Annotated in this window: 105 protein-coding genes and 3 tRNA genes (2 of these 108 running past the window's edge); 23 read left to right on the top strand and 85 right to left on the bottom strand. The window is 38.6% G+C overall.

Features of this window, described 5'->3' with window-relative positions; genetic code table 11:
- The 16 genes from FHG64_RS01045 to FHG64_RS00970 all read right to left on the bottom strand — a co-directional run.
- Nucleotides 1-1,067 carry the 5' portion of a C45 family autoproteolytic acyltransferase/hydolase gene (locus tag FHG64_RS01045; RefSeq protein ID WP_139064673.1) on the bottom strand. The gene continues 598 nt to the left of window position 1, outside the view, so 1,067 of the gene's 1,665 nt are visible here — the first part of the coding sequence; the start codon lies at nt 1,065-1,067; the stop codon falls past the left edge of the window.
- Between the two features lie 11 nt (nt 1,068-1,078).
- Nucleotides 1,079-4,051: an MMPL family transporter gene (locus FHG64_RS01040; RefSeq protein WP_139064672.1), complete on the bottom strand. Its 2,973-nt coding sequence runs from the start codon at nt 4,049-4,051 to the stop codon at nt 1,079-1,081.
- The gene (locus tag FHG64_RS01035; protein ID WP_139064671.1) at nt 4,052-5,254 is read right to left on the bottom strand and encodes a DUF2062 domain-containing protein; all 1,203 of its coding nucleotides are present in this window, start codon (nt 5,252-5,254) and stop codon (nt 4,052-4,054) included.
- Nucleotides 5,255-5,314: 60 nt separating this feature from the next.
- Complete coding sequence (locus tag FHG64_RS01030; RefSeq protein WP_139064670.1) at nt 5,315-5,689, bottom strand: hotdog family protein; 375 nt, start codon at nt 5,687-5,689, stop codon at nt 5,315-5,317.
- Nucleotides 5,690-5,779: 90 nt separating this feature from the next.
- Complete coding sequence (locus FHG64_RS01025) at nt 5,780-6,403, bottom strand: LolA family protein (protein ID WP_139064669.1); 624 nt, start codon at nt 6,401-6,403, stop codon at nt 5,780-5,782.
- A complete protein-coding gene (locus tag FHG64_RS01020; RefSeq protein ID WP_139064668.1) occupies nt 6,390-7,160 on the bottom strand; it encodes a polysaccharide deacetylase family protein in 771 nt (256 codons plus the stop codon). Before FHG64_RS01020 ends, FHG64_RS01025 begins: the two co-directional genes overlap by 14 nt.
- Nucleotides 7,157-8,221: a beta-ketoacyl synthase chain length factor gene (locus tag FHG64_RS01015; protein WP_139064667.1), complete on the bottom strand. Its 1,065-nt coding sequence runs from the start codon at nt 8,219-8,221 to the stop codon at nt 7,157-7,159. Before FHG64_RS01015 ends, FHG64_RS01020 begins: the two co-directional genes overlap by 4 nt.
- Nucleotides 8,211-9,404, bottom strand: coding sequence for a beta-ketoacyl-[acyl-carrier-protein] synthase family protein (locus FHG64_RS01010; RefSeq protein ID WP_139064666.1), 1,194 nt, complete (start codon nt 9,402-9,404; stop codon nt 8,211-8,213). The genes FHG64_RS01015 and FHG64_RS01010 overlap by 11 nt, the downstream gene beginning before the upstream one ends.
- A 3-nt stretch (nt 9,405-9,407) precedes the next feature.
- Nucleotides 9,408-9,665: a phosphopantetheine-binding protein gene (locus FHG64_RS01005; protein ID WP_139064665.1), complete on the bottom strand. Its 258-nt coding sequence runs from the start codon at nt 9,663-9,665 to the stop codon at nt 9,408-9,410.
- Nucleotides 9,658-10,263 carry a hypothetical protein gene (locus FHG64_RS01000; RefSeq protein ID WP_139064664.1) on the bottom strand — a complete coding sequence of 202 codons (606 nt, stop codon included), beginning with the start codon at nt 10,261-10,263 and terminating at the stop codon, nt 9,658-9,660. The genes FHG64_RS01005 and FHG64_RS01000 overlap by 8 nt, the downstream gene beginning before the upstream one ends.
- Nucleotides 10,256-11,404 (bottom strand): beta-ketoacyl synthase N-terminal-like domain-containing protein, encoded by a 1,149-nt coding sequence (locus tag FHG64_RS00995; protein ID WP_139064663.1) that lies wholly within the window; start codon nt 11,402-11,404, stop codon nt 10,256-10,258. The genes FHG64_RS01000 and FHG64_RS00995 overlap by 8 nt, the downstream gene beginning before the upstream one ends.
- Nucleotides 11,401-11,814: an acyl-CoA thioesterase gene (locus FHG64_RS00990; protein WP_139064662.1), complete on the bottom strand. Its 414-nt coding sequence runs from the start codon at nt 11,812-11,814 to the stop codon at nt 11,401-11,403. Before FHG64_RS00990 ends, FHG64_RS00995 begins: the two co-directional genes overlap by 4 nt.
- 4 nt (nt 11,815-11,818) lie before the next feature.
- Nucleotides 11,819-12,268 carry a hypothetical protein gene (locus tag FHG64_RS00985; RefSeq protein WP_139064661.1) on the bottom strand — a complete coding sequence of 150 codons (450 nt, stop codon included), beginning with the start codon at nt 12,266-12,268 and terminating at the stop codon, nt 11,819-11,821.
- Nucleotides 12,258-13,148: an LpxL/LpxP family acyltransferase gene (locus FHG64_RS00980; protein ID WP_139064660.1), complete on the bottom strand. Its 891-nt coding sequence runs from the start codon at nt 13,146-13,148 to the stop codon at nt 12,258-12,260. The genes FHG64_RS00985 and FHG64_RS00980 overlap by 11 nt, the downstream gene beginning before the upstream one ends.
- A gap of 2 nt (nt 13,149-13,150) precedes the next feature.
- The gene (gene fabG / locus FHG64_RS00975) at nt 13,151-13,888 is read right to left on the bottom strand and encodes a 3-oxoacyl-ACP reductase FabG (RefSeq protein ID WP_139064659.1); all 738 of its coding nucleotides are present in this window, start codon (nt 13,886-13,888) and stop codon (nt 13,151-13,153) included.
- Between the two features lie 4 nt (nt 13,889-13,892).
- Nucleotides 13,893-15,464, bottom strand: a complete 1,572-nt coding sequence (locus FHG64_RS00970) for an HAL/PAL/TAL family ammonia-lyase (RefSeq protein WP_139064658.1) — start codon at nt 15,462-15,464, stop codon at nt 13,893-13,895.
- A gap of 93 nt (nt 15,465-15,557) precedes the next feature.
- On the opposite strand from FHG64_RS00970, the gene FHG64_RS00965 reads away from it, so the two are divergent.
- The 5 genes from FHG64_RS00965 (at nt 15,558) to FHG64_RS00945 (ending at nt 19,253) form a co-directional block, all read left to right on the top strand.
- Entirely contained in the window at nt 15,558-16,802 is a 1,245-nt protein-coding gene (locus FHG64_RS00965) for an NAD(P)/FAD-dependent oxidoreductase (protein ID WP_139064657.1), read from the top strand.
- A 146-nt stretch (nt 16,803-16,948) separates the two neighbouring features.
- A tRNA-Ser gene (locus FHG64_RS00960) sits at nt 16,949-17,033 on the top strand.
- Between the two features lie 82 nt (nt 17,034-17,115).
- Nucleotides 17,116-17,190, top strand: a tRNA-Pro gene (locus FHG64_RS00955).
- 254 nt (nt 17,191-17,444) lie between these two features.
- The gene (locus FHG64_RS00950) at nt 17,445-18,710 is read left to right on the top strand and encodes a site-specific integrase (protein ID WP_025743357.1); all 1,266 of its coding nucleotides are present in this window, start codon (nt 17,445-17,447) and stop codon (nt 18,708-18,710) included.
- 21 nt (nt 18,711-18,731) lie between these two features.
- Nucleotides 18,732-19,253: an ORF6N domain-containing protein gene (locus FHG64_RS00945; protein WP_025743358.1), complete on the top strand. Its 522-nt coding sequence runs from the start codon at nt 18,732-18,734 to the stop codon at nt 19,251-19,253.
- Nucleotides 19,254-19,306: 53 nt separating this feature from the next.
- Here the strand turns inward: FHG64_RS00945 and FHG64_RS00940 are convergent, their stop codons facing one another.
- From FHG64_RS00940 to FHG64_RS00900, 8 genes are all read right to left on the bottom strand, one after another.
- On the bottom strand, nt 19,307-20,173 hold the full coding sequence (locus FHG64_RS00940) for a cation diffusion facilitator family transporter (protein ID WP_025743359.1): 867 nt from the start codon (nt 20,171-20,173) through the stop codon (nt 19,307-19,309).
- A gap of 84 nt (nt 20,174-20,257) precedes the next feature.
- Nucleotides 20,258-21,058: a DUF4138 domain-containing protein gene (locus FHG64_RS00935; RefSeq protein ID WP_025743360.1), complete on the bottom strand. Its 801-nt coding sequence runs from the start codon at nt 21,056-21,058 to the stop codon at nt 20,258-20,260.
- Nucleotides 21,059-21,071: 13 nt separating this feature from the next.
- Nucleotides 21,072-22,046, bottom strand: a complete 975-nt coding sequence (traM, locus tag FHG64_RS00930) for a conjugative transposon protein TraM (protein WP_025743361.1) — start codon at nt 22,044-22,046, stop codon at nt 21,072-21,074.
- On the bottom strand, nt 22,027-22,653 hold the full coding sequence (locus FHG64_RS00925; protein WP_025743362.1) for a conjugal transfer protein TraK: 627 nt from the start codon (nt 22,651-22,653) through the stop codon (nt 22,027-22,029). The genes traM and FHG64_RS00925 overlap by 20 nt, the downstream gene beginning before the upstream one ends.
- Nucleotides 22,654-22,674: 21 nt before the next feature.
- Complete coding sequence (locus FHG64_RS00920) at nt 22,675-23,514, bottom strand: hypothetical protein (RefSeq protein WP_034230060.1); 840 nt, start codon at nt 23,512-23,514, stop codon at nt 22,675-22,677.
- Nucleotides 23,514-24,071 carry a conjugal transfer protein gene (locus FHG64_RS00915; protein WP_394344230.1) on the bottom strand — a complete coding sequence of 186 codons (558 nt, stop codon included), beginning with the start codon at nt 24,069-24,071 and terminating at the stop codon, nt 23,514-23,516. The genes FHG64_RS00920 and FHG64_RS00915 overlap by 1 nt, the downstream gene beginning before the upstream one ends.
- 35 nt (nt 24,072-24,106) lie before the next feature.
- Complete coding sequence (locus tag FHG64_RS00910; protein ID WP_025743365.1) at nt 24,107-26,509, bottom strand: TraG family conjugative transposon ATPase; 2,403 nt, start codon at nt 26,507-26,509, stop codon at nt 24,107-24,109.
- A gap of 270 nt (nt 26,510-26,779) precedes the next feature.
- Nucleotides 26,780-27,067, bottom strand: coding sequence for a hypothetical protein (locus FHG64_RS00900; RefSeq protein WP_025743366.1), 288 nt, complete (start codon nt 27,065-27,067; stop codon nt 26,780-26,782).
- Nucleotides 27,068-27,233: 166 nt separating this feature from the next.
- Here FHG64_RS00900 and FHG64_RS00895 point away from each other — a divergent pair, with 166 nt between their 5' ends.
- Complete coding sequence (locus FHG64_RS00895; protein WP_025743367.1) at nt 27,234-27,899, top strand: N-acetylmuramoyl-L-alanine amidase family protein; 666 nt, start codon at nt 27,234-27,236, stop codon at nt 27,897-27,899.
- A gap of 122 nt (nt 27,900-28,021) precedes the next feature.
- On the opposite strand, the gene qatD is transcribed toward FHG64_RS00895, so the two are convergent.
- From qatD to FHG64_RS19955, 8 genes are all read right to left on the bottom strand, one after another.
- Entirely contained in the window at nt 28,022-28,756 is a 735-nt protein-coding gene (qatD, locus tag FHG64_RS00890; RefSeq protein ID WP_025743368.1) for a Qat anti-phage system TatD family nuclease QatD, read from the bottom strand.
- Entirely contained in the window at nt 28,753-30,090 is a 1,338-nt protein-coding gene (qatC, locus tag FHG64_RS00885; protein ID WP_025743369.1) for a Qat anti-phage system QueC-like protein QatC, read from the bottom strand. The genes qatD and qatC overlap by 4 nt, the downstream gene beginning before the upstream one ends.
- Entirely contained in the window at nt 30,087-30,923 is an 837-nt protein-coding gene (qatB, locus tag FHG64_RS00880) for a Qat anti-phage system associated protein QatB (RefSeq protein WP_025743370.1), read from the bottom strand. The genes qatC and qatB overlap by 4 nt, the downstream gene beginning before the upstream one ends.
- A gap of 6 nt (nt 30,924-30,929) precedes the next feature.
- Nucleotides 30,930-32,579 carry a KAP family P-loop NTPase fold protein gene (locus tag FHG64_RS00875; protein WP_246054390.1) on the bottom strand — a complete coding sequence of 550 codons (1,650 nt, stop codon included), beginning with the start codon at nt 32,577-32,579 and terminating at the stop codon, nt 30,930-30,932.
- Between the two features lie 87 nt (nt 32,580-32,666).
- Nucleotides 32,667-34,295: an IS66 family transposase gene (tnpC, locus tag FHG64_RS00870; protein WP_139064654.1), complete on the bottom strand. Its 1,629-nt coding sequence runs from the start codon at nt 34,293-34,295 to the stop codon at nt 32,667-32,669.
- Nucleotides 34,296-34,333: 38 nt separating this feature from the next.
- Complete coding sequence (tnpB, locus tag FHG64_RS00865; RefSeq protein ID WP_139064653.1) at nt 34,334-34,708, bottom strand: IS66 family insertion sequence element accessory protein TnpB; 375 nt, start codon at nt 34,706-34,708, stop codon at nt 34,334-34,336.
- Between the two features lie 3 nt (nt 34,709-34,711).
- Entirely contained in the window at nt 34,712-34,996 is a 285-nt protein-coding gene (gene tnpA, locus FHG64_RS00860; RefSeq protein ID WP_139064652.1) for an IS66 family insertion sequence element accessory protein TnpA, read from the bottom strand.
- Nucleotides 34,997-35,032: 36 nt separating this feature from the next.
- Nucleotides 35,033-35,236 (bottom strand): P-loop NTPase fold protein, encoded by a 204-nt coding sequence (locus tag FHG64_RS19955; RefSeq protein WP_139064651.1) that lies wholly within the window; start codon nt 35,234-35,236, stop codon nt 35,033-35,035.
- A 236-nt stretch (nt 35,237-35,472) separates the two neighbouring features.
- Between FHG64_RS19955 and FHG64_RS00850 the strand changes: the two genes are divergently transcribed.
- Nucleotides 35,473-35,898: an exodeoxyribonuclease X C-terminal domain-containing protein gene (locus FHG64_RS00850; RefSeq protein WP_025743372.1), complete on the top strand. Its 426-nt coding sequence runs from the start codon at nt 35,473-35,475 to the stop codon at nt 35,896-35,898.
- Nucleotides 35,899-35,900: 2 nt separating this feature from the next.
- On the opposite strand, the gene FHG64_RS00845 is transcribed toward FHG64_RS00850, so the two are convergent.
- From FHG64_RS00845 to FHG64_RS00675, 34 genes are all read right to left on the bottom strand, one after another.
- On the bottom strand, nt 35,901-36,563 hold the full coding sequence (locus FHG64_RS00845; RefSeq protein WP_110355858.1) for a P-loop NTPase family protein: 663 nt from the start codon (nt 36,561-36,563) through the stop codon (nt 35,901-35,903).
- On the bottom strand, nt 36,560-37,246 hold the full coding sequence (locus FHG64_RS00840; RefSeq protein WP_025743374.1) for a hypothetical protein: 687 nt from the start codon (nt 37,244-37,246) through the stop codon (nt 36,560-36,562). Before FHG64_RS00840 ends, FHG64_RS00845 begins: the two co-directional genes overlap by 4 nt.
- Before the next feature lie 6 nt (nt 37,247-37,252).
- A complete protein-coding gene (locus tag FHG64_RS00835; protein WP_025743375.1) occupies nt 37,253-37,531 on the bottom strand; it encodes a helix-turn-helix domain-containing protein in 279 nt (92 codons plus the stop codon).
- A gap of 276 nt (nt 37,532-37,807) precedes the next feature.
- Nucleotides 37,808-38,659 carry an RteC domain-containing protein gene (locus FHG64_RS00830; RefSeq protein WP_025743376.1) on the bottom strand — a complete coding sequence of 284 codons (852 nt, stop codon included), beginning with the start codon at nt 38,657-38,659 and terminating at the stop codon, nt 37,808-37,810.
- 536 nt (nt 38,660-39,195) lie between these two features.
- Nucleotides 39,196-41,157 carry a heavy metal translocating P-type ATPase gene (locus tag FHG64_RS00825; RefSeq protein ID WP_025743377.1) on the bottom strand — a complete coding sequence of 654 codons (1,962 nt, stop codon included), beginning with the start codon at nt 41,155-41,157 and terminating at the stop codon, nt 39,196-39,198.
- 33 nt (nt 41,158-41,190) lie between these two features.
- Entirely contained in the window at nt 41,191-41,733 is a 543-nt protein-coding gene (locus tag FHG64_RS00820) for a hypothetical protein (protein ID WP_025743378.1), read from the bottom strand.
- Between the two features lie 168 nt (nt 41,734-41,901).
- On the bottom strand, nt 41,902-42,168 hold the full coding sequence (locus tag FHG64_RS00815; RefSeq protein ID WP_025743379.1) for a hypothetical protein: 267 nt from the start codon (nt 42,166-42,168) through the stop codon (nt 41,902-41,904).
- Between the two features lie 25 nt (nt 42,169-42,193).
- A complete protein-coding gene (locus FHG64_RS00810) occupies nt 42,194-42,553 on the bottom strand; it encodes a SpoIIAA family protein (protein WP_025743380.1) in 360 nt (119 codons plus the stop codon).
- A 178-nt stretch (nt 42,554-42,731) separates the two neighbouring features.
- Nucleotides 42,732-43,166 carry a Fur family transcriptional regulator gene (locus FHG64_RS00800; RefSeq protein WP_139064649.1) on the bottom strand — a complete coding sequence of 145 codons (435 nt, stop codon included), beginning with the start codon at nt 43,164-43,166 and terminating at the stop codon, nt 42,732-42,734.
- A gap of 45 nt (nt 43,167-43,211) precedes the next feature.
- Complete coding sequence (locus FHG64_RS00795) at nt 43,212-45,773, bottom strand: heavy metal translocating P-type ATPase (protein ID WP_026775385.1); 2,562 nt, start codon at nt 45,771-45,773, stop codon at nt 43,212-43,214.
- A 25-nt stretch (nt 45,774-45,798) separates the two neighbouring features.
- The gene (locus FHG64_RS00790; RefSeq protein ID WP_139064648.1) at nt 45,799-46,689 is read right to left on the bottom strand and encodes a bestrophin family protein; all 891 of its coding nucleotides are present in this window, start codon (nt 46,687-46,689) and stop codon (nt 45,799-45,801) included.
- A 21-nt stretch (nt 46,690-46,710) separates the two neighbouring features.
- The gene (locus FHG64_RS00785) at nt 46,711-47,028 is read right to left on the bottom strand and encodes a hypothetical protein (RefSeq protein WP_036841153.1); all 318 of its coding nucleotides are present in this window, start codon (nt 47,026-47,028) and stop codon (nt 46,711-46,713) included.
- 124 nt (nt 47,029-47,152) lie between these two features.
- Nucleotides 47,153-47,407: a zinc ribbon domain-containing protein gene (locus FHG64_RS00780; RefSeq protein WP_026775387.1), complete on the bottom strand. Its 255-nt coding sequence runs from the start codon at nt 47,405-47,407 to the stop codon at nt 47,153-47,155.
- Between the two features lie 5 nt (nt 47,408-47,412).
- Nucleotides 47,413-48,216, bottom strand: a complete 804-nt coding sequence (locus FHG64_RS00775; RefSeq protein WP_223248935.1) for an AlbA family DNA-binding domain-containing protein — start codon at nt 48,214-48,216, stop codon at nt 47,413-47,415.
- Nucleotides 48,217-48,222: 6 nt separating this feature from the next.
- A complete protein-coding gene (locus FHG64_RS00770) occupies nt 48,223-48,444 on the bottom strand; it encodes an SHOCT domain-containing protein (RefSeq protein ID WP_026775389.1) in 222 nt (73 codons plus the stop codon).
- 42 nt (nt 48,445-48,486) lie between these two features.
- Nucleotides 48,487-48,840 carry a SpoIIAA family protein gene (locus tag FHG64_RS00765; protein WP_139064647.1) on the bottom strand — a complete coding sequence of 118 codons (354 nt, stop codon included), beginning with the start codon at nt 48,838-48,840 and terminating at the stop codon, nt 48,487-48,489.
- 44 nt (nt 48,841-48,884) lie between these two features.
- Nucleotides 48,885-49,307: a Fur family transcriptional regulator gene (locus FHG64_RS00760; RefSeq protein WP_047418563.1), complete on the bottom strand. Its 423-nt coding sequence runs from the start codon at nt 49,305-49,307 to the stop codon at nt 48,885-48,887.
- 15 nt (nt 49,308-49,322) lie between these two features.
- The gene (locus FHG64_RS00755; RefSeq protein WP_047418561.1) at nt 49,323-49,661 is read right to left on the bottom strand and encodes a P-II family nitrogen regulator; all 339 of its coding nucleotides are present in this window, start codon (nt 49,659-49,661) and stop codon (nt 49,323-49,325) included.
- A gap of 115 nt (nt 49,662-49,776) precedes the next feature.
- Entirely contained in the window at nt 49,777-51,033 is a 1,257-nt protein-coding gene (locus FHG64_RS00750) for an efflux RND transporter periplasmic adaptor subunit (protein ID WP_139064646.1), read from the bottom strand.
- 16 nt (nt 51,034-51,049) lie between these two features.
- Nucleotides 51,050-55,465: a CusA/CzcA family heavy metal efflux RND transporter gene (locus FHG64_RS00745; RefSeq protein WP_139064645.1), complete on the bottom strand. Its 4,416-nt coding sequence runs from the start codon at nt 55,463-55,465 to the stop codon at nt 51,050-51,052.
- A 118-nt stretch (nt 55,466-55,583) separates the two neighbouring features.
- Nucleotides 55,584-55,979 carry a hypothetical protein gene (locus FHG64_RS00740; protein ID WP_228547182.1) on the bottom strand — a complete coding sequence of 132 codons (396 nt, stop codon included), beginning with the start codon at nt 55,977-55,979 and terminating at the stop codon, nt 55,584-55,586.
- 74 nt (nt 55,980-56,053) lie between these two features.
- Nucleotides 56,054-57,499, bottom strand: coding sequence for a type IV secretory system conjugative DNA transfer family protein (locus tag FHG64_RS00735; protein ID WP_028281656.1), 1,446 nt, complete (start codon nt 57,497-57,499; stop codon nt 56,054-56,056).
- Nucleotides 57,496-58,524: a MobB family relaxase gene (gene mobB, locus FHG64_RS00730; RefSeq protein ID WP_008992775.1), complete on the bottom strand. Its 1,029-nt coding sequence runs from the start codon at nt 58,522-58,524 to the stop codon at nt 57,496-57,498. The genes FHG64_RS00735 and mobB overlap by 4 nt, the downstream gene beginning before the upstream one ends.
- On the bottom strand, nt 58,524-59,072 hold the full coding sequence (locus FHG64_RS00725; RefSeq protein ID WP_139064644.1) for a BfmA/BtgA family mobilization protein: 549 nt from the start codon (nt 59,070-59,072) through the stop codon (nt 58,524-58,526). Before FHG64_RS00725 ends, mobB begins: the two co-directional genes overlap by 1 nt.
- A gap of 531 nt (nt 59,073-59,603) precedes the next feature.
- Nucleotides 59,604-59,801 carry a hypothetical protein gene (locus tag FHG64_RS00720; RefSeq protein WP_084553527.1) on the bottom strand — a complete coding sequence of 66 codons (198 nt, stop codon included), beginning with the start codon at nt 59,799-59,801 and terminating at the stop codon, nt 59,604-59,606.
- Between the two features lie 11 nt (nt 59,802-59,812).
- Nucleotides 59,813-60,193 carry a DUF6876 family protein gene (locus FHG64_RS00715; protein WP_028281658.1) on the bottom strand — a complete coding sequence of 127 codons (381 nt, stop codon included), beginning with the start codon at nt 60,191-60,193 and terminating at the stop codon, nt 59,813-59,815.
- A gap of 82 nt (nt 60,194-60,275) precedes the next feature.
- Nucleotides 60,276-60,611 (bottom strand): single-stranded DNA-binding protein, encoded by a 336-nt coding sequence (locus tag FHG64_RS00710; RefSeq protein ID WP_028281659.1) that lies wholly within the window; start codon nt 60,609-60,611, stop codon nt 60,276-60,278.
- 960 nt (nt 60,612-61,571) lie between these two features.
- The gene (locus tag FHG64_RS00705; RefSeq protein WP_025743392.1) at nt 61,572-64,655 is read right to left on the bottom strand and encodes an efflux RND transporter permease subunit; all 3,084 of its coding nucleotides are present in this window, start codon (nt 64,653-64,655) and stop codon (nt 61,572-61,574) included.
- Nucleotides 64,656-64,667: 12 nt separating this feature from the next.
- Complete coding sequence (locus FHG64_RS00700) at nt 64,668-66,170, bottom strand: efflux RND transporter periplasmic adaptor subunit (RefSeq protein ID WP_025743393.1); 1,503 nt, start codon at nt 66,168-66,170, stop codon at nt 64,668-64,670.
- A 20-nt stretch (nt 66,171-66,190) separates the two neighbouring features.
- Nucleotides 66,191-66,433 (bottom strand): hypothetical protein, encoded by a 243-nt coding sequence (locus tag FHG64_RS00695; protein WP_081740528.1) that lies wholly within the window; start codon nt 66,431-66,433, stop codon nt 66,191-66,193.
- A gap of 17 nt (nt 66,434-66,450) precedes the next feature.
- The gene (locus FHG64_RS00690; RefSeq protein WP_025743395.1) at nt 66,451-67,635 is read right to left on the bottom strand and encodes a TolC family protein; all 1,185 of its coding nucleotides are present in this window, start codon (nt 67,633-67,635) and stop codon (nt 66,451-66,453) included.
- Between the two features lie 94 nt (nt 67,636-67,729).
- A complete protein-coding gene (locus FHG64_RS00685; protein ID WP_025743396.1) occupies nt 67,730-68,167 on the bottom strand; it encodes a hypothetical protein in 438 nt (145 codons plus the stop codon).
- A 115-nt stretch (nt 68,168-68,282) separates the two neighbouring features.
- The gene (locus tag FHG64_RS00680) at nt 68,283-69,119 is read right to left on the bottom strand and encodes a DUF932 domain-containing protein (RefSeq protein ID WP_025743397.1); all 837 of its coding nucleotides are present in this window, start codon (nt 69,117-69,119) and stop codon (nt 68,283-68,285) included.
- 96 nt (nt 69,120-69,215) lie between these two features.
- Nucleotides 69,216-69,623, bottom strand: a complete 408-nt coding sequence (locus FHG64_RS00675) for a hypothetical protein (protein WP_025743398.1) — start codon at nt 69,621-69,623, stop codon at nt 69,216-69,218.
- A gap of 745 nt (nt 69,624-70,368) precedes the next feature.
- Here FHG64_RS00675 and FHG64_RS00670 point away from each other — a divergent pair.
- Nucleotides 70,369-71,577 carry a site-specific integrase gene (locus FHG64_RS00670; protein WP_139064643.1) on the top strand — a complete coding sequence of 403 codons (1,209 nt, stop codon included), beginning with the start codon at nt 70,369-70,371 and terminating at the stop codon, nt 71,575-71,577.
- 392 nt (nt 71,578-71,969) lie between these two features.
- Here the strand turns inward: FHG64_RS00670 and FHG64_RS00665 are convergent, their stop codons facing one another.
- Both FHG64_RS00665 and FHG64_RS00660 read right to left on the bottom strand, forming a co-directional pair.
- Nucleotides 71,970-72,395 (bottom strand): hypothetical protein, encoded by a 426-nt coding sequence (locus FHG64_RS00665; RefSeq protein WP_139064642.1) that lies wholly within the window; start codon nt 72,393-72,395, stop codon nt 71,970-71,972.
- On the bottom strand, nt 72,388-73,581 hold the full coding sequence (locus tag FHG64_RS00660) for a hypothetical protein (RefSeq protein WP_139064641.1): 1,194 nt from the start codon (nt 73,579-73,581) through the stop codon (nt 72,388-72,390). Before FHG64_RS00660 ends, FHG64_RS00665 begins: the two co-directional genes overlap by 8 nt.
- Nucleotides 73,582-74,183: 602 nt before the next feature.
- Here FHG64_RS00660 and FHG64_RS00655 point away from each other — a divergent pair.
- The 3 genes from FHG64_RS00655 (at nt 74,184) to FHG64_RS00645 (ending at nt 76,804) form a co-directional block, all read left to right on the top strand.
- On the top strand, nt 74,184-75,716 hold the full coding sequence (locus FHG64_RS00655; RefSeq protein ID WP_139067853.1) for an IS1182 family transposase: 1,533 nt from the start codon (nt 74,184-74,186) through the stop codon (nt 75,714-75,716).
- A gap of 297 nt (nt 75,717-76,013) precedes the next feature.
- Entirely contained in the window at nt 76,014-76,460 is a 447-nt protein-coding gene (locus FHG64_RS00650; RefSeq protein WP_139064640.1) for a hypothetical protein, read from the top strand.
- A gap of 137 nt (nt 76,461-76,597) precedes the next feature.
- The gene (locus tag FHG64_RS00645) at nt 76,598-76,804 is read left to right on the top strand and encodes a dodecin family protein (RefSeq protein ID WP_139064639.1); all 207 of its coding nucleotides are present in this window, start codon (nt 76,598-76,600) and stop codon (nt 76,802-76,804) included.
- Between the two features lie 112 nt (nt 76,805-76,916).
- Here the strand turns inward: FHG64_RS00645 and FHG64_RS00640 are convergent, their stop codons facing one another.
- The gene (locus FHG64_RS00640) at nt 76,917-77,150 is read right to left on the bottom strand and encodes a hypothetical protein (protein WP_139064638.1); all 234 of its coding nucleotides are present in this window, start codon (nt 77,148-77,150) and stop codon (nt 76,917-76,919) included.
- Between the two features lie 74 nt (nt 77,151-77,224).
- The gene (gene glk, locus FHG64_RS00635; protein WP_139064637.1) at nt 77,225-78,316 is read right to left on the bottom strand and encodes a glucokinase; all 1,092 of its coding nucleotides are present in this window, start codon (nt 78,314-78,316) and stop codon (nt 77,225-77,227) included.
- 268 nt (nt 78,317-78,584) lie between these two features.
- On the opposite strand from glk, the gene FHG64_RS00630 reads away from it, so the two are divergent.
- The 3 genes from FHG64_RS00630 to deoD all read left to right on the top strand — a co-directional run bounded on the left by FHG64_RS00630 (nt 78,585) and on the right by deoD (nt 80,992).
- Complete coding sequence (locus FHG64_RS00630; protein WP_139064636.1) at nt 78,585-79,079, top strand: Hsp20/alpha crystallin family protein; 495 nt, start codon at nt 78,585-78,587, stop codon at nt 79,077-79,079.
- 555 nt (nt 79,080-79,634) lie between these two features.
- Nucleotides 79,635-80,294: a deoxyribose-phosphate aldolase gene (deoC, locus tag FHG64_RS00625; protein ID WP_139064635.1), complete on the top strand. Its 660-nt coding sequence runs from the start codon at nt 79,635-79,637 to the stop codon at nt 80,292-80,294.
- Complete coding sequence (gene deoD, locus FHG64_RS00620; RefSeq protein WP_139064634.1) at nt 80,291-80,992, top strand: purine-nucleoside phosphorylase; 702 nt, start codon at nt 80,291-80,293, stop codon at nt 80,990-80,992. Before deoC ends, deoD begins: the two co-directional genes overlap by 4 nt.
- A 57-nt stretch (nt 80,993-81,049) precedes the next feature.
- Here the strand turns inward: deoD and FHG64_RS00615 are convergent.
- A tRNA-Arg gene (locus tag FHG64_RS00615) sits at nt 81,050-81,123 on the bottom strand.
- Nucleotides 81,124-81,443: 320 nt separating this feature from the next.
- Here FHG64_RS00615 and FHG64_RS00610 point away from each other — a divergent pair.
- From FHG64_RS00610 to FHG64_RS00575, 9 genes are all read left to right on the top strand, one after another.
- Nucleotides 81,444-82,490, top strand: coding sequence for a response regulator (locus FHG64_RS00610; protein WP_139064633.1), 1,047 nt, complete (start codon nt 81,444-81,446; stop codon nt 82,488-82,490).
- Nucleotides 82,491-83,013: 523 nt separating this feature from the next.
- Nucleotides 83,014-84,096, top strand: a complete 1,083-nt coding sequence (locus FHG64_RS00605) for an efflux RND transporter periplasmic adaptor subunit (protein ID WP_139064632.1) — start codon at nt 83,014-83,016, stop codon at nt 84,094-84,096.
- Nucleotides 84,093-85,355, top strand: a complete 1,263-nt coding sequence (locus FHG64_RS00600) for an ABC transporter permease (RefSeq protein WP_139064631.1) — start codon at nt 84,093-84,095, stop codon at nt 85,353-85,355. The genes FHG64_RS00605 and FHG64_RS00600 overlap by 4 nt, the downstream gene beginning before the upstream one ends.
- 9 nt (nt 85,356-85,364) lie before the next feature.
- On the top strand, nt 85,365-86,039 hold the full coding sequence (locus FHG64_RS00595) for an ABC transporter ATP-binding protein (RefSeq protein ID WP_139064630.1): 675 nt from the start codon (nt 85,365-85,367) through the stop codon (nt 86,037-86,039).
- Between the two features lie 239 nt (nt 86,040-86,278).
- Nucleotides 86,279-86,479 carry a hypothetical protein gene (locus FHG64_RS19485; protein ID WP_246054230.1) on the top strand — a complete coding sequence of 67 codons (201 nt, stop codon included), beginning with the start codon at nt 86,279-86,281 and terminating at the stop codon, nt 86,477-86,479.
- An 83-nt stretch (nt 86,480-86,562) separates the two neighbouring features.
- A complete protein-coding gene (locus tag FHG64_RS00590; protein ID WP_246054228.1) occupies nt 86,563-88,131 on the top strand; it encodes a flavohemoglobin expression-modulating QEGLA motif protein in 1,569 nt (522 codons plus the stop codon).
- The gene (locus tag FHG64_RS00585) at nt 88,128-89,174 is read left to right on the top strand and encodes a glutathione synthetase (RefSeq protein WP_139064629.1); all 1,047 of its coding nucleotides are present in this window, start codon (nt 88,128-88,130) and stop codon (nt 89,172-89,174) included. The genes FHG64_RS00590 and FHG64_RS00585 overlap by 4 nt, the downstream gene beginning before the upstream one ends.
- 67 nt (nt 89,175-89,241) lie before the next feature.
- Nucleotides 89,242-90,294 carry a glutathione synthetase gene (locus tag FHG64_RS00580; RefSeq protein ID WP_139064628.1) on the top strand — a complete coding sequence of 351 codons (1,053 nt, stop codon included), beginning with the start codon at nt 89,242-89,244 and terminating at the stop codon, nt 90,292-90,294.
- 9 nt (nt 90,295-90,303) lie between these two features.
- On the top strand, nt 90,304-91,191 hold the full coding sequence (locus tag FHG64_RS00575; protein WP_139064627.1) for a M14 family metallopeptidase: 888 nt from the start codon (nt 90,304-90,306) through the stop codon (nt 91,189-91,191).
- A gap of 328 nt (nt 91,192-91,519) precedes the next feature.
- Here the strand turns inward: FHG64_RS00575 and FHG64_RS00570 are convergent, their stop codons facing one another.
- The 14 genes from FHG64_RS00570 to FHG64_RS00505 form a co-directional block, all read right to left on the bottom strand.
- Nucleotides 91,520-92,386: an EamA family transporter gene (locus tag FHG64_RS00570; RefSeq protein ID WP_139064626.1), complete on the bottom strand. Its 867-nt coding sequence runs from the start codon at nt 92,384-92,386 to the stop codon at nt 91,520-91,522.
- A gap of 11 nt (nt 92,387-92,397) precedes the next feature.
- Nucleotides 92,398-92,778, bottom strand: coding sequence for a sensory rhodopsin transducer (locus FHG64_RS00565; protein WP_139064625.1), 381 nt, complete (start codon nt 92,776-92,778; stop codon nt 92,398-92,400).
- Nucleotides 92,775-93,965: a D-arabinono-1,4-lactone oxidase gene (locus FHG64_RS00560; protein ID WP_139064624.1), complete on the bottom strand. Its 1,191-nt coding sequence runs from the start codon at nt 93,963-93,965 to the stop codon at nt 92,775-92,777. The genes FHG64_RS00565 and FHG64_RS00560 overlap by 4 nt, the downstream gene beginning before the upstream one ends.
- 1 nt (nt 93,966) lies before the next feature.
- Entirely contained in the window at nt 93,967-94,338 is a 372-nt protein-coding gene (locus FHG64_RS00555; protein WP_139064623.1) for a sensory rhodopsin transducer, read from the bottom strand.
- A 37-nt stretch (nt 94,339-94,375) separates the two neighbouring features.
- Nucleotides 94,376-95,983: an alpha-amylase family glycosyl hydrolase gene (locus tag FHG64_RS00550; protein ID WP_139064622.1), complete on the bottom strand. Its 1,608-nt coding sequence runs from the start codon at nt 95,981-95,983 to the stop codon at nt 94,376-94,378.
- 44 nt (nt 95,984-96,027) lie between these two features.
- Entirely contained in the window at nt 96,028-97,659 is a 1,632-nt protein-coding gene (locus FHG64_RS00545) for an alpha-amylase family protein (RefSeq protein WP_139064621.1), read from the bottom strand.
- Between the two features lie 32 nt (nt 97,660-97,691).
- Nucleotides 97,692-98,648: a TIGR03885 family FMN-dependent LLM class oxidoreductase gene (locus tag FHG64_RS00540; protein WP_139064620.1), complete on the bottom strand. Its 957-nt coding sequence runs from the start codon at nt 98,646-98,648 to the stop codon at nt 97,692-97,694.
- Nucleotides 98,649-98,951: 303 nt separating this feature from the next.
- Entirely contained in the window at nt 98,952-108,446 is a 9,495-nt protein-coding gene (locus tag FHG64_RS00535) for a malectin domain-containing carbohydrate-binding protein (protein WP_139064619.1), read from the bottom strand.
- A 366-nt stretch (nt 108,447-108,812) separates the two neighbouring features.
- On the bottom strand, nt 108,813-111,137 hold the full coding sequence (locus FHG64_RS00530) for a GumC family protein (RefSeq protein ID WP_246054227.1): 2,325 nt from the start codon (nt 111,135-111,137) through the stop codon (nt 108,813-108,815).
- Between the two features lie 53 nt (nt 111,138-111,190).
- Nucleotides 111,191-111,970, bottom strand: a complete 780-nt coding sequence (locus FHG64_RS00525; RefSeq protein ID WP_139064617.1) for a polysaccharide biosynthesis/export family protein — start codon at nt 111,968-111,970, stop codon at nt 111,191-111,193.
- 61 nt (nt 111,971-112,031) lie between these two features.
- Nucleotides 112,032-113,354, bottom strand: coding sequence for an exopolysaccharide biosynthesis polyprenyl glycosylphosphotransferase (locus FHG64_RS00520; RefSeq protein WP_246054225.1), 1,323 nt, complete (start codon nt 113,352-113,354; stop codon nt 112,032-112,034).
- A 57-nt stretch (nt 113,355-113,411) separates the two neighbouring features.
- Nucleotides 113,412-114,188: a glycosyltransferase family 2 protein gene (locus FHG64_RS00515; RefSeq protein ID WP_139064615.1), complete on the bottom strand. Its 777-nt coding sequence runs from the start codon at nt 114,186-114,188 to the stop codon at nt 113,412-113,414.
- 49 nt (nt 114,189-114,237) lie between these two features.
- Nucleotides 114,238-114,423: a hypothetical protein gene (locus FHG64_RS00510; RefSeq protein ID WP_139064614.1), complete on the bottom strand. Its 186-nt coding sequence runs from the start codon at nt 114,421-114,423 to the stop codon at nt 114,238-114,240.
- 362 nt (nt 114,424-114,785) lie between these two features.
- On the bottom strand, nt 114,786-115,343 hold the 3' portion of the coding sequence (locus tag FHG64_RS00505) for a glycosyltransferase family 2 protein (RefSeq protein WP_139064613.1). 300 nt of this gene lie beyond the right edge of the window; 558 of the gene's 858 nt are visible here — the last part of the coding sequence; its start codon lies beyond the right edge, outside the window; it ends in the stop codon at nt 114,786-114,788.

Genomic DNA, 115,343 nt, shown 5'->3' with positions numbered 1-115,343 from the left:
CTTTCAAACCTGTATGCGGTATGGCTTTCTTCAATAGCTTTTAGGTTTCTATTATCCCTTTTGTAAGCCTCGCTCTGGAAATGATTGCTGCATATAAGTTCGGCTGTATTCTCCACCTCGTAAACCCCAAAATTTCGAGGAGAAACCTCGATGAGAATTGCTTTATTTTCAGCCGCGCTGCCTACCATAATGGCCTCACTTACAAATACCTCCCTCTTCCTTGCTATGGCAACAGCTTCAGCCGTAGTGCCCGCATACTGCAAGATCTCGCGGGCTACAAGTGAAATTGGGGTTTTGGCCTGGAAAGGTATTTTGGACCTTCCGGCGTTAATAGTAACGGTGAGGCCCTTTTCGTTCATCCCGCTCACTACTCCTATCATCCCGCCCCAGGTATACATCATGAACTTATTACCTTCAGCAGGATTAATAAATGCTGCGACCTTTTCTTCAGCAAACTCGTCCCCCACATTAAAATCAAAGTTACGTCCCAATAGCAGTTGCCCATCTGTGGTCTTATGATCCCAGGCAGCAAATGAGGTGCAGCCTACCAGCATAAGATCCTGTAAGGCATGACCAATATCGTGGGCGCCGTGAAGGTATAAGGCCCGCACGTAGGGAGGTGCAAAGGAATCATATTCTGGAAGGGCAAACCTGGAAATGCCGTAGATCTCCTGTTTATATTCTTCAGGTACATGCTTATGCATATTGCGGTTAAACCAGGCCACCACATTTGCGAGGAAGTTTTGATATCCCCCGGCAGGAACCAGGCTTTCTATTTTTTCCATAATTGCCTTCTCCTGCTTCTGCATCAATTCCCTGGTAAGGCTGCCATTTACGAGCCCACGCTCCAGGGCATCCCCTTCCACATATAACTCCCAAATCCCATATTTGTTCTTAAGGAGCTTATTCCTTCCAATGCTGTAGAGGCTATCATTATGCTTGATTCTAAGAGTATCAATGGAGGTCAAACCAGAGATGTCCGGACGGTCCCTGAGAGATTGTTTCACCCCACAGGAATAAAGAGAATTCAAGACTAGAAAAAGCAGAATGATCTGTACTATTCTCATAAAGTATTCTATTATTCCACTTTCCCCAGCAACACTACATTGTTTTGCCTGTAAAGGATCTCGAAGTTATGATCTGTGATCCACCTGTAATTGTACCCGGGATCCAGGATCACAACTTTCTTGATCCTGCGGGAGATCACATCCTTAAGATCGATTTGGTTCTTTGAACTTCCCCTGGACCATATAAGCACATTGATTTGTGAAATATCATCTGGCACGTGTTCTTTAAAATCTAGCATCTCTACTGTATTCCTGAAAGTATTCCTCGCAACATGCAATTTATCCTCATCCCCTTCCACAGCGACCACCATAAGGTCATTAAACTTGTAACTTAAAAAAACAGGTAAAGTACCGTATCCTGAATTCAAATGAAGGACATTGTCCCCTGCTTCAAGAAATTCAGCAACTCTTAGGAAGCGTTCTTTATCGGGGTCAAATTCCTTCTTTACATCGGCTAAAACCATTTTGTAGCGGTAATTATCATATACCTCTTTTTTATGGTAAAGCCTGTTTCCAGAGAAACGCGCCGGATAATAAAAATTCCTGAAATTAAAAGCAGGCCTGCCCATTTTCTTACGCTCAATAAAAAGCTTTTGAAAGATATAACCCTGGATCACAAAAGCAACAGATACAGCTGAAAGGATCCCTATTATTGACACAATAGACACAGAGCGCAAGGCAGGATGTTTTGCCAGAAAAAGAGCTCCTATTCCCAACAGAGTTGTGAAGACAGATAGTAATATAGAAGTTCTGTAAGTTTTGATCACCTTTACAGAGGTCTCGTATTCCCTAAGGAAAGCATTTGAAATAAAAATGCTGTAATCAAGGCCTAAACCAAAAATGAAGGTGGAAATAATAATATTAAGGATATTAAATTCGATATGCAGCAGCGACATAATGCCCAGGGCGATTACCCAGGTGATCCCAATAGGAAGAAGTGTAAGCAGCGTTAACTCCAAAGAGCGGTAAAAGAGAAAAAGCACAATAAATACCGCAATAAGGGAATAGGCAATTAAATTATTAAAATCATTCTTCAGGTTTCCAAGAAAACTCTCATTGAGTTGTTTCCTGTCTATCAGGACTGTGTTTTCCCTGTTCTGAAAGATCTGGGTAAGCTCTTCAAGATATTCCGGTTTGATATTGATCGAGGTGGAGACGGTGGCAAAATTATCACCTTCTGAGATGAAATCATCCAGGTACAGGCTGGAGATTTGCCGGTAGTCATCGAGATAAAGCGGTTCAAAATGAGCTGAAAGTAAAGTATAGAACTCTTCAAAACTCCTTGCCCTGAACCCAAAATTACCAGATTCCTCAATAAGTCTCTGCGTTACCTCATTTCTCCTGCCGGGGTTCCAGAATTCTCTCCACTGCTCGATCCTTTCAAGTTGTGATCTTGTGGAAAGTACTACTCCTCCTATACTACTGTAGTTATTGATCTTTCCTTCTTCCTCCAGTTCCTTTAGATCCCTGTAAAGATTGTTGTTGTTTCCAAGGGCTTCATCCAGGGTGGTTCCATATGACACCAGGTACACTGATTTTGCTGCCCGTCCTGCTATTTCCTGTACATTTTTTTCCTTCGCCCTTATCTCCTCCGGCTCATAATTAAGAGCAGAAAGATCATAATTAAAACCTACAGAGGTAAAGCTGAAAATAGCTATCAGGAAGATCAATGAGACAACTATAATTAAAGGCCTGTTCCTGTGGAACTCAATAGCAGCTATCCTGTCCAGAAAGGTGGGTCTTTCCTTATCCACAGCGGGAGCCTTATAAAGTAATGGTATAAGCAGGAGAGCAAAGAAAGAGGCCACTATCACGCTTACAGCTGCAAATATCCCTAGATCATTTAAGGCTTCACTGCGAACGAAGATCAGGCATAAAAATGCGATGGCAGTGGTAGTGCTGCTCATCAATACCGGGCCTGCAACTTCCCTGTACAATTGCTTAATATTATTATTTTTCTTGTAGTGGGTGAGGATATGCAGGGAGTAGTCAATACTTATTCCCAATAGAATTGCACCAATTCCCAGGGAAATGGCAGATACTGTCCCCTTGATAAGGAAAAGAAAAGCAATTGCCGTAAGCCCACCCAGGACCACAGGAACAAATAGCACCAGTGGTACATAGATCCTTCGATAATAAAAGATAAGCAGCAGGAGCAGGATGCCTGCAGCAATACCAAGAGTTAATTGTATATCTTTCTTTATCTGTTGTGCATTTGCAATCGAGTATAAGACACCACCAAAGTAATCTCCCTTAACCTCAGGAAAGTCTGCGTCCAGATCTTTCAGGATCTTATCCAACTGGTCTATGAAAACGACGTTCCGGTTAGTTTCAGATGCCGGTAAGCTGGGGGAAATAAACAGGAGCACATGCCGGTGGTCCTTCGTGATAAGAAAGTTGTTGTAAAGCTCAAACTCATCTTCAACCTGTAATTCCCTTAGTTTTTCAAGCCCTAAACCTGTTATGGCCAGGGGATCTTTGAAAAGGAAATCCTTAGTTATAATCCCCGTAGGCGATATAAGCGATTTATAATTGTTTTGTAGCCGTTCCCTTATACTATCCCTGGGTAGCCGTGATGAGATGATTCCATAATCATCTTCATTTAGAAACACCGGGAGGTTGTTATAAACGAAATCATACACCTCTCTTATTCCCTCATCTGGCACGCGGCCCTGGATATCATCAAAATATTCCGGGAGTTGACTATTCAGGGAATCTATAAAGCGGCCGGCATAATGGGTAACCTCTTCAGGATCTGGCTCCTTTGCAGTAGAGGAAACCGAAATAATTATTTTGTCTGAAAATTCGGTTTGATCCAGGACCTTCCTTAATATATCCTGTCGCTCCCCTGTGGGAATTAGACTGCTAATATCTTCCTCAAGATCTATGCGGGTGGCCAGGAAAGAAACAATGCCCACAAAGAATATGAACGCAATGAATGCGAGTGCCTTATTCTTTAAAATGAACTTATGGATCCTGTACATTTACGGCTTCACCACTTGCTTTTGGTTCGAAACCGAAAATAAGAAATAAAACACAATCCAAAGAAGTAAAGCTACTATTCCTGCAAGGGCAAAACTACCAAGCAGGTATTGCCCAAGCCCCTGCATGATCTCTGCTCCGGAATCAAAATCATTCAAGCTCAATTCCCAGTTAAGGCCCCTGCCGGTAATAAGGGAACCCAATTGATAACTGGCATAGATTATCACAGGAATAAGGGGTGGGATACTTATATTGGAGAATATGAAAGCAATAACCTTATTCAGCTTAAAAGTTGCAGCAAGGAGGAACACTAACAGGGTGTGAAGCCCCCAAAAGGGTGACATTCCAACAAAAACCCCCAGCGCAACAGCTGCGGCCTTTTTGTGTGCCGGTTCCTCGCTTTTGATAATATCCTCTTTCCAAAACCTTTTGAAACCTTTATCCCGAAATTCCCTGTATTTATTACGCGGGTGTATATAAAAGAAACTCACCAGCACAAACCACATATAAAGCATTACGATCCTGGTAATATCCCAAAACGGCCTGAAATGGGTTACCCTGTTCTCTTCATAAAAAACTTTTATGGGGATATTCTTTACCTCTACCCCACGCCAGGCAGCTTTAACAATGATCTCAATCTCGTATTCAAATTTATTGGTATAGAGTTTTATGGGGTTTACAACTTTTAGGGGATAAAGACGGTATCCACTTTGAGTATCCCCCAGGTTAATTCCTGTTACTACAAGATACCAGAAATTGGAAAATTTATTGCCTGTAGTACTTTTCCCGGGAATGCCGTCGCGGCCCATATTCCTGTCTCCTACCAATAAAAGTTCAGGGTCCTGTGGTGCCTTTGCCTCCAGTTCATCAAGGAAGACTTCGAGGTCATCTGGATAATGTTGACCATCTGAATCTATAGTGATCGCATATTCATAACCAAGTTCCTCAGCTTTTTGAAAACCGTGATCCAGTGCGGCCCCTTTCCCGCTGTTCTTTTCAAAATGAAAGATCTCCAGGTGAGAGAAATTAGTAAGGATCTCCTTTGTAGTATCTGTAGACCCGTCATTTACCACCACAATATTAGAGGTGTAAAGCTGAAGGTCCTGCAGGACGCTGGCCAGGCTCTTTTCATTATTATAGGTAGGCACCAGTACACAACACTTATGTGTGTCAAACCGGGACTGATATATTGGGCTATTACTCAAATCTTCAAATTTTTCTGCAAAAATACTTATTAATATGGCAATGCAAGGACAGGAAAGAATTTAACTCTCCTTATACCCATACCTGGCATTGAATTTAATAGCTATGGCACCTTTATGTCTTGCCACCCCTTTAAGCCCAAGTTCTCCATCAATGTTCTCCAGTGAATATTCAAGGACAAGCTGTGGGTCCTCATTAGGATCCACCACGGCCATGAACTTTACGTTCACAGCTTTTTTAAGATACAGGGTTTTGCCGCAGGTACGCTCTGCGTCTTCCTTGAAGAGCTGCATTAACATTACCCCGGGGGTAACCGGCCGGTGGGGGAAGTGGCCATTATAAAGATGATGTGAATTGTTTATCCTAAGAATGGCTGTATGATCGCCTTCCAAAGATGTGGTAGTATTTTCTACCTTATAAAAATCTTCAAGGAGCATTAATAATTCTGTTTTTGATTGGTTACTAAAATAAACAGAAAAATGCCAGCAGGAGTAGCTTAAGTATAAATATTATTCCCGGAATAAATTTTAATGCTGAAAAACTTTTTCTTCTATTTCCTTATTAATGGAAATGTTACTGAAATTGATCTGGGTGTAGTCCCCAGATTCCTCCATAAGTTTTACAGAATCTACCAGGTAGTTTCCATTAAAAAGCAATATGATCTCGCTGAACATATCCTTGATCGAGGAATCAACGGGAGTTACCACTGCCTCGATATTCTTACCTGTCCTGGAATATCTCACCTCAAAATTCTCAGGATCTTCAAGGAGTTTACCATTCACACTCCCCGATATAAGGCTTACCAACTTTCCGAAAAGCTTATTGGACCTAAGGCTGGTCACGGATTTTTTTCCGTTATCATCAAGATGCAATTGCCCGTCCTTAAATAATATTTTGTAAGTATAGGGTTCGCTATATTCCCATTTAAGCACATCTGGATTTTTGTAGAAAAGTTTTCCCCGGCTCACAGCCTCATCTTCCATAAGCTGCATATACTTTGTTTGGGTAAAATCACTTGAAAGGGTTTCCAGCCCCTCTGCATGTTTGGCAACCTCCTGTTTAAAAGATTGGATCTCGGCATTTGAAAGTTGTGCATTTTGCGACAGCACCAAAGCCGGCAAAAGGAAAAGCATGATCTTAAGTGTACGCATCTATATTAAATAATTCATCTACCCTCACCGGGTCAAAATGGTTTGCTCTCAAAAATAACAACAATTGTTCCAATATCTCCACGGTATTTTCTTTATTATCGTGGAACAGGATGACGTCTCCTGGCTTCACATTTTCAAGTACCCTCTTTACTACCAATTCCTCAGAATTTATAACAGCATCATAGGACCGTAAATTCCATCCAATCACTTTATGGCCGGAAATTTCAAGGGCACCTCGCACCTGTGGGTTAATGATCCCAAATGGAGGCCTGAAGGTGCCGGGGGTGATCCCTCCCACTTTTTTGAAGATTTTGTCACATTTTTTTATCTCCTGCAGCATAGCATTAGTAGAGAGAAAACCCATTTTCCTGGTATGGCTATAAGTATGGTTTCCCACAAAATGCCCTTTTTTAATGATAAGATTAAATATTTCAGGGTTCTCTTTTACATTCTTTCCAATACAAAAGAAACTTGCCTCCACCTTATATTTCTCCAGCACTTCCAGGATCTTTAGAGTGTTCTCCACCGGGCCGTCATCAAAGGTAAGGGCGATCCTCCTTTCTGTCTCTTCAGGGTTATTATTGAAGGCACGCAGGAAGAAATTAAGCTGCACATTGGTGGAAACGAACAGCAAAAAACCCATATACCCCAGCACCAGCCCTATAACCAGTAGACCCGGGATAAAATGGAAAGCAGAAAGTAAGGCAGCTATTAAAAGCACCCCCAATACGATCCTATGTAAGGTTTCGAATTTCAAGGTGAGCTCAATAAAACAAGACTGTGATTCTCTCCAAGATATTGATTATAAATTAATATTTGGCCTGTTGGAGCCGGGGTCTTGATATTTAGTTTCAAAATTTCAGGAATATACCCCGCTTTAAAAATTTCACAGGCAGTTTTAATTGCAAACCCGGTGGAGGTATCATAATCCCCTGCAAGATGTTTCCAGGCCAGTTGGTTTTTTTCTGAAAAAATTCCTCTTTGCAAATGCGTGTAGAAATAGTCAAAGCGGTTATCGCCATTCTTTCCAAAGAAGACCGTTAAAGTCTCATTTTTTTCTACTGAATTTCTTTGAAGAAAGGCTGAAATTTTTTTTGAAACCTCTTCAGGATCTTCAGCATTAAATATCTCCACATCCCTCAGTACAGCATAAGATCCATCCTTTTTTTCTGAAGACAGGCTGAAGAAATGTGCTCCTTCAGAAATAATTGTACCGGGAGAATCAGTCATTAAAAGATCCAGATTTTTAACCCTTTCTTTTTTAACCTGTCCATCCAGTTTTTGGAAACCTGTAATTTTTTCTGAGATCTCATCTACACCTCCTGCAAGGACATTTTTGACAGTGGGATCTTCCCGGAGCAATAATAATGAGTCTGCCAGGGCCGATTCCAGGGAAGCCGAAATCTGGCTATAGGTCATATTATAGCCATTGCATTTAAGGTTCAGCGCTATCTGGCCTCCAATGGTATTATGGGTTGACTGTATAAAGGAGGTTGGTGAAAGCATCTCCTCCTGCTGTACCAGCATAGCCTGCAGGAATTTCTCTGTATCCTGCTTGGCCCCTTCCCCTGTCCCGGTGATGATTGCATCTGGCACTTCAACCCCTGCATCATTAAGGGAAATTTTTGCTGCCGTGAGCCCCATTTTAATCCCGGTGGACATTCGGCGTAATTGCATTGCAGGGATATACTCTTTATAATGGGGAGCAACTGCACTAAAAATATTTTCCACATACCCGGTAATTTCTCCACTAAAAACCGCAGCTTCCGGCTGGGCCGAGATTCCTGCTATGCCATTAATATATATCTTATCCCTCATTATTACTAATTATTAATGAGGTACAATTCCCGCCAAAACCAAAGGAGTTGGAAAGGATATTTTTCAGGTTCTTATATGTGAGGTCGGTAATGGGTTTAATTCCGGTTTCGGGCATGGAATCCCTGAAATTCAGGCCGGGAAATATGGTTTGATGCTTCAGGGAAAGCAGGCTAAATACAGCTTCAACAGCACCTGCCGCAGCCAGGGTATGCCCGGTATAGGCTTTTGTTGAATTCATAGCTGGTAAGGAATCTCCAAAGATCCTTAATAAGGCACGGCTTTCTGATAGGTCATTGTTGTGAGTGGCAGTGCCGTGGGCATTGATATATTCTATCTCAACCGGAGAAACACCTGCACCGTAAAGTGCTTTTTTCATTGCCAGGAAAGCACCATTGCCGGTTTCAGAAGAAGCAGTTTGATGATAAGCATCATTTGCATTTCCATACCCGGTAACCCTTCCAAGGACATTTTTATCACCCACACTATCATCTGCCTCAAGCACTAAATAAGCAGCACCTTCTCCAAGGTTGAGACCGTTGCGATGTTCATCAAAAGGTTTACAGGCTTTAGATGAAAGTATCATTAAAGAATTAAACCCATTTAAGGTGAACCTGGAAAGAGGGTCTGTTCCACCAACTACTACCCTCTTTAATTGTCCCGATTTTATCATCCTTGCTCCAAGCATGATTGCGTTGGCCGAGGAAGAACAGGCTGTACTTATTGTAGTGGTAAAACCTCCTAATGCCAGGAAGTCTTTTATTCGTCCTGTTGTAAACCCGGGATGTTGGGCCTGTATGAATTTCCTGTTAGTATCCTCCTTTTCAAAACTATTGAAATATTTTTCGGTATAATCCATTCCCCCAACGCTGGTGGCAGATATAAAACCTACATAGGAAAGTTCCGGTTTTGTTATCCCAGACTTTTCCAGGGCTTCCCTTGCCGCCAGGCATCCAAGAAGGGCCCCACGGGTAAGAGTATGATCTTGGGGTAGTTTAAGCTGCATCGCCAGGTCCTTATCTGTAACCTTAATTTCCCCTACCGGTAAATTGGAATGCGCGGTTTCCAGGATCGTTGGATAGCAAATTCCACTGTTGCCCGCAAGGAGGGCTTTGAGGTTAGTATCTACCCCCATTCCCAATGCCGAAACTATTCCCATTCCGGTAACGGCAACTCCCTTAGTCATAACTTATTTTGTACGGTGAGCTTCGATGTATTCTGCCATTTTATTTATAGAAGCAAAAATCTCCTTTCCCTTTGCAGGATCATTAAGCTTAATTCCATAATCCTTTTCCAATAGTACTATTAATTCCAATGCATCAATAGAATCCAGGCCAAGGCCATCTCCAAAGAGCGGTTCATCATTCTCTATTTCATCAACCTCCATCTCTTCAAGATTTAGTTGTTCAATAATACTTTGCTTTAACTGTGTTCGTAAATCACTCATTTTCAAAACGGTATAGCTGCTCTAGTTTTTCTGCTGAAAAAGGAATTTCCCCTTTCTCCTTTATGAGGCACAAAAATACGTCATATTCCTCATTTTTCAAGTCTATCCAGCCGGAAACAACTGCAGCAGCCTTGCCTGTATTCAAAAGAATTTCTGAATAATCTGCCAGAAGCGGGGCATTAAATGTCCTGCTTATGAAAAACGAATTCTCACTTTGGAGATGATATCTTATGCTTATTTCTCCCATCACAATATTGGGTAAGGTGTAAACAAAAATTGCCGGAGAAACAATTTCTTTCATAGAGGCGAAATGTGCCCTATCAGTATCCAGGCTGGAAGTGGCGTTGGAAAATACAAGTGCTGTTGTAGGAGCTATCGATGTATCATCAAATAGTACAGACGTAGCCAGGATTCCCAATTTACTTATCCGGTCCATTTTGTGGTATTTAGGATACTTAAGCTCGAGCCGCTTATAAGCTTGTTTCAGGAAATCCATTTCTAAGGTGTTTTCTAAAGAGAATACCACCTTCCCGTTCAAATAGATCCTGTTATCCCTTATGTGAACATAGCTGTCTATAAAAAATGACTTCTTATCCATTGTACCCCTTTTTTAATACCAGTGTAAGGTTACAACCTCCAAAACCTGAAGCAGTTTTCAATGCATATCCCAATTTCCTGTTCTCTCGTTTTGTGATCACATTTATTTTTTCTGAAGTACCGGTTTCCTCAAAATTCAGAGAACAAAAGAGTTCATTATTCAGCAGGGAATGTTTAGTTAATATTGTTTCCACTAATGCTGAAGCTCCCAGGGTATGCCCGTACCAACCTTTAAAACTGTTGATAGGTGTATTGCGCAGGCCGCTTCTTGAGAAGGCAATGGCCTCCATCTCGTCATTGAAAAGGGTTGCAGTACCGTGTGCCGAAATATAATCGATCTCTCCGGCCATAATTCCTGCTTCCTTCAATGCTGCAGCAATACTCTTAAACAGGCCTTCCCCTGTTCTTGATGGACCTGATATATGATTGGCATCATTGGCTGTAGCCTCGCCAATGAGTTCAATGTATTTTCCCTGTGTTCCGGGTTTTTTGCTCACAAGTACAGCTGCTGCAGCTTCACCAAGGCTTATCCCGTTCCTGTTCTTTGAAAACGGCCTGCAGGCCTGCGGGCTAATAGCCTGGAATGATTGAAAACCGGACACGACAAAATCTGAAACAAGATCCCCACCAACTACAATAGCTCTTTCCATTTTCCCTGCTTCCATAAATCTTTTAGCAATTGCAATTGCAAGGCCTCCGGAGATGCAGGCATTGGAAACAATAACAGGTTCAAGGGAAAAACCAAAAAAATTAGCAATGACCCTTCCCATTTCTCCCGGAAGCACTCTTACTTCGGGAAATTTATGATCCCCCAGCAGGTCAATGTTCCCTTTGGTAGTAGAGATAATAAGGGCGGTGGTGGTGAGATCGATATCAGGATGTTGTTGTAATACCTTCTGGACAGCCAGGATCATCATTTTTTCCAGCCTGGTGTAACCCGAAGGGTCTCCAAAATTTGATAAAGCAGCTGTAAGTTTATCATTATCAATGATCCCTGCTACCAGACCTTCTTTAGGGAAAAAGGAATTGGGGTGGTTTAAAAGTCCGCTTCTTTCCTCACGCAGTGCCTGTAAATTCTCTTCAGTATCAAATCCCAGTGGAGATATGATGGCATCGCCAAGCAGGAAAATCCTTTTTGTCATTCAATTCCCATTTTTTGTTTCCACTCATAAAAAAAAGGCGGATTCGAAAGAACCAGCTCTCCTTTTTTATCGAGAAAGACCTGTACAGTCTCGCCTGTAGCAACAAGTTTGTTTTGGGAAGTGACTTTGTAATTAAAGATCATCTTGGCCGCGGGAGTTGGGATGAAGGATACCTCCACCTCAAATTTATCGCTATATCTCAAGGGTAATTTATGTTCGCAAAGAGATTTAACTATTGGTGTGGCATAACCGCGTACCCTAACATCGTAATAGGAGAACCCATGTTCCTTGCAGAATTCCTCCCTGGCATCTTCAAAATATTTAAGATAATTCCCATGCCACACTATTTGTAAGGGGTCACATTCCCTAAACCGAACCCTGAAATGAGTAACTGAACTTAGAGTATGCATGTTTTTAATCTACTGTAACTGTTTTCATTTCAGATGTGGCTATGACCTCTCCCTCATCATTTACCGTCCTGGCAGTGACCAGCGTAACTTTCATCACTTCCTGCAGGATCTCTACATACGTTGTTAAGGTACTGCCTGCAAGGGGTAGCTCAAAGATCTCCACTGTTTTTATTGCTCCTATGAATCCTGTTTGGGGTTTATCCAGCCCCTCCAGAAATCCCCTGTACCCCCTGTGCAGTGACATACTTTGGGCCATATGTTCTATCAAGCCGGGTTCAGAAAAAACACCTCCCTTAACCAGCAAATTACCTTCAGGGATGGTAAAGGCCATCTTTCCTGTAAGATGGGTATATTCCAGCAAGGAGTCTACCATAACAAAAGGTGGTTTCTGCGGGATCAATTGAAGGATCCTGTCTTCAGTAGTGATGGGATCTTTAAGAATATTATCTGCCATATTTTTTAAAGTCGTTCCAGTAATCGTAATAATTATACCATTGATGGGGATATCGTCGTAACATTTCTTCCAGGTTTTGAAGATACGATTTTAATAATTCTTTCCCTGTTTTTTCCTTTCCGCCTGCAGGCCGTGCATAGAAATGATAATGAAAATTCTTCTCCCTCATTATATGCACAAAAAGCACCGGGATATTATTTCTCACTGCCAGCCTGAACGGCCCCTGGGGAAATTCTACCTCTTTACCCATAAAATCATGGCTATAGGTCTTTGCTCCTTTCATAAACCTGTCGGCAGCAAAGACAAGAAGCTCGTTTCGTTGCAGCGCTTCATTCATTAGAAAGATATGGGAAAGATCATCTCTTAGGACTATGGATTTCAGTTTAGATTTTCCGGTGACAGATTCCAGGTAATCCTTGATTTGCCTGTGCTCAAAATCTGTCATTACAAGATTCACAACTGCGGGGTTATTCTCATTATCGAAAAAATGTCGCGCGAGGTTAAAGTTGCCCATATGGGCAGTGAGCAGGATCCCACCTCTACCCTTTCTTAATAAAGCTTTTATATGCTCAATACCATCAAATTCAAAGCTGTATTTTTCCTTCATTCCCGCAGCTATAGCCACCCGGTCAAGTTGAATGCGCCCAAAGGTAAAATAGCTCACATATACATTCCAGGCTGCACTAAGAGTAGAATATCCTAATCTCCTTTTGAATAAATAATAGGTACTTCTTGTTGAGCTGAAAGAGAAAACGATGAAATAGGCAGCGACAAAGATGAGAACAAAATAGGAGAAATATAAGCCAAATGTCTTTATGAAGAAAACGTAAATACGTAATCCCAGCACTGTGCCCCTGGATTTTCCGTGCCAGTTTGCCATAGTTAAGAATACAACCCGCCATTAATATTTATAACCTCCCCTGTTATATAGGAAGCTTTTTTTGAGGCAAGAAAGGAAACCAGGTCTGCCACCTCCTCTGCCTCTCCAAAACGCTTAAGCGGGACCAGCTTTTTTAATTCCTTTTCATCAAGCCCTGTGGTCATATCTGAAGTGATAAAGCCCGGGGCCACAGCGTTCACTGTCACTTTCCTTTGAGCAACTTCCTGCGCCAGCGCCTTGGTGGCAGCCACTACTGCCCCCTTGGCTGCTGAATAGTTCACCTGGCCGGCATTACCCTTAAGCCCTGAGAGTGAGACAATATTGATAATACGGCCATACCTGCCTGTAAGCATATTTTTAAGCAAAGGCCTTGTAACATTATAAAAACCTGTAAGGGATGTATTAATGACCGAGTGCCAGTCTTCCGGCTTCATCCAAAGGAAAAGTCCGTCCTTTGAGACCCCGGCATTGTTAATAAGCACTACTATTACGGCATCGGGGTTCGCCAGTTCCCAGCCGGACAGTGCATTCTCAGTTTCCTCTAAATTAGATACATCAAATTTAAGCAGGCTGCAGTTTACCCCGGTGTCCTCAATTTCTTTCTTAACAGCAGTAGCTGCTTCAGTATTGGAATGATAGTTAAGAACGATATTATAATGATGGTCATTGGCCAGTTTGAGAGCTATTGCCTTACCTATTCCTCTGGATCCACCGGTTACTAAAGCGTATTTTTGTTTCATAAATTTACTTTGTTCCCTCGTTTCCTCCCTCTGTTAATCCTGCAGGATAAGCGTCATTCTCCTTCATAAATTCCTTAACCTTTTGAAGAACAGGCGAAAGGGGAATATCTTCTTTAAAAGCCGGTACAATATCCCTTAGCACCTCCATTTGTCGCCTGGTAGCCGTGGATAATTTGCCGTTAAAGTGCAGGTAACGAAGGGCCTGTACGATAGTTACCATTTCAACGGCCATTACCTCATAGGCATTGTCAATTACAGTTTTGGTAATAGTTGCTGCATTGGTGCCCATACTCACTATATCCTGGTTATCGTTGTTATTTGGAATACTGTGCACATACATAGAGTTAGAAAGCATCTGGTTCTCTGCAGTCGTAGAGACAGCAGTAAACTGGGCACCCTGCATTCCAAAGTTAAGGCCAAGTTTTCCCAGATTTACGAATGGCGGGAGGATATCATTAAGCCGGCTATTGAGCAGGTAATTAAGTTGTCTTTCGGCCAGCATACTTAATTTTGTTATCACCAGCTTAAGCTTATCCATTTCAAGGGAAACGTAGTCTCCATGAAAATTACCCCCGTGGTAGACATGTTGCCGCTCCACATCTACAATGGGATTATCATTTGCAGAGTTAACTTCCTCAATAAGGATATTGCGTGTGTTTTCTATGGTATCGTAAACAGGTCCAAGGATTTGAGGTACACAACGCAGGCTGTAGTATTCCTGCACCTTCTCCTTGAAATAATCATTTTCAGGATATTTCCCGCTGTACAAATGTTCGTTGCGGTCTCGGGTGAGCTTGCTGTCCTTGAGATGCTTCCGCATTTTATAGGCTACCTGTTGCTGACCTATATGCAGTTTTGATGCATTTAATTCTTCAGAAAGATGATCATCATAAGCCTCCACGATCTCGTTGATTGCGGCAGAGCAGAAGATGGACCAGTCCAAAAGCCTTTCAGCATATATAACATTCACAATCCCAATGCCGGTCATGGCTGAAGTGCCGTTCATTAAAGCAAGGCCTTCCCTTAGCTCTATCTTAATGGGTGAAATATTTTCTTCAGCAAAAACTGCTGCGGCAGGCCGTTTCTTTCCTTTATAAAAAACTTCTCCTTCGCCAATAAGCACCAGGGCCAAATGGGCCAGTTGGATAAGGTCACCGGAAGCTCCCACCCCACCGTGTTCAAATATAACGGGGTTAATATCTTTGTTGATAAGCTGCTGCATGGTCTCCAGGACTCCAGGGTGAACACCACTTTTTCCAAGCCCCAGGGTATTTAACCTTGCAAGCATTAAGGATTTCACGTACAAAGGTTCCATAGGTTTCCCCATTCCTGAGGCATGGCTTCTTATAAGATTGTACTGCAGCTGCTTACAATCCTTATCCTTGATCTTATACTGGGCCATAGGCCCAAACCCCGTGTTAACCCCATAGATCACCTTATCCCTGGAAAAAGCCTTTAGAAATTCAAAACTTGCCCTTACCCTTTCATAGGTATGGCTGCTAAGTTCAATTTTTCTATTCCTGAATAAAACCTGGAAAAAACTTTCAAATTCCAGGGTGTTCTTTAAATGGAGCATATTATTTAGGGCTATTGTCTTACTAGCAGCTATTGCTGCGGCTAGTTAAGAATCTTAACAAATGTACTATATTTACCACGCAAATAAAACGGCATGAAAAAGGAAATTACAGATATCCTTGTAATTGGTGCGGGGCCTTCGGGAATAGTTGCTGCTTCATATCTTCATGAGCAGGGGGTCAAGGTTAAGATCATAGAAAAATCTACTTTTCCAAGATTCAGTATTGGTGAGAGTCTTATCCCTCAATGCATGGACAACCTCAAAGAAGCCGGGCTTCTTGAAGCAGTTATGAAGGCCGGGTTTCAAAAGAAGTACGGTGCACGTTTTATTAAAGGAAGTGAAGTTGGGGAATTTGATTTTAGCCTGAAGCATGGCAAAGGCTGGGACTGGACCTGGCAGGTTCCCCGTGCTGACTTTGATATGGTTCTTGCGCAGGAAGCAATGCAGAAGGGGATTGAAATAAATTTTAATTCTGAATTTCTTGATGTAAATTTCTACGGAAAGTCCTCTGTTTCCAAAATTAGAACTGCAGAAGGTGAGATCAGGGAAATTTCAGCAAAACTCATAATCGATGCCAGCGGCTATGGAAGGGTTCTCGCCGGGAAGCTTGGGTTGGAAGCAAAGCCCCAGGTATCTGCCCACTCCTCTATGTTTACTCATATAAAAGAAACCAACCGTCCTAAAGGAAAAGAAGGGGAACTTATAACATTTGAAGTCCTTAGCGAAAAAGTGTGGTTTTGGTATTTTCCTTTTTCCAATGGTAATTCCAGCCTGGGCTTTGTAGGCCCAAATGAATGGTTCGCTCAATTTCCTGAAGAGAACGAACTGGCTATGCAAGGAATGATGCAGCAGCTGGAATATTATAAAGGAAGGTTTGATCAATATGAATTTCTTTTTCCTCCTGGGAAGGTGGAGAATATATCCAAAAATGTAAGCAAATTATACGGTGAGGGTTTTGTACTTACCGGTAACAGTGCAGAGTTTCTGGATCCCGTATTCTCATCTGGTGTGGCATTCGCAACCTCCTCTGGATTATTGGCGGCAAAGCTAGCTGCCAGGGAATTAAAAGGGGAAATTGTTGATTGGCAAAAGGAATATGTGGACTATATTAAGCGGGGGGTAAACGTATTTTCATCTTATGTAAGGGAATGGTATACGGGAAATTTACAGAAGATCATTTTTCATCCCAATCCCCGCCCGGAGATCAAAGAACAAATTTGCGCCGTTCTAGCGGGATATGTTTGGGATGAGAGCAATCCTTTTGTAAAAAAGCACGAAAGGATCCTGCGAAATGTTGCCAGGCTCATTGAAATGGAAGAAAATCCCAGCAGTGTATAATTTTTTTTTGCCGATAAATTTCTGATGTCAAAGGTTTTAATATTCTGCAGGCAATTTTACCAATAAAATTTTTTCAAAAGGTTTGCATGGTACACAGGTAAAAGTTACATTTGCAACCGCAAAATTACTTGCGAAGTTCATTAAAAGGAGAGTTGCCAGAGTGGTTAATGGAGCAGTTTGCTAAACTGTCGACGAGCAATTGTCGCATGAGTTCGAATCTCATACTCTCCGCTGATTAATTTTTAAGTTCTATTTCCTTTTTTGGAATTTGGAATTTAAAATTTTGATTTTTAACAGCGTAAGCTGTTTGTCGCGGGGTGTAGCGTAGCCCGGTTATCGCGCCTGCTTTGGGAGCAGGAGGCCGCAGGTTCGAATCCTGCCACCCCGACAAATTATAGTATCAATCTATAACAAAAACCTGTTAATCGTATGATTTTCAGGTTTTTCTGTTTTTAAGAATATCATAAGAATTGATATGTTTTGATTAAAAATGTCAACAAATCGGATAACAAATTAAAATTTCAAAAAGTGTTGACCAGATTTATGACCAACGGTCTGCTAATCAATAAATAAATGTATCTTTATAAGTGATTTGACTTTCGTCTGATAACAACGAATTATTGTTAACTAAAAGACGAAATAATGAAAACATCTACCACCTTCAGTATTTTGTTCTGGGCGGACTTCTCCAGGGCAAAAAATGACCAAGCATCTATTTACGCAAGAATTACGGTAAATGGCAAGCGAGCTACCATCAGTCTAAAACGAAAAGTTTTAGTGTCTGATTGGGATGTCCATAAAAACAGAGCTCGGGGAACAAATCAGAAATCAAGAATTCTAAACAGTTATTTAGATGAAACTTACAATCATCTGTTTAAATGTTATCGCGATTTAATGAATGAGCATAAATTGATTACCGCACAGGTCGTTAAGGCTCGATATTTCGGTAATGACGAAAATAATCGTTCCATTACAGATATTATCAATTACCATAATGAAGATATGGTAAACAAATTAAAGTGGGGAACACAAAAAAATTATTACACTACACAGAGTTATATCTCCAAATTTTTATCGAAATCCTATAAGACCACAGACCTTTATTTACGGGAACTTGATTATCACTTTATCATAAAGTTTGAGAAATATCTCCGGGACTACATACCAGAAGACCATCAAAAGCCAATGGGCAACAATACCGTAATGAAGCATATCGAGCGTTTTAGAAAGATGATAAATTTATCGTTTAAATTGGGTTGGATTCAACGCGACCCATTTATCAATTTCAAATCTAAATTCATTAAAAACGAAAGAGGCTTTTTAAGTCTCGAAGAGCTTCAAGAGATAGAAAATAAACAATTTAGCATTCCAAGATTGGAATTGGTAAAGGATTTGTTTGTTTTTAGTTGCTATACCAGTTTAAGTTATATCGATGTCATCCATTTAACTGCGGATAATATCTGTATTGGCATCGATGGCGAACTTTGGATTTATTACAAACGGGAAAAGACGACAAAGCCCATACGAATACCTTTGTTGCCAAAGGCGATGCAAATTGTTGAAAAATACAAGAGCAACCGTAAATCAATATCACAAGGAAGTATATTTCCTAAAATCTCAAATCAAAAACTAAATTCTTATTTAAAGGAAATTGCTGATGTTTGTGGTATTAAAAAGAACCTTACTTTCCACATTGCCCGACATACATTTGCTACAACGGTTACATTAAGTAATGGTATGCCCATTGAGACGGTTTCAAAATTGTTGGGTCACTCCCGAATATCTACAACCCAAATTTATGCTAAAGTCATTGAACGTAAAGTAAGTGATGATATGCAAAAATTAAGGGCTCAATTCAATGAGATAGAAAATGAATCTATCTCTAAAGTGGTTTCTCAAAATTCATAATTCCAGTTAATTAAAAATACAATGGAACTATCTATAATAAAAAATAAAATCCATAATATTCAAGGAAACAAAGTTATTCTTGATTTTGACCTTGCTGAACTCTATGAAGTAGAAACTAGAGTACTAAAACAAGCGGTTAGACGTAATCTTAAACGTTTCCCCGATGATTTTATGTTTCAGCTTTCAAAAGATGAGTGGAAAGAGGTTATCACAAATTGTGACAACCTTCCAGAGAACATTAAATTTAGTCCTGCCACTCCGTTTGCCTTTACCGAACAGGGCGTGGCAATGCTTTCTAGCGTACTTAACAGCGACAAGGCCATTGACGTAAATATATCTATTATGCGTGCATTTGTAGCGTTACGGCAGCATCTTACAGATTATAGCAACCTTAAAGAACATATAGCCCAACTTGAAAAAGAAATGAATATCAAATTTAAGGACATTCATCAGGCTTTGAATTATTTACTGCAAAAGGACAAGGTACAGATTGAACAGCATAACAGGGAACGAATTGGTTTTAAAACGGATAGGAAAGATTAGTAACTTTTCTTTGCTTATCAGAATAGACAATTTTTATGAATATATTGCTTTTATTAATTCGGTTCAATATGAATTAGTATGTGTCCTAAATTCGGTATTTCTTTTTGTAAATGGTCTTTTAACTTATGAGCAATGTCGTGACCAGATTTTACCGAAATTTCATTATTCACAATTGCGTGTAAATCCACGTGGAATTTCATTCCGGATTTTCTAATAAAACATTTCTCTGTTCCTAAAACACCTTGAACTTCTGTTGATTTTTCTCTAATTTCAATTATCAGTTCGTCATAAAGTTGTTCGTCCATAACTTCTCCTAAAGCTGGACGTAATATTAAATAACTATTATATAAAATGAATCCAGAAGCGAATAAGGCAGCCCAATCATCTGCTGTTTCATAACCTTTTCCATATATGATTGCTATCGAAATACCGATAAAGGCCATTACCGAAGTTATGGCATCACTTCTATGATGCCAAGCATCTGCTTTTAATGATGAACTATTTGTTTGTTTACTTTTTTTAATTACAATTTGAAATGAGATTTCTTTCCAAGCTATTATTAGACCTAGCACAATCAAAGTCCAAGATTTCGGGATTTTATGAGGTGTTTGAATGTTTTGAATACTTTCATAGGCGATTATTGTGGCAGAAACAACAAGGAATGTAACAACTCCAAAGGTAATTAATGGCTCAATTTTGCCGTGTCCATAGGGATGATTTTCGTCCGCTGGTCGTTTTGCATATTTAAAACCTAATAAAACTAAAAATGAAGCAAAAATATCCGTTGTCGATTCAATCGCATCTGCAATTAAAGCATAAGAATTTCCAAAAAATCCCGCAAGTCCTTTAATTAAGGCTAAAGCAGTATTCCCAATTATGCTGAAATAAGTTGTTCGTATTGCGGTTTGTTCGTTATTCATTCTAATTTTAGTTGTCAATAAATTTGTTATATTTATAACAAAGATACTTTTTTAATCACAAAAAAAAGAGGTGATAAACACCTCTTAAATTTTGGTTTCCAAAATCATTTTTCTGCTCCCTTTTAGCTCCTTCAGCTCCAGCATTAACTTTTCGTTGTCGCCTAAAACAAACTTTGAAACTACATACACAAAGCATTGACTTTCTCCATCAGTAATGGAATATGGCATTTTGTGTTTGTAAATAACTTCTTGTTGTAATCTTTGGTAAGAGGCTTTACGCTTTTTGTTTCCGTTGGTTCTATAAACTTTAATGTAGTCAATTTCAAAATCGATTCCAGACCTGTTCTTGACCTCTATAACCAAATACACTTCAGAAGCATCATACGCTATTTTTTGTAATTGGACTTTAATTCCTTTTTTGCGTTTGGTTTCAATACGCTCAAAGTTGGATTTTAATAAATACTCGCTGAATTTTTGAAAATGTGTTATTCTATTTGCATATTCGTTCAACGGTTTAACTTCTGGCTTCTGCTTAATCTTTTCCGGAAGTTCACTGCCAATGCTTTCATTTTCATTGATAAAATAATTCAGTTCTGGAAGTTTTTCAGAATATTTCAAAATATAAGAATAAACGCGACCATCACTTGTAACGGTCAATAGGTTGCTTTCTGTTCCAGGCTTCGCCTGTAACAAACCGAAATACTGCTCTTTCTCACGATTATAGGTGAATACAAAATTGGAAGCTCCTGTAATTCCTTGTCGAATAGGGTTTGGAAAAAACAGGGCAACGTTTTTCTGGTCGTTGGCGTAAATAGTGTCAAGGGGTTGCTGTGCTGAAATTGACATTGAACAAATCAATAACAGTAATGTGATATATGTTTTCATAAGAGTGAGTTTATTAATTGCCCATTATGGGCTTTCCTTGATATTTTGTTTTAGGAAGTCTTAAAATGAGTTTGTAATTATCGGTTATCGTAACCTTTACGTTTTTATGGTTACGTTGGAATATTTTCTTGAAACCGCTTACTTGCGGAACACCAGTAATATTAATGTCGTCCACCATATCGCCAACAATTTCATTGGTAACTTCTGCTCTAAAACTGTTTTCAACATAAATGCCTTCGCTACCATCCTGAAAATCATAGGCTTTCAATTTTACTGGTTGATGATTGATATTCTCAATGTCTATGATGGTGCGATTGGGTTTAAAATTGACAAATCCATAAATAGGCGTATTCTTGGAATAGCGTTGTCCATAAATGGTAGCATCTTTTATCAACCGCATTTGTAAGCGATAATTGGTTTTAACTGTTTGTGTGCCATCTACTCGTACATAAATGAAATCATCGGTATTTTTTGAATTCAAATCCTCATTTTCAATAGGATGCGAAGCAAAAAAGAGTTGATGCTCCAAAGCACGTTCTTTGGCTTCCACGTTCGTTTCTTGCTCTTCAATAGCATCCGTTGTGTCTTTTTCCTTCTTAACAGGTGGTTTTGGTGGATAGTATCTTGGATTAATATTTTCAAACGTTCTATCTGAATATCGAATCTGCCCTTGTTGGTAAATGCTATCTACCATCTGCATTTTTTTCTTGTCCAATAAATCAGGGTCATATACGCCTGTGGAATCCAACAGCCGTTCATCATAAATGCTGGGTGCGTTGGTTTCCCTAACTTCCTTTAAGTCGTTTAGGGCATCCAATTTGGAATCGTATTCCTTTTGGTCGTCTTCCAGTTCCGGTACAGGAATCTGGTTGTTCTCAATGGTCGGTTCTTCGTCCTCGCCCAATATAAGCATTGCATAGCCACCTATAAAAAGCAGGATGCATACCAACACGATGGCAAAGACTATTTTATTTTTTTCTACTTTCATAATTTTCTAATTTTCGTAATGTGCTTTCAAAAAAGTTGGTAATTAGCAGTCCGTGGGTATTGTTTGGAAAGTTTCTATCTACGTGAATCAAATTTCCAATAGTGGTCAACTCATAAGTATCTGTGATAGTACCTCTATTGATTTCAAAAATGGTTTTCGTTTCAAACTTGTAGGGTTCGTTTTGAATATCAACTTTGGATTCGATATTCAATACTTTTTGAACCAACGAGTATTGCAACAAACGGTTATAAACTCCATCGGCTTTTTTCTGTCGGTACAGAGCATCTACAGAACTATTACCCAACCAAAGGGCTTTCTCCAAGTTCTTTTCGTAATTGCTGGCATCAATGTTATAGAAATAAGTGTGAAACAACTCCAATTGTGCCAAGACTTCTACTTTTAAATTTTCTTGTTGAGATACCAGTTTCAAGGGAATAACACTTCCGTCCGAATTGACTACAAAAGCATTATTAACTGTTTCTTTATGCAGCTTTATGACCATCAAAACGGAAATGACGCACGTGAGCACAGCTCCAATAACGACGGTCAATACTATAAAGCGATTGAGCTTTAAGATGTTGTAAATATTCTTATATGGTGTTTTCATCTGTAAATTATTATTGCTTTATCAGCCTGTAAAGAGTTTAAAAGTGAACGAGGTCGCTCGTTTATATAATTTGAATTTCAGCAATACAATAAATCCGATAGACCCTAACTGTAAAAGCGGTGCGAAAAAATTACTCCCCCAATCCGTACCAAATAAGTCGCTCCAGAAATTTGTATTGATTTCGGTATAAAGATTATTCACGAAAACATTGACCAGAAAGAAGGCAGGAACTAACATATATACGCCAGCGTAAAGCTTAAAAAAGTTGTATGCCAACGACCTGAACTTTTCAAAAACCGCCAAGCTGATGACCAAAGGGAAAAAGGCTTGCATTATGCCCAGCAAAAAGAATCGTTCTGCAAGGAATAAGGGGTAAATAAACAAATCCAATAGCCAGAGAAATATTCCGGCAATAAAGGATAGTATTTTTAAGCCGTATAAAGGTGTTACTAATGCTTCATAAAGCATTGCCATTGCTTTTTTGGTGGCATCCCAAGCACTTACATCCTGTTCGATGTCAATATCTTGCATCTGTAAAGGAAGAAGTGCGGGTGCCGTGTCCCGATATTGGTTTTCAATGGCCACCAAAATGGTGTCGAAAACACTTAATACCTGTGTGGAAAAAATGACTAAAATCACTATTGCAAAGTTTTTGGCCAGTTCCGCAGGGGTCAATCCCCACGTATAACCCTCATTATTGGCTACACCTTCATTGTACTTTTTTAGGATGTTGATGAGAAAAAACAAGAGGGCGAGTGTCTTCATTCCTACAATAGTGTATTGTGAGAAATCACTATTTTTTATCGTTTGAAAAATAGTGTCCACAAACTCTAACCCTATGCCTAAAAAAATACCTGACATTAGTAATCGGTTTCTCGGTTATTGATTTTGTACTGCATTTCTCGAAATTGAATAATCTCTCGATAGCGTCTGGTTTTTGCCTCAATTTCCGCTACCATTTCCTTGGATTCCAGCTCTTTTTCTTTAAGGACTTCGGCACGTTCGGCATCGGTCATTTTCAGATTGTCGCTGGACAATATTTGGTCGATATATTCCATACCAGCCATAGAGTTCTGAAGGATGGCATCAAAGGAATCTGAAATGCGTGTAACTTCATTTGGTTTAATAAAAGGGGAATTGAGGATTTCCCTCAAATCATCCTGTACAACATCAAACAATCGTTGGTTGTTTCTTGCCAGTTCCCTGACTGCTTGAAGTTGTTTGATGACATTGTTTACCTTATCGATATTCTCTTTTTGGGTTTTAAGGAATTTTAGCGTCTTCATTAAATTGGCGGTTTGTTTACCTGATTCCAATAATGATTTTACAAAAGAGATAAAGTTTGTGTTGTCATACACAGGCATCCCCTGGGCCGAAGCCTTACTTCCAATTAGCACTACAAATAGTGCGGATAACATTAGATTTCTGATAGTGTGTCTCATAATTTTTATTTTTAAGAATTAATAAATATTTTAATGGCTTTCTCCATATTTTGGTGTTCTTCAAAATGTTTCATAATGTCTTCGTTTTCTTTGCCATCCGTGAGGTAAGCAGCAAAGACTTCGGGCGGTACTTCCAATCGGAAAATGTTGCTTTCCTTTCCGATTTTGATGAACATTTCGGTATATTTTCGTGTTCCTGTAAGGTTGTTACGAATGGATTTTAACTGGTTTAAATCGTGACTGGTAAGGTTGAGCCTGTTTTTTAATTCGGCATAGCCTTTTTCATTACGAAGGCTGTAAATTACTTGGGTGTTTTCAAGAATACTCGCCGATGTGGAATTGTTGGGCAATTGGTTAATGGATTGCAGTATAATCCCAATCGCTCCATTTTGTTTTCTAATGGCTTGATAATAGAATTCTACACTTTCGAGTACATTTCCAAATTTGAGCTGTTTGGCAAACTCGTCGAATAGGATGATTCCCCTCTCGGCTTTATTTCTCCAAATGGTTCTTTGAATGGCAGATTTAATCAGCTTCAACATTACGGAAAGGATTTCCTTATTGTCCTTTACTTCATCAAGTTCAAAAACAATCAGTCTTTTATCCTCAATTTTATAGGTCTGGTCTTCACTTACATTGAACAGGAAGCTGTACAAGCCATCATCCACATATTCAGAGAGAATGTGCAGAAAATCGTAGATGTTGAAATGTTGCTCTTGAATATGTAGTTCTTCTAAAAAGGTGTCTTTTTTTGTATCAACGAACTGGTATAAATTTTCCAAAGAATGTGTACCACCCACATTTTGTAGATAGTAGTACCGAAGTACTTTTTTGACCGCCACTTCTTCAGCTTTAGTCGTTGCTTTGCCCGAAGCCAAGAGCTCTAAAAGGAAGATTGCCAAATCTTCCAATCGCTCTGGTGTCAAATCATTGACATCAGAGATATAGAATGGATTGATACCCAAATTTTTTCCCTGTTCATAGCGAAGGATGATATGGTCGTCTGGATAGAGCTTGGCAAATTTTGAATATGAACCACCTAAATCAATAATGACCAATCGAACATTTTGTTCAAAATATTGGCGTAGAATATTGTTTGCCAAAAAAGATTTTCCCTCTCCAGTAGGTGCGAAAATGGCAAAGTTCCTTGCCTTGATGCGTTTCTTCTTTTCATCCCAGACATCTTTAAGTACAGGAATGTTATGTTGTCTGTCATTAAAGATGACACCTGTGGCATCTGACTGATAGTTGGTATTGTTAATGTACAGGCAAAGAGCGTGTTTTAAATCGGTTACGTATAAATCCTCATTAGAAAAATTGGAAGTAAAACAGCAATATGAGTTTAAGAAATATTGCTTGCGTTCTTCGCCTTTTGGATAATAAGGCACTATATCCAATTCTTTGAATTCGGTTTTTATTTTGGAAGCAATTCTTTCTAATTGTGCTTCATCTTTATCCCAGAATATAATATTTAGATGACCCCTAATAATTCTTGAACTATCGTCCTCATTGATTTTGGTAACAATGTCTTCAATCTTCTTTAAGATGACTTTGTTCTGTGTTCCAAAATTGGAACTCTTTTTGAGTTCTTCAATTTTCTTGTCCAACAGCTTTCGCCATTTGTGCTTATCATCCAAATAAATGATTTGGTTGACAATATGATTTTCATTGAGATTCAACCCTAATCCGTCAATAAATCCTTGGTGGAATACAAAGTCGTCCGAAGTAAATTTATCATTGGTCTTGCTACTCTGAACCACATCGCCATAACACAATTCGCTATTGATGGCCAGCACATCAAAATGATGGTCGCCAATTTCAATATTCGCTTTTTTCAATAGAATGTCGGTATCAAATCCTTCGTTGAATCCATTAAAATAAGCATTGGTCAATGACAAGACTTTATCGATACCCAAAGGTATCAATGACACTTTCCGGCTGTTATTTACAAAGGAAACGGCATCGTTAACAGAAGCAATAAATTCCTGAACGTTATGGTCCATTTGCTTATGAATACCCTTTTCGACCTTGCGGAATGGGTTGGTAAACTTCGGTGCGTTCAAAGCTTTGTTGTGCGGAAGTATAAAGAATAGGTAAGAAGAATGTTTAATGAATTCCCGACCTTTAAAATAATCGTGTGTGGCACGTTGCAAAAAGCTTTTGTTCGGAAGTTCTTCCGCCAAATATTCAGCTTTCTGATAGATGTCCTGTTTGTGGATAACCGTGGCAATAGGCAATGATTTAAACGCTTGAAACCACGAACCGTGAATATCCTCAAAATCTTTTTCCGCGAGGGAATAGATTTCAGGATTGTCCACTTGATAGCCCAATACCACATTGCCGTTATTAGCGAACACGATATGGTCTTGAATATCCAAAATAGGATGATATGCCGATAGGTTAATTTTCTTCATAGTACAGACGACTTCCTTTTTTGTTACTAATTGTTTGTGGGAATACCTTTTTGATGTGCATCAATGCAGGGTTTTTGGTAATGTGAGTCAATACGATATACAGTGCACCGTTCAATAGAAATACTGAAATGATAACAGTAAAGCTGAACGAAAAGATGATGAACAGCAATGAACCGATAACAACGGTCATCATTAAAGCGAACAATGATATGGGCAGACCCATAATCACGGCTCGCTTGCGTATGTTTTTATAGACCTCGAATCGTTTCATTACACTACGATGCTAATGAGGTACGTAAAGATGCCCACGACTGCTCCCGCAATCAATACAAAGACCAATACACGGGTAATACCTTTTTTTAAATCGGCATTTTCGCCAAAGAAGTGTCCTGCATTGAATAGAAAGCCAATTAAGAATATAACGCCCAGAATAATAGGGAAAATGGTTCGGATAGTATCGGAAACATCGTTTACGGAATCTTCGATACCTCCAATTTGTGCAAAAGTCGTACTTGAAATAAGTAATGATAAGATGGTTACATAATGTGATTTTTTCATAATCAAGGTGATTTAAATTTTACGTCAATTTTGATATTTGAAAAATAGTGTATATTACAACGCAAATAACTGATAATCAGTAATTTGTGAATAAAATAAATTTTGACATCAATTGTTTTTATTTGATACGAATTGGTATCAAATTTTATGAAAATCGAGAAGTGCTATGTTAATAACTCTAAAATTTTGGAAGAGGATAAAGCCTAAAAACGTCAGTTTTGTGATTTTGATGCTACATTTCTGTGTGATTTTCGGTCAACAAAAAGTGATTATCATCGATCCTGGGCATGGTGGAAAAGATACTGGTGCAATTGGCACAAATAGTATTCAAGAAAAGGATGTTGTGCTTGATATTGCAAATGAGATTATAAGGCTAAATAAAACCCTTATAAATAACAAGTTTGACATTTACTCAACTAGATATAAGGACACTTTAATTTCCTTATCGGACAGAAGCCAATTAGCTGAAAGCTTAAAGGCTGATGTGTTTGTATCATTACATTGCAATGCTTCTAATACTTCTTCAAAAGGGATAGATGTTTATGTACATAATACCAATGACATAGAAGTGCTGATAAAAAAATCTATCGAAATGGGATTGTCCATTTTGAAAGAAAGCACCCAAAAATTAGGTTTTAAAAAACGAGCTGTCCGATTTTCAAATTTTCAAGTGCTACGAGAGAATACTACATATCGCCCTTCGATACTCGTTGAAATGGGCTTTGTTACGAATACTGATGAAGCGGATTATTTTTTAAAACCCAAAAATATAAGAGCTATGGCATTGGCCATTTTAATGGGATTGTGTAACTATTTTAATACTGGATTATGAAGGAAATACTTATTGAGATTGTGAAGAGTTTGAAAAAGCTCTTATCAGAACTAAAAAAAGAAATAAAAGATATTAATAGGTGGATTGTTAGTACTCGTAAATAGCATAACCCCTAAAAACCATCAATTCTGAATCAGGTCGTAAAAGTTATTTAAAATCACGTTTTTTAGTTTATCTGAATTATAATCCTTTTTTAAATGACAAATTTTATCTAGGATACTGTCAACCATTAATGGGGTGAATTTTTTTGAGCCTAATGATGTAAAAGGACCGTCCGTTTCTAATAGAATTTGATTAATAGGGATACTATCAATAATCTTCTGTCCGTTTTTAGATTTTGTCATTTGGTAGTTTATCGAAAAGTAATATCCACGGGATACCGCAATTTCAAGGTTTTTGATAGAGCCTGAGTACCAATGTAGAATAACTTTCCCAGGGAACGATTTGCCAAAAATATCCAGTAAATCATTTTCGGCTTTTCGACTATGAACCGTCAAAACCTTATCGCTAAAATTTGTGCATTCTGATATTATTTTCTCAAAAACTTGAACCTGTCTTTTATAATCTACAGGCGATTTGTTGTAATTGTCTAGTCCTATTTCTCCAATATATTTTGTCTTACTTAAAAGTGAAATGAACTTATCAATTTCCTGATGTCTTTCTCCAACTAATTCAGGATGCAATCCAAGAGCCGGTCTTATATACTTAGTGTTTTTTGTAATATTTTCTGTATAAAAATAAACTTTGGGGCTATTCGTTACTGCGATTGTGTAAACTTTAGATTTCTCTATTTGATTTACAATATCAATCGGATTGGACATCAAGTCCAGATGAAAATGAGTGTCATGATATTTCATTCTAAAAAATCTCTTACTTCATTCATTCCACGTTGATAAACATCTATATATTTATCTAATTCTTGCTTACTTTCAAACGGTAAAGGGCCAGAACTCAAAATATCAAACATTATGCTTCTTATTGGACGGTTTTCTAAACGCTTTAGAGATAGTTTGAATGCCCTTATGTCACTGCCAGAAACCAGTTTTTGTGAAGGAACATTTTGAGTTATATTGTGTACATATTCAGTTCCGGTAGTACCACTTTTCTTTTCTGCTGATTGTCTTATAATGCATGGTACACAATATCCACATTGAATTCCTGGTCTCATGCCTGAATACCTACTATTTTCTGAATGAGAGCAAGAAAGTGTTTCATGATTAAGTTTTTTTAGCAATTTTTGATTCTTGCATTCAACCATCATTTCGCCTTTGGTTTTCCATTGATATGGATTGTTAATTTTATTCTTTATCCCTAATTCGGAAATCACTTTTTTAAATGTAGATAGGTAGTATGGATGTGTAGTTCTTGTGCTATGACTACTAAGTCTAGTTCCAGTCAAAGGAACATTTAAAGAGATTAAGCCATTTTCGGGAATAATGAAGTCAATAGTTTCTTCTAATGTATTTGCCACTATTAGACCAAGGCACAAAAACAAAAAAGACCTAGCTCTAGAACTTTCTTCTTTTGAAGCTTTGGCATGCTGTTGATTTGGCTGCACATAAAATTGATAATTAGAGAAAGACTCATCGCCATATTTTTTTCTTAAATTTTCATACAGCATAGTTTGAGCACTTTTATCAGCTCCTCTTTTATAGTGACTAACAAAGGTTACCTTCTTTTTGTTTTCTAATAGGTCAATGGCTCCAATAAATGAGTCCATTCCACCAGAAAATAAAGCGACCTTTTCTATTTTATTAGGGTTGTGGTTTTTAATGAGTTTAATTTGTTTTCCTTCTGTAATTATGTTTTTTCTAAAGTAAATTTCCCATTTATCTCCACTTAAAAACGATAGTAATTTCTGCAAATCTTCTTTTGCATTTTCCCATTTGTCCAAAGAGGAAACAGGCATATATATTTTGAAGTGGCGACTCCATTCTTGAAAGCCATGAGCTTTTCTGGAAACCACTTGGTCAGTAGTGTAAATTCCGAGGGAAAGATGCAATAAATCTAAAACTTCATCTTTTGGTTCTATTTTTGCCAAACGTAATTCTTTGAAAATATTAGTTCCCAAAGCGGATGGGTCATTTCCTAATTGAACGGTGTTTAAAATATACTTTTCTTCTGAAGCAGACACTTTTACATCAAAAGTATCCTTCTCATTATTTTTTATTATTATGTGCCAAATACTCATTTTTCTAGTGTTGAATATGCGAGTTCAAATATGTCCTCTATTATTTTTTTTCCTTCTCCTTGAGCTAAATCTATTTTAGAAATATCAGCTTTTTTAAATCCGTTTTTTACTTCATCTCTTATAAAAAAACGCATTTCATTTTCCAATTTAATTGCTTCGCTTTCAGATAAATCATTTCTTTCAAGAGCAATTCCAGCTTCATAAACCCATTTCTTGAAGATATAAGCACTCACAAATTCAACTACGGTATCAGACAATGTTTCTGAGTTAATACTGTCTAGTGATTCTATATCTCTACCACTATCAAGGATTTTTTCATAGAGTCGGTCAAATGTTATCATTATGGCTGCACGTGCGATTGCTTCGTCATTAGTACTACCCGTTGGGGCAATTCTATCAGCAATTTTTGCAATAACTTCCTCACTAGATTTACCTATACAATCAGATAAGTCATATTTTTGTAAAGTTTCATTAAAGCCTTCTTTTGAAACTCCGCTCAAAAAACCAAGATAATTTCTACCAACGTTAATTCCAGCAATTGAAGATTTTGTGGCTGCCCTACTACCACCAGATGACTTTATATATGATTTAGCAAAAGTTTTAAAACTAGAACCGCTACCTCCATTAGAAATTCTTGTGAGTATACTTTTTGTGCCTGATAATTTTTGTGTTGGTACTGTTTCAGGTTTTGAATCTACTGTTTCATTTAAAGTGTCATCCGATTGCTGATTGTTTTTCTCGTCTGTTTCTGGGGCATTGTCAGAGTCAGTTGCCCAACTGGGTAGTAATGGTGTTTTTCCTTTTGGTCCAGTACCTGATGCAGAAGTTCCCATAATTTATTACAAGTTTTTTAATTTACGTTTGGCGATTCCTGCCAAACGCTTATTTGTTGAACTCTTACTCCAGTCTTTTATCATTTTATTAACTGTAGGTTCGTGCGAAGTATTTTCGGAAATTCCTTGAAGCCAAGTGGTAATACTAAGTGGTAAAACTTGGTGCGGTAATTTATCAATCAAACTTAATAATTGAGAGATTAGTTCATTTCTGACGTTACAAAAATCTATTAAACGTTTTATGGTTGGTGATTCCCCATTCTGTTCTCCTTCATTTTTCATTCTTTCTGCTAGAGATTCAAATATCGCTGATGAATCCCCATCGCTAAGAGACCTTACTTCTTTTAAGGCCAAGCTTCTGATAGTTTCAGAATCATTTAAGAGTTTTATAAATAATTCTTGAGCTTGAGAACTCATTCTTTGGATATTAGTCCCAGAAACGGATAATTTGTCTCTTGAATAATAAAAATAGGATTGTAAATTTACCTCGCTGACATTGGGTTCTGAAGATAGCCATTGTCTAATCCAAGAATCTTGTAAATAACTTTGAAATTCTACTGGCAGTTCATCTAATTTTTCATCATTATTTTCTAGTACTAACTCTTCCATCAATTTTAATTCGGTAATAATTCCTTGGTTCTTTGCTTGTTGTTGATAAAAACTTTTGAACGTTTCTGACTTGAAGTATTCCAAGAGCATTAGTTTTGCCAAAATACGTTTATCAAGATTTTCTCCTTTGGAATTGGCCATCTGGTGTCTTAACAAAAGAGTGTTTAAAAATCTTTTTGTCTGTCTGGGGTTACCATTAAGACCTACTGCCAGAACCGATACAAGTTGGGCAGAGAGAAGCAACGCTTCTTTTAGATTTTCGTTGACTTCAGTAACAAATTCATTCGCATTTTCTAATCTAAACGTAAAACCAAATTGGTCTTTATTTTTCTCTTCTAAAACACTTATCCTGATATGTTCAAATTCTCCGATGTCCGTATATAAATTAGTGAATAATAGATTGATGTAAGTTGTCAATTCTAGGTCACTAAGGGGTGGAATTCTTATTGGGTATTGAATTAGTTTTTCCAGATAATCACGTCCCACTTCAGTATTGTCTCCTGGTATTTCTGGAAACCTTCTTCTAACTGCATGTTTAATGAGTCGTTCATCCGCCCCAATTACAAAAGCAGTATTTTTCGCAAATAAGAATAATTTAATGGCTTCAAGTGTTCCAATGACTGTATCTGGTGAACACCTATCCAAATCATCAATTAACACTACTATTTTTTTTAAATTGGTTTCCTTAATTAATTCTTCAAATGCTAGATGGAATTCTTGAATGTCATTTTTAAGGATTTCGTCAGGGTCAGTATTTTCATTTTGCTTTTTTATATACTCTTCATAATCGGCATTGGACAACTTACTTAAGATGTCTGATGTAGTAGTTAAGGCAAGTCCTGCTGGCCCCATTAACATAAAACCAGCTCCATGCTTAACAGCAGATTGTCCAATTTTAAGTAAGTCTATTTTTTTTAGAAGTTTTGCTGCAATTTTTAATGCTTTATCCTGTGGTTTTCTTTTTTTGATTATTTCGTTAACTATCCTGCCCATCAAAACGGTTTTGGTATCTTCATACCCTTCAAATAACCATCCATTAAAGTTGATAATTAAAACATCTTTGTCCCCTAAATAGTATGCAGTCGGCTAAATACGCCGCGGTAAATAGAGTATAATTTTGTAAGTAGTTTTTGCTTATTTACCCAGCTGTAATTTTTTGTAATTCTGGGGGTAGAGATTCTTAATATCCTTGTATTTGATGGTCATGATATTTTCCAAGGTATATTTTAACCACTCATAGGGATTCACCTGGTGCTTTTTACAAATAGCAAAGAAGGAATAGATTGCCGCAGCTCTCTGAGCAGCTTTATGAGATCCTGCAAATAAGTAATTTTTTCTTCCCACAGCAACCGGACGAATTTTTCCTTCAATTTGATTATTATCTATAAATAAATTTCCGTCATACAGGTAAGCACACAGCGCATCCCACCTAGATACACTATAGGCAAGTGCTTTTCCTATCAGACTTTTGGGCAAGGTAAACTTAAGCTGCTGAGTCATCCATTTCCCCAGTTCATTAATTACTGGTAATGCTTCTTTAAGGCGCACCTCTTTAATTTGCTCTGGACTAAGATTTGCCTCTTTGATTTTTCTTTCAATAGCGTATATTTTTTGGATCTCCTTTAAGGCACGGGTTGCCCTTTCCGGGTCATTATCCAGCGATTTTTCATAATAACGACGGGCATGGGCCCAGCATCCTAAATGGGTGACCTCTTCTTTTTTAGCATAATGATCATAGACCGCATAGCCGTCTGTCTGAAGGTAGCCTTTAAAATCTTTAAGCATGGCTTCGGGTGCCTTTTGCCCACGGCCAGGCTGGTAGTCAAAGACTACATTTCCATCGATGGGACTGTGATATACCCAATAATATCCCAGATGAGTTTTTCCTTTTTTCCCCTCATCCTGCACCTTTATTGTTGTTTCATCAACCTGCAAGTAGCCTTGAGATTTTACATCGGCTATGAGTTCTTCAAAGAGCGGAACAATCCGATCGATCCCTCTGGCACACCAGCCATTCATAGTAGAGGGAGGGATGGGGACCTTTTCTCTTTTAAAACGTTCGAGCTGACGGTGAAGCGGCATATGGTCACAGTATTTATCAACTAATAGAGAAGTTACCAGTCCGGATCCTGGAATACCCTTATCGATCACCCGCTCAGGAAGTTCTCCGATGATCACCCCTTCTCCGGATTTGTGAGCGTATTTATACCGGATATATCTGCGAATAAAAAATCGTGCAGGCTCGTATTCCAATTCATCGGTCTCTTCCTGACCGATACACTTCATCTGAGAGATATCTCCCTTAGGATAGATCTTCACTTCCTCTACCGGAAGATGATCCGGAAGCGGCTGACGCCCTTTATGAGTGGCATTTTTCTTCTTACGCTGGTAGGTAATCTTTTCTGTAAAGGCTTCTTCTCGTTTTTCAAGCTCCTGGGCAGTAACCTCAAAAGGCAAAGCCAACTGTTCCTTATCTTCAAAACGCTCGCGTTTCTGACCGAACTGCATCCTTCGGAACATCTCCAGCTGGCTCTCCAGGTAGGCCACTTTTTCCTCTAGAACTCCGGACTTACTCAAATAGCTGCGAAGATGCTCATCAGCCCGGGCAAGTTCCTTGTCTTTTTGCTTTAATTCCTTAGTCTTTTGTTTTAATTCTTGCTGAGATTTTTGAAGCTCTTTTTTATGGAATGTCGCCTGCGCTGATTGCTCTTCTAAAAGGGCCAACAACTGTTGTTTTGAAAGGGTTTCCAGGGATTTTTCCATAGCATAAAAGTACAGATTTCCCTGCTTTTTTACAACAATTATTTTGTGTTTTTATCAGTAAAATCAGGGGGTTCAGGAGGATTGTACCGGTTAAGGTGACGCAGCTTTTCTGCCTTGATCCCCTCGATCATCAGCACCAGCTGACTCCAACTAACACTTCCTGACTGGAGCACTTTGGGAAGCGAGAACGTTCCTTTCTCAAGACGTTTATAATAAATCACAAAGCCCCCGAATTCCCAGTGCAGGAGTTTGATATGGGTAGCCCTGCGGTTGATGAATATAAAAACATCGCCACTGATGGGATTCTTTCCCATCTTGGCGGTGACCAGTCCCGATAGGCCCTGAAAACCCTTTCTCATATCGCAAGGCTGGCTAAAGAGGTAGTACCGATTGGAGGAACTTAAACTAAACATGGATTACAGGTTTACAAGAGCCGCTAATTGGTTTAAACCAATCCCGGAGACTTCTAGCTGTACTCCATTAGGATATTTCAGTCGATATTGAGCGTGGAAGGAATCCGTTTTACCTGGAGTGATCTCTAAAAATCCTTCCGGAGCTTCCGATTTGCTGTTCTTCCATTTTTTGATCCAGTAATAAAAATTACTCCGAATGATCCCATGCTTTTGACAAAAATCCTTTTTACTTAAACCACTAACTTCCCATTCCTGAATTAACTCAAACATATAGGCTTGCTTATCCATCTCTTTTTTGGAGGCAAGCTAGAATTTATCTTAAGTTTACACCAGATGTACTTGGCCAACCGGATACCCTAAATAGGTCTCTTCAACCATTCTCATAAGACTCGACTTTCCGCTTCCCCAATCGCCAAAAACACCAATACTACAAGGCAATAGATTGACATTGTTTACAATGCTTGTTACAGCATTTACAAGATGCTGATAGTCGATAAAATCAGAGTTTGTTTCGTTATCATTCCACATTTTTTGACGTTATTTTATTCAAAAAAAGCCAATGAAAACCCATTAGCTTTTTAAACATTAATATTTTAAGCGTAATCGCCTATAAATATACTGAAATGTCTTTTTAAATTCTTACGGTTTCCTACAAATTGTTAAAATTTTATTAAGAATATATCTTTACTTCTGGAAGTCAAAATTTTGGTCTTTTTTCGTAAATTAGGCCTAATTAGAGTGTTATAAACTCTAGTGCAAATAAAATGAGAGCAATTGCAATTTTCTTTTTGAACGTACTTCAAAATACTTTGGGGATGACTTTTGGATGGTTGTTTAAACCAAAAACCAAACGAAATTCATTTAAGGCCTTATCTGATGTTGAAAAGGTAAAATATCTTGAAAAAAGAAGGCAATACAAAGGCTATAAAAAACAATGGCTGTATTACAGGTGTAGAGAAGAAGGTTTATTAGAAACCTATTACAAATTGTTCGATACTGAAGTTGAGGGACAAGATTCTGGAACGAAATTTAGTTTCGGTAAATATAGAGGGGAATATGTTGAAGCTATTTGGGAATCTGATAAAGAGTATATCAATTGGCTTTCCCAACAAGAATGGTTGGCTCAATATTTGGATGAAAGCGATATGATACACGAACTACTTCTTTTAGAGGAAGAAAACCAAAATTAGATTTAATCCCTTTTATCACGACTGCTTTTATCAAAGGCAATTAAATTGAACAGTTGTCGCATCCTTGAACGTACCCTATTCCCATAACGTTCCTCCAGTTCTTTAGCATTGAGGTTTGTAGTTGCGTGTGTTTTAGTTTTATGACTTAAAAATAAATCATAACGTGAAAGTAAGATTTCGCCCATTACATTACAATCTTTTCCAAAATGCCTTCCGGTGGGTTCTACACCCAAATCATCAAAACAATAAAACTTTTTGTCGCCGTAATTTTCAATGATGGTGTACCCAATATTATTAAAGGCAAAGGCAATGTTTCGTGTGGGTATAACCTCATACGATTTCTGATGTGGCACAATATGGCGTAACAGTTTCATTAAACTGGTTTTTCCACAACCAACAGGACCAGAAAGCAAAATCCCTTTATCGCGGTCGATGTCTAATTTTTTGCAATTAGCTTCATCCCTGATAAAATAATTACAGAGCTTGAATATAATATCACGGTCTTCTTCAAAAATTTTGAATTTCTTGCCAAAAAGTAGTTTTCCTTTGGCATTGAGATAAATTAGCATTTTATCAAAATCATAAAGCATTTGATTGTCTTTCAGTTCTCCCAAGGTGTATTGAACGCTACCCTCGGTAATGATATGTGGTTTGTGGGGATTCATAATGGTTCATTATAATTTTTGTTGGAACTTGTCTTTAGGTTGTCCGTATTTTGGCTAACTGCAACCATTGTTTTTTCTTCTTTTAGCTCTTCGGCCTTTATCATCCAGTTTCGAGCTGTGGCGTGCCAATCGACAATTTTTGTTTTTCCACCTACTTTCCAACCGATGCCTTGGTAGTGGTTGTAAAATTTTTTGGCTTCCAATTCTGGCCAATTTTCCTTTTCAAAAAAATCAATGACTTCATTTTCATTTTTTGGCTTGTCAAGTTTAGTATCATTTGCTTTGTTTTTTCCTGTTTGTATATGTTTGTTTATAGATACCACCGCTTGTCCATTGCTTGTCCCGATATTGGTAGGGTTTGGGTACAGAGCTTGTCCATCACTTGTCCCAAAATTGAACATCTTGATTCTGCTGCCTTTAAATGGATTATGTGAGGGTTCGTATAATAGGTATTTCCAATGATGTAGTTCTTTGATGCAGCGATGGTAGGTAGTTTTTGAACCAATCTTGGAAAACCGCATCGCTTCTTCTCGATTGATATAGAATTCTGTCGGAAAGTGATAGTTGTTCCATAATTGAAACAATGCCACGTACAAACTTATGTGCGTGGGATTTAAACGGCTATCCTTTGAGAATTGTAAGAATACAGCGTTTAGGTGCTTAATGTAATTGACCTGCTCCAAAACGATTTAGAATTTGTTATGAACTTTATTATTTTCCATTACGCTAATTATTTCTTCGTAATCGTAATAGAGTACACCCCCTACTTTGGTGTAGGGCAATGTGCCATTAATTCTTAAATTCTGTAACGTGCCAGAAGAGATTCCCAAAAGCTTTTTTACTTCAGGGGATTTTAGCCACCTTTTGGTAATATGACCAGATTGGCTATTGAGTAGTTCCTTGATATCATCGAGCAGTTCCATTTTGAATTCTCGAAGGTCGTCTGTGGTAATAATACTTGTGGGCATAATAGAACGGATTAAAAGAAAGGGACTACCGTTTTGCTTTCATCTAAAATGATAGCCCCTGACCTGATTTGACTTTCGTTCTACAAAATTGGGGTAGTTTGCTGGATTTTATTCACAAGTTAGGCCTACTTGGGTGTTTTTCTTCTCTCATTTTCAATGTAATACAATAGAGGGTTTTGGTACTTCTTCAGAAAAAATACCCTATCTAAAAACCACCAAATAAAATGAGATTTTCCATAAAACAAGAAACACCCAAGTTGAAGCATCTTGGGTGTCTTATTTTACGTTATCAGTATCATCCATCCGTTTGGTCAACTGCTTTTTTAGTATATCCAAGAATTTGGTTCTCCCATTTTTACGCATCCGTATTTCCAAAAAAGCCCTGTAATAATCGCCCAAGTCCACTTTAAACGTTTTTTCAACAAAATAGGCAATATCTTTAATGTCAACAGTCCCATTATTTATGACGTCTGTACTGTGCAAAGCGTAAATTAGTTCAATTAAGTATATTTTGTGTGCCGTCCACGTAATTTTTGGCTTTCTTTGTATCATTCTTAAATTTGCATAATTTCCATTATTTTCCAATTTATCAATCTCTCGTTTTAGGTGCACAATCAACAGGTCGTAAGCTAAAATCGTGGCTACGGTACTATCGTGACTTGTTGCAAACTCTTCATCAACAAAAAAGTGAAATGAGTCTGGGAATAACCTAATATCTGCTTTACCTCTTAAAAAATACTGCTCATCAAACACGGCAGCTTCCCTGCGGTAATAATGGTAAAAGTCAAGATTGTCGTTAAAGTAAGTTTGAAGTTTTTCGATATAATTGTTCAAATACTTTACTTGCGATTTATTGCTTCCCCTGGGTCTTTTACTTTCAATGTTAAATAATTTTACGTAATAAATAAGTTTGCTATAAATTTTTGGTTTAGTACATTTAAAGAAATGAATTTCCTCTAATTTGGTTTCAAATTCATAATCAACTACGATACTTCTAATTGATTTAAGGGTCTGTTTTGCAATTTTAATCCCTTTTTCAGCTTTGAGTAAAATATCTTGTTCTTCTATTTCAAGAATATCTAGTTTATTGTCTAAATTTTTTAATATATCGTCGTAATTTGTAACCATTTATTTTCGGTATCATTATTATCATTTCGTATTGTACAATAGTGTTGCGTTTAAAATTGTTAGTAACAGTTAAATTGAGAAAGTTAAAACCAATCAATTAAACAGATATAAAGTACTTTAGGAATTGCAAGAACAGTACAAAGAAGATTAACACGATAACAACGATTAGAATACTAATCCAAATTATTTTATCTTTTTTGGTAATGCTATTTTTTACAGAGGGTACTTTATTGCTTTTTTTATTTCGTCTATTCCGTCTATTTTCCGACATAGAATATCATTTTTACTCTTTATCAATCATTTCCAATTCAATTTTTGTAGCCACACAAAACGCTTGAATATTATATCCTCTTAATTCATTAATGCTTATGAATATTTCCTTTTAGTACAAAAAAATAAAGCAGAAATGCGGCTATTACCATAAGGATTATCATAAGAATACCTTTGACCTTATCTATTTTTGTGATGTCGGTATTCGATGATTTCCGATTTTTTTTGTTTCTTCTATTTCTTCTATTTTGAGACATTCTTTTATACTATTTCCAATTCATCTTCTGTAATCGAACCGCATTCAGAATGGCTAACAAGGCCACGCCTACATCGGCAAAAACTGCTTCCCACATCGTTGCCAGACCACCTGCGCCCAAAACCAAAACCACTGCTTTTACACCAAAGGCCAACCCAATATTCTGCCAAACGATGCGTCTTGTAGAACGTCCTATTTTTATGGCTCTAGCTATTTTACTTGGTTGGTCTGTTTGGATGATTACATCTGCGGTCTCTATCGCCACATCGCTGCCCAAACCACCCATTGCAATGCCAACATCGCTCGCTGCCAAAACCGGTGCATCGTTGATGCCATCGCCTATAAAGGCTACTTTAGTATTAAATTGTTTTTTCAAATGCTCAACTTCGTTGAGCTTATCTTCTGGTAACAAACCGCCTTTTGCAGTATCAATACTCATTTCTTTTGCCACTTGTTGGGTTATGGAATCCTTATCGCCGGAAAGCATTATGATTTTGGAAATACCGGATTCTCGAATTTGTTTGATGGCTTCGTGGGCATCTGCTTTCAATTCGTCTGCAATGATGACATAGCCAGCGAATTTGTTTTCAATAGAAACCATCACAACGGATTCTACAATGTTGTCGGTTTCAGATGGAACTTCAATATTATTTGAAGTCATCAATGGTTTATTCCCAACTAAAACAATTTTGCCATTGACCGTTCCCTTTAATCCTTTTCCTGCAACTTCAGTTACTTTGGTTGCCTGAAAATCTTCGCCATCAGCTTTGTATTCCATTATGGCCTTGGCAATGGGATGTGTTGATTGTTCTTCCATCGCCATCAGGTATTTCATCATTTCGGCTTCGCTCAATGACCCATTATTTACGACGACATTTTTAATTTTGAAAACACCTTTGGTCACAGTTCCGGTTTTGTCCATTACAACCGTGGTTACTTTTGTCATTTCGTCCAAAAAGGATGCGCCCTTAAAGAGAATCCCATTTTTGGATGCTGCTCCCAATCCACCAAAATAACCCAACGGAATAGAGATTACCAAAGCACACGGGCAGGAAATGACCAAGAATATCAATGCCCTGTATAACCAATCGCTAAACACGTATTCATCCACAAAAAAGTAAGGTAAAAATGTTAACCCAATCGCCAAGAACACTACAATAGGCGTATAAATTCTTGCAAATATTCTAATAAACAATTCTGTTTTCGATTTACGTGCCGTGGCATTCTGAACCATTTCGAGGATTCGTGCAATAGAACTGTCCTTAAATTCTTTGGTGGTTTCTATTTCAATTACACCGTCCAAATTTATGCTTCCCGCAAATACTTTTTCTCCCTTTGCAATGGTATCGGGTTTACTTTCGCCCGTTAAAGCCGCTGTATTGAACGAGCCTTTTTCAGAAAGTAAAATACCATCCAAAGGGATTTTTTCGCCCACACGAACTTGTACTTTTTCGCCAATGGCAACGGTTTCTGGATTTACAGAAACATAATTGTTGTTCCTATAGACCAAGGCTTCATTAGGTCGTACATCCAGTAATGCCTTGATGCTTCCCTTGGCTTTTTTAACCGCGGCACTTTGGAACAATTCGCCCACGGCATAAAATAGCATCACGGCAACACCTTCAGGATATTCGCCAATGGCGAATGCCCCTATTGTGGCAATTGACATCAAAAGAAATTCCGTAAAGAAATCTCCTTTTTTAATACTTTCCCAGCCTTCAATTATAACTGGAAATCCAACAGGAATATAGGCCATAACATACCAAACAATCCTTATCCAATCGGAAAAATGCGGGAAAATCTCCAGATAATCAACGATAATTCCAGTTATCAGCATTACAAAGCTGAATGTAGCGGGCAAATAAATTTTAAAAGTACTTGCGTTGTCATTACTGTTATGGCTACCATCATTGCCAATGCAACAATTTTCGCTGTCATTTATATGCTGTGAATTTTGCTTTTTCTTTTTCATTTATTTAAATTATAATTTTATTTAAATTCACAGTCATTCCAATCTCAACACCAATTGGGCAAACTGCACCTCTATGGTATCATCGATACCCTTTATTAAGGAATCCAAACCAGTATTTGAAACCAATAATTGTCCGGTTGCACTTATCAGGCAGGACATACTTACTCCTTGTTCTATATGGGTAATGGTTGCTTTAAATTGTGATTTAAAGGATTTCCCTTGATAAGTAACATCTATCAGCCAATTAAAGTTGATAGGGTCGTGCCGTTTTGATAAAAAATCTTGTGATGGAATTGTGCCAGTAAATCGTAGTATTAAAGGGTCTTCCCGCTGTTCTAAAAGGGCATTGATTTTAGGACTATCTGTTGATAAAGTCTTAAGGTCGAGTACACCATTGACCACTTTGGAATCATAATCAAGATATAGTGCCAATTTATGGCTTTCTGCCTTGACGGGTTTATTGTCAACCAAAGTCATCATCATAATATGACCTTCTTCAGTTGTATAAACTTTTTGGGCATTTACCTTATAATAACTAACCAACAAGATTATTAAAAAACAATGTTTAATATTCATAATGCCCATCTTTACTTGTATAATTTAAAAAAGCAGCTTCTACTTTTGCTTTTAATGCTATTAATCATTTTGCTTTAAAAAGCATCATAAAAGCTGCCTGCTATTAATTAAGTTTTCACTTAACTTATTTAAATAAAAAATTTCGCTCATTCCTATAACGATTTACCGCTACTTGTTATCTATATCCTTTTCTCTTTTACCGAAATAATAAATCAGCGCAACACTTGCACCTAATAAGCCAAACAGAGTGTTCTCAAAAATTTGATTCCCATTGATATTCAAAATTTCAATGAAATTATTTATTAAATATTGCCACCAATTAATTTCATAATTCTGTCTGCTAAACGTGAAAATTGTTATTCCAAAAGGTTGAAGGATAAAAACACCTACTGCAAACCCAATTAAAATGGTAATAAGAATGTTTTTTTTATTCATCGTTTGTCTTTTACAGTTATAAACTTTACAGGCTTTCAATCCAACTTTTGGCCTCTTCCTTTTGGTCTAAATTGAAATACTTAATATCGGCGTTGGTAAAAGGTTTCATAAATTGGGTTATCCAATTCTGCCATTTTTTATCTCCTACCATTGCTATTTTTTCATAGTCCGTGGCGTGGGCTGTGTCCATTTTCAGGTCTTCCCATAAACCAGGTAAATCCCAACCCGTAAAGTTGACCATCTCAAAATACCAACGGACTTTCATTCCCTTGTCCAGTATAGCGTGGATAAGTGGATGGATTTTTTCTATATCTTCTTTTCTCAATTTTCCCGAAGCTTTTGTTGCAACAATATTTTTTTCTTTTAACTCGATTATCTGTAACATTTTATATAGTTTTTAATTAAGTATTATCCTTCTAAATCATAAAACCATTCTTCCGCCCTTATGATGCCTTCTGATAATGATTTTTTTAGTTCTGTCATATTTTGTAGTTAAAGAGGGTGGAAGAAACCTGAACTGGACCATTGGGCGCAAGGGTTCAAGGTTCAAGTACTCCCACCTGTTATTTTTTTCTGCATTTTTCACAAATTCCTTTCAATACAAGGTTCACATCGTTCACTTCATAATCGTCTGGCAAGCTCTCTTCCGATATTTTATTTGGTAAACAGATTGTTTTCCTACAATCGGTACAATGAAAGTGCATATGTAAATCTGTACCGTATTTACCTTTGGCGTTTTCATCAGAAATCGCATATTTTGCCACTCCGACCCCATCATTAATCTGATGAATCAACCCTTTATCCTCAAAAATCTTGAGATTGCGATAAAAGGTCGTTCTGTTTGCTGTTTTATTGGTTTCGCTCTTTTGAACAAAGGCCTTTTTCAAATCGGAAAAGGACACGGCACTTTGTTTCCTTTTTAGGAACTTGTATATCTTCGACCTCATTTTAGTAGGTCGAATCCCTTTAGCCAATAATGTTTTTTCCGTCTTTGTCATTTAATATTCTTTCAAAAAACCAGGTTCTTCTATGTCCCAATTTTTCTAATCTTTTTTATAAGCCAAAAGGCGCAGCGCATTGGCCACGACTACCAAGGTAGACCCCTCGTGAAATGCCACGGCTATTCCTATGTTTGCCCAGCTCAAAATGGTGGCTGGTATCAGAAGTGCCACAACCCCAAGGCTTACCCAAAGGTTCTGCTTGATTATGGCCTTTGCTTTCCTACTTAAGCCAATGGCAAAGGGCAGGGTTTCCAATTTATCGGCCATTAGGGCAACATCCGCGGTTTCTAAAGCCACATCACTGCCCGCTGCACCCATTGCAATACCTACGGTACTGTTTGCCATCGCAGGCGCATCGTTTACACCATCTCCCACCATTGCCACCTTGGATTCCTTTTCCTTTAATTCTTTTATGGCATCCACTTTTTCCTCCGGCAACAGGCTTCCCCAAGCATCGGTCAATCCAATTTCTTTAGCAACGGCGTCGGCAACCTTTTGATTATCCCCGGTTAGCATTATCATCCGCTTGATACCGATTTCCTTTAATTTTTTCAGTGTTTCCTTGGCCGCTTCCCGTGGGGTGTCCATCAGGGCGATGATACCGATATATTCTTTGTTCCTTCTTATAAGCATCGTCGTGTTTCCGTCGCTTTCAAGTTCTTTTACTTTATTCGATATTTCTTCGGATGGTTTTGCTTCATCGAGGTCTTCGTACAAGTCAAGGTTTCCAATATAGATTTTATCCTTGCCCAAGGACGCTTTGATACCTTTTCCGAGAACCGCTTCTAAATCTGACGCATCGTTAATATCAGTACCTTTCAGACGCTCTTTCCCATCCCTTACGACAGCTTTGGCCAAAGGGTGGTCGCTCAAATTTTCAACAGCAACAGCTATCTTTAACAGTTCATTTTCTTCAATATCCCCTAATGGTACTACATCGGTAAGTTTGGGCTTGCCTTCTGTAAGCGTGCCCGTTTTATCAAAAGCCAAAGCCGTAATGACCCCCAAATCCTCAAGCGGTCGCCCACCTTTGATAAGTACCCCGCCACGAGCCGCTCTTGCAACCCCGCTTAATACAGCACTTGGTGTTGAAATGGCCAGTGCACAGGGGCTGGCGGCTACCAATACCGCCATTGCACGGTAAAAACTTGCACTAAACGGTTCATCAATGACCAGAAAGGCAAAGAGCAGGATACCCACCAGTATCAGTACGGATGGTACAAAGTATTTTTCAAACTTATCGGTCAACAGTTGGGTAGGGGACTTCTGGGTCTGCGCCTCGTTAACCAGTTTGACCAGTCGGGATAGTGTAGAGTCTTTGGCTTCCTTGATTACCTTTATTTCCAGCGTGTTATTACCGTTGATAGTTCCAGCGAATACCCGATTTTCGTCCTTGATATCATCGTCTGCCGAATAGTCCCTGCTCGTATCTTCCACGGGAATTTTGTCCACGGGTACACTTTCCCCAGTAATAGGTGCCTGGTTGACGCTGCTTTTTCCATTGACCACGACGCCATCTGCGGATATTTTACTATTGGGCTTGACCACAATGATATCGCCTATACTTAATTTTTCAATCCCGACTTCTTCTGTCTTGCCATCTTTTTTCAGCAATGCCGTTTTTGGTGCTAAATCTGCCAGTGCCGCAATGGACTTTCGGGCCTTTTCCATTGCATAATGTTCAAGGGCGTGCCCCAAACTAAACAGGAACAGCAACAAGGCACCTTCTGCCCATTCGCCCAGAGCTGCGGCACCGATGGCGGCAACCAACATCAAGAAGTCGATTTCAAAGCCGCCCTTGGCTACGGTCTGTATAGCCTCTTTCGCCGTAAAGTACCCTCCAAAAAAGTAAGCACCGACGTATAAAGATAAGCTAACCCAATCCGGTATTGATTCTACGTAGGAAAGGCCAAAACCAATACCCAGAAGCGTACCGCAAATGATGGCAAAAATAAGTTCGGTATTCTTGCCAAAAATACCACCGTGGGCGTGTGCCTCACTTTCACCCTCCTTGTGGTTGTGTTCTTCGCCGTCTTTATGAACGTGGTCTTCGCTCTCGCCAACGTGTTGATTTTCCTCCTTGTCTTGAGTATCTTCAGATTTTTCTTCACCGTTGGAAACTTCCATTTTTTGTAAATACGTTTCTGTATCAACGGAAGGTTCAATAATGGTAAGCCCTTGTTTTTCTATTTTCTTTTTAATAGCCCCAAATCCTGTAATGCCTTTATCAAATTCCACACGTACCATTCCAGAAGCGGATGCGGAAACTTCGAGAACTCCATCGACCTCCTTGACTGCTTTCTCGATGGTTCGGGCGTGACGGGTGTGGCGTATCCCTTCCACGGCTATTAGCCTATGCCCAAATTTATCCGTGATTTGGGCTCCCGTGGTTTCTGCCAAGGACTTTACTCTATCAAGGGAAATGACATCAGGGTCATAATGGAAACAGAGTTGCGGTATACCGTCCGGTTTTTCATCGGATATGTGTACACTGTCAATGCCTTCACGTCCACTTAATTTGTCGATGATCCTGTTGATGCAGGCATCTTTTTCGTCCGGTACCTGTGGAAGGATTACGGGAATTTTCATTTTTAGTTTTTTCATTTTATAAAATTTTAAAGTTGACCCTTTACAGTATATAATATTCGCTCGCTTTTTCTTTGATCGGAATATCCTCATCCCCTATCATTTGTTTAAGATTTATTTCAATAGTTGTAGCCAAATCGGTTACAGGGGTGTCCATAGGTCGATTTTCAAAAGGGTCCTGCATCAAAATGGATGTTTTTTCAATGGCAACGAAAATAATCGGTATTCCAATAGTTAGACTTATTTCCACCGCCAGGTATTGGTCTGACAGACCAAATGGTAACATTGTGGCAAATACATAAATGATTAAATGGATTAATAAACTATGTGCTTTGGGGAAGACCGTGTTTTTTATACGTTCGCACTTGCCCATAGAATCACATAATCTGGCTATGGTACTGTCTATTTGTACCTGCTGAAAATCATTGACCATACCGTTTTCTTTTGCTTTTAGCAAAGTTTCAGAATGTTCTGACAATAAAGTATTTGGAATATTAAAAGACTCCAACTTATAAGATTTTTGGTATTCCTTAACTTTGGGGGAAAAGGGTAGTTTTCTCAATGATTCACCCAATGCATAGCACCAGATTATTTGACGGTTGGTCATTTCATTGACCAAAATATCGTACTGCCCGTTGCTCCTTTTGAAAAATGAAACACATTGTCTGACCAGTGTTCGGGAATCATTCACAATTGCGCCCCATATAATACGGGCTTCCCACCAGCGCTCATAAGCTTGATTGGTTCGAAAACCCAAAAGCAAAGCTACCGCAGTGCCAAAAACAGCAGTAACACCAATTGGAATAGAGATTTTTGACAAAAAACCATATTGGTCCAAAATACCCACAGCTACAGCATAAGATACAATAAATACAATATCAAACTTTATGGTTTTAATAAAATTGACAATGGATATTCTTTTATTTAAGAGCATATTGAGAAATTATAATTGTTATTAGTGGTGGTGTTCAAATTTTTTCCCAATTTTTTGAATAATGGGATAGATAAAGATTGCTATGGCCGAAAGGAAAATTATCCCAGAATACAAGGCATAAATTCCAGAAAACAATTTGCCAGCATCGGTTTGTGCTTCATCTAAGGGACCCATTCCTGTAAGAATCATTGAAGCGTTTAAAAAGCTATCAATCCAACTTAATTTCAAAAAATAATAATACCCAAGCATCCCGATTCCCAAAGAAACAGTTATAATTAAAATCATAATAATGGCACCGTTGAATATTTTGTGGTACAATCTGTCATTCATTAATTTCATATAGTTCGGTTATTTACATTTTGTATTCCAATTATGTCATAAACTTTCTTGCTATAAATCTTTAACCTAAAGCTATATATGAAATATTGGTAAAAGTTAGAGTTCTTTTTTATAAGGTTTTTAACTATACTTCAGTGCCACATTTAGAACAAAATTTTGCATCCATAGGTATTGGTTCTTCACAACTTTTGCATTTTACTTTACCTAAAGGCTCGCCACAATGTTGACAAAAAGAAGCATTTTCAGGATTGTTTTTGCCGCATTTTATACATCTCACAACAACCTTGGGTTCATCAAATCTTGGGTCATTATTTTTACGTTGATGCTTGTTGGAATGATGACCATAACTTCCTCTTAATAAATGTTTTAAAAATCCCATATTGTTTAATTTAAGTGTGTTTCCATATAATCTAATGCTTCGGGCATATCCAACTCACGGGTACCGTTCCCAGTTCTGATAAAGAAATGAGAACGGTCGCCCAGGTTCAAATACACTGGTTTTTGCGATTTGTAGACCCTTACATAACAGATATCCTTTTCTTCAAATTGGTAAAAGGTCACCTTTGCCAAAGGGCAAAAATGCGTGCCTAAATTGAAGGACACCAACTGCATTATATACTGTTCAAATCCGTCCTTGCCCGGTTTCTTTAAAGTACCGTAATCTTGTTCGAGCCCCAGGATACGGCCTTCATCGTCAACTCCTATAATCAAATGGCCGCCTTCGGTATTCATAAATCCCGCAATGGTCTTTGCCACTACCATTTCCAAGGCTTTGTTTACCTTACCTTGTCGAAGGTCCCACCGCAAGGTGCTTTTGAATTCTACCTCGTGGTTTTCACCTTTGTCCAATAATTCCCTTATCAAGGTTATTCCGACTTTCTCCCTATTTAGTTGAAATATTGTTTTTCTTGTATAGAACATCAGGGCGAGACTGCTTCCCATAATACCAAACAGGATATTTTTTAGGATTTGGTCCACATCTCCAAATCCAAGAGCTTGCCCAACTGCATTTTTGAACAAATACCACCAATTGCCCGTATCACCGCTCTGGTCATACTGGAATAGGGAAATGCCCAATGGCTGTATAATGATTATGCCCACCGCAAACCCTAAAACAATAGCAATAAGAAGTCCTTGCCTGTTCAGCCCTCCTCTTTTTTGATTATGTATGCCATTAGGCGGTTTCATTGCAGTTTATTTTTTCTTGTTTTCCCGTAACAGTTTCTTTCGCTGTTCAAACTCTTCCTTGCTTATTTCGCCCCGTGCAAAACGTTCCCTCAGGATTTCCATCGCACTATCCTTTTTCCGTTTCTGTCCCGGGGTGGGGTAAGGAATTAGGAATATCCAAAAGATGAGGATTATCCAAAGTCCCCACCATATCCAGTGCATTCCTCCAAAATACCAATCGTCCATCATAGTGTTTCTGTTTTTAAATCAATAGTATATCCATTTTTTATGTTATTCTATTTCTATCCATTCTTTGGCCAATTCTTTTTCTTCGGTCTTATAAAATTTTATATGAGCTTCTGAAAAAGGAAGCAATACCTCGGTAAATTGTTCTTGCCATTTAACGCTACCCACCAAAGCAACACGCTTTAAATGCTTTTCATTCGGAAGGTTTAATTCAATTCCCTTCCAATGTGCCTCTGCTGTCCAGCCTTCAAAATTTTCCATCTCGATGTACCAATACACTTGTGGATGGGCAGTTATATGTTCTGTTAAGACTGGTATCAAGTTTTCATAATCCTTGGCATCCAGCTTATTCTCTGCTACCATATATACAGTAGCCTCTTTTTTATAGATTGTTATCATTGCTCATTATTTATAAATGATAATTGAATTTAAAAACCAAACGTTTAAACCAAATTGCCACTGCATTTTTCGCAGATACCCTTTACCACCAAGTTGATATCCTCGGTAATATAACCATCAGGTAAGTTGATGTGAGGGATTTTATGTTCTGTTAAACAGACCGTCTCATTACAATTGTTGCAATGAAAGTGCAAATGAAGGTCGTTGCCGACCTCGCATTCACAATTTTCTTCGCAAAGGGCGTATTTTATAACCCCTGTCCCATCCTCGATTTGATGCACAATCCCTTTTTCTTCAAACGCTTTCATAGTCCTAAATAGGGTACTTCTTTCACTGACCTTAAAATCTTTTTCCAAGTCGCCAAGGCTGATGGCCACATTCAACTCTGCCAACCGCTTATAGGTCATAAGGCGCATAGCCGTAGGTCGTATCCCTTTGTTTTCCAGAAGTTGAACTATTTTTTCCATTTGTACTGAAGTGTTTTATAGGTCGTACCGTTTTAAGGAATCCCCAGTTTTAATCTGAAAGGCATCTTCAATATTTGCTATATAGATAATGCCGTCTCCAGGTTCTTCCGTTTTGCCATTTTTTAAAATTATTTCAATGGCAGCTTGGGCTTCCTCATTTTGACAGACCAATTCCAGCTTAACCACAGGACTATCGGTAATACGAAAATCCAACGAAGGTCTTGCACCTTTTGCCTTGAATGCGCCAGTACCTTCTGCTTGTGAAAGGGTCATACTTTCAAATCCATTATCTGATAGTGCTTCAATGACTCTTTGGATTCGGTTCGGTTTTACAAATGCTTTTATTTCTTTCATCTTAAAAATATTTTTATGTTTTAATCGATTTTGAACCGAGCTTGTTTTCTAATTTTTAACTAACTAATTAAGACGATAAACAAACTCGGAATCAAAATCTTTGATTGTTATTGAATTAATGTCCGTGTTCCAGTTCGCCTTTAACCATTTCAGAAGACAGGTTATAAGCTCCGTTTATGACCACTTTGGCATCGGTTGAAACTTCGGCAGGCAGATTGACTTCAACAAAGCCTAAATCAGTAATACCAACCGTTACGGGTATCATTTTGAATTTCATTTTGCCTACTTCCATTTCCTCATCTTCATCCAAGATAAAAATAAAGGATTGCTCGCCTTCCTTTATAATGGCGGCTTCCGGAACGGCAAAACCCTTTTTCTCGCCCTGCACTATGCGCCCTTCTACATACATACCTGGCAAAAGATTTTTATCCTTGTTTTCTATATCTGCCAGAACTTCCAAAGCTTTTGGGTCTGTATTGAAGGTTTTACCAACAGACCGAACGGTTGCTTTAAGCAGTTCATCTGGGTGCGAGGCCGTGGAAAAATATATCTGTTGTCCTTTCTGGATTTGCTTTATGTCCTTCTCATATACTTTGAAGTTGACATAAATTTTTGAGTTGTCGCTTATCGAGAACATTTTGGATTGTTGTGCCACGTAATCGCCAAGGCTAATCATTACTTCATCCACATACCCACTTATAGGCGAGGTAATGGGAACAGCGGAATATATCTGTCCTTCCGCCACTTTGTCCGGGTTAATGCTCAACAGTCTCAATTGGGACCGCAAACCATTGACGCTGGATGTTGTAGAACGAAATTTTGACTGTGCCATTTGAAATTCCTTGCCAGAAGAAACACCTTTATCATAAAGAGTCTGCTTGCGCTCAAAATCCTGTTTCAAAAAGACCAATTCATCATTTTTTTCCTGATAATCTTGTTGCATTGCAATGATATCTGGGTGTTCTATATATGCCAACACCTGTCCTTTGCTTACGTTATCTCCGGGTATTACTTTTATGGAACTCACATTTCCACCAACAAACGGACTTATGTTCGCCTTATCCTGTGGGAAAAGTTCCAGCGTACCTGTTACCTTAATGTTGTTCCCTAAATTGCGTTCCTCCAAAAGTTTCATTTCCAAACCTATGGTTTCGGCCTGTTGCTTTGTGAGTTCCACAACGCCTTCTTCCTCGCTGTGACCTTCTTCTTCTCCTTCACTGTGGCCTTCCTCGCCGTGTGCATCTTCTCCAACTTCATTGGTCTTTGATACACCTTCGGCTTCATTATGTCCAAGTTCAGATTTTTGGGCATCATTACAACTCATAAACATAAGTGTAAATAATACGGTACTAACTAATAGTATATTCTTCATTTCTCTTTTTTTAAGGTTATAAATTGCCCAATTGATATTGCATATCAATGGTCTGCTGGTTATACTGATTGATGTATTGTAAATGGTTTTGTTTAATACGGATGGCACTATTAAGAATGGTGATATAATTGACATAATCTATTTCGCCTTCCTTGGATGCCAATTGCGCTGTGGTAATTTGCTGTTCTGCCAACAATAGTGCGCCTTCTTCGTAATATTGCAAAATCTTCTTTGTTTTTTCAAGGGATTTGGTCAATTGCGACACGCGACTTTCTGTAACCGCCTTTTGCTCCAAATATTGATTCTCTGCTACCATTGCGTCTGCCTTTGCTGCTTTTACCCTTGACTTCTGCGGAAAAAACCATAGCGGAATGCTAATACCCGCCTGATAGGTGTTGAAGCCTGAAACATCATCTACAACCTGCCTGCCATACGATAAGCTGAATTTCGGCAGGAATTGTGATTTCTCAACACCCACATTTGCCTTGCTTACTTCGGCATTTTGCAACGCATATTGCAACATTGGGTTATTGGCCACCGAAGTGGAATCTAACATTGCCATAAAATCCAATGTTTTGTATGGTTCACTAATCGTTTCAATGGATTCATCCGTTCCCAAATATTGTTTTAAGGCACGTTTGGCTATTTCAATATCATCAAAGGCTTGTTGCCTTAATACTTGAATCTGTTGAAATTCTGAAGAGGCTGAAATAAATTCCAACTTACCTGTTTCTCCCGTATCATACCGAAGTTGGGCAGCGGTCTTAAAATTGGTATAAATACTGTCCAATTGGTCTGCAAAACGCAACTGTGCCTTGTAATAATTAATTTGGTCATAGGCTTGCATCACATTGCGCACCAACTGTTGTTCACTGGCCACATAAAACTTTTCTCCCAAGGCAATGCGCTCTTTATAAAACTTCGATTTTGAAAATCCTGAAAGCAAATCGATATTGCCCTGTTGCACACCAACGGTTGTCTGCACTCCAGGAAGATTATTGCCATATTCTTCTTTGCCCGTGAAAACTTGTGTGCTACCAAGGTCAAAACTCGTTCCCTTTAGTGCCTTTTCCCGTTCAATAAATGCCTGACTTTCCTTAAGCGATGGATAATTCTGTTTTGCCATAGCAATAGCCTCATCAATGGTCAAGGTCTTTGGGATTGTACCATCTTGATTGGTGTCTTGGGCAATAGCAGTTCCCGAAGCCATCAAACCACCAACCATCAATAATACGGTTACAATATTGGTTGATTTTTTAATATAACTTACATCTCCACCATTGTCCTTCTTTTCTTTTCGGGATTCCAGCCAATAATAAAGAATAGGAATAACCACCAAGGTCAGAAATGTTGCCGTAAGCATTCCTCCAATGACTACTGTCGCCAAAGGTCGCTGTACTTCTGCACCACCAGAGGTAGAAATCGCCATTGGGATAAAGCCCATAATTGTGGTAATGGCAGTCAATAAAATTGGACGTAAACGTTCGTGCGTTGCTTCGTATATACGTTTTTTTAAATCTGTCATTCCACTGTCTTTTAATTCATTGAATTTGTTTATGAGTATGAGTCCGTTTAATACGGCAACTCCGAAGAGCACGATAAACCCGACTCCGGCAGAAATACTGAAAGGCATTCCACGAATCAACAAAACGAAAACACCACCAATGGTCGCCAAAGGCACTGCCATATAGATCATCAAGGCCTGTGTAACTGAATTTAAAGCGAAATAAAGCAGGATAAATATTGTTAGTAGAACGATGGGCACTACTATCATCAATCGGTCTGATGCACGTTGCAGGTTTTCAAATGATCCTCCATAAGTGACGTAATAACCTGGTGGCAGTTTCACTTCCGTTTCCAGTTTTTGCTGAATTTCCTCGACCATCGATTTTACATCGCGTCCACGAACATTTACACCCACAGATATACGACGCATAGTGTTGTCTCTTGAAATTTGCATTGGCCCAGCTTTATAACTGATATCCGCAACTTCCTTTAGAGGCACTTGAGCACCGTTTGGCAGGTCTATGAAAAGGTTTTTTAAGCTATTGATGTCTTGTCGATATTCCTCTGCCAAACGAATGACCACATCGAATCGTTTTTCCCCTTCAAAAATGACTCCTGCCTGTTCTCCAGAAAATGAAGCACTTACATAATCATTCAGCTTGTCAACGGTTACACCGTATTGTGCCATTTTTGCCCGGTTATACACCACTGTCATTTGTGGCAAACCGCTTGTAGCTTCTACATTGAGGTCAGCCGCTCCGGGAACGGTTCTGATGACCGCTGCGATTTCCTGTACCTTGTCTGCCAAAACGCCTAAATCTTCTCCGTACAGTTTGATTGCCACGTCCTCACGAACCCCTGTAAGCAATTCATTAAAACGAAGTTCTACAGGTTGGGTAAACACGAAATTTACGCCGGGAACTACTGAAATTTTTTCCTGTATTTTTTCTATCAGTTCTTCTTTACTATCTGCGGAAGTCCATTTACTCTTATCTTTTTCAAGAATAATATAACTATCGGCAATATCCATAGGCATCGGGTCTGTCGGTATTTCGGCCACACCAATCCTAGAAACTACTGTTTTTACTTCCGGAAACTCATTGATTAACTTCTGAAGTTTCTCTGAAGCCTCAATAGATTCTGTAAGACTGCTCCCCGGTTTTATCAATGCTTGAAATGCAATATCGCCTTCATCAAATTTAGGGACAAATTCTGCTCCCATATTGCTGAAAATAAATCCTGAAATCAAAAGCAAGGAAACCGCGCCTATAACCACACCTGCCCGAAAGCGAAGTGCAAAATTTAATATAGGCAGATAGATACGATTCAGAACATCCATAATTTTATCACTGAACCTATCAATCTTGTTTTCAAACTTGGCGAACCAACTATTTTGATTTTTAGCAGGTTTTAAAAATAATGATGACATCATTGGCACGTAGGTAAGACAAAGGATAATCGCTCCTAAAACGGCAAAACCAAATGTAAATGCCATTGGCCGGAACATTTTCCCTTCCACACCGGTCAAAAAAAGAATCGGTGTAAAAACTATAAGAACAATTAGTTGACCGAAGAAGGCAGAATTCATCATTTTACTTGAAGAATCATAGGCGATTTCATCCATTTCAGCTTGGTTGATGGCGGTTGTGGATTTTTTCATCCGTTGATGAATGTGGAAAACCGCTCCTTCCACGATAATCACCGCTCCATCTACAATAATTCCAAAATCGATCGCACCCAAGGACATTAAATTTGCCCAAATGCCAAATTGTTTCATCAAAATAAATGCAAATAATAGACATAAAGGGATTATCGAAGCTGCTATCAAGCCACCACGGAAGCTTCCCAAAAGTAAGACCAAAACAAATATGACGATTAGGGCTCCTTCTATTAGATTGTTTTTAACGGTACTTGTGGTTGCCTCAATAAGTTCACTTCGGCTTAAAAAAGCATCAATATAAACACCCTCCGGCAGGGATTTTTGAATTTCTACAATACGCTTTTCCACATTTTCAATCACGTCGCCTGGGCTTTCGCCTTTCAGCATTAAAATTTGTCCACCTACGGATTCGTGACCGTCTTGGGTAAATGCACCATAACGCACTTGGTTTCCGTAGCCCACTTTTTCGGCAACGTCCCTTACCAAGACAGGGCTTCCATTTTGTGTGGTTACAACCGTGTTTTCCAAATCGGCAATACTTCGTGCCAGCCCTTCGCCACGGATAAAATTGGCTTGGTGGTTTTTTTCGATATAAGCTCCACCAGTATTGGCATTGTTCACTTTAAGGGCCTCAAAAACCTGATTCATTGTAATGCCAAAACTTTTTAGTTTATCAGGATTTATGGCAACTTCGTATTGTTTTACATAGCCTCCAAAGGCATTGACCTCAACGACTCCGGGGACTAGTGCCATTTGACGTTTTACAATCCAATCTTGGATGGTACGAAGCTCCATTGCATCATATCTGTCTTCATAGCCTTCTTTTACTTTTAGGGAATATTGGAATATTTCCCCCAGACCTGTTGTTATGGGTGCCATAAAAGGTGTGCCGAAACCTTCAGGGATTTCTCCAGCAACTTCGGTCAATTTTTCCTGTACCAATTGCCTTGGCAGATAGGTTCCAGCCTCATCCTTAAAGACAATGGTAACCACCGAAAGACCAAAACGGGACACCGAACGCAGTTCGATAACGTCTGGCAGATTTGCCATTGCCAATTCTACGGGATAAGTAACAAATTGTTCAATGTCTTCAGTACCTAAATTTGGGGCAACTGTAATAACCTGTACTTGGTTGTTGGTAATATCGGGTACAGAACCCAGATTTATAGTGGCCATAGACCAAATGCCCGTACCTACAAGTGCCACTATAAAGAGCCCAATAATAAACTTGTTATTAATGGAAAATGAAATGATTTTGTTAATCATAGAAAAAGTATTAATTCAGTTTAAACATCGCAATGCAAAGAAATGCAATGCGTTTATGATGCGATACTTACTTTGAAAAGCATCACGGTAGGATATAGCTATCCTAAAAAAAACTGAATTATACTTTAGGGGGTTGGAAAAGCGATTCCAGATATCTGGAAGTGAAGTTTACTTTATGTAAGTTAAACTGTTTTTTCTCTTCAAACTTTAGTCGATTGGTTAAAACCGAATTGTTGTTCGCAATAATTAATACTAAAGGGTGACAACATTGATGATGGGAATGGACTGGTGTATTCTCCTTATCTGGGTTATTATGATGCCCTTCATTTTTTGCATCATTGTCAATGTAATCTTCAACTACATATTCAAGGAAAGAGTCTCCATAAACTTTATGGTCTTGATAATGGGTAATAATGCTTGAAATTTCTTTAATTGGTCCACAAAAGTCCATATCAATGCTAATTCCCTGAAAAAAGAATAAAATTGACATTGATATGGAAAAGAATATTTTCATAAAGTTTGACAAAGATACAAATTAATCGATGCACAGGCTGTGCAAAAACTATGGTTGTTCTTTATTTACTAATTTTAGTTGACCTTAAATATAGATTTTGCCTCTCTATAAATCCGTTCAAAATTGAGCTTTAATTCATCGGTTGTAAAATGTTGATGAGGATTTGGTATTTCTCTTTTAATCGTTTGTAGTTTAAATTGAACTCTTTTATCTTTGCCATCAGCAAAAGTTATAAACTCGCCTTGTTTCAAACGGAAAAAAACATCTGCTCTACGTTTAGAAACTTCTTTTTCGCCTGTGGTAATTCTCGTATCAAAATTTAGATTGTGTCCACGATTTATACTTGTGGTTTCCTTACGAACAATCTCAAAGAAACGCTCATAATATTTTGCAGTATCTGGGTCATTAACTTTGCCGAAAAACTGATAGGAAAGATTGCTCAAAATAGCCTTACTCGCTTTGTCTCCATATAGCATATCATTCTGAATTTTATCCTGCATCACGTAAATTGTGGCAATATCATAGCTTCTTAAAGTTGCGGGAATGCGGTGCATATTAAGCAGCTTTATGGTTGGGGCTTCTTCCATCATTAAAAATGACGACTGTTGACCTCTCACGCTCATTTGCTTGATGACTGTGTGCATAATTGCAGCGATGATAGGCGAGTAAGCTGATTCATATTTGGGATGGTTCACGATGCAGATAACAGCAGGATTGTCCTTGCTGTTGATATTCAATGGTACTTCATCTTTTGACAAAGCCATAAACAACTGTTGTGAACCTATCTTTTTAAAGGCATTGGCCAATGTGCTTTTCACACCTGCCGTTTGTTTGTCAGAATCCATTCCGTTGATAAAAGCACTTGCCATACTTCGGGAAGTGATATTTGAGCTCACAAAAGTAACCAACTGTTTGGTAGTCATCGATTGAAAAATAGCAATCAAATGGGGCAGGGTGCAATATTGAGGATAGGACGTTTTTAGTTTCCAAATCATTCCACCCATCAAACCTTCAACAGCATCACTGAAGAATTTTGTGGTACTGTTTGTACTGGATTCGTTGAACTCCAAAAGATTTTCAATGAGTACCTTGGATAATTCATTCACACTTTCCTCATTGGGCAAATATCTTGGGGTAATTGGGTTTACACAATAATGGATTTGGTCAAAAGCTATGGTATAGAATTTAATATCCTTTTCTTTAAATAATGGGTAGGCAATTTCGGTAAGTTCAAAATCCTTGTAATCGTGTATGATACCACAAAATTGATGGGTACTAAAATGCTGTAAAAAATTATAGATAACACTTTCTGTTTTACCGCTTCCCGCAGAGCCAATAATCGATGCACCTCGCTTGATATTTTCGATTTGAAATTTTCCACGACGAAGTTTAAAGCGTACCTGATATTTCTTATCTCCGTTTTTGGGCTCTTCTTGATGAAGAAACACATATAAAACTGTACTGACAAACAATACCGGAACAACAATAAAAAGGATGATATGTGGTATTGACATACTCATATCCCAATAGAACCCGACTGTATTGCTCGGTCAATCCCTTTTTTAAACTTGTTGATTATCTTTAATGCCAACTGTACTTTGTTTGTTGGAATATTCATTATGGGTACACCAGATTTGGCAAGTATTTTATAGGCAGTTGCCTTTTCATTGGTTGGCAATCCCGAAAGAATTGAGAAATACAACTTTGGATTTTTCAGGAATGTTTTACGTGCCTTATAAGTTTCAACATAGTTTCGTTTGTATTGAAATAGAGTGTCAAACGTTTTTTCAGAAGCCTTAAAGAATTTGTCCCTATCAAAACCACGTTTTACAGGTTTGCCATTAAAAACGGTTTCCGAAGCTTTGTACTTGCTACCAGGGGACAAACTGTATTTATTGGACATATCCTTTCTGCTTACAATAATATGGATATGGCTTTGAGAGCCTTCTTTAGGCATCCCTCTAACAATGCGTTTTCCATCTTGTTGATGTGGTGCTTCTTTTTCCAATCGGGACATCGTTTGCTGTAATTTTTTGATGTTGCCTTCTAATTCGCCACTTTTAATTTTCCGGATATCGTTCTTAATTTGAAGTATCTTGGTGGCATAAGGTTGGTTCTCCTGAATTTTCCTATCCGTTCCCTTATACGTACGCTGATGCTCAATTTTGGCATAGTATATAATGTCATCTACAGTAACAGCTCGTCCGTTTATTTCCCGATTAAAAGATTTAGCGTACTCTTTCATCAATTCTCGGGTGTACTTTTTCAGTTCCTCGGAATGATTTTGCAATCGCTTCAATTCATAAGCACTCGGATTGACTGTAATGGAATAAAACTTTGGTTCGGTCTTTTTGAGTTTAGCCGTATTTCCGTCAATTTCTTTAATGACTTCCTTACCTGATATTTCTTCGCCATACTGATTGAAAAAATGTTCCATTTCATCAATGGATTTGTCATCGTTTTCTTTTTCGAGATAAGCGACAAAATCGGAAACGCTCTGTGCATAATTGCCATCTAATGTCTGTTTGGTTACTGTGATATACATTATAATTTTTGTTTAATGTTTTCAAATTCATCTTTGGTCAGTTCCAGTTTTAAATAGCCACCTCCAAAACTGCTTTTTACATAAGTGGTCTTATTGATGATTTTTTCCAAATCATATTTTACGGAATGAAATTGTTGCTGAACTTCTTCGTAACGATTTCGGTAATGATTTAGTTCTTCGTTTTCGGTAATCAATTCTTGTTGTTCAAATTCAAATGGTTCTTCTTGTAACTCTTTCTCATTTGGGTTTTCTTGAAAAAGCAATTCCAACATTGCATTGGTGGGCTTGGTCTGGTTTTTTTCAATATCTCTAATAATGGCTACAAGGGCATTGATTCGTTTTTTGAGACTATTCTCCAAGGTCTGCATATTCGGACCCAAAGATTCATTTGGGGATAGCTCGTTCAAATCAAAAAAGTTCATCATTGTTTCCAGCGTATCGGTGTGCGAACGTGAAATTCTTTTGGAAAATTTCCGAAAACGAGTTGCCACATTAGGTTTAATACTAATGGCAGAAAAACTGTATTTCTTTTGATGATTTGAACTCATTTACTGTAAAAAATTGCCGTTTTATAAGGGTTTCAAAAGGATTTACTGTAAAATTTTATTATTTTCTTAAACCCTTTAAACAGTAATTATTTGTTTTTCAAATAATTACAACTAAAAATCAACCGTTAACATCGCCTTGGCGTGTTACCCTCTTGCTTCTCAAATTCGTCCCGCAGGGACAAAATTTTTCAAATAACCTGACTAAAAAGTCAGTTGCTTTTTTTCGGAATAAAAAATTCCGATATGTTTAATTTTTGGTGTGTATCATTATCGGCGAAAGTCAAATCAAAATGGGATAATGATACTTAAAATGGTACTGCTTAAAAGCCTTTTAAAGATATTCTATTTGCAAATAATATTCAAATACGGATTGTTTTCAAATGGTAGGTTTTGATACCAAAAAATAGGATTTTTATGAAAATGCAAATTTAGGACGTCGAGTTTTGGATTATTGGCTCTTGAAATTTTGAAAAAATAAGGCACAAAAAAAGACCTCTGAAAATTCAAAGGTCCAAATTTTTGCGTTGCAATTTAGATGTTAAAAATGTACTTATATGTATATAAATTCTTTATCGCTTCTTCGTCCAATATGGTATTATAATCTAAATGATGTTTATTGGCGTAGGCTTTAAGGTCGTTCCCAAATTTGTTCTCTATATCTTCTTTTGAAACTGAAAGTAGATGCTGTTGGGTTTCGTCATCGAGGTTGTTATAATTTAGATAAATCATAGCCTTTGTTTTTAGTATTCACTTGGTAACATCAGCGTATTATCCACAAAATATAAACGCAATTCATCTAAAGGAAAATCAGTAAAGTTGTATTGATGCGTTTCAAAAACATTTCCATTTCCATCGCTATAAATTATTTCAGCTTCATAGCCCGTAAAATCTTGTTCATCTTCCGATAGCCTTTTAAAATCTATTGTGATAAAATGGCTTCGGTTCAGCAAACTTTTGGCGATTACTGAAACATCAGTAATGAGCCAAAAACATTCTGCTACATTGGCTAAATATTTCAATCCGTTTGTAAATCGGGTGCGTATCAATGGGATTTGATATAACATTTCAGAACCGTGAAAATGTTGCAATCCTTCTTTTATTTCGTTAACTTGTGCTTTCATTGTAATGTCTTTTTTAGATTTAATGATGAAAAGAAGAGGGCACAAACTAATTGAAAACTGGTATTAGTGCCCTCTTTACTTTTTACTTACTACCCATTAATAGGATTTCATCGGCTACCACTTCGGTAACATAGCGTTGGTTGCCATCGTCCGTGGTATAGGTTCGGGTCTTTAGTTTTCCAACAACTCCGATTTCTTTGCCCTTTTCGGCATACTTTTCGATAATTTCAGCAGTTTTGCCCCAAGCGACAACGGTGTGCCAATTGGTGTCCGTTTGTTTCTCGCCCTTGCCGTTTTTGTAGTATTCATTGGTTGCCAATGAGAATCGGGCTACTTTTTTACCACTTTCAAGGTTCGTAATGGTTGGCTCTTGTCCAACATTTCCAATTAACTGTACGTGATTTTTAATAGTACTCATAATAAAAGATTTAAAAGATTAATAATTTCCCTATTAGGTTTAAACTGAATTAAATTTTAAGGGGTGTTTGTATGATTTCTTTCGTGCTCCGCACAATAGATGAAGTGGGTTTTGTCAAGACTTTTAGGGAATAAATCAGGTGTGTTTGCGACGTAGTAAAATCCTTGGATTTTCAAGGAAGTAGAAACCTTATTTTTGCCTAAAACTTGTACAGTCTTGACAAGTTCCATAATGGTATTAGCAATTCTTATAAAGCCATTTGTGGCGAGAGCGTACCGACAGTTAAGCGAACAGAGCAAATGGCATTATTTTAGAATTGGTTATGCCATACCTGTTTTTCGCTGTCCCGAAAAACATTAAAGGCTTCATCTATTATAAACCCCTTAAAATGTGTGAGGCAAAGGTTCGGTTTTTAAGAATTATCGAGCAAAGACCAAAGTAGGCTTTGCCGTTAATTCTGTTAAGAAAATCGAGGCTTTGACTTTCCGATTACAAGCGGACTGGATTCACGGTTTTGGCTTGGGAATGTAGCGTTCCTTCCCATCGAAGCGGGAAGGGGAAGCGGAATGGAAAACCAAAAATGGGGATTGGGTCCAAGATTTTTTATAGAGAAGCTCTTTGCCCGAAATGTAGCTTTTCGCGAAATGTAGCGGTAAAGTGCTGAACGGTTTATAAAACGAATTATTCTTTTGAAGTAGGGTTTTAAAGCGGACTTGACTTTAAAGATGTAGATTGGAATAGAGTTTGACCACTTCCCGAATTTTCTCGGGAATGAGTGGGCAAGTGGAATGGAAATCGGAATCTTTGAAGTTGTGTCCAAGACCTTTTTTGAGTGAAGCGCTTTTCCCGGAATGAAGCTTTCGCGGAATGTAGGGGAATGTGCTGAATGGGATTATAAATCTAATGGCATAAAAAACCTCCCTACCAGAGTAAGAAGGTTTTACAGTTATAATCAATTTACTATTTTTCTTTTTTCAGAACTAATTGATACACACAAGGAATTACCACCAAATTCAATATCGTAGCTGACAACAAACCACCTAAAATTACAACCGCCATCGGGCTTTGTATTTCACTACCCGGTTCGCCACCTTTTAAGGCTAATGGAATTAATGCTAATCCTGTTGTAAAGGCTGTCATTAAGATTGGATTTAATCTATCCAAAGCTCCTTTCTTTATCAATTGAAAGCCTTGGATTCCTTCTTTTCGTAAATCTTCATAACGAGAAACCAATAAAATTCCATTACGGGTTGCTATTCCAAAAAGACTAATAAATCCAATGGTCGCAGCGATACTGATAATACCTGATGTAAAGTACACAATCAAGATACCACCAATCAATGCCAGAGGTAAATTGATTAAAACTACGAACGCCAGTTTTATGACCTTAAATTCATAATACAACAACAGGAAAATGATGGCTATCGCGATGATGGCTGTTATCAAAAGCAATTGTGATGCTTTGGACTCACTTTCAAACTGTCCGCCATATTGTACACGGTAGCCTTCTGGCATATTCACGTTATTGGCGACGACTTCCTTTATTTCGTTTACTGCACCACGTAAATCCCTACCTTGAACATTGGCAGCGACCACAATTTTTCGTTGTACATCTTCACGATTGATAGTGTTTGGACTACTTACCGATTGAACTGTTGCCAATTCGCCCAACGTAGTTTGTCCACCTTTCGGTAAACTAATCAAGGTTTTATTGATATTCTCAATATCATCCCGAAACGGTTTTTCATAGCGCACTACCAAATCAAAGTATTGCTGTCCTTCATAAATCTCGCCCACTTCTTCTCCTGCAAAAGCGATATCTACTTGTTCCATCAAATTACCAACCGTCATACCATATGCCGAGAGAATCTGGCGCTTGGGTTTAATACGAATTTGAGGCACTTCAATTTGCTGGTCAACAGCAACATCTGCCAGTCCATCAATATCCTTAATGTTCTGTTCTACGCTTTTGCCTACTTCAAACAGTCGTTGTAAATCGAAACCAAATATCTTGATGGCAATATTGGCGCGTGTCCCGGAAAGCATATGGTCGATACGGTGGGCGATGGGTTGCCCCAAGGTAATGTTGACACCTGGTGCAACACTCAATTTGTTTCGGACTTCTTCAAAGAATTCTTCTTTTGTTTTGTCCTCAAGAACAAAAGGCACATCAATTTCCGAAGCATTGACACCTTGCGCGTGTTCGTCCAGTTCGGCACGGCCTTGTCTTCTTGTAACAACCTCTACTTCGGGCATATCCAATAGTATAGTCTCGATTAATTTACCTGTCTTGTTGCTTTCTTCCAAAGACATTCCCGGTGGACCAACCACACTAATTACCAAAGAGCCTTCGTTGAATTCAGGAAGAAAACTCCTTCCCAATTGTGTGACCACTAAAAGACTTAACAGAAAAACAATCACAGTTACGCCAATAATGGTTTTGGGTATTCGTGTTGCCCGTTCCAAAAGGTTGCCATAATGTTTCTGTAGCCATCGCTCCACGCGTGTACCTTCTGCCTGCTTGTTCAAAAGCTTTTCGTTATCCAATAAATAGGAACACAAAATAGGCGTAACCGTTACGGCAACAACCAATGAGGTCAATACCGATGTTACAAAGGCTATGCCCAGCGGTTGCAATAATCGACCTTCCATTCCGCTTAAAAAGAACAAGGGAACAAATGATACGATGATAATTAAGGTTGCAATAATGATGGAACTTCTAATCTCTACTGAAGCGTCACGCACTACTTTTATGGTCGATTCCCGCTCCGCTTTCGGTTTTCTGATATTTTCCCGCAAGCGTTTATATACATTTTCCACATCGATGATGGCATCATCTACCAACGCACCTATCGCAATGGCCATACCACCCAAACTCATTGTGTTTATAGTGTAACCCAGCCATTTTAAAATGATGATGGACACCAATAAAGAAATTGGGATAGCCAGCAAGGAAATAACGGTAGTCCTCCAGTTCATCAGAAAAATGAAAAGGATAATCATTACAAAGAACGCACCTTCTAAAAGAGTCATATTTAGATTACTTATAGAAGCATCTATGAAATCAGACTGCCTAAAGATTTGACTTTTGATGTTGACACCTTTGGGCAGGGTTTTTTGCAAATCGGCAATGGCTTCATCCAGTCGGTCTGTCAACTCCAATGTATTCACATCGGGCTGTTTAGAAATAGTAAGAATCACAGCGGGATTTGCGTTTAATGAACCATCGCCAATTTTATCAGCTGCACCAATTTGTACGGTTGCAACGTCTTTAATCTTGATGGTTTGACCATTCACTTCCTTTAGAACCGCTTCCTGTAAGTCTTCCAGCGCATACGCCCTACCACTTCCCTTAATGATGTACTGATTGCCATATTGATTGATGACACCACCGGGCGCATTTTGATTTGCTTCCTTAACGTGTTCTACCAATTCTGAGAGGCTCACGTCGTAATACTTCATCTTTTCGGGATTGGCAAATACTTGATATTGTTTGTAATCGCCACCAATAACCACCACGTTTGCAATACCGCCAATGGCTTTTATACGAGGCCTGATGGTCCAGTCGGATAAGGTTCGCAGTTCCATTGGCGAAAGACTATCCGATGTCACTCCCAAGAGCATTATTTCGCCCATAATGGATGAAATAGGTGCCATTGTTGGTGCTCCAATTCCTTCGGGTAGATTTTCCCGTACCATTGGAATACGTTCACTTACAATTTGTCGTGCCCGATAAATATCGGTTCCCCACTCAAATTCTATCCAAACAATGGAAACTCCCGCTGCCGATGACGAACGGATGCGTCTCACATTGGGCGAACCGTTTAAGGCAGTTTCCAGTTGATAGGTCACTAATTTTTCTACTTCTTCAGATTCCATTCCGTGCGCTTCGGTAAGGATTGTTACCGTTGGTGCTGTAAGGTCTGGGAATACATCGACGTTCATTGTACGTGCATAATACACGCCCAACACACTCAATGCAACCGCTCCCAATAGTATGAGCAATCTGTTTTGAAGTGAAATTGATAATATTTTGTTTAACATTTCTCTTCGTTTTTAATGTTCGTGACCGTGTGCAGGTGTTGAACCCGACATTGAAGCCATTTTAACTTGATATGCTCCTGTAGTTACTACCACTTCGCCAACTTGCAGACCTTCCAGTATCTCTACATTTTCGCCATTGCGCTTTCCAAGCTTAACAGGTCGTCTTTCAAAACTTTCGCCTGATAGTTGAACGATAACGGAATAGCTTCCATAGTCTTCCAAGAGAGCATTCACAGGAATCATTGTGTTCTGTGTTGCATTTCCCATCGCTATCTGAACAGGTGTTAGACTTCCTATTGGCATATCGACGGTGGCATTGACTTCTGTAAAAACAGAAATCAAAGGATTTTCACGTTCCACGTCCTTACCAATCGAAAGGATTTTGCCCTCGGCATCAGTTACGTCTTTCCATTGGTTATCATTATCCTGATACCATATACCTTGTAAATTACCCATCGTAAGTCCGTAGTTGGGTGCTAACTGCGCTTTTAAAACTCTGGATTGATGCGTCCCAACGGTTACAAGTGTAACACCTTGTTCTACATAATCGCCATTTGAAACAGTTATGGATTTGATAAAACCATCAAAAGGTGCACGTATTTGTTTGCTTCCGCCCGAGACACCAGACACCAATGATTGATAGTTGGCTTTGGCTATCTCGAAACTGCTCTCTACTTTTTCAAATTCAGATTTCGGGACTATTTTGGATTCGTATAGCTCTTTCTTCCTTTCATATTCCGATTTGGCCTGTTGGAATGTCGCTTTCGCGGAAGCGATATCCGTACTTAAATTATTGGATGCCAAACCTTGACTGTTCAAGCTCATCAACAACTGACCCTGTTTTACCGCTGTACCTTCGGTTAGGTTATTTACTTTAAAATCTACCACACCATTGGATTTTGCCGCCAAGGACTTTGTAGAACCTGGCGATGGCATCCAAACACCGGACGTATTGATAACATCGTAAATTTTACCCGTAACGACAGGTGCGGTTTGAAAATCGATTTTCCAAGCCTGCTCTTTTAAGAACGAGATACTTCCATCATCTTCGGCAGTACCCAATGCCATTATGGCTTCATCTGCATTACTATAGACCGTAACATCGTCAATCGTTATTTTATCTGAATAGTCTGGCGTTTTCAATTCAAAAACAAGTTGGTAACTACCAGCTTCTTTTGGTTGAATGGTAGGCGAGAATATGCCTGGTGATGAAGGTGCATCTGCGATATTGCGAATGCCTTTATCGCCCTTAATCAAACTAAGCGTAACCGAACCTTCGCGAACGGGCTGATGCTTGTCCAACACCGTAAAGTGGGCTGCAAGCCTGCTTGGACTGCCTACTATTAAAGCAGGGAATTCTACGAATAATTCTGTTTTGTTTGTCCAAATGGTGTGGTCCAAGCGTGGAATTTCTTCTCCTTCGTGGCTACCATCGGGATTGTGTGCGTGTGCGTCTTCTGCCTTGTTGTTACAAGACATTGCCAAAAAGGCAAGCACTATGAGTATATATTTCATCTGTTATATCTATTTGTTTTTTAGTGGTCTTGGTGTTCCTTCCCCTCATCGTGGGTATGGCTATCCGTTTTCATTTCCATAGAATCTTTTTCTACTTGAAACTCTTCTTGCTCTATGGTTTCATCGCCCATATGGTTGCCGTCTGCATCGTGGTCGTGACCGTGTTCTTCAGTGGTTTCTGTTTTTGATTTCGTATCTCTACAAGATGTCATTGTGAAAATTGAAACTGTTAGAATTGCGAATATTATTTTGGAAATCCTCATAATTGTATGTTTAAAATTTATAATTGATGTTTTAATAATTGTGCTTGAAGCAGTTGCAGTTCCTTTTCCATTTGCAACATTTTATCTGAAGCATTTCTGTAAAACTGAAGTTCTACATAGTAATCCATAAACGAATACTCGCCCAACATATAGGCTTTAAAAAGTAAATCCTCACTTTCTAAATTGCCCATTGTTGTTTGATACTCATTGTATTTTTTGAGCATCAATTCGTATCGATTATAAGTTTCCTGAAACTGTGTGTAAAGCGAAGTGCTAATTACTTGCGTATTGGACTGCTGATACTCATAATTGGCTTCGGCAGCTTTTACTTTGTTCTTGCTATTCCAAAGGGGAATCGAGACACCGCCATAAAAACCAGAATAATGACTACCGCTAACGCCTTGATAATTGTAGCCAAGTGCTACGTTTGGTAGTACTTTGTTTTTTTCCAGTTTTACTTTTTGAAGTGAAGATGTCTCAATAGCCTTTAATTCTTGCAGTAAAGGGTCATTTGATAATTTTTCCTGCCAAAGACTTTCCTCCGCACCAACTTCAATAGGCAATGCAAGTCCTGTCGAAATGCCACTAATTTCATTACCGCCGTTCAACGTTTTGAGTTTTGACAGCAAAATTTGAATTTCGGTTTCAATCTGTTCCACGGCAAACTGCTCTTGAATCCAAGCAATTTTCGCTTTATTCAAATCTAAAATGCCTACTTGCTCGGTATCAAAAAGTTTTTGGATTTGGTCAAAAACCTGCTTGCTCTGGGTTTTTCTTTCTGCTTCAACAGTTTTTTGTTTTTGCAAGTAAGCAAGTTCCAAAAGCGTGTTCTTCGCTTTCAACAAGACTTCCTGTCTCTTGTTAGCATAGGCTGATGCTAACTGTTGCGATTTAGACTCGTTCCATTTGCCACGAGCAGCATATACCGTTGGGAATTCAAAAGATTGCGATAGTTGATATTCGGTATAATCTCCAGTTCTATTGTCGCCAAATGGCAAATAAAAGCCAGAAAGCTGTGGGTCGGGCAAATTATTGTTGCTCCTGTTTTCGAGTTGCTGACTTTCAATGAATGATTGATAGCCTTTTAACTCCGTGTTATTCTGTTCTATTTCATTAAGTAGTTGCTCTATATTTTTATCCTGTGAGAAACCACTAACAAAGAACAGGCATCCGCAAATTGCGGACACGATGTGTTTATTCATTGTGTGAAATTTTAGGTTTAATCTTACCTGTCGGCTGACAGGTCTACATTTATAAAAGGAAACAGTACCGTAGCGATACCGTAGTCCTAAACGATTAACCTAAAGATGGTGGGCCTCGTGAGTCGAGGGAAGAGAGGTAGGGATTAAAGTATTTATTGGGTGGATGATAGACAGGCGATTTACTATTTTGCCTGTAATCAATTAAGAAGATATTTTGGGTTTCAAAAGAACTTTTTGCAACATCCTTTTCAACAACGGTTTGTTGCTCGATTGTATTCCTTTCAAGTAAGACTATATCGCTGGATACCGTGGAATGGATGTGCATATCCATAACGAACCCAAAAAACCCATAAGGGGATTCTTCTTCGTGGGAATCATCATCGTGATGATGATGTTCGCCAGTATGGGCAATATCTGAATGGGAATGAGCGTCCTCGTGTTGATGGTGCAAATGCGGAAAAACCTGATGCAGCATCATTAGGCTAAACAAGCCTAAAAAGAAAAATGCCGCTATTTTATTTGGTTTTTGCATTAGGTACAAAGATACCATTATTTCTTATTTGTGAAAATTTAGAGTACTTCAATCTCTTTTAGAAAAGGTGAAAATCCAGTTTAAGGTACTGGATGAACCTTTTTATAATGTTTCTTTAAACCATTGCATATATTTCATCAAACAATATCTTATCAAATTTTTCCTGTTGCGAAAAAGTTTTTTTCAAGGTATTGTGAAGCATCCAATTAAAGGCGTTATACCCATCCCATAATGTGGGCGTTTTATAATAATCGTGTCCTTCTTCGGCTATCATATCCAATAATTCCCTGGATTTCTTTGAAGGATTATCGTTTTTGTCGCTACATTCATATCGGAACAGTTTCGTTTTTTCCAATATTTCCTTTACGAATGCTTTGGTGTCGATAAGTACGATTTCTTCCATTTCCCTGAATTTTCTTGTGATTTCGTAGTATTCGTTATCCAAGAACTTCTCGAATAGAAAATTCAATTTCGGCATTATTAAATCTGTATTGTTTTTGCTGTGCTTTATTGAAAATGCTATTTCTGATTGAGCAACGTGCAAGCCATTGGTGCATACTTCTCTATAAAATCCAAAATGCCCGGAAGTCTTTTCGCTTCCGTCATAGGAATTTTTGAAACGCAACATCGGTAATATCTTATCCTGTTCATTCTTCAACGAAAACTGATTATGGTCCTCGATTATAAAGTCGGCAATGAAAGACCTGTCATTTCTGTTAATCGTGCGTTTATGATATTTCAGATTGGCATCCAGTAATAGCTGTTCGGCTTTTTTGAAAAACAATTCATTTGGAATATGGCCATAACTGTTCGAGACCACATTCACAATTTTGTCATTGGAAATAACGGCATTTTCAAGTCCTCTTCGAGACTCCATACCAGTAATAATTTTTAACGATTTCATTTCATTTGAAACGAAAATTTCATCTTGTTGTAAACGATTTAAATACATAATATTTGATTTTAGACCTGTCTGAAGACAGATATGATTAAAAAAAGAAAGCCTACTCTTGCGAGCAGGCTTTCACATTTGAAGACATTAGCTTCATTAAAGTTCAAATTTTAGAATCTGTTCTTCAATCTCTGATTTACGTTGTTCCAAAGTGGACTGTAAATGTGTAGTTACCAACTTGATTAAATTCGTGTTGGTCGTCTTGAATTCCAGATTACGTGAGTCCCTTATATGGAAGGAACTCGAACCATCCTGATTGTAATTGAACTTGGTAAGCTCGTTCAATGTTTCCGTCAACCGTTCACGTTGATTGGCCAAACCTCTCAATTTTTCAAACTTTTGAATTCTGTCATCCAAATTAATCTCTGGTTTTTTGGCTACCACGAGCTTTTCCGGTGTAACAGCTTTTCCGATAGCTTCCTCGGTCAACTTCTTTTGAACTTCCTTTTTAACGGTTGCATTTACTTTTTTTGCTGTTCCGTTTGATTTTACTTTTGTTTCCATAATTAAATGATTTTAGATTAAACAATATTTGAGCAAAACCCAAACGGAAGACAAAATTTTAGAGTGGAAAGGAAACGGAATAAATAAGCGAGGGAAGAAGCGATGGCTTTATGCCGTCCCTTTTCCGAAAAATATTTTGCGACGTTTATATTTCGGTAATATTGTATGAATACTCTCTACCTCAAATTTTTCTATAGAAGTTCATCACTTAAAAGACCTATAATGAAATAGTTGATTACTCGATTTAATGTGTTTCCAGAATGATTAACTTAAAGATATTTAGTAGAAATGATAAGGCATAATGAACCAAATTTGAAGCAGTATTAAGAGTCATAAAATAAATGACTTTTTATGTTGGTTTGAAATAATACAAATTATATATTTGCACCATCAGAAAGTAAAGCATTTTACTTTAAGTTCATTTATAATATCGTCAACAAATCGGCTAACAGTTTGGTTCCGGAATCTGTAACTGATTGATATATATAATATTATGGGGAAAGGGTATAATCCTGCCACCCCGACTTGTGTCATTTTAAATGACATCATATGGTACCTAAATAAATGATTTCCAGTACTTTAATAAAACTGGAGATCATTTTTTTTTGTTTAATATCAAGGAAAAAGTTACCTATTCGGTTACCTGTTTTATAACTTCTTTTTTCTTAACTTTCAGTAGCCACAGGGCTTTTAGGTAATTTGACTTTCGTACAATTTGTTAAATCGGTTACCTAAAACAAAGGCAATGAACTCACAACAAACATTTCGCATTCTATTTTGGCTTAATAAATCAAAAGCTAAAGACATTCGGTTACCTATTTACGCCCGGGTAACCGTAAATGGCCGCAGGGCAGAAATAAGTCTTGCCCGATATTGCGATCCCGAAGCCTGGGATGACCGGGCTCACAGGATCAAAGGAAGAAATCCGGAGGCCACAGTATTAAACAACTATTTGGATGCCAAATATGCTAAGTTGCTTCAGTGTTACGAAGACCTGCTAAAAGAAGATTGTATTATAACAGCTCAGGCTATAAAATCTCGTTTCCTGGGATCTGATGCTACCTTTAAAACTCTCAATAATGTTATCGAGCATCATAAGTCCACCATGGGAGATTTTCTCAAACACGGAACCTTAAAAAATTATGGTGCCACTGAAAAGTACTTACTGAAATATCTTGCCAGGGAGCATAAGACCAAGGATATCTATTTAAAAAACATCTCTTACCAATTTGTTACTGGATTTGACAAGTTCCTTAGAAGACAAAAAGATAAAACTGGCAAAAAGCAATTAAGCAACAATGGGATTATGAAGCATATGGAGCGCTTCAAGAAACTTATAAACTTGTCTATTAAGCTTGAATGGATGGAAAAGGATCCCTTCCGGGATTATAAAATGAAGTTCGAAAAATTTGACCGTGCTTATTTAAACCAAAGAGAGCTAAATTTTATTGAGGAGACACGATTCACCCGTACTACTTTAGAAAAAACAAAAGATATTTTTCTTTTTGCCTGCTATACCGGTTTGTCATATATCGATGTAAAGAACTTAACTCGTGAAAACATTATAAACGGAGTAAACGGAAAGGATTGGATTTATTGCAGAAGGGAAAAAAGCCAAACCCCTATTAAGATCCCTTTGCTGGAGAAAGCAAAAATGATCCTGGAAAAATATAAGACCCCGGTAAATGAGGTTCTACTTCCGGTTTACAGCAATCAAAAGACAAATAATTATCTTAAGGAGATTGCATCTCAATGTAAGATTCCAAAAAAATTAAGTTTTCACGTCGCCAGGCACACATTTGCGACTACAATAACTCTTTCCAACGGTGTACCTATAGAAACTGTTTCGAAGCTTTTGGGGCATTCTAAACTATCTACAACGCAGATTTATGCTCGGGTTGTTGACCAGAAAATTGGAGATGATATGGACCTATTGCAATCCAAGCTTGTTTAATACTTGTTCCGGGCAAAAAAAAAAAATAGACATCTGAGCGTAGCGAAGTCCGGGAAGCCCCCCAAATCTATCAGAACTAATACTATTTTGCGAGGCATTTGTTCCCATTAATCTTCAATAAGAAGCAAGTCCATTTACCATTTTCACGGAAATTTGCTGTAAAAATTTGCCTGTTTACGGGGCCTCCCGAAGTATTTACTGTAAATTTCCCAGCAATTTATTTTATGTGATTATGTAAAGTGTTGAAAATCAAGGGGGAATAAATTTATAACATCGCGTAGCGTGTTATCCTCTTGCTATCCCCCTTTTAATTAAAACTTAAACCCTAAACAAAACTTTAGAGAATATCTAAATAAATTTTTTTTTTGCCATTTTGGGGACTTTTAATTTTACTAGATTAAAACCTCTTTCAGTATCTCAATACTCCATTGTTTTCCTTTTTTTACAGCTTTGCCCGTAATTCCGACACCTTCTATTTTTGAATAGAAATCAAAAATCAGAGTAATTTCAGAATTATTACATTCTACGTTCCTCAAATAAATTTCAAGTAGATCCGAGTAATTTTCATTTGTTGTAATTAAGGCTTTTTCGGAATTGTAATAAATTTCAAATTGTGATTTTATATATTGAGTACATTTAATTTTTAACGGAGACCTACCGACTTGGTCCACATGTAAGTATCTCCTTACTCTAGTATTTTGAAGAATTTCCTCTACTACAGTTTCAATATTAGACTGGGAAATACATGTACCTTTAGATTGACCGAAAACTAAAGCTTGAAACAAAAAAGTTAAAATAAAAATAGCCGTATTATTCATAACCATAGTATTTAGTTAATATTAAATCTTGAGCTGAACTTGGTTCAAGATTTTCGCCATAGGCTCGTATTTCGAATTCCGCACCTTCTTCACCGGGGAAATCAATTCCTTGGGCATTCACCCCTTGGTGGGTATATTCATGGAGTAAAACCACACCCAAATAAAAAAGCAAACCATCCTCTAATGCCTGATCAGTAACATCATTCTCTAAATATAGGACATAATCAATATCTAAAAAAATTAATTCTGGGTGGGCAGGATCAAAAAGACCGACTGTTTTATAGTCTGTAATTGGGGCATAGTTATCCAATTGAATAATGGTTATAGTTGGCCCATTTCCCCATTCCAAGTCATGTTGTATTTGAGAAAGAGAGAGAGAAGTAATATCTTGTAAAGCATTTGTAATAACTGGCATATCTTTTACATTGGGAAGTTTGTTTCTAAGATACTCTGTGAGTTTAGGATATCTTTGGGCATAGTCGGAGTCAACGGGATACCTAAAAGTAGGTTTATAAGAAACTAAAACATCTTCTAAAACAGGTGCAGCAAAGGGTTCATCAGGATCTAATTCTTCTGGTTGAGTACCTATACTTCCACTACCATCTCCACCACCTGTACCACCCTCTGAATATTCACCTGTATAATAATTCGGTCCAGAAATAAAAGTGGTATAACCATAATCATTTCCACCGCCTCCAGAACAAGTACTAAATTTAGAAGTATAAGTTTCGCCCTTGTCACTAGCCCTGCAATCACTATCATGCCCATAATGTACGTTTTCCGAGCACCATGTTTTTACGGTAACTATAAAAGCTTCACAAGTGTATTTTGAAACACTGTTTACATCAATATCTGAATTTAAACGCTCTATTTTAATAGGAAGCAATTCATTATTTTCTAATAAATAAGTCACTATCATAGCTGCAGATTTTCCATTTCTTTTTTCCACAACGAGATTCCTAAACTGGTTAGGGATTGATACATCATTAAAATTTTCTAATAAGAACGAATATGAAACATTTTTTCCAAATTGTGTTTTATCAATTCTTCGGTGAGGTACAACCCTGATGCTGTCCATGCCTTTTGAAGTTTCAAATACTGCCACTTCTTCGATTTTAATTACATTGAGTTCATTAAGGATTTCTTGAAATTCATTTTCCTTATTAAGTTCTGCCCAATTTAACAACGATGAATGAGAGCTAATTTTCTTGAGTGTATCATTAATATCCTATGTTATTATTTCCGAAGCCGGATGATTCTCAGTGCTACAGGAAATATTTAATACGCAAGACAACATTCCAAAAAAAATAATGTAATTATTTTTCATTTTTTATAGATCATGGGGTTATTAAGTTTTCAAGATATTAAAATTTTATAAAAATGTTAAAAAAAATCAAAAATATTGAAGTTAAAGAGGGTTGGTGTTTTAAAACAAACCACAGATTTTATTTACACCACATGTTAATTATGTTCCCTTTCTGATAGAAGTACTTTTCGTATAAATGAACTCACAAATGATTAATACTCCTTAAGATCCTTCATTATTTCTTTTTCTCCATTCTATTTATTCCCCTTACTTATTAAAAAGTTTTTTATATTTGGATCTAAAGATTCTCATTCTAAAAGTTACCTATTCGGTTACCTGATGGGAAGAAAAATAAGAAAAGTACTGATTTTACTGGTATTACGGGAGAGGCAAATTAACCCTGCCACCCCGACTTAATGAGGCTGTCTGAAAAGGCAGCCTTTTTCGTTGGAAATAATTCTAAGATGTATTATTTTCATGGTATGAACAAGAAAGTTGTATTTAAGACTTACTCTCAGGACCAGTTAAGTCTTCTTCCACCCAGCTATGATGATTTAGTTCCTAAGAATCATCCTGTCCGAATTGTAAATACCATTGTTGATCGCCTTGATATCTCAACTCTAGAAAGGAGCTATAAAGGAGGTGGTACTTCCAGCTATCATCCCCGGATGTTACTAAAAGTGACCATCTATGCCTATTTGCGCAACATTTACTCCTCTCGTAAGATAGAGCAAGCCCTGCAGGAGAACATCCATTTTATGTGGCTTAGCGGACAAAGCAAACCAGATCATAACACCATCAATGATTTTAGAGGAAAACGATTAAAAGGAATTTTCCAAAACATTTTTAATCAGGTCGTCATTTTATTGGCAGAACAAGGAGTGCTTTCTCTTAAAGAACTTTTTGTTGATGGTACCAAGATAGAAGCCAATGCTAACCGCCATACCTTTGTGTGGGGCAAGTCTAACAAGACTAGCAAAGAGCGTATCAAAAAACAACTCAAAGAACTCTGGAAATATGTGGAGAGCGTTTATGACCAGGAGCAAATGTTGCCAAATGAACCAGATTTTGAAGCTATAGATCCTGAAAAAGTTGCTCAAACCATTGACACCATAAACCAGGCCCTGAAGGACAAAGAGATTGACAAGAAGGTCAAACAAAAGCTCAATTATGCCAAAAAGAACTGGCCACAGAACCTACAAAAATATAATGAGCAGGAGAAGATCCTGGGAACAAGGAACAGCTACAGCAAAACAGATCCCGATGCCACCTTTATGCGGATGAAAGATGATTATATGCAAAATGAGCAATTAAAACCCGGGTATAACTTGCAGGCTTCAACCAACAATCAGTTTATCGTTAACTACTCCTTAGCACAAACTACAGCTGACACCACCACTTTAAAAGATCACCTGCAAAAACATATTGCCTCCTATGGAGAAGCTCCTCAAACTCTTACTGCCGACGCTGGTTACGGCAGTGAAGAAAATTATGTTGATCTAGAAGAGAAAGAAGTTACTGCCTATGTGAAATACAACTACTTTCACAAAGAACAACGGGATAAAAAGCACAGAGAAAACCCTTTCCATCCAGATAACTTGTTTTACAACCGTGAAACAGATACTTATTACTGTCCAATGGGACAGGCGATGAATAAAATAGAATGCTACGAGAGTCAAACTAAGAATGGTTTTAAACAAACAATACATAGATACCAGGCTCAGAATTGCCTTGGATGCCCTCTGCGAGGCAGCTGCCACAAAGCAAAGGGGAACAGAACTATAGAACGCAATCACAACCTAATCCGCCTGAAAGAAAAAGCAAGGGATCTACTGCTCAGTGACGAAGGTATAGCACATCGCAAGCGTCGGTGCTGGGATGTAGAGGCTGTCTTTGGAAATATTAAGCAGAATATGGGCTTCAAGCGATTTATGCTCCGAGGAATGGAAAAGGTTACCACTGAGATAGGACTCATAGCAATGGCACACAACCTTAGGAAGTTCAGTGTAGCCTAAGAGCTATATCATTGACTTTCTATAATTTTATAAAAAGGAGAAGCAAAACAATTATTAAACAACATAAAAAGAGAAACCGCCTAAAAATTACTTTTTAGACGGCCTCTTTTTTATTCCCGGGTTTTACTTCATTAGATCATCATTCATCCTGAACAGAAAAGGGCACAAGTCTTCCCGCAACAATCTCTTTATGTGGCATGGATCAAAATAACTGCTTGAAAATCTGATAAATATCAATGATTAGTCCTCTCTCATTGCTTAAATTTAAAACTGCTTATACACTTAAATCCCGGAATTATGGAAGCGAAAGATCAAAAATTCAGTTATATGGAATGGAAGAGCCCTGAGGAGATGCATATATCCTGCCTGCAGTGGCTTAGCGAAATTCATTTTATTGAAGATGAACATATTTTCCTGGAAGATATGTTGAGGGAATATACACTGCCTGTCCTTGAAGCTCATTTTTACGAGAAAGCAAGAAATCTTATTACCGAACTATCAACACTGGATAAAAGAAGGGCCGATCTTAAGACCAGGCTTTTACGTCATAGAAATCGGCTGGAGATTATGGTGGACGGGAAAGATCAACTGGAGGAGGAAACTGAATATAAAGATGAGCACCGGCGGCTAAAGAACGAAATGGGCCACTTTAATCAAAAGTACAGGAACCTTAAACAGGAGATATTTTTGACCGTCTCCAAAGCCTTAAAGGACCAAAAGCAAAAGAGGCTTCTTTCTGATTAAAGCTATGACGAGGCTTTTACTAAGTCTTTCTTAATAACATCAATTTCCCTTTAATCTTATGTTAATCATTTGATTAAGGGGCTTATTATATGTAAGTTAATGTAGAATTATAATGTTTAACCACTAAATATAAAATTATGAGTACAGTTAAAGTTATTGAGATCATTGCAACATCAGAGAAAAGTTTTGACGACGCTGCAAGAAATGCAGTGAAAGAGGCAGGTAAAAGCGTAAAGAATATACAATCTGTATACATCAAGGAAATGAATGCCAAGGTATCGAACAACGAGATCACTTCTTATGGTGTAAATGCCAAGATATTATTTGCAGTGGGTGACAGGTAGAATTTCCTTCACATTTATAAAGCGAGAGATCCGGAAAATTCCGGATCTCTCTTTTTGTGCACCCTGTACACAGAACCGATTGGCTCATTTCTCTCGATATGCTAAAATGGGACTAAGTAATTCTAAGTTCACCACCTGTTGGCCTGTGCGTTAGTTTATGATGGTGGAGAATCTCCTGTAAACTTTCCAGGTAATCCTCAAAATATTTCTCATTCATAAGGTCTTTCCCCTGGCTTGGGATCGTGACGGTATCTTCAGTAAGAAATGGATAAACTTCGTGATAGAAGCTGGATATTTCACTGGTAACTGAATTGATCTCTATTAATAAATATTGTAACCTGCTCATATCATTAATATTAACTTACTTAAAGATACGAAATTTACAGGTGTAAGGTGGAGTAAATCAATAAATTAACAGGGTCATCCTTTTGCCCTTCTACTATTTACAAGTTCCCTGGCGGCATAGAATGCAGCCCCGTACATAGGAGAGTTCTCATTGAGAATGACCTGAATTTTCATTGTTTCCAACAAGGGATTCATTCGGTTCATTTGCTGGAAATCCTCAATGAAAATTTCGGGTTTGAAATTATCGATAATTTTAGGCAAAATCCCGCCTCCCAGATAAATGCCACCGGTGGTTTTGAATTTAAGTGCCACCTGCGCTGTTTCAACCGCAAGATACTTCTGGAAAAGTTCCATCACTTCAGTACATACAGCATAGTTATCTGCGGCAGCGCATTCACTAATAACGGCTGCAGGATCCTTATCTTTCAGAAGCTCTGAAAACCAACGGGGTTCATCTACACTCCTATGCTCCTTTAAAAACCTGTATATATTATAAATGCCCGGGCCAGAGATAATTCGTTCCCAGCTCACATGACCAAACCCCTTCTGCAGGAATTTGAGAAAATAAATATCAAGTTGGTTACGAGCGGCAAAATCACAATGCCCACCCTCTGTTGCGAAAGGTTGGTAGGTCATCCCATTCCAGTATAACCCCGCCTCACCCAGGCCGGTGCCGGGAGAAATAAGGGCGGCATTTCCTGCAATGCCACTTCCTTCCTTTATCGTCCTGAAATCCTTATCTTCCAAAATAGCCAGACCATAAGCATTTGCCTCCATATCATTGATGAGGGATACCAGCGGTAGGTTTAATTCCTGCCTAAGCTTCTCCTGTTCTAAAACCCAGGGAAAATTAGTTCCCTCCACCTTCCCTCCTACTACCGGTCCTGCTACTCCCAGGCACATGCTGTCAACCTTCGGCAGATCCTTAATTTCGAGGTTTTGCAACATTTGAGAAAAAGAGGAATATTCGCGCGTAATAAAAGTTTCTTGGTAAAGAGAATGAAGTACACCTTCTTCCAGGGAATAAAGAGAGAGGTTAGTTTTTGTCCCCCCAACATCCCCCGCCAGAATTGTCCCTCTTGCTCCGGAAAAACTCTCCACGTTTTCCAAAAATGGTAAATACGAGTCATTGTTGGAATCAATCCTTATCTTGATAGGTCTGCTCATAATCTAAAATTTATAACAGGTATAAGTAGCAATGATTATAAAAATAGAGAAAAATAATCTCCATTAACTAACATATTAAATTATTGTCCGGGGACATTTTTCAGAAGCTATAGAATTTATTGGTTATTAAAGTGAATGAGGAGTATTGTCTAATGCTGAAGGAAAAGTTAAAATACTGAAAGACTGATTTTTATCAGAATATCATATCTTTTTAGAAGTTAAATTAGAGCTGTTATTAACCTGAATATTAATTTAAAACCGATACATCATGTCACTAGTAAAAAGCAGAAGCCGTTCCCCAATGATGAGGGAATCCTTCATGGAAAAAGACCCGTTCTTTTCAGATCTTTTCAATAGAAAAGGACTTTTGAACCTAAACAAATTTTTCAATGAAGACCTTGAAAAACAAATGAATCTTCCTTCACTTAATGTAAGTGAAAAGGAAAAGAATTATGAAGTAGAACTTGCAGCTCCGGGATATGCCAAGGATGACTTTGACATCACTATAGATGAAGGGATACTTACAATTTCTGCCGATAAAAATGAGGAGTCAAAAGAAGAAAAAGATACTTTTTTACGCCGGGAATTTAGTTATAACTCCTTTACCCGCTCAATTGGATTACCAGATAATATCGATGAGGACCAGGAAATAAAAGCTTCTTATAAGGATGGAGTTCTAAAACTTGTTCTTGCGAAAGATGAAAATGAAATGACCAGGGAACCAAAAAAAATAAAAGTTTCCTTGAGAATTGCAAGGGGGTGAGAAATTACCCCCTTTTAGTTTCAAGGCGGAGCAAATATGTATTTAAACAAAAACAGGTAGACTCACGTCTACCTGTTTCCGAAAAGAAAAGGATTCTCTCTTCCAAAGTTTCTAAACCATTATGAAATGAATAGAAAAACTAATTCTTGAGCACTCTCCCTCTCTAAATATATGACCGCCCGGGACGGTTAAACCAAAATACAAGAAACAGGAAAACCATAACGATTTTCCTGTTTCTTAAAGATATTCTCTGCCATTCCAGTATCTACCTTTTTTAAGAGTGATTCGGGTTTACCCGATGTCAATGGCTGTAATATCCTATATTATTTGTTTTAGAACGTTTAAATCTATAGCACTAATTTAAGCAATTTTTCAAAATAAAATATATGATCAAAATCATTTTTTTATCTCTTTTAGAATATTTTTTTTAGAGTTCTTCTTTAGACAAACATGCCAAACCAGGACAAAAATTGATTTGTATCATAAATAACATTTCCGGGATTTTATAATTTTGGTTTCTTACATTTAATTCCTGAAAATCTTTAACAAGTATATATGAATCTCAACAAATACATTGATCATACCCTTTTAAAACCTACCGCTACTCCTGCAGATATAAAAGAACTTTGTAAAGAAGCCAGGGAACATGATTTTTATGCCGTATGCGTAAATGGAAGTTATGTGGAGCTGGCTGTATCAATGCTAAAGGACAGCAATGTTAAAGTTGCTGCGGTCATTGGTTTTCCACTGGGTGCCATGAGCCAGTCTGTCAAAGTTGCTGAAGCTAAGGATTGCGTGGCCAAAGGTGCCGGGGAAATAGATATGGTAATAAATCTTGGTATGCTAAAGGCCGGCCACCTCAAGGCTGTGGAAGATGAAATTAAGGCCATAAAACAGGCCATTGGTGACGAAGTCGTATTAAAAGTTATCATTGAGACCTGTTACCTCACTAATGAAGAAAAGATAAATGCCTGTAAGGCTGCCCTTAATGCCCAGGCAGATTTTGTGAAAACTTCTACCGGTTTTGGAGCAGGAGGTGCCACTCCCGAGGATGTAAAAATTATGAAAAACACAGTTGGCAACAGGATGCAAATAAAGGCGTCTGGCGGAATTAAGGATAAAGAAACCGCACTGGAATATATCAACCTGGGCGCAACCAGGCTGGGAACATCATCTGGCATCCAACTGGTAAGCGAAAATAACGAAACGACATGAGCGTACATATAGAAGCAGGAAAAGGTGAAATTGCTGAAACCGTTTTACTACCGGGTGATCCTTTAAGGGCAAAATGGATAGCAGAAACTTTCCTAAAAGATGCGGTATGTTATAACAAAGTGAGGGGAATGCTGGGATATACCGGCACTTATAACGGAAAAAGGGTTTCTGTCCAGGGAACCGGGATGGGGATCCCCAGTACCCTTATATACTGCTATGAGCTTATAAATGACTATGGGGTACAAAACCTTATTCGGGTAGGCTCTGCAGGTTCATTCCAGGAGGAGGTCAAATTAAGGGATATTGTTCTTGCTATGAGTGCTTCAACAAATTCATCCCTCAACAAGGCCCGGTTTCTTGGTGCCGACTTCGCACCTACTGCCGGTTTCGATCTATTTATGAAAGCCGCCTTGTTTGCAAAAGAAAATAATATATCTATCAAAGCGGGGAACATTCTGTCGTCTGATGATTTTTATGAAGAGGATCCCAAAGGTTTCCAAAAATGGGCAGATTATGGGGTGCTATGCGTTGAAATGGAGGCTGCCGGCCTTTATAGTATAGCAGCAAAATATAATGTGGATGCACTTGCCATTCTTACAATTTCAGATTCCCTGGTTACCGGTGAAAGAACAACGGCTAAGGAAAGGGAGAATACTTTTAAGGAAATGATTGAAATTGCCCTGGGCACTTTATCCTAAAGTCGAATCTGTATCAAACCCTATAAAACAAAAAAGCCTCCGATTGGAGGCTTTCTGTGATCTCGACAGGATTCGAACCTGTGACCGTCTGCTTAGAAGGCAGATGCTCTATCCAACTGAGCTACGAGACCTTTTTCGCGGTGCAAATATAAGCCTCTTTATAATTAAAACAAGATTTTTTTTAGGCAAATTCTTAATTCTTTACCTCCCCCCTCTTTAATCACTTCAAATCCAGTTGTTCCGCTAGAATTTTTTCTCCCCAATTATTTTATATAATTAAAATTCTAAAGGTTCAAATCAAGCCCATAATAGTTTTTATAACCCAGAAGAGATCTTCATTTTTTCTCAGGGAATACGTATATTTAGTGAGCTTAAATTTGGCTTTTAACAGCACTGAAATTTTAATTTTTCAGAAGTAAAAGCTCATACCTGCTTTACACATATAGGGTGTATGAAAAAGATCCTGATCATAGAAGATGATGAGATCCTACGGGAGAACACCAGGGAATTGCTGGAATTATCCAACTTCAATGTAATTACTGCGATCAACGGTAAAATTGGAGTTCAAAAAGCCCTTGACCACCAACCGGACCTTATCCTGTGTGATATCCTTATGCCGGTTTGGGATGGTTACAAGGTACTCGAAATACTTCGTGCCCGGGAGGAAACCAAATTAATCCCCTTTCTTTTCCTAACTGCCAAAACCGATATGGCCGATATAAGGTTTGGAATGAACCTGGGAGCAGATGATTACATCACCAAGCCTTTTAAGGAAAATGAACTTGTGCAGGCAATCCAAAGTCGATTGGAGAAATTTGATCTATTGCTAAATCCAGCAAAGGGAAAATTTAAAGACTCCCGGGCCGGTAGAATATCTACTATTGAAGAATTAAAAGCCCATATGAGGCTTAAGGGTGAAGTGCTTCATTTTAGGAGAAAAGGTATCATTTACAGGGAGGAAGATCATGCTACCAATGTATATCTTCTGGAAAAAGGGATCATCAAGTGCTGTAAAATGGATTCAGATGGAAAAGAGTTGATTACCGCACTTTATAAAAAAGGAGAGTTCTTTGGCTTTTATTCATTTAGGGAAACCCTTCCCTATGGGGAAACCACAACAGCTTTAGAAGGGGGAAAGGCCTATTTTATCCCGCGACAACATTTTGTTGGGATCTTCAATGAAAACCCAGACCTCACGTTGGAATTTGCCAACCTTTTTACAGACGCTCTTACCCATATGAGGGAACATCTCCTGGAAACAGCTTATGGTTCTGTGCATAAAAAAACCGTTCATACCCTACTCCAATTTGCTGAAAAGATGCTTACAGAAAAAAGCGATACTATTAAAGTTGCCCGAAACGACCTTGCCAGCGTCGCGGGGATCTCTACAGAGAGCCTTATAAGAAGCCTTGCCGTGCTTAAAAGAGAGCATTTGATCGAGATAGATGGAAGAAGCATCAAATTCCTCAATTTTCAAAAACTTCAGAATTTGATCTGAAAAAAATGTATCACAGGGATTCCATCTGTGTGTTTGAATTAAAAGTCGAAGAAATAATCTAAGAATTTTATTAGTGTCCAACCTGGGTCCAACCTGGACCTGCCAGGTTTCTCGTTCGATAAATTGGCCTTAAAAAGGAGGGATAGTTATTTCAGAGAATTCAACCTGGTAGATCTGCCACGGGTGTTATATTATTCTCACGATCGCGCTATTCCTTGTTTAGACCTACCAGGTTACTCTTTTTCAGGAGCTGGAATGAAATGGGAATGGGTGCTTTTAAGGAACTAAAACCTGACAGGTCAACCTCGCGTTCGTGCTCATCTGGTATTCTTGAAATTTCGAAAGGTAAAACCCTGGAACTGCTTATCCAAAATTGTTCAACATAACAGCATTTGGAAATGAATTCAGAAATTAATCCCGTTAAATGTATTAGTATTTGCCCGAATAGATTCCGAAGAAATGATATTAATCATTTCCTTAAAGTAAGCAATGATCTATCTTCCATGGATAAAACTACAGGAAAATGTTTAGGCTATTGCTATTCCCTGCCCTGCTTTTAGTGTTGAGCTGCGGGAATGAAAAGGAGAAGATCTTACCGGCAGAAAAAGGAATATCAGAATCTGTATACTCCTCTGTTACCGTCCAGCCAGACAGTCTTTATCAGGTTTATTCTATAGTTAATGGGATCCTGGAAAGAAACCTGGTTGAGGAAGGCGAACTTGTAAAAATTGGGCAACCGGTGATCCAGATCATCAATAGCAACCCAAAGCTTAATACAGAAAATGCAAGGCTTTCTTTGCAAATGGCAGAAAAGAATTTTAAAGGAAGCAATAATATTCTTTCCGGTATAGAAGATGAGATAACTGCAGCACAATTAAAGCATACCAATGATTCCATTAATTATACAAGACAGAAGAATCTTAAGGAGAAAGGAATAGGTTCTAAAGCTGAGTTTGATAACCGAAAACTCAATTATGAACTTTCCTTAAATTCCCTTAATCTTTTAAAGAACAGGTATTCTCTTACTAAAAGTGAATTAGAAACACAGCTTAAGCAGGCAGAAAACACTTATAGATCCTCGCTTTTAACTACAAAGGATTATACGATCAATTCCCTCATTAAAGGGAAGGTTTATTCTCTTCTTAAAGAGCCCGGGGAGCTGGTTAACAGCCAACAGCCACTGGCATCCATAGGAAGTGAGGAAAACTTTATTATCAATATGCTGGTAGATGAAGTGGACATTGTTAGAATCTCCACCGGCCAACAGGTAATTGTTTCCCTGGATGCCTACCCTGCAAAGATCTTTAGGGCCAGGGTTACAAAGATCTATCCCCAGAAAGATGAGCGTAATCAAACTTTTAAAGTTGAAGCTGCATTTTTAGAACCTCCTGAAGTACTTTATCCAGGCCTATCCGGGGAAGCTAATATTATCGTTAACTCCAGGGACAGCAGCCTGGTGATTCCAAAGTCCTATTTGTACGAAGACAACAAAGTAAAAACTGAAGAGGGACTGGTGGAAATAGAAACCGGATTTCAAACAATAGACAGTATTGAAATCCTCTCTGGTATAACTAAAGACACCTGGATCTATAAACCGGAAAAATGACCAACTGGCCAGTAATATTAGGAATAGCTAAGACTCACTTAAAGAGCAAATTCCGACAGACGGCTATTGCTGCACTGGGGGTAACCTTTGGTATTGGTTCCTATATTACCCTGGTAAGCTTTATGACCGGCCTTAATAAAATGCTGGATGATCTAATCCTTAATCAAACCCCTCATATTCAAATATATAATGAAATTGAGCCAAGCGCCATTCAGCCTGTAGGTTTTTACGAGGAGTTTCAAGGATATACAAATGTGGTACATTCCATAAAACCCAGGCAGGTCCAAAAAAAGATTTACAATGCCACCCCCATGATGGCATATTTGAATAATGACCCAGATGTCAAAGCGGCACTTCCACAGGTAAAAACCCAAATCTTTTATATTTCCGGAGCCATTGAAATTGGTGGTAATCTTACTGGGTTTGATATTCTTGAGGAAGTGGAAAATTTCAATTTCGGGGATTATATTGTTGCGGGGACTGCAAATGACCTAAAAAATACGGAGAATGGAATATTACTTGGAATTGGAATAGCAAGAAAAATGTCCCTTGATATTGGCGACAGGGTTCAGATCACTACCGTTAAAGGGGAGGTCTTCCCGTTAAAAATTGTGGGAATATATCAAAGCGGGATAGCAGAACTTGATAATATCCAAAGTTTTTCCAATCTAAAAACAGTCCAAAAGATCCTGGGAGAACCCAATAACTATATAACCAATATCAATGTAAAACTTCACAACATTGATAATGCCATTCCAATGGCCAGGGAAATTGAGAAAAAGTTCAATCTTACAGCAATGGACATTCAAACAGCAAATGCCCAATTTGAAACAGGAACCCAGGTACGTAATCTTATAACATACGCGGTATCTATCACCTTACTTATTGTAGCCGGGTTTGGCATCTACAATATTCTAAATATGCTCATCTATGAAAAGATGAATGATATAGCTATATTAAAAGCTACAGGTTTCTCCGGCAGGGATGTGCAATACATTTTTTTAAGCCAGGCAATGATCATTGGGATCATTGGAGGAGTACTGGGGCTCCTCCTGGGATTCACCCTTTCTTATGTAATTGACGGGATACCCTTTGAAACAGAATCCCTGCCTACAATATCTACCTATCCCGTAAATTTTGAAATAGGTTATTATTTTTTTGGGATCGCTTTCGCGCTTATCTCTACCTTTTTTGCCGGTTACCTACCTTCTTTAAAGGCAAAGAGAATAGATCCTGTACATATCATAACCGGGCAATAAATAGAAAGTATGAACCCTATCCTTGAAGCAAGACATATAGATAAACATTTTGAAGGACCTGTAAGTTTTCATGTTCTTAAGGATATAAATTTTCTTGTAAACCAGGGTGAGTTTGCTTCTATTATGGGTAAGTCCGGATGTGGTAAATCCACCCTGCTCTATGTTCTGTCTACTATGGATACTCAATATAAAGGAAAACTATATCTCAATAATAAACTTGTAACAGGCCAACATCCAGACAAGCTCGCATTTTTAAGGAACAGGCATATTGGATTTGTGTTTCAGTTCCATTATTTATTAGCTGAATTTACTGTGCTCGAGAATGTAATTCTCCCTGCCAGAAAATTAGGAATTAAAACCTCTTCTGAAATTGTAAAGGATGGAATTAATAAGCTTAAAATGTTGAATATTGAACATTTAGCAGAAAAAAAAGCTTCAAAAATTTCCGGGGGTGAAAAACAGCGTGTAGCCATTGCCAGGGCTCTTATAAATGATCCTGCTATCATCATGGGGGATGAACCTACAGGAAACCTTGATAGCTCAAATTCTCAAAACGTTTTCAATATCTTCCGTAGACTGAGTAATGAGGAAGGCCTGTCTCTATTGATAGTAACTCACGATAAAGATTTTGCAGATCAAACAGACCGTATCATAGAAATGGAGGATGGCAGAATTCTGAATTAAAATCTGTCAAAGAGATACGAATCTTCACTTCCTACAATTATTCTGAAAGATATATTCATGAATTTTTGATAACCCTCCTTTCCAGTCTTAAATAAAACCCAAAGTACTTTTATAAGCCTTTTTACCTGAATATAATTTTTAAATTTACTTAAACACATTGTTTATTTGAAGTTTTAACTTACTGAATAATAAACATTTACAGTTTAAAAGTTAATAGAATTAAAAATTAAATTCACCCCATGCTGGATATATCAAAATTTACTGATAAATCAATTAAGCAAATTTTAACAAAACTGGAAAAGAAGACTGAAGTGAATGCGCTCCTTCCCGGGGTGGTATACTTCATATCGAAAAAGAGGTTCCATATCTTATTATATACCGTAAGGAGGATAATGATGAAGGCACTTCGCGACTGGTTATTAGTGAAGCTTCTTATATAATCGTTGGAGATGAAGATTTTGAGGGTTATAAAAAATTCCTTTTTGAAGTAAGTTCCATGCTTTCTCCCCTCTTTAAAACCTATATGTTATTTGAAATATACGCAGGAGAAAGTGGCAGCAATACATTTATGATCAAAGCCCCTGCAAAGAAATTTCCAACTGCCCTGGATACTTTAAAAAAGGAACTGGAAGAAATAAATTCAGTTTATTCAGGTATTTATCTTCAAACCAAAATTAAGGACACACCCCGGCGGCATGCAGATGATGATGAGAACCTTATGGATGTTGACGTAGCAAAGGAATGCGGTGCGGTGCTTGTAAGCCTGGAAGTACCCCCGGTTTACAGGACAGCAGAGGGAGAACTTTATCCGGTTTTCTTCAGGGGATTCAAGGATTTTTTGATCCCGGCCATCCATAAATTCATATATGACTATATAAGGGTGCAAACCACGTACGAAGTACCCAGCTATACCGCCCTTGGAAGACAGAGTTTAAAAGATAAGGTCTTTGAAATAGATAAAAAGCTAACCGAAATTGAAAGTAGCTACCAGTTCCTATGGCTGGTTTCTCCCTCCAATATTCACCAGATCAAAACCACGTTTTTCGATAGTAATTATGAGGACTTGCTGGATTATCACTACCGTTTATTACCCATTGATCCAGATCTTTTAAAACGGGAGCTGTACAACTTAAAGATCGAGGAGATCGATGATCCTGCGATGTCATATATTTTCAGGGAAAAAAGAGAAGAACTTGATCACCAGATTACCATGTTAAGTGAAAGGGGAACCCGCAATTTCTTTTATAGCAGTATTCGCCTTTATAAAGGTGTAGACAGGTCATTATGTGAGGAGGCCCAGCAGCTATTAAGAGAGGTAGATGAAGTAACAAGTGAAAATCCAGATGACGAACTTATAGACGCCCTTGGATTTAGCAGCATGGCCAGAAAGGAATTTGATTATTTCCAACAGCAGGATGAGAATTTTAAATCCAGGGTTCACATTCGTAAGGATGTAAATATTATGATGGTGTCCCAGGGTGAGCTTTACCTGCCTGAAGATTATAAAATGCGCAAAAAGGAATCCCTGGCACTCATTCAACATGAAGTAGGGACCCACGTTCTCACCTTTCATAACGGAAGCCGGCAACCACTGCAACAAATGAAAATTGGCCTTGCAGACTACGATCCGTTACAGGAAGGTCTTGCCGTATTAGCCGAATATCTGGTAGATGGATTAACCGCGAACCGTTTACGTACGCTGGCCGGAAGAGTTGTAGCAGGGTCTGCTTTGCTGGATGGCGGCGATTTCAGGGAGATCTTCAGGCTTTTAATGAAAGATTACGGCTTTTCTGATGTTAGGGCATTCAATATAACCTCCAGGATCATGCAGGGCGGCGGATTTCTAAAAGACATTATCTACCTGCAGGGGCTTGTGCAGTTAAGAGCTTATCTACAGGAAGGTGGAGAACTTGAACCACTATTAGCAGGGAAATTCGGAATTAAACATACAAAGATCATAAAAGAATTGACAGATCGTGGAGTACTCAATACAGGTGTTTTGCGACCCAGTTATTTGTTGACAGAGAATACTAAAGAAAAATTGAACCTAATCAGGGAGGGATTACCTCTTTCAAAAATGATATCCACATGAAAATATGTTTTGTAGTTAACAGTGTTGAGACCGAAAAAAGCGGTACCACTGTATTTATAGCCCATGAAGCTTTTAGACGTAAGCACGAGGTTTACTTTATGGGGGTTGGAGATTTTAATTATAATAACAACCAGGAGCTAACAATTCATAGCACCACAATACCAAAAAATTCAAAAGCTGATAGTGCCCAGGAATTCATTGAGATCTTCAACGGTGATAAAGCGAAACATGAGAAGATCCTGGCAAAGGACCTGGACGTGCTTTTCATTAGAAATAATCCCACCGAGGAAGTTGACAGGCAGTGGGCAGAACACAGCGGTGTTGCATTTGGAAGAATGGTACAGCAGGAGGGTGTCCTCGTTCTTAATGACTCCTACGCCCTTTCCAACGCCTTTATAGATAAACTTTACTTTGAGGAATTACCCAGTAGTATAAAACCAGATTCGCTTATCACCAGGAAGAAAGAAGACATCCTTGAATTCTTTGAAAACCATAAAAAGAAAATGGTGCTTAAACCCCTGGAAGGATCTGGAGGAAGAGGAGTTTATCTTATTGATAAAAATGAGAAAAACCTTAACCAGATCATAGAGAACCTAACAGCACAGGGATATATTATAGCCCAGGAATTCCTGCCTGCTGTAAAAGATGGCGATGTTCGTGTTCTTCTTCTCAATGGAAAAGTAATGGAAAAGGATGGTAAATATGGTATTGTAAGAAGGGTAAGCGGTGAAGGGGAATTTAGAAGTAATATTTCCCAGGGTGCACATCCCGATAGCAGTGAGTATACCGAGGAAATGAAGAGAATAGTAGAGGTCACGGCACCTATTTTAATAAGGGACGGGCTCTTCTTTGTAGGTTTGGATATCGTAAAGGATAAACTTATCGAAATAAATGTATTAAGCCCCGGAGGAATGGATAGCTTCCCCCATATTGGGCTTCCAGATTTTTCAGATGTGGTGGTAGATGCCATAGAAAGAAAACTGGTTTATAAGAAAAACTACGGCAATAAGATCTCAAATAGAGAGCTCGCCACCATGGAGTAAACCTGTAGGTAACTCTAGAATATTAATTAATAGTTAGGGCTCATAGCCCGCACAAATAAGACAATAAATGAAAATTTGCTTTGTAATTAATGGCCTGGAAACAGAAGGCCCAAAGACATCTGTTTACTTAATGACTAAGGCGCACAAGCGCGGCCACGAGGTTTTTGTAGCATCTGTTGGCGATTTTAGTTTTAGTTCCAGCGCTCCCCTTGCGATGCACTGTGTAGCGATACCTGAAGGTTCAGATCCTAAAAATGCTGAAGAATTCCTTAATGCCCTTAAAAGCGAGGATGCAAGAAAGTTGCGCCTCTCTGCAAAAGAGCTGGATGTAATATTCTTAAGGAATAATCCCACAGAGGAAGAAGCCGGAAGAGAATGGGCAGAACATGCCGGGGTCGCCTTTGGAAGGATGATGCAGCGGGAAGATGTCCTGGTTCTCAATGATGCCTTTGCACTTTCTCACGCTTTCATCGACAAATTATATTTTGAAGAACTCCCGGAAGAAATTAAACCGGCTTCCATTATCACCAGAAGCTTGGATGAGATAATGGAGTTCTATGAGAAATATAACAAGAAGATCGTTCTAAAACCCCTGGAAGGCTCGGGAGGACAGGATGTTTATTTGATAGATGAGAATGAAAAGAACATCAATCAAATCACAACCGCTTTAAAACAACAGGGATATATTATTGCCCAGGAATTCTTACCGGCTGTGAAAGATGGTGATGTTCGTGTTTTACTTATGAACGGGCAGGTGCTTATGGAAGATGGAAAACACGCCGTTGTGAGACGAAAAGGAAGTGAAGGCGAATTTAGAAGTAACCTCGCCCTGGGAGGCTCTGCAGATTATAGTGAATTTACAGAGGATATGAAAAGGATCATTGAACTTACCTCTCCAAAGCTTATAAAAGATGGTCTATTCCTTGTGGGTCTTGATATTGTTGAGGATAAATTGATCGAAATAAATGTCTTGAGCCCGGGAGGCCTGGAAGTGATGGAAAGTGTGGGCTTGCCAGACTTCACCACCAGCATTATAGAATCTATTGAAAAGAAAGTGGAATATAAAAAAATGAGTGATGGCCAGATCACCAATAAAGAGCTGGCCACCATGGTATTTTAATAATTATTTATGGAAAGGATTATAGGAAAATATACAAGTAACCAGGAAGGTCCTTTATTATTTGTGACAGCAGGTGTACACGGGAATGAACCCAGCGGGGTGAAAGCCCTTGAAAAGGTATTTGCAGAACTGGAAAAGGCAAAACCAAATATTAAAGGAACATTGGTGGGAGTGGCCGGGAATAAGCTGGCCCTGGAAAAGGACCAGCGCTTTATTGAAGAGGATCTTAACCGCACCTGGAAAGAAGAAAGTATTATTAATCAAAAAAAGGATACCCATGAACAGCGGGAAATGCACGAAATTATAAAGGTGTTGGAGTCATATCCTGAAACTGACTTTACCAAAAGGTATTTTCTTGATTGCCACACCACCTCCTCTGCCAGTTTACCTTATGTATCTGTACAGGTGGTAAATGACAATGATGAATGGGCACACAGGTTTCCCACGTATATCGTTCGTGGATTCAGTGATATTGTTTACGGGGCAATAGACCATTATTTAAGCAGAACCGGACTCACCGGATTTACTTTTGAAGCGGGACAGCATACAGATAAACGATCTGTAGAGAACCACGAGGGAATGATCTGGCTGGCATTAAAAGAGGCCTGCGGATTGGAGCTGGAAAAGTTAACTTGTTACCCGGACTGTGTGGACAACTTTGCGAAAAAGAATGCGCCAGATCAGAAGACCTTCGAGATCATTCACCGCTATGGGCTGGAAAATGACGATGAATTCAAAATGCAGCCCGGCTATGAGAACTTTCAGAAAATCGAAAAGGGAGAATTACTGGCAGTGAAAAATGCAGAAGAAGTAAAAAGTGAATGGGACGCGTATATTTTTATGCCGCTCTACCAGTCACAGGGAAATGACGGATTCTTTGTGATCCAGGAAGTATAAATGGACAAAATACCAGAGACTGGAATCTAGAGTCTAGAGACTAGTCTTTTTTACATTTAGCAGCCTAATTTTTAGAGGTACGTTAAAACTTAAAATTAATTATCTTGGAGGGAACGAATGCAGATATATTGGCATACAGTATCAGGATCTGCAAGGTTTGATCTTCAATCGAGGAGAAAACTTGACTAATTTTTGAAAATTGAAATTGTAAGTCTGCAAGCCTCACCTGGAGTACCAAACCTCACAGATTTTTAGGAACTGTGAGGTTTTTTTTATTGGATTCCATTTTCATTTTATTGAGTGCTGTTTACCCTTAAGCTTTTTCCATTTAAGAAACGGCGATAATAAACAAACCTGCCAGTATAGTAATTATTCCAATCATCCTGTTCCTGAAATTCTGTTTTTCATTGAGATAGAAAAAAGCAAAAAGAATGATGAATATTGAGCTGGCCCTTTTTATGGAAATCACATAAGCTACCAGGATGAACTGGATGGCATACATTTGCGTGAGGACACTGGCGCTTTTAAAAAATCCTACAAATAGTAAACCCCACTTCCTGTTATTGATTTGCCGCAGGGGTTTTCTGGATTTAATTATTAGGATTGGAATTAAATAAAAAAGTATCAAAAAATCCTTTGTGAAAGCCCAGAACACAGGAGAGGTCTCCTCTACTCCTATTTTATCGATGTTTGAAGTGATACTCCATATGAAGGCAACGATCAACATATACCTGCTGCCCTGGTTCTTTACAAGTGAAACAAAGGGAGCAAAAACGTTTTTTTGATCTGGGCTAAGATTAGAAATATATGTACCGGCTACAATGAGAACTATACCCACTATTCCCAGCGCATTGGGAAATTCCCCAATCATGATTGGAGAGGTGAGCAGCATAAACAAAGGCGTGAGAGTAATAAGTGGTACGGTGACAGATAATTCTGAGCGTTTTATAGCCTTGAAATACAGAAGGATCACGGTGAGCTGAAGAACGGAACTTGCAAGCAGGGCCCAAAGAAACCTGCTGGTCAACTCCTCCGGCCCCAGGTAGATTACTATGGGCGCCAGGAGTATGCTTTGGACCAGGTGTAACGAGAAAGCAGCTGTATATTCGTCAATGTGGTGCAGGTTAAATTTACTGGTTACATCCTTTAAAGCCTCTGAAATGGCTGTACCGAATGCCAATAAAAATCCCAACATAACAAGTATTTTTAAGTTTCTACTGGAAAAGCCATGCTCCCCATTTCTGCATTATAATTTGAACCCGTATTCATCCTGCTGAATTGTACAACAACCTTCACATTAGATTTAATATAGCAGCTATAATTTCTTTCGAGCTTCATCGCTTCAGGATCAATAAGATCATTGAACCTTATCTTCTTAACCCGCTTTGGTTGAACTTTGACTGAATAGGTCCCAACCGGTTTTACGTTCTCATAAAAGATAACCATTTCAATTAAAGCCTCTTCTTCAGAAACATTTAATACGGCTATTTTGTCATGGCTTATAAATTCCGGTTCCTTTCCGGTACTTTGAAAAGGTATTCTCCCGGCGCTAAATGCCCAGTCCAGTTTTCCTATTTCCTTCATCATTCTGCTATTAATAATTCTTTCATATATGGAGTTAGGAATATCCCATCAGGATCCATTTTTTCTCTTATTTCCCGGAATTTATTCCAGTTTGGATACATCTCCCTGAGCTCTGCAGCCTTTAAAGTATGTTTTTTACCCCAGTGTGGCCTGCCTCCAAATTTGATGAACACCGGCTCTATAGCCTGGAAGTAGTCCCAAAATCTCATCCCTGCATTATGGTGCAGGGAGATAGTAACAGATTCCCGGCCGGTCATTGGGCTTATATAAACATCATCTGCCTGTATGGTACGAACCAAAACCCGCCAGCCAATTTCTTTACGCCAGTGCTTCTTTATAAGATCTCTTACTTCCAGGAAACAATCAATCGCTTTATCTGCCGGGAGTACATATTCCATCTCATCAAATTTAAGATGACGGGAACGCGGCAGGATCTCGTGGCTGTTTCCTTTTTTATCCATTTCAAGGCTACCGTAGGAGATCTCCGGCATTTCCCGGCCCTCCTCATTCATCACCCGAATCTTTGCAAGGTCACTCCGGGGGTACCAGTAGAAGTCAAAATTGCGGTTCTTTTTAAGATCCTCCAGGTTTTCCAGGCATTTTTCAATAGGCACACACCATTCCTTCCTGTGAAGCCTGTAAGCCTTTTTTAACTTAAGGCGCATTTTAAGAAATATCCCGCAGGTTCCCATGGCTACCTGTAGGGCTCGGAACAAATCTTTATCATCATCTATGGAGGCCTCGAGAATTTCCCCTTTCCCCGTTACCATTCTAACCCCTGCGAGCATTGAGGAGAGGTTTTTTAGCTCGACGCCGGTACCGTGGGTACCGGTGCCAATGGCCCCCGCGATGGTTTGGACATCTACATCTCCCGTATTGTGCATGGCCAGGCCATATCGAAAAGCTTCCTTGCCGGCTTCCTTGACGGTCATCCCACTAAGAATTGATAATCTTCCCGAATCCTCATCCAGGTCCCCGGCGCCTCTAAAATGCTTCATGGATAAAAGTACATCCCGGGTTTTAACCAGTGGTGAGGAGGAGTGCCCCGCCCCTACTACCCTGATTTTACGGTTTTCTTTAGCTGCTGCTTTCACCAGATCCACCACCTCCTCCTCACTTTCCGGGGTTGCAATTTCTCCGGGAGAAAAAGAAAGGCTGCCGCTCCAGTTTTTCCATCTTGGTTTTTCCATTCTATTCAGAATAGGCTATAGTTGTTAATAAAGCATTCTCTGCCTGCCTGGAGTCCAAACGGGTATGTTGTACTACAATTGGAATATTCGATTCTATCACACAGGCATAATCTGTATCCAGAGGCACCGGTTCAGGATCCTCAAGATCATTGAATCTTAAATGTATAGTTCGCTGCGCATCTACAGTAATTTTATATGGACCAACCGGATCCTTATCTGTGAAAAAAATGGTGATCTCCACCTCTGCCTTTTGATTTGACGTATTGAGAATACAGGCTGTTTCGTGACTGGTAAATTCCGGTTCAGGGCCATTGCCGTAAGAAGGGATGTAACCTTCAGCAATTACCCATGTTTTCTTTCCTAGAGCTTTCATTTTTTACATTTTAATAAAAAATCATTCCTGTTATTAATCAATCCTTCAGCAATATGATTAAGCCTTCATTGGGCTTTAATGTGGTCTTTTTTTCAAATTTTCGATCTTCCCCGGGCCCGGCAGTGGTCATAAGTATCTCTCCCTGTAATATCTTTCCGTCCATATCCGGTTCAAAATTTCCCCCTTCCTTTCCCAGGTTTAAAGCGATCAAAATCTTTCTTTTATCGCCTGCCCTAATGTAAGCCAGTAAATTCCCTTCAGTATAAACAGGTAAATGATCCCCGATTTGAAGCACCTCTTCACTCTGGCGAAGTTTTATCAAATATCGGTAATAGTTTAGCATACTTTGATCATCCTCTTCCTGCCGCTCCACGTTAACCTCCTTATAATTATCCATAAGTGGCAGCCATGGCTCTGAATTGCTAAATCCGGCATTAGGGGAGTCATCCCATTGCATTGGAGTCCTCTCCGGATCCCTGCCAAGTCCCTTGCCGGGAATATTCTTTTCCTGGGGATCCTGCACCTGCTCTTTTGACATCTTCACATCCTCCATTCCTATTTCATCTCCATAATACATGGTAGGAGTGCCACGCAGGGTGAGCAGTAGCATTGCGGCCACCCGTGCCTGCTCTTTTCCTACTCTGGTTGCAATACGGGAATTATCGTGGTTTCCCAGAACCCAATTTGGCCAGCCATGTGGCGGCAAAGCGCCTTCATATTTGTTGATAGCGGCTTCGATGGTTTCTGCATCCCAGGGTAAGGTTACCAGCTGGAAATTAAAAGGTAAATGTGCCCCTTCATTATCCTGGCCATAATAGGTAACAAGTCTTTCTACAGGTAAATATATTTCCCCAATAAGGAGCCTCTCGTCATATTCCTCTATTACTCCCCGCATCATTTTCACAATATCGTGCACTTCCGGCTGGTCTGTGGTATACGCCTGTAGCTGCCTGTCGTAAGGAGATTTATCCTCGGTATAATCGGGGTTTGGCGGATTGTCCCTAAACTCATCATCCTTGATCATATGCCACATCACATCTACTCTAAACCCGTCCACTCCTTTATCCAGCCAAAATCTCATTTGATCCATCATGGCCAGCTGAACTTCAGGATTTCTCCAGTTAAGGTCCGGCTGTTCTTTTAAAAAGGCGTGATAATAATATTGCCCCGTGGTCTCATCATATTCCCAGCCGCTGCCTCCAAAAGCACTTAGCCAGTTATTTGGCGGGCCACCATCTGGCGCGGGATCTTTCCAGATATACCAATCCCGTTTGGGATTATCCTTTGAACTTCTTGATTCCTCAAACCACTCATGCTTGTAGGAGCTGTGATTAGGAACAAAATCCAGTAATAGTTTCATTCCCCGTTTATGTACATCCTCCAGGAGACGATCAAAGTCTTTCATATCTCCAAACAAAGGATGAATACCTGTGTAGTCGCTTACATCATAGCCAAAATCGGCCATGGGGGAAGGAAAAATTGGTGATAACCAAATAACTTTCACCCCAAGATTTTTTATATAATCCAGCTTCTCAATTATCCCGGCAAGGTCCCCTACTCCATCTCCACTACTGTCTTTAAAAGACCGGGGATAGATTTGATAAACAATTTCTTTTTGCCACCATAAATAGTCCTTTGCCGTCATAATATATTTTTTTCTGCTTTTTTAATTTTTCTATCTTCCAGATCCTATACAAATTTCCTGCGCTTATGCAGCCACCTGTATCCATAAGCATTTAATTTTACTTTTTGATCCTTCGGGTTAAAGGCTTTATATCTTTCATCCCCAAAAATATCTTCGATATCATCTGGCTCCTCCAGGTTCAATTTGACAGTGACCTCCTCTTTGGAAAAGTTATGGAGTGCCAGTGCCATTCCTTTTTCAGATCTACGGCAGGTGGCCAGTACCCGCTTATCTCCTGTATCCAGTACTTCATAGTTTCCCCAGCCAAATTCAGGAAATTCTTTGCGAAACCTTATTACGCTGGTCATCCAGTTGAGAAGGGAATCCTTATCCCTGTGTTGATCATTAACATTGATCTTTTTATAACCAAATTCTCCTTTGGATACGATATTCCTTATAAGGTCCTTTTTCGCAACTCCTGAAAATCCGCCGTTTTTACCGGAGGTCCATTGCATCACAGTCCTCACGCTATCCCGGCCTTCCATACTTAGGTCCTCCCCCATTCCTATTTCCTGCCCATATCTCAACACGGGAGTTCCCGGAAGAGTGAAAAGCAGGCTATAAGTAAGCTCGATCCGTTTCCGGTCGTTATTAAGCATTGATGCCACACGCCGTCTAATACCACGGCCAAAGATTCGCATATCCTCCTCTGGCGCAAAAGCCTCAAAAACTTCTTCCTTTTCTTTTTCTGAAAGTTTATCGAGATTTAGTTCATCGTGATTTCTTATGAAGATCGCCATTTGTTCCTTTTGCTGGGTTTGCGGCATTTCCTTTAGTGCATTTGCCACCGGAGTAGCTTCTCCCCTTGCCAGGGATAGAAACAAATAATTATTCACGTAGAAATTAAAAAGCATGTGCATTTGGTCTTCATCCCCAAAAAAGTCCTGATATCTTTCAGGCTCCAGGTCAACTTCAGCCAAAAGGACAGCATCTTTTTTTTGGGTCTCGACAAATTCACGAAAATTGCGGAAGATCTCGTGTGGATCTTCACCAAATTCTACCTGTCCTTTTTCAGTAAACATGTGCGGGGCAGCATCCATCCTGAAGCCGGATACCCCAAGTTTTAACCAGAAATGCATGATCCTGAAGATCTCCTTTTGCACAGCCGGATTGGAGATATTAAGGTCTGGCTGGTGAGGGAAGAAAGTATGATAATACCAGGCCTTTGCTTTCCTGTCGTACTTCCAGTTGGAACCGCCATCACCATCCTTGGACATCATATTTCCCCCATCATCCTCCGGCTTCTCATCCTTCCAGATATAAAAGTCCCGGTATTTGTTCTTTTTCCCTTTTCGGGATTCCTGGAACCAGTAATGCTTTTCACTGGTATGGTTTACCGCCAGGTCTATTAGGATCCTTATTCTAACTTCTTCTGCCGCATCCAGCACTTCAGTAAAATTTCCAAGATCTCCCAGGCGCGTATCCAGTTCATAATAATTTCTTACATCATAGCCATTATCTTCATTTGGAGTATCAAAAAAAGGCATGAGCCAAAGGCAGGTAACCCCAAGGCTTGAAAGGTAGGTAAGTGCATTCTTGAGCCCCTCGAAATCACCTATCCCATCATTATTTGTATCCTTAAAGGTTTCGACATCGAGGCAGTATATAACCGCATTTTTATACCAGTATTTATTCATTCTTTTTTATTTAGCTGAAGGTTTAGGCAATTTTAGATGATTTTTGTTAAGACCTCATTACCGAAGAAATCGATATAATCTTCCTGTTCTTTATTTACATTATGGATGATGATCTTTTCAAATCCCAGATCACGGAAGGTTTTTATTTTGTCAATGAATTTTTGAGGGTCATTACTTATTATAACATGCTCTTTTAAATCCTGCTTTCGAACTTTTTCACCCAGATCATCAAATTTATCGGCCGTATTGATATCTGCCAGAAGTTTACTGGGGAAGATGTTGTTCTTCCATTGCTCCCAGGCACCTTCCGTAGCTTTTTCTTCAGTAGGTGCATAAGATATCTGGACTTTGATCGCCATTGGCTTATTCTCGCCTCCTCCATTTTTAAAAGCTTCAGTAACTTTTTTGAGTTCATCTTCAGGTTTGGAAATGGTGATCAAAGCATCTGCCCATTCTGCCAGCCATCCTGCTGTTTTGGGGGTGATAGCCGCTCCATAAACCGGTATTTTTTCTACAGGAGGGGTGAATAACTTCGCCTTTTCCACATTTATGATCCCGTGGTGTGTCACATATTCCCCTTTCCACAGCTGGCGAATAATATCTACAGATTCCTTTAATCGGGCATTTCTTGTATCTTTTGGCGGCCATTTATCGCCGGTAATATTTTCATTGAGGGCCTGCCCGCTCCCCTGGCACAGCCAAAACCGTCCCGGGAACATCTGGTCCAAAGTGGCCGCTGCCTGGGCTATGATCGCCGGGTGGTATCGCTGCCCCGGCGCATTAACAATTCCAAAGCTAAGATTAGTAGCCTGCATAGCAGCTCCAAGCCAGCTCCAGGCAAATCCGCTCTCCCCCTGCTTATCACTCCAGGGGTGAAAGTGATCTGAAGAAAGCACTTCTTTAAATCCGGCTTCCTCTGCCAGTTGTACTAATTCCAGTAGGTGCCGGGGTGTAAATTGTTCGTGGGAAGCGTGGAAGCCTATTTTCATGAAAAGAAATTTAGAATGGTTAATTTTCCTATTTTCTAAATTATAAAATAAGCGACAGATGCCGAAGGAGAAGAGGGCGTTAGGGTCTTAAATAAAAGATAAAGTTTGAGTGGAAATCTTAAAATTAGGATTTTCTTTACCTGCGGTCTAAAAAAATTATTAATTAAAGAATTTGCCGGAATCATTCACAGATGGACAGTTCCGCTTGAATTCAACCCTTCATTTGCACAATATCAGAAAAAATAAAAGGTGGAATTCCATTACTGAAATCCCACCTTATAAATTTAATTTTTTACAGGTTTGCTAGTCCTCCTTGATCAATCTTAAAGTAAATATGCCGGAACTTTCAGTAGAAACTTTAAGAATGTAAACTCCATTTTGCATTCCTGCTATATTAAAACTATACCTGTTTTCACCTTCTAACCGAAGTTCAACACCCGCAGTAAATGTTCGAATGTACCTTCCATTATAATCGTACATTCCTACAGAGGTTATTTTCACAGAAGAATTTGGCGTCTGTAGGTAAACCTCAGCATTTGCAGGGTTTGGATACAATTTAATTCTAATAACTTCCTCTACTCCCGGTTCCTCCTCGTATACAGATGCCTCAGCCTCCTTATCAGAGTTTTCAGAAGATTTTGAAGCCAGGGTAGTTGATGCCCCTGAAGGACAGCCGGCATTATTAGCAGTTTCATATTTGCTGCTTAAGGTATTAGCATAAGAGTTATTATAAACATTGTTATTAAAGGCTACCTGGACCTCAGCTTTGATTTGTGTTTCCGTATATTGATAAGCAACTCCCGGGGAACAAGCATTCAACAAGGCCGCGGTGGCTTGTTTGGCAAGTTTATTATATCCACCGCCTTTAATGCTTAGCGCCTCCAATAAGGTTAATGTTCCTGATTTTCCGCCTACACCTCTTTGATTTGTAATCCCGAAAATTTTAAAGAAACTATCTGTTGGCTGGTATGAACTACACCAGTTGGAAGAGGAGGCCCAGAACTCAGCTGTACAACCCTGGAAAGCATCTTCCACGAGGTCTTCGCCATCGCAATTTTGATCTATTCCATCATTAGGTATCTCAGGTGCACCTGGATAAATGGTATTGTCATTATCGTTACAATCTGTATTATCTGCCACATAACCTGCAGGTTGAGAGCAACTTGCTAAACTATCTTCTGGATCTCCGTAACCGTCGCCATCTTTATCTGCATACCATAAGGTGGCTGCTCCAATATTGGGATCTGTATCGTCACAATCATCATTATTGGAAACATATCCTTCAGGTTGTTCGCAGCTTTCCACTGAATTGTTGGGGTCTCCCAAACCATCACTATCCATATCTGCGTACCAGGTTGAGCTATTGGTTTCATTACATTCCTCTGTTACCGTAATTGTAAAAGACTGTTCCACAAATCCTCCATCCATATCTGTGGCCCTAATAGTGATTGTAGATTGGGCCGGAGATGTAGGATAGTTTAGAGTTAGAATGTTGGCAGAAATGATTGTACTTATTGCCGGATCAGTATTTTCGGTTACTGAATAAATCAAATTCTCGTCCCCACCATTATCATCGAAATAGTTATGAAGATCAATGTTATCATCTACAGCTCCGGTAAGCCTGTTAAGATTAGGCAGGACCTGTGTTATATATGGGTCTTCATTTATTTTAGGTTCTACTTTCCAACTGAAATTGGTTGTAACAGCATCGGTATTATGAGCATCACTGTCATCTACAGTCACTGAAACATCATATGGACTTAAAAGATGGGCATCCTGTGAAATAGTTCCTGAAATTACTCCATTGACTGAATTTATAACCACTCCTGAAGGAGCATTGGAGATACTGTATACCAGTGCTCCATCTCCCCCCGTGGCATTCACCAACAGGCTGCCATCAAGGATATCTCCAGAATAATTAGAGTGGTTAAATATCTGGGCAACCTGAATTGGAGTATCGGTTTCAGATTCTAACCTGCTAATTATTTCAATTCCATTTATAATAGGATTTTTCTTAGACCCGTGAATAAAACTTATATCAATAATTCCATCGTTAACAGTTACAGTTTTATTAATTACTCCCCCTGTTTGATTTCCAAATAAGGTTACCACATCTATGTTGTTCAATTCCGGATGTACAACATTTTCTATGCTTACATCAAATATTTGCCTGTCAGGCCTTGAAGTTCCGGGATGACCGTTACCAAAAAAGAGCCTAATCTCATAATCTCCCGATTTTGGTACCGGGAAGGAATATGTCATGTTTGGAACTCCCGGACTGGTGTCCGATCTTTCTGAAGAAAATATAGATGTTGGAGTTGTTGTAAGATCAACTCCCTGAGAATAATTATTCATGGAGTACCCTGCAACCGTATTGGTTCCGGGCTGAATCAGGTAAGAAGAGTTTTCAAGAGCGGTATCTGCACCCCAATCCGTTTCATTATCAATGGATGCCACATGAGCCCCGCCTGCATTAACTCTATAAAGAACCAATGGAATTTCTTTAACAGTAACCACAAAGCTTTGTTCGACAAAATTGGAATTGACATCTGTGGCGCGAACAGTAATATTGGAAACCGCTGGTAAAGAAGGATAGCTCAAAATTAGAGTTTTTCCATTTACCACTGCTTCCACAGCTTCATTGCTAGATGTTGCTGAAAATAAAAGATTATCGATTCCTTCGTTGTCGTCAAAATAGTTTTCTAGCATTATAGTCTCATCCTGGGCCCCCACATATCTCTCAAGGTTTGGCATCACCTCTACAATTACCGGTTCATCACCTAATATGGTCCATGTAAAGGTGGTGGTCACTGCATCTGTCGTATGCTCATCATTATCATCCACTGTTATATTGACGTTATAAGGGCTGGAAACATCAGCATCCATAGCAATGGTTCCACTTATCACTCCGGTGGCAGGATCTATCATTACTCCCGCCGGGGCACCTGTCATTGAATATACAAGTGGGCCATCACCTCCTGTGGCTATCACTGTAAGGCTGCCATCCAGAACATCTCCCACAATGTTCTCCTGGGCCTCAATTTGGGAGACCTCAATAGGAGTTCCTTCTGGATTATAAATAACAGTCACCCGGAAGGTTTGTTCCACAAAATTATCGTTTGCATCTGTGGCACGAATGGTAATATCAGCTATTGCAGGATCTGCAGGGTAGCTAAGCGTTAGTAAGTTCCCAGCAATAACAGCCCCTATAGTCATATTAGTATTTTGTGCAACCGTATAGATAAGGTTTTCCACCCCGTCATTGTCATCAAAGTGAAGGTGTAGATCAATAACATCATTGGCTGAAGAGGCGATCCGTTCAAGATCAGGTAAAATTGCTGCAACTACAGGAGCTCCCGATGTGATGGTCCAGGTAAAGCTTGTCGTCACCGCATCAAGAGTTTCTTCATCGCTGTCATCTACTGTTATAATCACAGTATAAGGACTGGAAATATCAGCATCTATAGCAATGGTTCCACTTATCACTCCTGTGGCGGGATCAATTACCACACCGCCAGGAGCTCCGGTCATTGCATATACAAGTGGTCCGTCGCCTCCGGTTGCTACCACTGTCAAGGTACCATCAAGAAGATCTCCGGCTACATTAGTTTGGTCAGGAACCGGAGTAACTGTAATTCCATCATTAATAACTTCAAGAGAAATTATTTCCTGACCATTTACACCGTAATTGATCAATAAATTTGCTGTTTCACTACCATTCAAGCCAGTATATTCAATCGCTATGGTATGTGCTGAATTAGCTTTTAACAAAGCATTTGTTAGATTTCCTGAAAGAATATTAAATTTTTCTCTTTCAGGTCCCTGCAGTTCAATTGAACTTATAAAGATGCCTGTATTACCTTCAATTATATTAACTGGTATTTCAGTTACTACACCTTGGTTTATCTGTACAGAAGAGGGAACTGACATTTTGCTTGCAACACCAGCTTCTCCAACAGGGGCATCTGTTCCTAAATATTCCATGTTCTTTTGATTACCACCTCCCTTTTTTGGGGATCCTGCCAAAGTATAAACACCATTACCCGAAACAATTGCCTGGGTGCCATGTCTTTTATAATTCAAGTCGGCAATTCTGGACCACGAGCCAGATTGAGGGTTATATTCCTCAGTAATTTTAAGTGCATCATTAGTTAACACACCATTTACATTTTCATTTTCCACTTCTCCTCCAATAACAAGTAGTTTATTTTCAAATGTTACTACTGAAGCAGCTGCTCTTGGAGTAGGTAAATTAACGGGGAGGGTGCTCCAGGATGAAGTAGAAAAATTATAAACATCAACTTCCGGAATAACTGGTTTAAAAGTCCCACCGGTACCTCCGGATAATCTACCTCCTGCTAAATACAATTTATCTCCAATTACAGCTGAATGGAAATGATCTCTTGCCCTTGGGGCATCTGCTAAGGGGGTCCAAACTCCTGTCGCCGGATCGTACTCGTCAAACCATGCAACATATCCTCCATCATGTCCTATCGTATTTCCTCCCGAGATGTAAAATTTGTCATTATACACTGTTAATCCGGCAGAACCCCTTTGCCTGTTAGAAGGGATAGCTGGTCCCTGTATCCATTCCTTAGTTGCAGGATTAAAAATCCAAATATGCTCTGCAGGTAGTTCGGAAGGAAAATTATTGGTTTTAAAGGCCCCAATAATCCATATCAATCCCTGATATTCTGTGGCCTGGAAATGATTAAATTCTAATGGAGCAGAACCTATTAAAGATGACCAGGTATTAGTAGTATAATCATAAATATCTATTGTTTTAGCACTTTCCCTACCTCCCATTAGGTAAAATTTATCTCCGGCCTGAACGAAAGAACATTCATGTCTACCGGTATAGTTTTCATTTTCATTTTTATCCATCCAAGACAATGAACTTTCGGAAAGAATTCTCCATTGAAACTGCATGGTAGCAGTATCACTCAGGTCTTCATCACTGTCGTCTACAGTAACAATAACATTGTACGGAGAAGACAGGTGAGCATCCATGGCAATCGTACCGGTTATTACCCCACTTGCAGGATCTATATTCACTCCTGCAGGAGCACCTGTCATTGAATAACTCAGATTTCCGTCACCTCCTGAGCCGGAGACCACCAGGCTTCCATCAAGAGTATCACCAATGATATTTTCCTGAATTGCTAATTGTTTGACATAGATTGTGGAACTATTATTTTTACTATTTAATATTTCTATCCCATTAATAAGCGGGTTTTGAGCAACCCCATGAATAAAGGAAATATCTAAAACGCCATCTGTTACTTCAACAGTTTTCTGAATCATACCCCCAACACTGTGACCGAATGTTGCTGAAAGATCGACATCATTAAGTTCAGGGTAGATCACACCCTCTATTGATACATCAAAAAGACGTTGACCCGGTTCAGCAGTACCAGACCAGCCATTTCCCATATATAACCTCACGTCATAAAATCCACTTTTAGGGACAGGAAATGAATAAGTTAAATTTGGCACTCCTGGGACATCATCATACCTTTCATTTTTAAAAATGGAAGTAGGTGTTGTTACCAGGTCTACTTCACCAGAGAAACTGGTAATAGAACCGGCATATATTTTATTACTGCCCGCTTCAGATAAGTAAAGTGATTTATTCGTTGGGGTATCCTCTTCCCAATCCATTTCATCATCAATGGCACTAACTGCAGCCCCTCCTGCATTTACTCTGTATAGAACTGCTGAAGCTTCCTTCACAGTAATAGTAAAGGTTTGTTCTATAAAATTAAGATCTGAATCGGTAGCTCGAACAGTAATATCTGATACAGCCGCAGCCGGTGGAAAACTTAAGCTGAGAATATTAAGATTTATAGTGGCCCCTACTTCAGTGTTTGTATTTCCCTCAATGGTGTAGGTAAGATTTTCTACTCCTTTGTCATCATAAAAATATTCATTTAGATCAATATTTTCATCTGCTGCTCCAACCGTTTTCAGCAGATCAGGAAGATCCTGCACAATAATAGGTGTATCTCCCGTAATGGTCCAGGTAAAGCTTGTACTTACTGCATCTGTAGATTGATCATCGCTATCATCCACTTTAACAATAACGGTATAGGGGCTGTTAATATTTGCATTAAGATCAATTGTTCCGCCTATTTGACCATTTGTTGGTTCTATTGTTATTCCTGAAGGCTGACCGGAAATTGAATAATTAAGATTTCCATCTCCTCCCGTTGCAACTACCACCAGACTGCCATCCAATTCTTCTCCAACAAAGTTGATCTGGTCTGGAATCGTTGCAACTTCGATTGGTGTATGAACCCCAGAAGATGCTAAAATTTCAATACCGTTGATAAGTGGATTTTGAGCAGCTCCATGAATAAAGGAAATATTTAAAACGCCATCTGTTACTTCAACTGTTTTTTGAACCACACCACCAACACTGTGACCAAATGTTTTTGAAAGATCGAGATCATCCAGTTCAGGATAAATTACACCCTCTATTGATATATCAAAAATACGTTGTCCCGGTTCAGAAGTCCCAGACCAGCCATTCCCCATATACAACCTAACTTCATAAAATCCGCTTTGAGGGACAGGAAAGGAATAGGTTAAATTTGGCGATCCTGGAACATCATCATATCGTTCTTTGTTAAAAAGGGCAGTGGGGGTTGTCAACAAGTCAACTTCACCCGAGAAACTCGTAATGGTACCTGCGTATGTTTTGTTACTTCCTGCTTCAGATAAGTAAAGAGATTTATTAGTCGAAGTATCTTCCTCCCAATCAATTTCCTCATCAATAGAGCTAATCGCAGCACCTCCTGCATTTACTCTGTATAGAATTGCGGAAGCTTCCTGCACCGTAACATTAAAGGTTTGCTCTATAAAATTAAGATCTGAATCTGTGGCCCGGATGGTAATATTTGATATAGCTGCAGTCGTTGGAAAACTTAAGTTGAGAATATTAAGATTAATAACGGCTCCAACTGAAGTGTTGGTATTTTCCGTAATACTATAAGTAAGGTTTTCTATCCCTTTATCATCATAAAAATATTCATTCAAATCAATGTTTTCACCTGCTGATCCAATTGTTTTCAGCAGGTCAGGCAGATCCTGCACAACAACAGGTGTATCTGCTGTTACATTAAGGAAATCCCAGGTACCCTCCACCTCTACTCCAGGTGCATTAGAAGTTCCGCTAAAACCAACTGCCAAGTCCTTGGTAGTTTGCTGGATTGCCTCAAGAATTTTTCCTTCAGCATTAATCGACCCTAAAGTTTGTCTTATTCCGTTGTCGAAATTGTATTCTAAGAGAATATTACCATCTGCCGGATCGATAACAAAATAAAGGACAATGCCTGACGCAGGTCTATTGCTTACCGGTATATTTAATTGAATGGGTGTTCCCGGGACATCGTTTATTTCCTTTTGAACAAGTAATCCTGCTTGGGTGAGTACAAATTTTATATAGTTGCTTTGAGAACCGTCTCCTATAAAAATTCCAAGCTCACCCTCCGGGGCTGCCGAATTTCCATATAATTGCAGGGGTGCAGAAAAATTATATAAAGCACCTGCAACTGTGAAAACTCCACTGGATTGATCTACCTGTACCCCGTACTGAAACCCCTTTTCCTGATTATTTTTTGTGCCATAGGCTGTGCCGGCTGTCATTTGCATTGTCATTGCGCCAATTGCACCACCAAGAATATCATTGGGATTAGGATCATTAGGATCATCACGCCTATCAAGCCAATTGAGCCAGTTAGGATTGGGATCACCATTATTCATTAACCCGGTCATTCCCAGCCCCATATATCCCTTCAGATCTTGATTACTGGAAAAAAGTTCATTTATCACCGGAAGTGGAAAGGCATCGCTACCTTCTTTTAAAGGGTCTCCCAATTGAAAAGCATCTTCAGAATCTGGAATCCCATCGCTATCATCATCGGGGTCATTCATATCTGAAATTAAAGGGGCTCCGGCTGCTTTATCATGGTCATTCGGCTGAGATCCTCCATTACAGGGATCTGTTCCATTATCTACTTCATCCTGATTAGTATATCCATCCTGGTCATAATCTGCAAGAGGGTCATAACCTTCATCGCCAGGTTGAAGACAAGTACCAAAATCCTGAGGTTCAAGCACAACAAGTTTTCCATTCAAAGTTACTACCCAAATAGTTCCTGGAAATACATCATTATCTCCGTTACATGCTACTCCAAGTGCATCCCCGCCAATTCCTGAAGCAAAAGAAGGAGTTAATTGTTTTAAACTTCCATCCTCATTAAGTTCGACTCTCCTAAGATCACCTGTATTGACACCTGCAATTAGATCACCTTTCATTGCCCCGTTAAAATTGGAAGCTTTATATTCATCAATTCCATTGGTATTGGTGCCCCAAATTGTGACAAAAGCGTCAACAGGACCGTCGGGATTAGGATCTCCCGGGCCACGATAATCACCTTCAACAGGATTAGCCACATTTACAGGTGGCCAGTTTGCAGGAAGGCCAATATTTGGATCGGTTGTGAATCCGGCTGAATTTTTGGAAGGATGGTAAATCAATGTTCTAAAAACCGCCCCTTCAGTTCCTGTTACAGATGGATTAGTATAAATTCCTGCACCAGCTGGGTTTGCTCTTATAGGGGTAGGATGACCTCCATAAAAACTTCCGAATTCATAATTTTGAATATCCAGGGTTATTAGAGAAAGGTGGTCTTTGTTATTTACTTTTTCGCCATCTGCAGTTGCCGTACTACTGCCGGGCTCATTTGGGTCGTAAGCATTAGTTGCATTTCCTCCTCCTTCATTAACAGGGAATCCTCCCCAACCACCATTGGCGCCATTATCGGTTACGTATACTGCACCTTTTTCTGTAACAACAAGGTCATACGCATTGCGGTACCCGGGAGAGAATATTTGAACTGGTCCTCCGGTAACAATTATGGCCTGATTTAACCCATCGTTTCCTCCAAATGGATCATTTATATCTACGCCATCATATCCCGGTGCCTCAGGGTCGGTAATACCGTTTATATTGGGACGGGTGGGATCATCCAGAGTAGGAAGATCATAAACATATTTTCTGCCATTATCATTAAGGATTGGCATTGCCTCAAGCTGAGTAAGATTTACAGAAAGTACAGCAGCAGAAAGTGCATATTCTGTTGTATATGCGAAATTAGTGGAGGGTGCCCCCGCATTTGTGTGTCCTCCCTGCGCTACTATAAGATAATCTTCTCCATTGATGGTGGTAAACTGCATCCCATTGGTAGCATGATTTTCTTCAGATCTTGGTAAACCCCGAACTATATCCACCACATCCCAACTGCTTCCATTCCAGCTAAAACGGGTAATGATCCCGGAATTGGTATCCAACCCAACATCTCCGTTCCCACCTCCACCACCTCCACCAATGCGGAAATCGCTTGAAGAAACATACACAACCGGATTTTCTGCTGTTCCTACTACTTCAATTCCAATTGTTTCCCGCATGGTGCTGGAATACAAACTGCCATCATCATTATGATCCTGAATAGACTGAATTCCTGTTAACTGCTCCATGGAAGTGACCTTGTAGTCACCCGGTCCCACTCTTTCCAGAGTGAAAATTTTAATTATTCCTGTATATTCTGTGACATACAAACGCCCATCTGGTCCAAAAGTAAGAGATGTCCCATTACTCACTGACCCCTTACCATTGAAGTTAATACCATTTTGGGAGAAACTTTGGGCATGGATGTCTATAAACAATCCAAAGACGATTAAAATAAAACATGATAAGCCAGTTACCATGTTTTGAAGGTGGTAGAAATTTTTCATAATAAAAAAATGATTAAAAGAGTCAATGGGAAATAAGAAGAAACAGAGGAATGGTATATAGAATCAAACTAATATTCAGGTTCCTAAAGTAAAATGAAATTAATTTTTGAAAATATTATCCGGTTAAATCTCCTATACCAACGAAGAAGTGGTAGTATTAATATTGCTACAACACAGGATGAGCTGGAGGGGGTCGCTTTTTCTTTTTCTGGGAATTTTCATTCTTTTGTTTATCTAAAAATTATAAACTATAGATAATTTAATGAGGTATTTCTGTCTGGAATAGTGAATCTAAACTTTAGATTTTTTCCCAAATTTAAATTCTCATAAGAATATTATTTGTTTGGTCGATTTTGTGAGAAATAGCTATGTAGGAACTGTTTTTAGAATCTTTCTGGTTTCCCAGAAACCTTTCTTTTCTTCACCATAACCATACCCATATTTGTTCCCGTAACCCAAATTTGTTTTATTTACATTATTAAGCACAAAACAAACGTGTTCCATTTTTCCTTTTTCCATGGCATTTATTGGAAATTCCAGCAATTCTTTTTCAGTATAACCCGCCCTTACCATGTATAGGATAAGATCTGCATATTGTGTTAAGATAAAAGTGTCTGCTACCAGCATTGAAGGGGCGGTGTCTACTAAAATATAGTCATATTTTTTTTTCAGTAAAAGAAACATTTCTTCCACTTTTTCAGATTTTAATAACTCGTAAGGATTTGGAGGAATACTTCCAGAAGCAAGAATTTCTATATTTTGATGAAGGTGGGATTTTTTGATAAGACTTTCCAAGTTCACCTCATCATCAACCAGATAATCACTTAATCCCAATTTTTGACTAAGATTAATAGCCTGGTCTTGTAATTTAGGACTCCTAAGGTCTGCACCTATAAGCAATACACGTTTGGAAGTATTGGCAATGGTTATTCCCAGGTTTATTGATGTAAAAGTCTTACCCTCCCCTTTAATTGTAGAGGTTACCAACAGGATTTTTGCTTGTTTGTTGTTCTTGGAATTAATGAGGAGATATTGAAGATTGGTATTCAATATCCTAAAGGATTCTGCTAACATGGACCGGTCATTCAATCTTATAATTTCATTTTTTTTAACCTGGGGTATTTCACCAACTAAAGCAATATTTGGCCCAAAACTTTCAATATCGTTTCTCTTTCTTACTTTGTTGTCCATTATTCCTTTGGTATAGATAACCGAAAATGGAAGAAACAATCCTAAGACGCAGGTTCCTAAATAAATACTCCTTGGATTTGGATAGATTGGAAAATCGTTAAAATAAGCCCTGTCAACAATTTTGGCTTTAGGCTCAGTGACCGCCATAGCAAGGGAATTTTCTTCTCTTTTTTGTAATAAAAATAAATATAGAGTTTCCTTAATACTCTGCTGCCTTTCAATACCTCTGTACTGTCTCTCTTTAGAAGGAACAGCATATATTTGGGATCCAATACTGGAAGCCTGCCTGTTTAGATCTTCCTGGCCTATCTGTAAATTTGACCGCATCCTACCCAGACTCTGTACTACATTTCCTTTAATTTGATCAATTTGACTGTTGAGCTTAATAACTATTGGGTTTTTTTCACTTGAACCTGAGAGGATTCTGTTTCGTTGCAGCACCAGGTCATTATATTCATTTATCTGCCCATTTACCCCACCTTCAGACAGACCCAAATTGGTAGGTAAAAGGTCGCTTCTGGAATTTTTAGATATATATTCCAGCATAGCATTGGCAAGTTCAAGCTGGGTGCCTACCTCTTGCATTTTTTTGTTGTAATCACTGGCATTTTGAATGAACATTTGGGATTCTGCCTGTATATCTGTTAGCCTGTTTTGTTCTTTAAACATTTCTTTTCCGGATTCTACAGAGTCTAGTTCTCCATTTATGATTGCCAGTCTTTCATTAATGAATTTCGCAGTATTTCCGGCAATGAGGTTTTTGTCTTCTATCGCAGAACGGTTAAACTCGAGAATTAATTGATCTAAAATATCTCTAGCCTTTTCTCTAACAGGATCTGTAAGGGCCAGTTCAATAAAATTGGAGCTTTTATCTTCCTGTATAAAGGAAATTTGATTTCGATAATGAGCTGCCATTTTTTCTGTTTCTGTGAACTTCACAATAATTGGTAGGGAAAAACCTTCACCATAATCCCCAGGCCCCAGCACCACATTCGAAAATCCAAGATCTACAGGAGAACCGGATTTGACATTAAAGATCCTCCCGGAGGCCATATCCTGTATTTGATATAGATCTTCTTTCATTTTTTTTATTTCATATGTTGCTCCACCCCTTTCCTTTAATCTTTGCTCGTCGAGCTTAAGAACCTGGAGATTAAGGGGAATAGCTTCATAAATTTCCATTGTATTTACCTTACCTTCAATAAAATACTGGATATTAATATTTAAGGATTTAACAACATTATGCATCAATCTTCTGGAACGAAGTATACCAATTTCATTTTCCATGTTTTTAGTTCCTGCCCCACTTAAAAGCCCAATATCTGCATAGATGGCAGACTCGGTTCCTTTGGAAGATTCATCTTTTATAATAATAGTTGTTTTAGCACTATATAAAGGTGTAGTATAGCGTAAATATATATACCCTAGGCCTACTGATAGAATTAAGCTCAAGACAAACCAAGGCCAGTTTTTGAGATATCGGTTAATTTCTTTTCTCATATTGATTTTTTCAAGATGAGATTTACCTGAAAAATTGCTTTGTGAAGTCATAATTACCTTGTTATTAATACTATTAGTGATGCCGCTACAGAAATAATAGAGAGATAGGTTGCCGCAAGCCCCGTTGAACCTGCAGTCTGCCTCCTGGTCCCTCTCGGTTCAACGTAAATAACATCGTTTTGTCTTAGATTATAGTGAGGGGAATTCACAACATTTGCATTGGTGAAATCCAGATATGCATATGTTTTTTGCCCATCATAGTCCCCCATTACCAATATATTGTTCCTTTTGCCAAATATGGTTAGATCACCGGCCATCGAAAGTGCTTTGGATAATGTAATGTGATCATCGTCAATAAAGAATGTTCCCGGATTATTTACTTCCCCTAAAACACTTATTTGAAAATTAAGGATCCTCACATTAACTATAGGATCTTTTACATATTCCCTTACTTCATTTTGTATCTTTTTTGCCAATTCAATATTTGTTAAACCTTTAACTTCCATTGTACCTATGACGGGAAATTCTATGGTTCCCTCGTTCGATACCAGATAAGTTTCAAGTTCTACGTCCCCCATTATTCTTTCCTGTGATACTATGGATTTGGTTAGGTTAAAGGGAAGAGCAGCCTCCTGCTCGGGCGCAGATACCCGAATGGTTAAAACATCATCTGGTTGTATCTCCAGGTTATTGCCGGATCTTCTGACTTCACTTTTTCGTAATTGTTCAATATCCTGAAAATAAACCATTTCTTTACGGGATATACAGGAGGGGGTTATGAGTATAATCAGGATTAACAGCACTATTTGTTTGGAAAATTTCTTTAAAGTCATAAGTCAAGAATTGTGATTAATATTGAGAAAGTTTGTGTAGGATGAGTATAAAACCCTGAGCTTAGAAAGCTTTTTCGTCACCTTTAACCGCATTATACATGGTATAATAGATTATTTTAAGGTCCAATAGGGGGGTCCATTTTTCGAGGTAAAAAATATCAAATCTTGTGCGGTTAATAATATCTGAAGGTTTTACAATCTCACCCCGGTATCCTTTAATTTGAGCCAACCCAGTAATCCCGGGTTTAGCAAAATGCCGTACAAGATATTTATTCACAGATCTTTCATACTCATAGGTATGAGTTTCCATATGAGGCCGTGGCCCAACAACACTCATTTGACCTAACAGGACATTAATAAACTGCGGAAGTTCGTCTATACTTGTTCTCCTTAAAATCTTTCCAATCCTGGTAACCCGGGAATCGTTCACAGTGCAAATACGGGTATGGGCCAGCGAATTATTCACCATGGACCTGAATTTGTAACAGTAGAATGGTTTTTTATTAAACCCATGACGAAGTTGCCTGAAAAAAAGTGGATCTCTAGATTCTGTCCTGGTAATTATAAATAACAACGGGACTAGCCAGGATAGGATAAAAACTAGAACAAATAAGGAAAAAATAACATCAAAAACACGTTTACCATACTTTGCATAATTTTTTTCAAGGGGTGATTTTCTTAGGTTTAATACCGGAACAGTTCCAAATAATTCCACTCCCATAGCCCGGGTGAAGATTTCCTTATTGTCTGGTACCAGCATTAATCGTTTTAAGTTATTATCGGCAAAATCTATTAATTGATTAAGCTCACAGCTGGAAAGCTGTGATACCATACAGTAAATTTCATCAATGCTATTTTCTAGAATATAGTCATAACAGGCCTCAACCTTTCCCAGATACTTGGTTTTTGATGATGTTGAATTTCCAAAAAATCCTTTATACCGGTACCCAAAATCGGGTTCTTCAAAGATCTTTTGGATCACCTTTATATTTCGGTCTTCTCCAACCACCACTACATTCACATAATTACCTCCTTCCAGGCGATACAATTTTCTTAAAGAAAAAAAGAACCATCTGTAGAAAATCAAAAGAAACAATAGAAAGCATAAAACAAATAATTGGTAACGAATGGAAAAATCAAATCTCATAAAGGCAAAAAACGTAAAATAGGCCATGGCGAAAATGAAGTAATGTTGGAAAAATTTATGAAACGAGGTTCTAAAACGCTCTTTCCTTTCAACCGAATAAAAGTTTAAACCCAGGGAAATAAAGAACCATGATAAATTATACCATAATATAGCCCATAGATTAAGATATGTATGAGGGGTTAACAAATACAAAGTAAAATTAATAGTCGCCAAATGGGCTACCAGGGAAATTGGCATTATGAACCGCGACCATTTCATTATAATTCGATCGTTATAAAAATTTATAAAATTTAATTACACTTTGATGGATTTGTAAAATCCGGGAATTTGTGGAATGATATATTGAGGTACTTTTCTACCAATTTTACAAGCAAGAGTAAAAATGCCGTTTAGCTGATTGAGTCTAATAATACGAAGATCTTCTTTTGATTTCTTTAATTGAAGTTTGGCAGAAGTGCTTAAGCCCCCAAGGCGCATTTTAACAACCCACTCATCCAGGAAAAACTTTTTAATCTCATCATTCTGAAACCATCGAAGGGAGATTTCATAATCACTGGCTATGGAATAACCAGACCTATACACCCCAAATCTGCAAAAGATTTCTTTACGTACAAAAATGGTGGTATGAAGTGGTATCCATCCAAATCTCAAATTTTGCTTGTTGAAAGGCCCTGATGGATAAATACGTTTGATTTTAGATGGGTTTTCTTTATCTACAAACAAACCTTTTGCGTAAACCAGGTCTGCTCCGGAAGATAAAAATCCATTTACAACTTTAGCTATAGTATCAGTATGGCAGAAAAAATCATCAGAATTGAGAATCCCTATAATATCTCCTGTAGCCTGTTTAATTCCTTTATTAAGTGCATCAAATATACCTTTATCTTTTTCAGAAATAAAATATCCTAATTTATCTCTATAATTTCCAATTATTTCAACCGTTCCATCTGTTGAGCCGCCGTCTATAATTACATGTTCTATATCCTCGTAGGTTTGGTTTAGCACAGATTCTATGCAATGTGCTATACAGTGTGCACGGTTATAGACTATAGTGACGATGGACACCTTCATAAGCCAATGTTTTATATATATATTAAAAGGGAAAAACTTATTGTTTACTTTAACTTCTGGGTTGGTTGAAAACCTGGTTTCCTACCATCATAGCTACCACTACCCAAACAATATTATATGTGAGAATAGCAATAAAATTCACAGATATCGAGGAACCTAAAAAATAATAAACCATATCTACCACAGACAAGTGGGCCAGCACGGCAAGCGAAAGGAGAAAAGATGCACGTTTCATAACATATAATTTTAAAAAATTTAGAACAAATCAAACTGCTTATAGGCAAGCAGTAAAGTGCTTCCATAAAATAAGTCACAAAAATGTAGGGCGCCTTTAAAGTGGGGTATTTAATCTTGCAGAAAATACAAGATTAATGGGGAGGGAGGGTCTATTTTTTAGGGTTCAATAGGCCAGGATAATATTTATAAGCGGGGTAAATTGACAGGCTATGAGTAGGGAAGTGTAGCCACTGCCTTCTTAGGGAAGAATGCAGATACAATATACTCACTTTTTTACAAAAGTGAAATAAAACAAAAAATTAATATAAAACTTTAACATTCAGAAGGTTAAAATAAAAATATGTATAGCTAAATATTTATTTAATAGGTTATTGGTTTCTTTAGAACATTCTTATATAGGTTTTCTTTGAAGGGCTGTTTTCTTAATTCCCTCATTTTAATGGAAATTAAAAACTCGTGATAAGCCATATTGGTGCAGTAAATGAAACCCGGTTTACCTTCCAAAAATCCGCCATTTAAAATATAGGCATGTAGAAATCTTAAAAATGGCCATCCCGGAATATCACTTAACCTGGATTTTAGAGCAGGATTTCGTTTACTGGAATTACCTGAGAATATTTCTTTAAAAGGTGGTTTTTTTTCAATTCTGTCTCGTGCTTCAAGGGAAGAATATTTATTATGTCTTTCAATCCACTGCGTCCACCCTTTGGAAAAACTATAATGTAAATAAGGTTCCTTTATATACTCTATTTTCCCTTCCACTTTTCCTTCCTTTTGGCCGTGGCCAAAATCTGTAAATTTTGCTCTGCCCAGGCGTAAGATCCTAAATTGCCATTTAGGGAAATTATCGCAGCGTTTTAGCCACCTGTCTTCCAACATCATTTTCCAGCAACAATAAAACCCTGCAACTTCCACTCC

The organism is Antarcticibacterium flavum, assembly GCF_006159205.1.
GTDB lineage: Bacteria > Bacteroidota > Bacteroidia > Flavobacteriales > Flavobacteriaceae > Gillisia > Gillisia flava.
Note: the sequence above shows the minus strand (reverse complement) of the source record. Positions and strands in the feature narration are given on the sequence as shown.

Bases quoted from the DNA above. Each gene is read 5' to 3' on its own strand.
- FHG64_RS01005 (WP_139064665.1), bottom strand. From the start codon at position 9,665: ATGAGTGATTTACGAACACAGTTAAAGCAAAGTATTATTGAACAACTA.
- FHG64_RS00570 (WP_139064626.1), bottom strand. From the start codon at position 92,386: ATGTTGGGATTTTTATTGGCATTCGGTACAGCCATTTCAGAGGCTTTA.
- FHG64_RS00605 (WP_139064632.1), top strand. From the start codon at position 83,014: ATGTTTAGGCTATTGCTATTCCCTGCCCTGCTTTTAGTGTTGAGCTGC.
- FHG64_RS00560 (WP_139064624.1), bottom strand. From the start codon at position 93,965: ATGGAAAAACCAAGATGGAAAAACTGGAGCGGCAGCCTTTCTTTTTCT.
- FHG64_RS00725 (WP_139064644.1), bottom strand. From the start codon at position 59,072: ATGAGTTCAAATCATCAAAAGAAATACAGTTTTTCTGCCATTAGTATT.
- FHG64_RS00710 (WP_028281659.1), bottom strand. From the start codon at position 60,611: ATGAGTACTATTAAAAATCACGTACAGTTAATTGGAAATGTTGGACAA.
- FHG64_RS00990 (WP_139064662.1), bottom strand. From the start codon at position 11,814: ATGCATACTCTAAGTTCAGTTACTCATTTCAGGGTTCGGTTTAGGGAA.
- FHG64_RS00585 (WP_139064629.1), top strand. From the start codon at position 88,128: ATGAAAATATGTTTTGTAGTTAACAGTGTTGAGACCGAAAAAAGCGGT.
- FHG64_RS00995 (WP_139064663.1), bottom strand. From the start codon at position 11,404: ATGACAAAAAGGATTTTCCTGCTTGGCGATGCCATCATATCTCCACTG.
- FHG64_RS00980 (WP_139064660.1), bottom strand. From the start codon at position 13,148: ATGGCAAACTGGCACGGAAAATCCAGGGGCACAGTGCTGGGATTACGT.
- FHG64_RS00645 (WP_139064639.1), top strand. From the start codon at position 76,598: ATGAGTACAGTTAAAGTTATTGAGATCATTGCAACATCAGAGAAAAGT.
- FHG64_RS00815 (WP_025743379.1), bottom strand. From the start codon at position 42,168: ATGAATAAAAAAAACATTCTTATTACCATTTTAATTGGGTTTGCAGTA.
- FHG64_RS00770 (WP_026775389.1), bottom strand. From the start codon at position 48,444: ATGATGGACGATTGGTATTTTGGAGGAATGCACTGGATATGGTGGGGA.
- FHG64_RS00580 (WP_139064628.1), top strand. From the start codon at position 89,242: ATGAAAATTTGCTTTGTAATTAATGGCCTGGAAACAGAAGGCCCAAAG.
- FHG64_RS00970 (WP_139064658.1), bottom strand. From the start codon at position 15,464: ATGCTCCATTTAAAGAACACCCTGGAATTTGAAAGTTTTTTCCAGGTT.
- FHG64_RS01025 (WP_139064669.1), bottom strand. From the start codon at position 6,403: ATGCGTACACTTAAGATCATGCTTTTCCTTTTGCCGGCTTTGGTGCTG.
- FHG64_RS00600 (WP_139064631.1), top strand. From the start codon at position 84,093: ATGACCAACTGGCCAGTAATATTAGGAATAGCTAAGACTCACTTAAAG.
- FHG64_RS00690 (WP_025743395.1), bottom strand. From the start codon at position 67,635: ATGAATAAACACATCGTGTCCGCAATTTGCGGATGCCTGTTCTTTGTT.
- FHG64_RS00785 (WP_036841153.1), bottom strand. From the start codon at position 47,028: ATGAAATTAATGAATGACAGATTGTACCACAAAATATTCAACGGTGCC.
- FHG64_RS00675 (WP_025743398.1), bottom strand. From the start codon at position 69,623: ATGGAAACAAAAGTAAAATCAAACGGAACAGCAAAAAAAGTAAATGCA.
- FHG64_RS00950 (WP_025743357.1), top strand. From the start codon at position 17,445: ATGAAAACATCTACCACCTTCAGTATTTTGTTCTGGGCGGACTTCTCC.
- FHG64_RS00750 (WP_139064646.1), bottom strand. From the start codon at position 51,033: ATGAAGAATATACTATTAGTTAGTACCGTATTATTTACACTTATGTTT.
- FHG64_RS00530 (WP_246054227.1), bottom strand. From the start codon at position 111,137: ATGAGAAAAGAAATTAACCGATATCTCAAAAACTGGCCTTGGTTTGTC.
- deoC (WP_139064635.1), top strand. From the start codon at position 79,635: ATGAATCTCAACAAATACATTGATCATACCCTTTTAAAACCTACCGCT.
- FHG64_RS19485 (WP_246054230.1), top strand. From the start codon at position 86,279: ATGCTGGATATATCAAAATTTACTGATAAATCAATTAAGCAAATTTTA.
- FHG64_RS00735 (WP_028281656.1), bottom strand. From the start codon at position 57,499: ATGAGTATGTCAATACCACATATCATCCTTTTTATTGTTGTTCCGGTA.
- FHG64_RS01010 (WP_139064666.1), bottom strand. From the start codon at position 9,404: ATGACTAAGGGAGTTGCCGTTACCGGAATGGGAATAGTTTCGGCATTG.
- qatB (WP_025743370.1), bottom strand. From the start codon at position 30,923: ATGGGAACTTCTGCATCAGGTACTGGACCAAAAGGAAAAACACCATTA.
- FHG64_RS00630 (WP_139064636.1), top strand. From the start codon at position 78,585: ATGTCACTAGTAAAAAGCAGAAGCCGTTCCCCAATGATGAGGGAATCC.
- FHG64_RS00775 (WP_223248935.1), bottom strand. From the start codon at position 48,216: ATGAAACCGCCTAATGGCATACATAATCAAAAAAGAGGAGGGCTGAAC.
- FHG64_RS00780 (WP_026775387.1), bottom strand. From the start codon at position 47,407: ATGGGATTTTTAAAACATTTATTAAGAGGAAGTTATGGTCATCATTCC.
- FHG64_RS00510 (WP_139064614.1), bottom strand. From the start codon at position 114,423: ATGAAACGTGCATCTTTTCTCCTTTCGCTTGCCGTGCTGGCCCACTTG.
- FHG64_RS00835 (WP_025743375.1), bottom strand. From the start codon at position 37,531: ATGCCCACAAGTATTATTACCACAGACGACCTTCGAGAATTCAAAATG.
- FHG64_RS00575 (WP_139064627.1), top strand. From the start codon at position 90,304: ATGGAAAGGATTATAGGAAAATATACAAGTAACCAGGAAGGTCCTTTA.
- FHG64_RS00740 (WP_228547182.1), bottom strand. From the start codon at position 55,979: ATGAAAATATTCTTTTCCATATCAATGTCAATTTTATTCTTTTTTCAG.
- FHG64_RS00515 (WP_139064615.1), bottom strand. From the start codon at position 114,188: ATGAAGGTGTCCATCGTCACTATAGTCTATAACCGTGCACACTGTATA.
- FHG64_RS00640 (WP_139064638.1), bottom strand. From the start codon at position 77,150: ATGAGCAGGTTACAATATTTATTAATAGAGATCAATTCAGTTACCAGT.
- FHG64_RS00985 (WP_139064661.1), bottom strand. From the start codon at position 12,268: ATGGCAGATAATATTCTTAAAGATCCCATCACTACTGAAGACAGGATC.
- tnpA (WP_139064652.1), bottom strand. From the start codon at position 34,996: ATGGATAAGCAAGCCTATATGTTTGAGTTAATTCAGGAATGGGAAGTT.
- FHG64_RS00545 (WP_139064621.1), bottom strand. From the start codon at position 97,659: ATGAATAAATACTGGTATAAAAATGCGGTTATATACTGCCTCGATGTC.
- fabG (WP_139064659.1), bottom strand. From the start codon at position 13,888: ATGAAACAAAAATACGCTTTAGTAACCGGTGGATCCAGAGGAATAGGT.
- FHG64_RS00940 (WP_025743359.1), bottom strand. From the start codon at position 20,173: ATGAATAACGAACAAACCGCAATACGAACAACTTATTTCAGCATAATT.
- FHG64_RS00965 (WP_139064657.1), top strand. From the start codon at position 15,558: ATGAAAAAGGAAATTACAGATATCCTTGTAATTGGTGCGGGGCCTTCG.
- FHG64_RS00595 (WP_139064630.1), top strand. From the start codon at position 85,365: ATGAACCCTATCCTTGAAGCAAGACATATAGATAAACATTTTGAAGGA.
- FHG64_RS00680 (WP_025743397.1), bottom strand. From the start codon at position 69,119: ATGTATTTAAATCGTTTACAACAAGATGAAATTTTCGTTTCAAATGAA.
- FHG64_RS01015 (WP_139064667.1), bottom strand. From the start codon at position 8,221: ATGAGGGATAAGATATATATTAATGGCATAGCAGGAATCTCGGCCCAG.
- FHG64_RS00535 (WP_139064619.1), bottom strand. From the start codon at position 108,446: ATGAAAAATTTCTACCACCTTCAAAACATGGTAACTGGCTTATCATGT.
- FHG64_RS00820 (WP_025743378.1), bottom strand. From the start codon at position 41,733: ATGAATATTAAACATTGTTTTTTAATAATCTTGTTGGTTAGTTATTAT.
- FHG64_RS00915 (WP_394344230.1), bottom strand. From the start codon at position 24,071: ATGTTATCCGCACTATTTGTAGTGCTAATTGGAAGTAAGGCTTCGGCC.
- FHG64_RS00760 (WP_047418563.1), bottom strand. From the start codon at position 49,307: ATGGAAAAAATAGTTCAACTTCTGGAAAACAAAGGGATACGACCTACG.
- FHG64_RS00695 (WP_081740528.1), bottom strand. From the start codon at position 66,433: ATGAGGATTTCCAAAATAATATTCGCAATTCTAACAGTTTCAATTTTC.
- FHG64_RS01030 (WP_139064670.1), bottom strand. From the start codon at position 5,689: ATGCTCCTTGAAGATTTTTATAAGGTAGAAAATACTACCACATCTTTG.
- FHG64_RS00910 (WP_025743365.1), bottom strand. From the start codon at position 26,509: ATGAAGAAAATTAACCTATCGGCATATCATCCTATTTTGGATATTCAA.
- FHG64_RS00895 (WP_025743367.1), top strand. From the start codon at position 27,234: ATGTTAATAACTCTAAAATTTTGGAAGAGGATAAAGCCTAAAAACGTC.
- FHG64_RS01040 (WP_139064672.1), bottom strand. From the start codon at position 4,051: ATGTACAGGATCCATAAGTTCATTTTAAAGAATAAGGCACTCGCATTC.
- FHG64_RS00945 (WP_025743358.1), top strand. From the start codon at position 18,732: ATGGAACTATCTATAATAAAAAATAAAATCCATAATATTCAAGGAAAC.
- FHG64_RS00850 (WP_025743372.1), top strand. From the start codon at position 35,473: ATGAGAGCAATTGCAATTTTCTTTTTGAACGTACTTCAAAATACTTTG.
- FHG64_RS00935 (WP_025743360.1), bottom strand. From the start codon at position 21,058: ATGAAAACATATATCACATTACTGTTATTGATTTGTTCAATGTCAATT.
- FHG64_RS00800 (WP_139064649.1), bottom strand. From the start codon at position 43,166: ATGACAAAGACGGAAAAAACATTATTGGCTAAAGGGATTCGACCTACT.
- FHG64_RS00665 (WP_139064642.1), bottom strand. From the start codon at position 72,395: ATGAATAATACGGCTATTTTTATTTTAACTTTTTTGTTTCAAGCTTTA.
- FHG64_RS00745 (WP_139064645.1), bottom strand. From the start codon at position 55,465: ATGATTAACAAAATCATTTCATTTTCCATTAATAACAAGTTTATTATT.
- FHG64_RS00590 (WP_246054228.1), top strand. From the start codon at position 86,563: ATGTTATTTGAAATATACGCAGGAGAAAGTGGCAGCAATACATTTATG.
- FHG64_RS00790 (WP_139064648.1), bottom strand. From the start codon at position 46,689: ATGCTCTTAAATAAAAGAATATCCATTGTCAATTTTATTAAAACCATA.
- qatD (WP_025743368.1), bottom strand. From the start codon at position 28,756: ATGAAATATCATGACACTCATTTTCATCTGGACTTGATGTCCAATCCG.
- FHG64_RS00830 (WP_025743376.1), bottom strand. From the start codon at position 38,659: ATGGTTACAAATTACGACGATATATTAAAAAATTTAGACAATAAACTA.
- FHG64_RS01000 (WP_139064664.1), bottom strand. From the start codon at position 10,263: ATGGATAAGAAGTCATTTTTTATAGACAGCTATGTTCACATAAGGGAT.
- FHG64_RS00810 (WP_025743380.1), bottom strand. From the start codon at position 42,553: ATGTTACAGATAATCGAGTTAAAAGAAAAAAATATTGTTGCAACAAAA.
- FHG64_RS00685 (WP_025743396.1), bottom strand. From the start codon at position 68,167: ATGCAAAAACCAAATAAAATAGCGGCATTTTTCTTTTTAGGCTTGTTT.
- FHG64_RS00555 (WP_139064623.1), bottom strand. From the start codon at position 94,338: ATGAAAGCTCTAGGAAAGAAAACATGGGTAATTGCTGAAGGTTACATC.
- FHG64_RS00720 (WP_084553527.1), bottom strand. From the start codon at position 59,801: ATGATTTATCTAAATTATAACAACCTCGATGACGAAACCCAACAGCAT.
- FHG64_RS00920 (WP_034230060.1), bottom strand. From the start codon at position 23,514: ATGTCAGGTATTTTTTTAGGCATAGGGTTAGAGTTTGTGGACACTATT.
- mobB (WP_008992775.1), bottom strand. From the start codon at position 58,524: ATGTATATCACAGTAACCAAACAGACATTAGATGGCAATTATGCACAG.
- FHG64_RS00520 (WP_246054225.1), bottom strand. From the start codon at position 113,354: ATGCCAATTTCCCTGGTAGCCCATTTGGCGACTATTAATTTTACTTTG.
- qatC (WP_025743369.1), bottom strand. From the start codon at position 30,090: ATGAGTATTTGGCACATAATAATAAAAAATAATGAGAAGGATACTTTT.
- deoD (WP_139064634.1), top strand. From the start codon at position 80,291: ATGAGCGTACATATAGAAGCAGGAAAAGGTGAAATTGCTGAAACCGTT.
- FHG64_RS00565 (WP_139064625.1), bottom strand. From the start codon at position 92,778: ATGATGAAGGAAATAGGAAAACTGGACTGGGCATTTAGCGCCGGGAGA.
- FHG64_RS00845 (WP_110355858.1), bottom strand. From the start codon at position 36,563: ATGAATCCCCACAAACCACATATCATTACCGAGGGTAGCGTTCAATAC.
- FHG64_RS00900 (WP_025743366.1), bottom strand. From the start codon at position 27,067: ATGAAAAAATCACATTATGTAACCATCTTATCATTACTTATTTCAAGT.
- glk (WP_139064637.1), bottom strand. From the start codon at position 78,316: ATGAGCAGACCTATCAAGATAAGGATTGATTCCAACAATGACTCGTAT.
- FHG64_RS00670 (WP_139064643.1), top strand. From the start codon at position 70,369: ATGAACTCACAACAAACATTTCGCATTCTATTTTGGCTTAATAAATCA.
- tnpC (WP_139064654.1), bottom strand. From the start codon at position 34,295: ATGGAAAAATCCCTGGAAACCCTTTCAAAACAACAGTTGTTGGCCCTT.
- FHG64_RS19955 (WP_139064651.1), bottom strand. From the start codon at position 35,236: ATGTGGAATGATAACGAAACAAACTCTGATTTTATCGACTATCAGCAT.
- FHG64_RS00715 (WP_028281658.1), bottom strand. From the start codon at position 60,193: ATGAAAGCACAAGTTAACGAAATAAAAGAAGGATTGCAACATTTTCAC.
- FHG64_RS00650 (WP_139064640.1), top strand. From the start codon at position 76,014: ATGGAAGCGAAAGATCAAAAATTCAGTTATATGGAATGGAAGAGCCCT.
- FHG64_RS00795 (WP_026775385.1), bottom strand. From the start codon at position 45,773: ATGAAAAAACTAAAAATGAAAATTCCCGTAATCCTTCCACAGGTACCG.
- FHG64_RS00610 (WP_139064633.1), top strand. From the start codon at position 81,444: ATGAAAAAGATCCTGATCATAGAAGATGATGAGATCCTACGGGAGAAC.
- tnpB (WP_139064653.1), bottom strand. From the start codon at position 34,708: ATGTTTAGTTTAAGTTCCTCCAATCGGTACTACCTCTTTAGCCAGCCT.
- FHG64_RS00765 (WP_139064647.1), bottom strand. From the start codon at position 48,840: ATGATAACAATCTATAAAAAAGAGGCTACTGTATATATGGTAGCAGAG.
- FHG64_RS00540 (WP_139064620.1), bottom strand. From the start codon at position 98,648: ATGAAAATAGGCTTCCACGCTTCCCACGAACAATTTACACCCCGGCAC.
- FHG64_RS00550 (WP_139064622.1), bottom strand. From the start codon at position 95,983: ATGACGGCAAAGGACTATTTATGGTGGCAAAAAGAAATTGTTTATCAA.
- FHG64_RS00755 (WP_047418561.1), bottom strand. From the start codon at position 49,661: ATGAAAGAAATAAAAGCATTTGTAAAACCGAACCGAATCCAAAGAGTC.
- FHG64_RS00825 (WP_025743377.1), bottom strand. From the start codon at position 41,157: ATGAAAAAGAAAAAGCAAAATTCACAGCATATAAATGACAGCGAAAAT.
- FHG64_RS00925 (WP_025743362.1), bottom strand. From the start codon at position 22,653: ATGAAAACACCATATAAGAATATTTACAACATCTTAAAGCTCAATCGC.
- FHG64_RS00655 (WP_139067853.1), top strand. From the start codon at position 74,184: ATGAACAAGAAAGTTGTATTTAAGACTTACTCTCAGGACCAGTTAAGT.
- FHG64_RS00700 (WP_025743393.1), bottom strand. From the start codon at position 66,170: ATGAAATATATACTCATAGTGCTTGCCTTTTTGGCAATGTCTTGTAAC.
- FHG64_RS00525 (WP_139064617.1), bottom strand. From the start codon at position 111,970: ATGACTTTAAAGAAATTTTCCAAACAAATAGTGCTGTTAATCCTGATT.
- traM (WP_025743361.1), bottom strand. From the start codon at position 22,046: ATGAAAGTAGAAAAAAATAAAATAGTCTTTGCCATCGTGTTGGTATGC.
- FHG64_RS00705 (WP_025743392.1), bottom strand. From the start codon at position 64,655: ATGTTAAACAAAATATTATCAATTTCACTTCAAAACAGATTGCTCATA.